Below are 115,343 nucleotides of genomic sequence, written 5' to 3' on the forward strand. Positions count from 1 at the left end.
CTCTCCGCGAGGGGCTCGATCTGGGAGCGGCGCGCGGAGATGACCGCGAACTCCGCTCCGACGAAGAAGGCGTTCGCGGCGAGGAGCACCACGAGCCAGGCGATTCCGGCCCAGTCACTCATCGTCGGACTCCTTCCGTCCGCGGTGTCCGCGGGCGACGTCGGCGAGCGGGTCGGGGATCCCGTCGGGATCCGCGTCGGGGTCGGGCGTGAAGCGGAGGCGGTCGATGCGGCGGCCGTCCAGGCGCTCGACGCGCAGCGAGCCGCCCTCGACGTCGACCCGGTCGCCGACGGCGGGGAGGCGGCCGAGCTCGCTCATCACGAATCCGGCGACCGTCTCGTAGGGCCCCTCCTCGGGGATGTGCACGCCGGCGCGGTCGAGGACCTCGTCGGGGCGGAGCATGCCGGGGAAGGTGGTGGAGCCGGGGAGCTTGACCACGTCGGCCCGGGAGCGGTCGTGCTCGTCGGCGACCTCGCCGACCAGCTCCTCGACCAGGTCCTCGAGCGTGGCGACGCCCGCCGTCCCGCCGTACTCGTCGACGACGACCGCGAGCTGGAAGCCGCGTCCGCGCAGCTCCGTGAGCAGCACATCGAGCTTCATGGTCTCGGGGACGCGGAGCGGCTCGGAGCGCAGCGCCGTGACCGGCACGTCGGACCTCTTGCCGCGGGGCACGGCGACGGCCTGCTTGACGTGCACGACTCCGACGATGTCGTCGATGTCGTCGTCCGTGATCGGGAAGCGCGAGAACCCGGTGGTGCGGGCGAGGTCGAGCACGTCCTGCGCGGTGCTCGCGCGCTCGACCGTCGACAGGCGCAGGCGCGGCGTCATCACGTCGCCCGCGGTGAGGGCGGAGAAGCGGAGGGTGCGCCCGAGCAGGTCGGCCGTGTCCTCCTCGAGCAGTCCGGCGCTGGCGGAGTGGCGCACGAGGCTCGAGAGCTCCTCGGCGCTGCGGGCGCCCGAGAGCTCCTCCTTCGGCTCGATGCCGACCAGGCGCAGCAGGGCGTTCGCGCTGCCGTTCAGCAGGGCGACGGCCGGGCGGAACACCGTCGTGAACGCGGTCTGCAGCGGCACGACGAGCTTCGCGGTCGCCCGCGGCAGAGCGAGGGCGAAGTTCTTGGGGACCAGCTCGCCGAGGATCATCGACAGCAGGGTCGCGATGACGATGGCGACCACCGTCATGACCGGCGCGAGCGCCTCCTCCGGGATGCCGAGTCCGCTGAACGGCTCCTGGAGCAGCGTCGAGAGGGCGGGCTCCATCGTGTAGCCGGTGAGCAGCGTCGTGAGAGTGATGCCCAGCTGCGCGCTCGAGAGGTGCGTGGAGGTGACGCGCAGGGCCGCGATGGTCATGCCCAGGCGCGTCTCGCCGCGGTCGCGACGGGCCTCGAGGTCGGCCCGGTCGAGGTTCACCAGCGCGAACTCGCTGGCGACGAAGACGCCGGTGCCCAGGGTCAGCAGCAGGCCGACGCCGAGGAGGAGCCACTCAGTTCCCACGGTGGTCGCCCCCGGTCACGAGAGGGAGGTGCGAGGAGGGCCGGACGGTGCGGGCCGGCGGAGCGGCGGCACCGGAGCGTCGAGCGGGAGTCCGAGGAGCACGGCAGTGAGCGGAACAGGCCGGATGCGCAGAGGGAGGGTCGTCCATTGTGGCGCCGAGTCTACCCGCCGCGGAGCGCCGCCGGGCGTGCTCCGACGCGGCGGCTCAGAGCCACTTCTTCCGCTTGAACACCGCGTAGAGCGCGAAGCCGAACAGCACCATCAGGCCCAGCGCCCAGGGGTAGCCGAGCCGCCAGTGCAGCTCCGGCATGTCGTCGAAGTTCATCCCGTAGATGCCGGCCACGAGCGTCGGGGCGAAGAGGATCGCCGCCCACGAGGAGATCTTGCGGACCACGTCGTTCTGGGCGAGCCCGGTCTCGGTCTGCCGGCGCGAGACGAGCGTCGAGTGCACCGTGAGCGCCTTGTCGAGGATCGCGCGCAGGGAGTCGACCGCCTCCGTCACGCGGATGGTGTGGTCGAGCACGTCGCGGAGGGAGCGGCGCAGCTCGATCCGCTCCGGCGAGGGCGAGGGCTCCCCCTCCACGGGCGTCGACTCCTGCAGCAGCTCGTGCAGCAGGGCGGTCAGCGGCTGCACCGAGCGCTGGAAGTGGATGACCTCGCGCGAGAGCCGGTAGATGCGCTCCGAGAGCCCGTCGTCCGAGCCGTCGCCGAAGAGCTGGTCCTCGATCTCGTCCACGTCGCCCTGGACGCCGAACACCACCGGCGCGTACTCGTCGACGACCTGGTCGAGGATCGCGTAGAGCACCGCTTCGGGCCCGCGGGCGAGGAGGGCCGGATCCTCCTCCAGGCGGCGGCGCACGCGGGCGAGGTCCGGGGAGTCGGCGTGCCGGATGGTGACCACGAAGTCGGGGCCGACGAAGACGTGCAGCTCGCCGAAGACGACCGTCTCGGCGGCGTCCGCGTAGCGCGCCGGCCGCAGCACGACGAAGAGCCCGTCGTCGTAGCGCTCGAGCTTGGCCCGCTGGTGCCCGCTGAGCGCGTCCTCGACAGCGAGCGGATGCAGCCCGAACTCCTCGGCGACTGCCTCGACCTCCTCGCGCGTCGGGCGGTAGAGGCCGATCCAGGCCATGCCGTGCTCGTCGCGCATCAGCTCGAAGGTGTCCTCGAGCGAGTCGGGGTTCCGGATGCGGCGGCCGTCGACGTACACGGCGTTGTCGACGATGGTCATGGGCTCGGTTCTAGCACGCGGCGCCCGCTCACCAGCTGACCGGCAGCGCCTTGCCCTCCTCGTAGCCCGCGGCCGACTGCAGGCCCACGTGCGCCCGCTCGTGGAAGTCGGCCACGCTCCGGGCGCCGGCGTAGGTGAAGGACGAGCGGACCCCCGAGGTGATCATGTCGAGCAGGTCCTCGACCGAGGGCCGCAACGGGTCGAGGTAGATGGTGGAGGAGGAGATGCCCTCGGCGAAGAGGCGCTTGCGGGCGAGCTCGTAGGCGTCGAGGCGGTCGAAGCGCTCCTGCACCGCCTTGGCCGAGGCCATGCCCCAGCTCTCCTTGTAGACCCGGCCGACCGCGTCGCTGCGCAGCTCCCCCGGCGCCTCGATCGTGCCGGCGAACCAGGAGCCGATCATCACGGAGGCGGCGCCCGCGGCCAGCGCGAGGGCGACGTCGCGCGGGTAGCGCACCCCGCCGTCCGCCCAGACGTGGGCGCCCAGCTCGTGCGCGCGCTCGGCCGTCTCGAGGACGGCCGAGAACTGCGGTCGGCCGACCGCGGTCATCATCCGCGTGGTGCACATCGCGCCGGGGCCGACGCCGACCTTGAGGATGTCCGCTCCCGCGTCGACGAGGTCGTGCACCGCGTCGGCCGTGACGACGTTGCCCGCCGCGATCGGCACTCCGAGATCGAGCGCGGAGACCGTCCGGAGCGCCCGGAGCATCCCCTCCTGATGGCCGTGCGCGGTGTCGAGGACGAGGACGTCGACGCCCGCGGAGACGAGCGCGCGCGCCTTCGCCTCGACGTCGCCGTTGATGCCGATCGCCGCCGCGACGCGCAGACGCCCGTCCGCGTCGAGCGCCGGGTCGTAGACGGTGGAGCGGAGGGCGCCGGTGCGCGACAGCGTGCCGACCAGGGCGCCGTGGTGCAGCACGGGGGCGAAGTCGAGGTCGGCGGCCACCATGAGGTCGAAGGCGGCCCGCGCGGTGGGCACGTCGTCGGCGTCGATCGAGGGGGTGGCGGAGTGCACCAGGTCGCCCAGGCGCGCGTCCGGCAGCGCGGTCGCCAGGCGCGCGGCCGGGACGCAGCCGAGGATCGCGCCGCCCTCCTCCTGCACCACGAAGCCGTGGCCGGCGACGGCCGGCAGGATGCGCAGCGCCTCCTCCACGGTCGTCGCCGGCGAGGCGGTGAGGGCGCCGGAGAAGGCGACCGGCTGGCGCTTCACCCAGCGGATCGCGGCGTCCAGCGCCTGCAGGGGCATGTCCTGCGGGAGGACGCCGAGCCCGCCCCGGCGCGCGAGCGTCGCTGCGAGGCGCTGACCGGTGACCGAGTTCATGTTGGAGGAGACGACGGGGATCGTCGCCCCGGTGCCGTCGCCCGGGGCGAGCGAGACGTCGAGGCGGCTCGTCACCGACGAGCGGCCGGGGACGAGGAAGACGTCCGAGTAGGTGAGGTCGCCTGAGGGTCTTCCGCCGGAGAAACGCATGGGGGAAACGCTACTCCGGCGCGGCCCCGGGTCGGCCGTGCAGGGAACGGGGCTAGGCTTGGCGACCGGGACGGGACCAGGCGACGGCACCGGTTCCCGCTGGTGCGAGGACGACCTCCTCCGCCGCGGTGGCAGGCGCCGAGGGATGCGACGGGCCCGTCCGGATGATCGAGGACGAATCAACGGAGAGAGTGGGCGATCGGCTGTGTCGAGCCAGTTGACCGGAGCAGGAACAGAGCAGGGCGCGGAGGACTTCGGAGCCAACGAGTGGCTCGTGGAGGAGCTGTACGAGCAGTACAGCGCCGACCGCGCCTCGGTGGACGAGTCCTGGTGGCCCATCCTGGAGCGCTACGGCGCCCAGCTCGCGAACTCCGGCAAGGACGCTCCGGCTCCGGCTCCCGCCGCGGCCCCCGCGCCCGCCGCCTCGAAGCCCGCCGCTGCCGCCGAACGCGTCTCGTCGAGCGGCGGAGGCGCCGTGACCCATCCCGCCGCGGCCTCCTCCTCCGAGTCGACCCCCGCCTCCCGCACCACGTCGAAGCAGCCGAAGGCGCAGCCGATCCCGGCCGACGCTCCGGTGAGCAAGCCCTCCGCCGAGGACTCGACGCCGGACGAGGACGTCGTCACCCCGCTCCGCGGCATGGCGAAGAGCCTCGCGACCAACATGGACGCCAGCCTCAGCATCCCCACCGCGACGAGCGTCCGCACGATCCCGGCGAAGCTGATGATCGACAACCGCATCGTCATCAACAACCACCTGCGCCGCACCCGCGGCGGCAAGGTCTCGTTCACGCACCTGATCGGCTGGGCGCTCATCCGCGCGCTCAAGGACTTCCCGAGCCAGAACGTGTTCTACGACGAGGTCGACGGCAAGCCCGCGGTCGTCGCCCCGGCGCACGTCAACCTCGGCATCGCGATCGACATGCCCAAGCCCGACGGCACGCGCGCCCTGCTCGTGCCGAGCATCAAGCGCGCCGACACGCTCAGCTTCACGGCCTACCTCTCGGCCTACGAGGACCTGGTCAAGCGCGCGCGCGGCAACAAGCTCGTCGCCGGCGACTTCGCGGGCACCACGCTCTCGCTGACGAACCCCGGCGGCATCGGCACGGTCCACTCCGTCCCCCGCCTGATGAAGGGCCAGGGCTGCATCATCGGAGCCGGCGCCCTCGAGTACCCGGCGGAGTTCCAGGGCGCGTCCGAGAAGACGCTGGTCGAGCTGGGCATCGGCAAGACCATCACCCTGACCTCGACCTACGACCACCGCGTCATCCAGGGCGCCGGCTCGGGCGAGTTCCTCAAGATCGTGCACGAGCTCCTGCTCGGCGGCCGCGGCTTCTACGAGGACATCTTCGCCGCGCTGCGCATCCCCTACGACCCGATCCACTGGTCGACGGACATCGCCGTCGACCTCGCCGAGCGCGTCTCCAAGACCGCCCGCGTGCAGGAGCTCATCAACTCGTTCCGCGTCCGCGGGCACCTGATGGCCGACGTCGACCCGCTGGAGTACGTGCAGCGCTCGCACCCCGACCTCGCCATCGAGAGCCACGGCCTCACCTTCTGGGACCTCGACCGCGAGTTCGTCACGGACGGCTTCGGCGGCAAGCGCCAGCTCAAGCTGCGCGACATCCTCGGGATCCTCCGCGACTCGTACTGCCGCACCGTCGGCGTCGAGTACATGCACATCCAGGACCCGGAGCAGCGCGCCTGGATGCAGCAGAAGCTCGAGCGCGGCTACGAGAAGCCGGGCCACGACGAGCAGCTGCGCATCCTGGGCAAGCTCAACGAGGCCGAGGCCTTCGAGACCTTCCTGCAGACCAAGTACGTGGGCCAGAAGCGCTTCTCGCTCGAGGGCGGGGAGTCGCTCATCGCGCTGCTCGACGCCGTCCTGCAGGGCGCGGCCGACGAGCACCTCGACGAGGTCGCGATCGGCATGGCCCACCGCGGCCGCCTGAACGTGCTGACCAACATCGCCGGCAAGACCTACGGCCAGATCTTCCGCGAGTTCGAGGGCACCCAGGACCCGCGCACGGTCCAGGGCTCCGGAGACGTGAAGTACCACCTCGGCACCGAGGGCACCTTCCGCGGCGCCGCGGGTGAGGAGATCCCGGTCTACCTGGCGGCGAACCCCTCGCACCTCGAGGCCGTGAACGGCGTGCTCGAGGGCATCGTCCGCGCCAAGCAGGACCGCAAGCCCATCGGCACCTTCACCACGCTGCCGATCCTCGTGCACGGCGACGCCGCGATGGCGGGCCAGGGCGTGGTGGTCGAGACCCTGCAGATGTCGCAGCTGCGCGCGTACCGCACCGGCGGCACGATCCACATCAACATCAACAACCAGGTCGGGTTCACGACTCCCCCTCACGAGGCCCGCACCTCGATCTACTCGACCGACGGCGCGAAGACGATCCAGGCGCCGATCTTCCACGTGAACGGCGACGACCCCGAGGCGGTCGTCCATGTCGGGCAGCTCGCGTTCGAGTACCGCCAGCGATTCCACCGCGACGTGGTCATCGACCTGATCTGCTACCGCCGGCGCGGGCACAACGAGGGCGACGACCCCTCGATGACCCAGCCGCTGATGTACAGCCTGATCGAGGCCAAGCGCTCGGTCCGCAAGCTGTACACCGAGGCGCTTGTCGGCCGCGGCGACATCACCGAGGAGGAGTACGACCGCGCCCACCAGGACTTCCAGGACCGCCTGGAGCGCGCGTTCGCCGAGACCCACGCCGCGCAGACCGGCGCGATCCCCGTGATCACCGCCGACGGCGACTCCGTGGCCGACCTCGAGCTGCCCGACGCGCAGCAGGGCGAGGACTACCCGGGCGAGCCCGAGGTGACCGGCGTGAAGACCGAGGTCGTCACCCGCATCGGCGACGCGTTCACGACGCCGCCCGAGGGCTTCACCGTGCACCCCAAGCTCCAGCAGCTGCTGGCGAAGCGCCAGGAGATGAGCCGCTCCGGCTCCATCGACTGGGCCTTCGGCGAGCTGCTCGCGCTCGGCTCGCTGCTGCTCGAGGACACCCCGGTGCGCCTCGTCGGCCAGGACACGCGCCGCGGGACCTTCGTCCAGCGCCACGCTGTCCTCCACGACCGCGAGAACGGCCAGGAGTGGCTGCCGCTGATGAACCTGTCCGAGCAGCAGGCCCGGCTCTGGATCTACGACTCGCTGCTTTCGGAGTACGCGGCGATGGCGTTCGAGTACGGCTACTCGGTGGAGCGGCCCGACTCGCTCGTGCTGTGGGAGGCGCAGTTCGGCGACTTCGCGAACGGCGCCCAGATCGTGATCGACGAGTTCATCTCCTCCGCCGAGCAGAAGTGGGGCCAGCGCTCGTCGCTCGTTCTCCTGCTCCCGCACGGCTACGAGGGCCAGGGCCCCGACCACTCGTCGGCCCGGATCGAGCGCTACCTGCAGATGTGCGCGGAGCGGAACATGACCGTCGCGCGCCCGTCGACGCCGGCGTCCTACTTCCACCTGCTGCGCCGCCAGGCATACTCCCGGCCCCGCCGACCGCTGATCGTCTTCACCCCGAAGGCGATGCTGCGCCTGCGCGGAGCCTCGAGCCCGGTCGAGGACTTCACCTCGGGCCGCTTCCAACCGGTGATCGACGATGCGCGGATCCAGGACGCCTCCGCCGTGAAGCGCGTCCTGCTCCACGCCGGCAAGGTCCACTACGACCTCAAGGCGGAGCTCGAGAAGAAGCCCGACGACGGCATCGCGCTGGTCCGGGTCGAGCAGTACTACCCGGCGCCGATCGAGGAGCTGCGCGGCATCGCCGAGCGCTACCCGGACGCGGAGCTCGTCTGGGTGCAGGACGAGCCCGAGAACCAGGGCGCCTGGCCGTTCATGGCCCTCGAGGTCGCTCCGAAGCTGGGCCGGTCCATGCGCGTGGTCTCGCGCCCGTCCGCGGCCTCCCCCGCGGCCGGCTCGGCCAAGCGGCACGCCTCCGAGCAGGCCGACCTGCTGTCGCGGGCGCTCACCCGCTGACCCGCGGTCCGCACGACGCGGTCGGGCCCGTCGGAACCTCGTGTTCCGGCGGGCCCGTCGCGTTGCGGGCGGACCGTGCCTGACCGCAGGCCCGCAGAGACCGGCAGGAGCGCGCGCGACGTGCGGGTGCCACGGCGCCTGGAGGCCGCCGGACACGACGGAGCCCCGGCCCTTCGAGGGCCCGCGGTGCGCGGGAGGTCTCGAACGGCCGGGGCTCCCCGGGTCGTGCGGCGCCTAGAGGCGGGCGGGCGCCTGGGAGTGCGCGGCGTGCTCGTCGCGGAGCATGCCGAGCACCTGGGCGCGGAGGTCCTCCGGCGCCGTCTCCTTGCACGCCCGCTGCACGGCGACCGTGAGCACCACGCCGACCTTCGCCTCGTCGGCGCAGTCGACGCATCCCGCCATGTGCTCGCGGATGTCGGCGGCGTCCTCCTTGCACAGCTCGTTGTGGAGGTACTCCTCGAGCTCGGCCTTCGCCTTCGTGCAGCCGCTGTCGGTCATTTCGTGCTCCCGGAAGTGAATGCGGCGCGGAATCCGCGCTCGCGTGCGTAGTCGGTGAGTCGTTCGCGCAGCATGCGCCGGCCGCGGTGCAGCCGGCTCATGACGGTCCCGACGGGGGTCTTCATGATGTCCGCGATCTCCTGGTAGGAGAAGCCTTCGACATCGGCGAAGTAGACGGCGAGCCGGAAGTCCTCCGGGATCGCCTGGAGCGCCTCCTTCACCGCGGTGTCGGGGAGGTGGTCGATCGCCTCCGCCTCGGCCGAGCGGCTGGAAGTGGCCGTGGTCGACTCGGCGCCGCCCAGCTGCCAGTCCTCGAGCTCGTCGATCGCGCTCTGGTAGGGCTCGCGCTGCTTCTTGCGGTACGAGTTGATGAACGTGTTCGTGAGGATGCGGTAGAGCCAGGCCTTCAGGTTGGTGCCCTGCTCGAACTGGCGGAATGCGCCGAACGCCTTCGCGAACGTCTCCTGCACGAGGTCCTGCGCGTCGGAGGGGTTCTTCGTCATCCGCAGACCGGCCGCGTAGAGCTGGTCGATGAAGGGCAGCGCCTGCTGCTCGAAGAGGGAGCGGAGATCGACGGGAGCCTCGACCGGGGCGTCGTCCAGCGACTCCTCGACGGTCTCCACGATCGTCTGCTCCGCGTCGGCGGGCTCGGGAGCCTCGTCGGCGGGGGTGGTGCGGGGTTCGTCGTCGCGAGTCATCACGAGCGATTCTAGAGCGGCGGCACGGCGGACGACCGGGGTTGCGGCGCGAGGGCGCCTTCGGGCGACGGGCCTGCTGCTCCGGAGGACCGGGGGTGCTGCCGTCATGCTCCGCCTCCGTCACGCTCCTGACGACGCCCTGCGCGCCGACTATCCTGACAACCGATGGTCTTCTCGCGTTATTCCGCCCCCGAGTTCGATCCGTACGGCGACGCCCGTGCGCTCCCCGGCGACGACGCCTGGCCCGCACCCCTCGCGGCCGGCGCTCTCGACGCCGAGGTCGGCCTGCCCGGCTCCAAGTCGCTGACCAACCGGGAGCTGGTGCTCGCCGCTCTGGCGGACGGACCCTCCACGCTGCGGGCGCCGCTGCACTCCCGCGACAGCGCCCTGATGATCGAGGCGCTGCGCTCGCTCGGCACCACGATCCGGGAGTCCGGCTCGACCGGCGGCTTCGGCGCCGACCTGGTCGTGGAGCCCGCGGAGGAGCTGCTCGGCTCGACGACGATCGACTGCGGGCTCGCGGGCACCGTGATGCGCTTCGTCCCGCCGCTGGCCGGCCTCGCGCTCGGCCCCACCACCTTCGACGGCGACGCGTACGCGGCGAAGCGGCCGATGGGGGCGACGATCGCCTCCCTCCGCGCGCTCGGCGTCGACGTCGCCGACGACGGCCGCGGCGCGCTCCCCTTCACCGTCCACGGCTCCGGGGCCGTCCGGGGCGGCGACGTCGTCGTCGACGCCTCGCGGTCGAGCCAGTTCGTCTCGGCGCTCCTGCTGGCCGGCGCCCGCTTCGAGGAGGGACTGCACCTGCGCCACGAGGGCAGCGCCGTCCCCTCCCGGCCCCACATCGACATGACCGTCGCCGCGCTGGCGGCACGGGGCGTCGAGGTCGGCACGCCCGCCGACGGCGAGTGGACCGTCGCGCCGCAGCCCATCGCCGGCGCCGACGTGCTGATCGAGCCCGACCTCTCGAACGCCGCGCCGTTCCTCGCTGCGGCCCTCGTCACGGGCGGCCGCGTCCGGCTTCGCCACTGGCCGGCCGTCACCACGCAGGTCGGGGCGCACCTCGAGCGGATCCTGCCGCTGTTCGGCGCCCGCGTCGAGCGCGACGGCGAGGACCTCGTGGTCACCGGCGGCGACGAGATCCTGGGCGTGGACCTCGACCTGTCGGAGGGAGGCGAGCTCGCCCCCGCCCTCGCCGCCCTCGCCGCGCTGGCCTCCACTCCCAGCACCCTGACCGGGATCGGCCACATCCGCCACCACGAGACGGACCGCCTCGCCGCCCTCGCCGCCGAGATCACCGGCCTCGGCGGCCGGGTCACGGAGCTCGAGGACGGTCTGCGCATCGAGCCGGCCGAGCTCCACGGCGGCCGCTGGCGCACCTACTCCGACCACCGCATGGCCCACGCCGGCGCTCTGATCGGCCTCGTGGTCCCCGGCGTGGTGATCGAGGACGTCGCGACGACAGCGAAGACCCTCCCGCAGTTCCCGGAGCTGTGGACGACCCTCGCCGGATCGGTCTGACCCGTGTCGTGGTGGACGGACAGCGGCCTCGACGCCGACGGTGCTCTCGACGACTTCGACGGGTACGACGAGTCGGACGCGCGGGTGCGCCCGAACCCGAAGGGCACGAAGCCCCGGACCAAGAACAGGCCCGCCTACGAGGACGCCGAGATCGCGATGGTGCTCGGCGTCGACCGGGGTCGCTACACGGTGATGATCGGCGACGGGACGCCCGAGGAGCACGAGTTCACGGCGGCCCGGGCCCGCGAGCTGCGGCGCCAGGCGATCGTGGCCGGCGACCGCGTCGACGTGGTCGGGGACTCCAGCGGCGACGAGGGGACGCTCGCCCGCATCGTCCGCATCCGCGAGCGGTCGACCCTCCTCCGCCGCAGCGCCGACGACACCGACGCGATCGAGCGCGTGATCGTCGCCAACGCCGACCAGATGCTCTGCGTGGTGGCCGCCGCCGACCCCGAGCCCCGGACCCGGCTGGTCGACCGCTACCTCGTCGCCGCCTTCGACGCCGGGATCACTCCGATGCTCTGCATCACCAAGACCGACCTCGCGGACCCGGCCCCGTTCCTCCGCAACTTCGAGGGGCTCGACCTCCGCGTGTTCCTCTCGAGCCAGGACGAGCCGCCGGTCGACGAGATCGCCGACGCCCTCCTCGGCCACGAGACCGTGGTCGTCGGGCACTCCGGAGTCGGCAAGTCCACCCTCGTGAACAAGCTCGTCCCGGACGCGCACCGGGCCATCGGGCGCGTGAACACCGTGACGGGCCGCGGCCGGCACACCTCGTCCTCCACCGTCTCGCTGCGCGTGGAGCGCGGCGACCGGCACGGCTGGGTGATCGACACCCCCGGCGTCCGCTCGTTCGGACTCGGCCACGTGAACACCGACAACATCCTCGGCGCGTTCACGACCCTCGCCGTGATCGCCCGGGACTGCCCGCGCGGCTGCACGCACCTGCCCGACTCCCCCGACTGCGCCATCATCGAGGCGGTCGAGGGCGGACTGCTGGGCGCCAGCGGACCGGAGCGCCTCGACTCGCTCCAGCGCCTCCTGACCACCTTCGCCACGACCGACGGAAGCAGACGATGACCGACCTCTCCCCCCTCCCCGCCGAGGCGCGCCTCGCCGCCGGCGACTCCGCTCCGGAGTTCACGCTGCCGAACCAGGACGGCGAGCCCGTCTCGCTCGCGGACTACCGCGGACGGCGCGTCATCCTGTTCTTCTACCCCGAGGCCGACACCCCCGGCTGCACCACGGAGGCCTGCGACTTCCGCGACAACGCGGCGTCCCTCCGCGACTCCGGCTACGAGGTCCTCGGGATCTCGCGGGACGCCCCGGAGGCGCTGCGCCGCTGGGCCGACGCCCAGGGCATCGCGTACCCGCTGCTGAGCGACCCCGACATGACCGTGCACCGCGCGTACGCGGTGTGGGGCGAGAAGAGCCTCTACGGCAAGACCGTCGTCGGCGTGCTGCGCTCGACGTTCGTCGTCGGAGCCGAGGGAGCGCTCGAGTTCGCGCAGTACGGCGTCCGGGCGACCGGGCACGTGCAGGCGCTCCGCAAGAAGCTGAAGCTCGTCTGACCCCGGGGCGCGCGGTGCAGGTCATCGTGCGCCACCGGCTCTCGGGGTTCCGCTCGTATGCGAGCATCTCTCATGTCGACGTGAGCGGCACCGCCCGGTGCCCCGTCGGGACGAGGGGTGGTCAGGGTGCGCTCGAATGCTCGCAGGACGACGGCCGCAGCGGCGATCGCGGTCGTGGCCGCTGTACTGGCGGGCTGCACGCCACCGGAGCCGGCGCTCACCGCCGCCAGGGTGCTGCAGGCGGTGTCCGTCGCCGTCTCGTTCGACGGGGGTGTCCGTGCGATCGAGGGGACGGCCCTCGCCGTCGGCGACGACCCGTCCGACACCTCGGCGACCACCACCGTCTACGATCCCCCCGAGGTCGCCGCCGACCTGCCGGTCCGTGTGCGGCCCTCGTGGCGTACCGCCGACGCCTCGGGCACCGATCCGGCCGACCTCGCCGGGCGCTCGGGTCGGATCGAGATCTCGCTCGCGGTGGAGAACCTGACGGTCCGACCCGAGGAGGTCGCGTTCGACGCGGCCGGTCGTGCAGCCCGCCGCAGTGCACTCGTCGGCGCTCCGCTGACGATCGCAGCCTCCGCGGTCCTGCCGGGCGTCTCGCCGAGTCGCGTCGTCACCGAGAGCGAGTCGGGGGCCGTCACCAACGGCGTGCTCAGCCGTGACGAGCACGGAGACGCCGTCGTCCAGTGGGCCGCTCTCCTCGCTCCCCCGGGCGGTGGCGCGACGGCGACGCTGACCCTCGTCGCCGACGTCGCCGACTTCGCCGTCCCCGCCTTCGACCTGGCGGTCCAGCCCGGCCTGAGCACCGACCCGACCACCGAGGGGGCGCTGGGCGCCGCGTTCGACTCCTCCGACGCCTCGCCGCTCGCCCTCGAGCGCCGCACGATCGAGGTCGTCACCGCGGTGGACGACCTGCTGACGCAGGCCGGCACCACCGTCGCCGAGGTGCGGGCCTCGCTCGACGCGACCTCCGAGACTCTCGGTGTCCGCACGGCCGAGGAGCTGCGGGCCGGCGCCGCCTCGACGGCGGCCTCGATGCAGAGCCTCTCCGGGCAGCTCGGCGCGCTCCGGGCGCAGCTGTCGTCGACGGTCTCGGGCACCGAGTCCGGCCTGCTGGCGCAGCTGTCCGAGGCGATCGACGCGGTGGACGCCCTGCTGGGCGATACATCGGCCGCGGTGCCGCCGCCGACGGTCTCGGGCAGCGGATGCGGAGTCGCCGTCGACGGCGGCCGCTCCGGCTCGATCCACTCCGAGCTGCTGCGGCTCACGGCCGAGCTCGACGCGTACGGAGCGGCGGCCGAGTCCTGCCGCGACGAGGTCGTCGCGGCTGTCCGTGCTGCCGCGGGGCCGGCACAGCCCTCCGCCGAGACCTGCAAGGCACCCTCGACCACCTGCTCCCTCGCCGCCTCCGGAGCCGCCGTCGACACCGTGCTGCTCGGGATGCTCGATCGCGGGCAGGACCTCGTCGACTCCCTGCAGCCGGAGCTGATGGACGGCGTGCAGGCCGGGTTCGCCGCCCTCGCGAGCAGGGTGGACGCCGCGTCGGCCTCGGTGGACACCCTGGCCGACCCGGAGGGATCCGTCACCCGGGCACTCGCCGCCCTGTCGGCGACGCTGGACGAGCTCGACGCGGACACCGCGGGCCTGGAGACGACGGTCGCCTCGGTCGGCACCGCCGCCACGACCGCCCTGGACGAGCTCGGCACGCCGACCAGCACGGGGTCGCTGTCGGCGCAGAACCAGGAGCTGGCCGATCGGCTCTGCGAGCTGTCGCCGGCGACACAGTCCCCTGCTGCCGCACCCACGCCGACCGGGCGCCCGACGCGCGCACCCGTGGAGGTGACCCGGGGCTCCGTCGAGGAGCTCCGCGCCTACCTGACCGCGACGCCCTGCTCCGGCACGGGCCGCCTCGACGCTCCCGACGGCTATCCGGCCCCCCTGGCCGATCGGCTGAGCGACCAGGTCCACGCGTGGACCGCCGTCGCCTCCACCGTCGGCAGCACCGGCGCTAGCGCCGACCTCGCCGCCCTGCGCGCCGCGCTCGCCACGGTCCGCGGAGGCGTGGCCGAGGCCGGCACGACGGCCGGCTCGGACGACACGCGCCTCACCGGCCTGCTCGCCTCCCTCCGCACCGGCGTCGACGCGCTGACCGCTCAGCGCGACGCCCTCGGCACCCGCATCGACGCTCTCGGTGCCCAGCAGGACGCTCTCGCACCGGCGATCCAGAAGGCGTTCGCCGAGGCGGACACGGCAGCCGCATCCGCGGTCACCGCACTCCTCGACGAGCAGGTGCGGCGGATCTCGACGCGCTCCGGCGCCGACGCCGACGCGGTCGTCGCGATGTTCGACCGGTCGGTCTCGAGCCTGCGCACGGCCTCCTCCGGCATCCGCTCCGACGGTGCAGCGACGGTGGACGCCGGGCACCGGGCTCTCCGCACCGCGGAGGCCCGGATCGGCGGGGCCGTCTCCGAGCGGACGCGCGCCTCCCTGGCCGGCATCGCGACGACGATCGACGCCTCGACCCGCGACACCGACGCGGCCGCCGCGCTCCTCGCAGCCGATCTGCACAAGGTGCTCCTGGACCTCGGTGACCGGACGGTCGGCGGCTCCGGCCTGCTCGGATCGATGACCACGAGTGCCGCGAAGGTCGGCACCGCCGACGTGCAGCTCGCCCTCGCCTCGCAGAGCGCACGGGGCTACGCCGCGGTGCGATCCGAGGACGTCTCGGGCATCCTGCTGGCGCAGGCCCAGGAGCGGGCCTCCCTCCGCGCCGGGGATGAGCTTCCCGCGTTCCACCTCGACCTGCCCGAGGGCACGCGGACCCGGACGGTCTACTCCTTCCGTATCGGGGACGAGCGATGACCCGCCTGGGCAGGCGCGAGGCGCAGCACCCCCGCACCGCCCGACGGAGCCCGATGCTGATCGGCGGCGCCGTCGCCCTCCTCGGCGTCAGCGGTGCCCTCGTCTCCCTCCTGCCCCCGCAGTCCGCCCCGATGACGGAGGTCGCCGCTCTCCCGGTCGGCTTCTCGTGCGCCCGGGTGCCCGAGCAGCTGACGCTCGGGGTGGTGGTCTCGCTCAGCTCGGCTCCGGGCGAGGGCGCGGAGTGGAAGGACGCGGCGAACGGTGCCGTCGTCGCAGCGCACCGGTCAGCGATGGGCGGCTGCGAGATCGGTCTCGTCGCCGTCGACGACCACGGGACGCCCGAGGGTGCCCGCGCCGCCGTCGAGGAGCTGACGGGCCAGGGCGTGTCCGGCCTCGTCCTCGCGACCCACGGCACCCACACCGCTGCGGCCGTGGACGCCGCTCGGGCAGCGGGGACAGCGGCCGTCCTCCCGTACGGAGGCGACCCCGCCCTGCCCGGCGACGGCGTCTGGTCCCTCGGACCCGACACCGCCTCGACCGACGCGGCACTCGTGGAGGAGGCCGGCGGAGGCGCCCGGGTACTCCTCGTCGACACCGGTGGAGGCACCCCGACCGGTCTCTCGCCCGCCGCGACGGTGACCGCCGATCCCGGCGCCACCGCGGACGTGATCATCACCGCCGCCCGCCCGCACCTCGAGGGCGAGCCGGCGGTCGAGCGCGTCGTCGTGTCCGGCCCCGCCGCGGCGCAGGCGACGGCGGTCGCCGCTCTGCAGGCGGCGGGGGCGTCCGTCCCGATCCTGCTCACGCCCGACGCGCTGAGCCCCGCCTTCACTCCCGCCCTGGCCGCGGCCGGAGGCACCCTCTCGGGAGATCTGACGACGATCGGCACGGATTCCGGCGACGCGGTCGCCCTCCGCGGCGACGAGCGCGGACGCGCGGCCTCCGCGTTCCTGGGGGCCGTGCGGATGACCGCCGACGATGCCGCGCGGGCGACCCTCCTCGGCGACCGCGCGTTCCGCGATCTCGCCGCGGTCGCGGACGCCCCCAGCCACGACGCCGTCGTGGCGCTCGTGCGAGCCGCGGCCGTCGCAGGCAGCAGGGAACCCTCGGCGGTCGCCGCCGCATTCCGGGGATCCACGATCGGACCGACGGACGGGCTCGCCGGTCCGCCGCTCGACTTCGGCGCCGCGCACGCTCTGGACGCCCCGGCACTCCCCCTCCACTCCTCGCCGCAGCGTCTCGGCCTGCGGCCCGCCGACCCGCCGCTGCTCTGGTTCGCCGGACAGCCCCGACCGTGAGCCCCCGGTGCGACTCCTCCTCGACCTCGACGGCACCCGCTCCGACATCGACCTCGGCCGCCACCGCGACTCCGTGACACTCGGCGAGCTGATCGCCACCGCCACCGGGCACCGCCTCCCGCCCGGGACGGCCCTCGCCGTCGACACCGCCCTGCATCCTGTGGAGACCCGGCTGGCCGATCTGCTGCTGCTCGAGGGAACGCGGATCGCCCGCTCCCCCCTGCCCCGACCTGCCACGGCCCGCGGGTGGACGGCCGTGCTGTCGGGCGGTCTCGGCGCGGGAGCCGTGGTCGAGATCCCGCGGGGCCGTGCGCTGATCGTGGGCCGCTCCCCGCACGCCGACGTCGTCCTCGACACGGCGAGCGCCTCCTGGGAGCACTTCTCGGTGACCCGCGAGGGCGACGGCCTGCGGGTGCGCGACGCCGACAGCACCAACGGCACTCTGGTCGACGGCGTCTCCGCGACGGGGGACGGGGTCCTCGTCTCCGACGCCGCGGTCGTGATCGCCGGTGGGGCGGCTCTCCGACTGCGCCCCGCGCCTCCCGAGCTCCTCGCGCCCGAGCCGGGGAGCACGGACAACGTCACCGCGACGGCGACCGTGCCCTTCAACCGGCCGCCGCGACCGGGACGTCCGGCGGCCGGCGAGGCGGTCGTCCCGCCGGCCCGCCTCGAGATCGCCTCCGCCACGACCTTCAGCGTGATCACCGTCGCCGCGCCGCTCGTCCTCGCCTTCGCGATGGTCCTCATCATGGGCGATGCGCGCTACGCCCTCTTCGCCGCGCTCAGCCCCGTGGCTGGGGTGGGCATGTGGTTCGAGCAGCGGCACCGGCACGCCCGAGCGACCCGGTCCGAGGAGCAGCGCTACGGCGAGGCGCTGCAGACGCTCCGCGACGCCATCGCCCGTTCCGCGCGTGTCGAACGGGCCCGCCTCGAGGAGGACGCGCCCGACCCGGCGACGACGATCCGCCGGGCGGCGCTGCCCGCCACGTCGCTGTGGCAGCGGCGCGCGACCTCCGCCGATGTGCTCCGCCTGCACATCGGCGTCGGCGACGTCCCGTGGTCTCCCCCGCTCGATCAGCGCGGAGTGCCGCGGCTCGAGGAGGAGGTGCGCGCGATCCTCGCGGTGAGCGTCGTCCCGAGCGCGCCGGTGTCCATCGATCTCGCGGACTCGGGCGTCGTCGGGATCGTCGGCGACCGCGAGGGCGGCCTCGCTCTGGCGAGGAGCCTGCTCTGCCAGGCGGCGGTCCACTGCGGTCCGGCCGACCTGGCGATCGGGGTGTTCTGCGACCGGCGACGGGACTCCGACTGGAGCTGGGCCTCCTGGCTCCCCCACACACGTCTGCCCGGGGGTGGACGCCGCCTCTCCGACCGGCGCGACCGCAGCTCCGAGCTCCTCCGCGCCCTCCGCGACGAGGACTCGCCGCGCGTGCTCCTGGTGCTCGACTCCGACGTGCTGACCGAGGGACGCGCCGCTCCGGCGCGCGAACTCCTCGGACTCGGCCGCGGCGAGCGCGAGGCGGCGACCCGGATCTCCGGCCTCGTCCTCGCGGCGTCGGAGGAGCAGCTCCCCGCCTCCTGCACGGTCGTCGTCCGGGTCGGAGCGGACGCCTCGGCGGTCCTCTCCCGGCCCGACGAGCGGATCACCGTCGAGGACGTGGTGCTCGCCGGTCTCGCCTCCTCCACGGCCGAGCGCTGTGCGCGCGACCTGGCGCGCTTCGAGGACCCGGAGCTCGTCACCGCGGGGGCGGCCCTCTCCGCGCTCGTGCGGCTGCCGCCGCTCCTGGGCGCCGATCGTCCGACCGCCGCGGACGTCCGGCGGTGGTGGTCGAGCGCCCGGGGCGTGCGCGCGCCCGTCGGCTCGTCCGAGCACGGTCCGCTCGTGGTCGATCTCGTCGCCGACGGCCCGCACGGCCTGGTCGGCGGCACCACGGGCTCGGGCAAGAGCGAGTTCCTGCGCTCCTTCGTGGCCGGCCTCGCGGCCTGGAACGATCCGACTCGCCTCACCTTCGTGCTCATCGACTTCAAGGGAGGTGCAGCGTTCGCGTCCTGCGAGCGGCTCCCGCACACGATCGGCACCATCAGCAACCTCGACGCCCAGCTCGCCGACCGCGCGCTGCGCTCGCTCCAGGCCGAGATGCGGCGTCGTCAGCGGCTCTTCGCCGCCGCCGGCGAGGGTGTCGACGACCTCGACGCGTACTGGGCCACCTCGCCGCCGGAGCCGATGCCGCGGCTCCTGCTCGTCGTCGACGAGTTCGCCGTTCTCGCGAAGGAGCATCCCGACGTCCTGACGTCCCTCGTGAGCGTCGCCGCGGTCGGCAGGACGCTCGGCGTGCACATGATCCTCGCCACCCAGCGTCCTGCCGGAGTGGTGAACGACGACATCCTCGCCAACACCAACCTCCGCGTCGCCCTCCGGGTGCAGAGCCGGGACGACTCCGCCGACGTGATCGGAGTCGCGAGCGCGGCCGGGATCTCCCGCTCCCAGACCGGCCGGGCGTACGTGAAGCGGGGCCAGAACGACATCTCGCCCGTCCAGACGGCGCTGGTCACCGGTCGCGCGGAGGCGCCGGCCGTCGAGGCGATCGAGGTCCGCCCGGTCGGACCCACGGGCGTCCCCGTCGAGGGCCCCTCCCCGGTCGCCGCCGAAGAGACGGCCCCGACCGATCTCGACCTCCTGATCGACGCGGTGGTCGAGGCGGACGCCGCTTCGGGCTTCGGCCCTCCCCGCCCGATCTGGCCGGAGCCGCTCGAGGACACCGTGGCCCTCAGCGGGTTCGGTGCGGAGGAGTCCGACCTCGGTCGCGTCGTCGGCGACGTCCTGCACGTCGCACTCTCGGACGACCCCGACCGGCAGCGCCGGACGCCGACCGGCTGGGATCTGGGCGAGGGGAACCTGCTCCTCATCGGCATCCCCGGCAGCGGCACCAGCACGGCGCTCGCGTCGATCGCACTGACGGCCGCCCGCCACTTCCCCCCGGACGAGCTCGACCTCTACGTCCTCGATGCCGGTTGCCGCGACTCCGCCCCGCTCGCGCGACTCCCGCACACCGTCTCCTACGCCGGCGCAGGTGGCGGATCCCACGAGAAGCAGACCCGGTTCCTCCGTCACCTCCGCGACGAGGTGCGCCGGCGCCGAGCATCGCCCGGGGGCCACCGTCGTGCGCTGGTGCTCGTCGACGGTCTCGCGACTCTGAAGGACGAGTTCCAGGACTGGGAGGGCCTGGCTCTGATGGAGGCGTTCACCCGCGCCTACGCCGACGGACCGGAGCTCGGCCTGCACTTCGCGGTGACGAGCACCCGGGCGAGGGCGATCCCCTCGGTGATGGAGGAGGTCACGACGCAGAAGTGGCTGTTCCGCCTCGCCGACCCGCAGGACTACGCCGCCGCCGGGGTGAAGCCGGTGCAGGCGCCGGCAGCAGTGCCGGGGCGCTGCGTTCTCACCTCGTCGCTCCTGCAGACGCAGGTCGCGACTCCGAGGGCCGGTCTCGACGACGCGATCGCCGAGCTCGCGGCCGCTTGGCCGGATGCGCGCGGCAGGACGAGCACGGTCGGCACGCTTCCCGACAGGGTCGCCGTGAGCGCGCTCGGGATCGAGGCCCGCTTCGATCGCGAGCCGTGGCTGCTCCCGATCGGCCTCGGCGAGTCGGACCTCGCCCCGCTGGCGTTCCAGGTCTTCGAGGGCGAGCACGTCGTCATCGCCGGACCCGCCCGATCGGGCAAGTCGACCGTGCTGCTCGCCCTGGCCGAGGCGGCGCGGGCCGCCGGCTCGGTCGCCGTCTGGGGAGTGTGCGATCGACGCTCCCCGCTCAGGGGCGCCGACCTCGACCGACTCGCCGTGGGCGCGGAGGAGCTCCGCACCCTCCTCACGTCGCTGTCGACGGAGGAGGGCCCCGTGCTGCTCCTTCTCGACGACGCCGAACGCTGGGACGACACCGACCAGGCGCTGATGAGGCTGGTCTCGTCGGGTCGCCCGGGACTCTGCGTCGTGCTGGCCGGCCGGTCGAGCGAGCTCCGCAGCCATTTCGGGAACTGGACGAAGAAGGCGGCGGCCTCCCGCTCCGTGCTGCTGCTCCAGCCCGACATCGACAACGACGGCACTCTCCTCGGCGCGCAGATCCCGCGGCGCTTCCCCGTCCCGCCCACGGTGGGCCGGGGCTTCGTCAGCCTCGACGGCGAGATCCACTTCGTGCAGTCGGTCTCGCCGACGCCGGCGGACGGCGGCGGATCAGCGCCCTCGGGCGGGTGATCGCGCCTCCGCCACCGAGTCGATCGGCGCGTCCTCCTCGAGAGCGCTCCGATCACTCCGAGACGCACCGATGGAGGTGCGCGGAGGAAGGAGCGCGGAGACGACGAGCACGTCCCGCCCCCGCTCGCCGGAGCACGCAGGGGCGGGACGGCCGGTCAGCTCCCTCCGCCGGCGGCGAAGATGTTCTGCGAGATCGTCGCCAGCTGGCCGCGCAGCTCCTCGAGCTCCTGCTTGGCCTTCTCGAGGGCCGACTTCGTCTCCGGCCAGGTCGACGAGCGGAACTGCGAGGCCAGCGGACCATCCCAGACGTTCGGGTCGGACAGTGTCCGCCCCTGTGCGTCGAGCCGGCTGATCTGATCGGCGAGGCCGCCGTTGACGATCGACTGGATCTGCTGGATCGCGGACTTCGCCTCGTCGGTCGAGAGAACACGTGACATGGATCACACCTTTCTACCCCTGCGGACGGGACCGTCCCGACCGCTCCCCACTCCACCAACGTTTCATGAGGATGTCTCGTCATGGTAGAAGGCAAGACAGCACAGACGGCTCGCGTGGCGTCGACGGCTCGACACTGGCGCGGGAGGTCGACTCACTCGCGAGTGGTGATCGCGAAGGGACTGCTCGAGAGGTCCGAGAACGCGCCCACTCGGGCGCGCAGCTCGCAGGACGGAGTCACCGTGAGGGCGGTCACCGTCAGCCCGTCGGACGACACGGCGACCGCGCCGCCGCAACCGTCGCTGAACCGCACGCCCTCCACTCCGCCCGCGATCGCGTCGAGCATGCTGCTCGCCGGCGCGGACGACGGCGTCGCCAGCAGGGGATTCACGGGGTCCGCCCCGCTCGGCCAGACCGGCACCAGCGTCACCGGCAGCGGGGTCCGGCCGACCGTCCGCGCGGGAGTCTCGATCCGCACATCCCGCAGCCGCTGCACGGGATACGCCGTCCCGGTGACCGCAGGGTCGGCCACCGCCTGTGCCGTCGCTGATGCGGCCGCCGCGAGCCACCCGTCCAGGGCGCTCTGCTCGGCCACCGCGATCGGCACGGTCGCCGTGACGTCGACGATCCCCTGCGCCGGGACGTGCAGGTCCGTCAGGCTCCAACCGCAGCCGACCCCGACTCCGGTGACGCTCGGCCGGTTGCGCACCGCCGTCACTCCGGACCAGCTGGCCGCGGGGCACGCCGCCGCGGCGTCCGGGCCCGGCAGCACCTCGAGGAAGGACCCCGAGAGGGGCGCGCTCTGGGCGGAGTAGGAGATCTCGACGACCACGGCCCGTCGCTCCGCGTCCCAGGTGGCCGATCGCGTCACTCCGAGGCCCGTCGGCAGCGGCCGGTCCTGCTGCCGGGCCGACAGGTCGGCATCCGGTGCCGAGGCCCGTGCTCCGCCGCCGCGCGGCTGGACGGCGAGGAGCACCGCCCCGATGAGCAGGACGCCGGCGCCGACGGCGGCGAGAATCATCCGCAGACGTCCGCCGCGCCCCCGCCGAGCAGGAGCCTCGAACGGCCGTTCCGCCAGGCGCAGCTCGCGGCGCGGCACCGGGCGGAGCACGGTCGCCTGCGACGACGGGCCGAGCTCGGGAGCGGGCCCCTCCTCCACCGGCTCCGACGACATCTCCACCGCCATCCCGCGGAGGACCGTGCCCGGGCGCTCGGCCTCCTCGAACTCCGCCGCGCCCGCCGCGAGCGGCAGCGCCGGCAGCCCGGCCAGCGCCGGGGAGAGGCGTCGCAGGATCCCCCCCGCCTCCGCAGCCGTCGGCCGCGACGCCGGATCCTTCGCGAGCATCCGGTCCAGGAGCGACGCGAGCCGCGGCGGCAGATCCAGCGGCGGCGGGAGCATCGCGACGTGCCGGTAGGCGACCGCGACGTCGGCGCCGGGGCCCGCGAAGGGGGTCCGGCCGCACAGCAGCTCGTAGAGCAGGATCCCCGTCGAGTAGACGTCGCTCGGCGGGCCGGCCGCTCCGGTGGCGAGCATCTCGGGCGAGAGGTACTCCGGCGTCCCGATGACACCCGTCGTCGCGCGCGGCCCCTCGGCGACCACGTGAGCGATGCCGAAGTCGGAGACGCGGACGGCGGAGCCCGCATCGTCCGCACTCTCCGCGAGCAGGACGTTGTCGGGCTTCACGTCCCGGTGGACCGTGCCGATCGCATGCGCGGCGGCGAGAGCGTCGAGGATCGAGGCCGCCACGGGCAGCGCATCGACCGCCAGGAGGGTGCCCTCGTCCCGCAGCAGCTCCCGCAGCGATCCGCCGCCGACGAGCTCCATCACGATCCCGAGCGTCTCCCCCTCCACGACGAGGTCGAGCACCTCCACGACGTGCGGGTGCCGCAGACGGGTGAGCACCGACCTCTCACGGACGAACCGCTCGACCAGGCCCGCGTCGTGCACGTGCTCATCGCGGAGGAGCTTCGCCGCGCGGTCCGGCCCCTGCGCGTCGGCGACGCGCCACACCTCGCCCGCGGCACCCGAGCCGATCCGCTCGAGCAGGCGGTAGCGCGCCCCTAACGGATCCCCGGCACTCCTCGCCATGCCGCCTCCCGCTCCGAGCTTCCGTCATCTTCGAGAGGAAGCGTAGCGGAGACCGCTCGGGCGGATCAGCGGTGGCGCATCGGCCGGATCAGAACCCCTCGTTGGCGCGCGGTGCGTAGTCGGCGCCCAGCGCCTCCAGCTCGTCGGCGGTCAGCTCCACGTCCAGCGACGCGACCGCGTCGTCGAGGTGGTTGAGCTTCGTGGCTCCGACGATCGGAGCAGTGACCGCCTCCTGCTGCCGGACCCAGGCGAGCGCCACCTGCGCACGGGGCACGCCGCGCTGCTCGGCGATGCGTGCGACGGTCGCGACGGTCCGCCGGTCGGCCTCCTCCTGCTGGCGGTAGAGGGTGCCGCCGAAGACGTCGGTCTCGGTGCGCGCCGTGGTCTCGTCCCAGTCGCGGGTGAGCCGGCCCCGGGCGAGCGGCGACCACGGGATCACGCCGACTCCCTGGTCGACGCAGAAGGGGTGCAGCTCGCGCTCGTCCTCGCGCTGGATCAGGTTGTACTGGTCCTGCATCGAGACGAACCGCGTCCAGCCGCCCAGATCCGCGGTGTACTGCGCCTTCGCGAACTGCCACGCCCACATGCTCGAGGCGCCGATGTAGCGCGCCCTGCCCGAGCGGACGACGTCGTGGAGCGTCTCCATCGTCTCCTCGATCGGCGTCTCGGGGTCCCAGCGGTGGATCTGGTAGAGGTCGACGTAGTCCGTGCCGAGACGTCGGAGGCTGTCGTCGATCGCGCTGAGGATGTGCCGCCGCGAGAGGCCGCCGCCGTTGGGGCCGGGGCGCATCCGCCCGTGGACCTTCGTGGCGATCACGACCTCCTCGCGGACCGCGAAGTCCGCGAGCGCCCGGCCGACGAACTCCTCGCTCGTGCCGTCGGAGTAGACGTCCGCCGTGTCGAACGTGGTGATCCCCAGGTCCAGCGCCCGCCGGAGAAAGGTCCGCGACTCCTCCTCGCCCATGCTCCAGCCGTGGGCCCCGCGGTCGGGAGCGCCGAAGCTCATGCAGCCGAGGACGATCGAGGAGATCTGCAGGCCGCTGGAGCCGAGTCGGGTGGAGTCCATGCGCGTCGCTTCCGTGTCGAGGAGGGGGTCCCTCCAGCGTCGCACCCGCGAGCGGCGGCGCGCCAGCCGTCCGACTACACGGTCGGATCACGACGAGTGGCGGCGACCACGCTCGGGAGGAACAGCGCGACGACGGCCACCACGGCCGGCGCCAGCAGCGCCCAGCCGATGTCGGGCACGGCGTACTGGCCCTGGAAGGCGCCGAGCGCCACGGCCATCATCACCAGCTGGATCGTCAGCGCCGACGCGCGCATCCAGCCACGCCGTCGCACGGCGCCGAGCGTCGTCGCGGCGGCCCAGCACACGGCGATCAGCGCGAGGACGACGATGGCGATCCCTCCGCCGACCGTGTCGGCCCGGGTCGTCAGCAGCTCGAGCACGAGCCACGCCGCGACCCCGGCCACGGCGAGCGTCTCGAGCGCCAGGACCGCGATCAGCACCACCAGACCGAGCGGCCGGGAGGCGGTCGGGCGGGGTCCGCGGGACCCGTTCGCGTCAGCGGTCACAGGCACATCCCATCCAGGACTCTTGATTCGGGCTCATCCCCGTGACAGGCTAGTCCAGTTCGTTTCACCGCTCACAGGGTCGTGGGTTTCCGCCGATGTGAACATCCGATCGCGCCGCGCCGTCAGGCACGGGGGCGAGCCGGATGACCAGCACTGGAGCCGGGTGGCCGACGCAGTGCTCGCGCATCGCGTCGAGTGCACCGGCAAGAACCGAGCGTTCTCCCGTCCACCACCCCGATCCACCCCGCGCTCCAGCACGGGGCCTCGTGGCGTGCGCCGGTGAGGGCGCGGAGGTCGAGTACTGGTCGGGATCGTCGGCGTGGATCGATCATCCCACCCGAACACTGCGTGGTTCCTCCACGCACGCCTTCACACAAGGAGCACCCGCATGGACTGGCGCGACAAGGCCGCTTGCCTCACCGCAGACCCCGAGCTTTTCTTCCCGGTCGGCAACACCGGCCCGGCCGTGGACCAGATCGAGAAGGCGAAGTCGGTGTGCGCACGCTGCACCGTCACCGAGGTCTGCCTCCAGTACGCCCTCGAGACCGGCCAGGACTCGGGCGTGTGGGGCGGCCTCAGCGAGGACGAGCGCCGAGCCCTGAAGCGCCGCGCCGCCCGCGCACGACGCGCCTCCTAGGCGCACGAGCCGCTCGGCGGCACGAACGACCCCGACCCCCGTCGCCTCTCGGCAGCGGGGGTCGCGTCGTCTCCGGGCTCAGGAGCGGGCGCGCTCCAGCCACCGCAGCGGCACCTCGATGGTGACCTCGGTGCCGCGCCCGACGAGCGTGTGCCAGTCGATGGTGCCGCCGAGCTCGCCCTGGATGAGCGTGCGCACGATCTGCGTGCCCAGGCCCGATCCGACCTTGCCCTCCGGCAGCCCGACGCCCGTGTCGCGCACCTTCACCGTGAGCTCGTCATCGCTGCGCGAGGCGACGATCTCCACGTCGCCCTCCCGTCCGGCCAGGCCGTGCTCGACGGCGTTGGTGACCAGCTCGGTCAGGGCGAGGGCGAGCGGAGTCGCGTACTCGCTGGGCAGATTGCCGAAGCTCCCCGTCAGCTTCGGGTGCACCGTGGTGTTGTGGGTCGAGGCGACCTCGGCGATCAGCAGCAGCACCCGGTCGAAGACCGCGTCGAAGTCGACGTTCTGGTTCAGCCCCTCCGAGAGCGTGTCGTGCACGACCGCGATGGCGGCGACGCGGCGCATCGCCTGCGTGAGCGCCTCCCGGGCGAGGTCGGAGTGGGTGCGCCTGGCCTGGATCCGCAGCAGCGAGGCCACGGTCTGCAGGTTGTTCTTCACGCGGTGGTGGATCTCACGGATCGTCGCGTCCTTGGTGATGAGCTCCCGCTCCTGGTGGCGCAGCTCCGTCACGTCGCGGCACAGGACAACGGCGCCGACCCGCTCGCCGCGGTCGCGGATCGGGATCGCGCGCAGCGACACCGTCACTCCGCGGGCCTCGATGTCGGTGCGCCACGGCGCCCGGCCGGTCACGACCAGCGGGAGCGACTCGTCGATGACGACCTTCCCCGCGATCAGCTTCGTGGTGACCTCGGCGAGCGACTCCCCCTCGAGCTCGTCGGCGAAGCCGATGCGGTTGAACGCCGAGAGGGCGTTGGGGCTCGCGAACGTGGTGACGCCGTCGACGTCCAGGCGGATCAGTCCGTCGGACGCGCGCGGCGCCCCGCGACGAGGACCGGTCGGCGCGCCCAGGTCCGGGAAGTCGCCCGAGGCGATCATCGAGAAGAGGTCGTTCGCGCAGTCGTTGAACGTCAGCTCCTGCCGGCTCGGCGTGCGCGTCTCGCTGAGGTTGGTGTGGCGCGTGACGACCGCGATGGGGCGGTCCGTCGTCCCGCCGTCGGAGGCCCCCAGGCGGCGCAGGACGGGCACCGCGCGCACGCGGGTGGGCGTCTCCTCGAACCAGTCCGGGGCGGAGGTGTCGACGATCCGCGCGGTCTCGAACGCCTCGACGACCTGGGCGCGCCACTCCGACTTGATCCTCTGCCCGACGAAGTCGCGGTAGAAGAGCGTCGCCGCGCTGCTGGGGCGCGCGTGGGCGACGGCGACGAAGCTGTCGTCGGCCGTGGGCACCCAGAGCACGATGTCGGCGAAGGCCAGGTCGGCGAGCAGCTGCAGGTCGCCGACGAGCAGGTGCAGCCATTCGACGTCCGCTTCGTCGGATCGGCCGTGGGAGAGGACGAGGTCACTGAGGGTCGACACCCGACAAGCCTAGGGCGCGGCCGGGCGGCGCACGCCGGGCTCGCTGTCCACAGCTCGGGACGGCCGACGATTATCCACAGTCTGCGCCCCTGCCTTCCATGAGCATCCCTCGACTGCTTCGATGAGGTCGTCCTCGCGTGCCGACCCAGCGCGCCCCGCCCGTCGAGCAGAGAGGTGACCCGGACCCGTGAACAGCTCGTCCTGCCCCAGGAGATCGCCGCATGAGCCTTCCCCTCCACGCCTTCGACTACCGCACCCTCCCCCTCGACCCCGAGGCGGCCGTGGAGCGGCTCACCCTCGCGGAGTTCTTCGCCCCGCAGCCTGCGACCCGCGCGGAGCTGCCCGAACCGGAGCCCCTGCTCGCCCGGCTCACGCACCTCGTGATCGAGATCCTCGAGGGCTCGCGCGAGATCGACCAGATCGCGCGGTGGCTGAGCGACGAGGTCTACCACCACCTGCAGAAGCGGGTCGTGCTCGCGGCCCGCGCCCGCAGCCTGCGGAAGCGGACGGCGCAGCGCGTCCCGTTCACGGTCGGACGGGTGATCGTCACGGAGCCGCGGGACGGTGTCGTCGAGGGAGTCGTGCTGGTGCATCACCGCGCACGGAGCCGGGCCGTCGCGATCCGGCTCGAAGGCACGGACGCGCGCTGGCGTGCCACCGCGATCAACGTGCTGTGAGGAGCGGGTCAGCGCTCCGGGGCGGCCGCACCGGCCGGGAGCACGATCTCCACTCCCCTGTCGCGCAGGGCCTCCTCGAGCTCCGGGGGCGGCGGGGCGTCGGTGACGAGATGATCCGCGCGACCGAGCTCCGCGACCTCCTCGGGGACGGCTTCACCGCCGCCGACTACGACCGCGTCGGCGGACTCCCTCCCCAGCCCTGCTCGCAAGCGGTGTGCGCAGCGGTGGAGTCGGCGCTCGAGGCCAGCTGCGTCCCCGGGCTCGTCCTCGAGACGGACCGGCCGACGACGATCGGCCTCGGCGACACCTTCGCCGGCGGCTTCGTCTCGGCCCTCGCGCGCGGCGAGTCCTGACGGCGGGCGAGGCGGGCTCCGAGCCTCCGCAGGAACGCCGACGGCCCCGGACACCCGCTGCTGCGGGACCGGGGCCGTCGGCGTCGTCCGGGGAGGACTCAGCGGCGCTTGGACTGCGCGCGCCGCTCCTCACGGTTGGCGGGGGCGTCCGAGCCGCCCGGCTTCTGGCCGAAGGCGCCGGTCGTCGGAGTCTCCTCCGCCTCGCCCTCGGGGAGCGCCTTGCGGGCCTCCTCGGCGCGGGCCTTCGCGGTGGCCGCCTGCTGCACCTGTCCGCGCTGGTCGCGGACCTCGACGCCGCCGGTGTCGCTCGGGGCCGAGTAGCTGAGCTTCTCGGCCGGAGCGACCGGCTGAGCGAGGCCCTTGGCCGCGACTCCGGCGACCTCGCCCTGCTTCTGGGTCACCTCGACCTCGAGGTTGAAGAGGAAGCCGACGGTCTCCTCGCGGATCTGCCCCATCATCTGCTGGAACAGAGCGAAGCCCTCGCGCTGGTACTCGACCAGCGGATCGCGCTGGGCCATCGCGCGCAGGCCGATGCCGTCCTTGAGGTAGTCCATCTCGTAGAGGTGGTCGCGCCAGCGGCGGTCGATCACCGAGAGCACGACACGGCGCTCGAGCTCTCGCATGGCGGGAGAGCCCAGCTGCTCCTCGCGGCGCTGGTAGGCGAGCTGCGCGTCCGAGAGGATCTCGCGGCGCATGAACTCCTTGTTGATGCGGCCGCGGCTGCCCGCCTCCTGCACCACCTCGTCGATGGTGAGGCTGATCGGGTACAGCGTCTTCAGCTCGGTCCAGAGGGCGTCGAAGTCCCAGTCGTCGCCGTTGCCGTCGCCGGTGTGCACCTCGAGGATCTCGTCGATCACGTCGACGAGGAACTTCTGGGTGCGCTCGTGCAGGTCGTCGCCCTCGAGGATGTGGCGGCGGTCCGAGTAGATCGCCTCGCGCTGGCGGTTGAGGACGTCGTCGTACTTGAGGACGTTCTTGCGGATCTCGGCGTTGCGGGCCTCGACCTGCGACTGGGCGCTGCGGATGGCGCGCGAGACGACCTTCGACTCGATGGCGATGTCGTCCGGGACGTTGCCGCGGCCCATGAGCGCCTCGGCGGCGCCGGAGTTGAACAGGCGCATGAGGTCGTCGGTGAGCGAGAGGTAGAAGCGGCTCTCCCCCGGGTCGCCCTGGCGGCCCGAGCGTCCGCGGAGCTGGTTGTCGATGCGGCGCGACTCGTGGCGCTCGGTGCCGAGCACGTAGAGGCCGCCGGCGGCCTGGACCTTCTCGGCCTCCTCGCCCACCTTCTCCTTGACGGCGGCGAAGACCTCGTCCCACTCTGCCTCGTACTCCTCCGGGGTCTCGGAGGGGTTCAGGCCCTTGGCCGTCATCTCGGAGACCGCGAGGAACTCGGCGTTGCCGCCGAGCATGATGTCGGTGCCTCGACCGGCCATGTTGGTCGCGACGGTGACGGCGCCGAGGCGGCCGGCCTGGGCGACGATGGCCGCCTCCCGCGCGTGGTTCTTGGCGTTCAGGACCTCGTGGCGCACGCCCTTCTTGGCGAGCAGGCGCGAGAGGTACTCGCTCTTCTCGACGCTGGTCGTGCCGACGAGGACCGGCTGCCCGGCCGCGTGGCGCTCCGCGATGTCCTCGACGACCTGGGCGAACTTGACCTGCTCGTTCTTGTAGACGAGGTCGGCGTTGTCGATCCGCTGCATCTTGCGGTTCGTCGGGATCGGGACGACGCCGAGCTTGTAGGTCGACATGAACTCGGCGGCCTCGGTCTCGGCCGTTCCGGTCATGCCGGAGAGCTTCGCGTAGAGGCGGAAGTAGTTCTGGAGCGTGACGGTGGCCAGTGTCTGGTTCTCGGCCTTGACCTGCACGCCCTCCTTCGCCTCGATGGCCTGGTGGATGCCCTCGTTGTAGCGGCGTCCGGCCAGGATGCGGCCGGTGTGCTCGTCGACGATCAGGACCTCGCCGTTCAGCACGACGTAGTCCTTGTCCTTCTTGAACAGCGCGCGCGCCTTGATGGCGTTGTTGAGGAACGAGATCAGCGGGGTGTTCGCCGACTCGTAGAGGTTGTCGATGCCGAGGTAGTCCTCGACCTTCTCGATGCCGGGCTCGAGGACGCCGACGGTGCGCTTCTTCTCGTCGACCTCGAAGTCCTCGCCCTCGTCGAGGCGCTTGGCGAGGTTGGCGAACTCCGCGAACCAGCGGTTCGCCTCGCCCGACGCCGGTCCGGAGATGATCAGCGGGGTGCGGGCCTCGTCGATGAGGATCGAGTCGACCTCGTCGACGATGGCGTAGAAGTGGCCGCGCTGGACCATGTCCTGCGCCTGCCACGCCATGTTGTCGCGGAGGTAGTCGAAGCCGAACTCGTTGTTCGTGCCGTAGGTGATGTCGGCCGAGTACTGCTCGCGGCGCTGCTCCGGGGTCTGGCCCGAGAGGATCACTCCGGTCGTCATGCCGAGGGCGCGGAACACGCGCCCCATCAGCTCGGACTGGTACGACGCGAGGAAGTCGTTGACCGTGACGATGTGCACGCCGCGGCTGGCGATCGCGTTGAGGTAGGCCGGGAGGGTCGCGACGAGCGTCTTGCCCTCTCCGGTCTTCATCTCGGCGATGTTGCCCAGGTGCAGGGCGGCGCCGCCCATGAGCTGCACGTCGAAGTGGCGGAGGCCGAGCGTCCGGCGCGAGGCCTCGCGGACGGCGGCGAACGCCTCCGGCAGTAGGTCGTCGAGGGACTCGCCGTTCGAGTAGCGCTCGCGCAGCTCGACGGTCTCGTTCTTCAGCTCCTCGTCGCTGAGGTGCGTGAAGTCCTCTTCGAGGGCGTTGACGGCCTTCGCGTAGTTCTCGAGGCGGCGGATGACCCGCCCCTCCCCGACGCGAAGGACCTTTTCGAGGACAGAGGCCACGGGGTACTCCAAAAAAGTAGAAGACAGGAGTCGCGCGCCGGAGCGCGGACCGCGACCAGCCTAGCCGGGGCGGGCGGCGAGCGGTCGGGGCGACGCGTCCGCCCTGGGCGGACTCCCTGCCTGGGCACGGGGAGGGCCCCGGAGCGGATGCTCCGGGGCCCGGGGTCGGATCTCAGCCGGCGGCCTGCTCGGCGAGCTCGTCGGCCTCGTCGCCGAGGCCGATCACGCCGTAGTCCCAGCCCTTGCGGCGGTAGACCACGCTCGGGCGGTTCGTGTCGGAGTCGATGAAGAGGTAGAAGTCGTGTCCGACCAGCTCCATGTAGTCGACGGCGTCGTCGACGGTCATCGAGACGGAGGCGAAGACCTTCTTGCGGATGACGACGGGGCAGTACGGCTCCTCGACCTCGTCCTCGACCGGCTCCGGCGCCTCCTGCACGGGGATGACGCCTGTGCTCAGCTGCTCCAGCACCGCCGCGTCGGCCGGCTGGATGGCGACGACGCTGAAGTCGTCGGCGGCCGCGTCGCGGAGCGAGGTCGGCCGATGCTGGCCCCGATGGACCTTCTTCCGGTCCTTGGCGCGTCTCACCCGTTCGAGCAGCCGGCCGATGGCGACGTCGAACGCCGCGTACTTGTCGGCTCCGCTCGCCTCGGCCCGGACCACGGGCCCCTTGCCGATCAGCGTCAGCTCCACGCGGTCGCCGCCGGCCGAGCCCTTGCCCTCGGCGTGCCTGCTCGCCTTGATCTCGAGTGCGAGAGCACGATCGGCGAGGTGCGCCACCTTGTCCGACTTCTCCGTCGCGTACGCGCGGAAGCGATCGGTGATGTCGATGTTGCGTCCTGTGATGTCGATGTCCATGACAACCTCCCAGTCGAGTACGGCGTGCCGCCTTTCTCCGGGGCGGACCGTTCACGCCGTGCCCCCACCGTAGACCCCGGCCACCGGATCGTCACCGGGAGTTCGTCCGGATTCTGCTGCTACGTTCCCTCCTCGTTGCGCGGTGCCGGCCAGGGCCGCCGCGGCCCGGACCGTCCCGCCGGCCGCACGCACGGCGCGCCGGAGCTCGAGCAGGGTCGCGCCGGAGGTGACCACGTCGTCGACGAGGACCACCGGCGGCCACGACGAGAGCGGACGGCGGGCGCGGAACGCCCCGTCGAGGTTGCCGCGCCGCTCGACGCGGCCGAGCCCGACCTGGTCGCGGACCATCCGCGACCGCCGGAGAGGACGCGCCGCCCGCCCTCCCGCCGCGGCGACCAGCTGCGCGACGGGATCGGCGCCCCGCCGCACGCGGCCGAGCCAGGAGCCGGGCGGGACGACCAGGATCGCGGGGCTGCCGGCGAGCGCCGCGCCGAGGGCCGGACGCAACAGCGCGCCGAGCGGGGCGAGGCAGGCCGTGCGGCCCTCCTCCTTCAGCGCGACGACGAGGCGGCGCACCGTGCCCTCGTACGGGGCACCGGTGATGACGAGGAGCGGATCGTCCGGCGGGCCGACGACGCGGGTCAGCAGGCAGGCCGAGGCGGCCGCGTCGGCCGAGCAGTCCGGACAGGGCGCCCGGCTCGTCGGCTCTCCGCAGGCGGGGCACTCCAGCGGGAGGAGGACGGCGAGGGCGTCGAGCAGGTGATCGGAGAGCATGCCTTCCACGTTCGCCGTCCGGGCCGCGGCGCGGTGGGTGGATCCGTCGGATCGGGACGATCCGCCCGCCCGACGCACCTGGGGAGGAGCATCCGGGGAGCGCCGTCGTCGACAGGGCTCGTCGTCGCCGACAGGACCCGTCAGGACCCCATGCCGGTCTGCGTCGCGAGCAGCCGGATGTCCGTCGCGGTCGTCTGCCAGGCCGAGCCCCGTTGCTGCCGGAGCTCCCCGCCCTCGGCGAGGATGCGGACCTGGGTCGAGGTGTTGCCCGCGGCGATCTGGACCGTGCCCGTCGTCGTGCCGAGCGCCGTGGCGCCTCCGCCGAGCAGGTTCATCGTGACGGCGTCCTCCCCCGTCGAGCCGCGCACGACCGACACCACGTCGAGCTCGTCCGTCCAGGCCGCGGCGACCGCGGTCCCCAGGGTCGAGCGGAGGACGACCGGCTCGCCGACCGCCACCGGGTCGCCGTCCCGTGAGCGGGTGATGCCGGCCACCAGCACCGTGGCCTGCTGCCCGTCCTGGGCGAGCGCCAGCATCCGGGTGCCGTCGCGCGACACGGCGATCGAGGCGAGCGACTCGACCTCGCTCCAGGCCGTCGCGACCTGCATCGAGCGCGAGCCGTCCGCGGAGTACGCCACCAGCTGCCCGGGCGAGGCCGACGGCACGGACCACACGTACCCGAGCGGATCGATCGTCGGCGCGACGAGGCCCGACCTCGCGTCGAGGAGGACGTCGGCACCGTCGGGCTCCACGAGGCTCACGCCCGCGGCGGTGAGCACGGCCGCCGATGCGTCCGAGTCGGCCCCGCGCTGCTCGCCGAGGACCGCGGCCCGCGGCTGCAGCGCCTCGATCCGATCCGAGATCCCGAGGCCGGCCAGCCCGGAGGAGCCGAGGAATCCGAAAGCGTCGTCGGTCAGCACGAGCGGCCGGGTGTCGACGCGGGGCGAGGTCGGCAGGCCGGTGACCTCGGAGGGGACGTCGATCGGGTTCTGCTCGACCGAGAGCGCGACTCCGGTGACGTTCGAGACGTTCGCGAGGCTCCGGTTCAGCTGCAGGGCCATCAGCCGCCACTGCGCCGGATCGGCCTCGAGAGCGGCCGGGTTCAGGTCCACCACGGCGCGCTGCGACTCGACCGGGACGGTCTCGGCCGCCAGCGTCGTCCCGGTCGGGAAGGCCGACACGACGGCGGCGGAGTCCCGCAGCCACGGCGTGGGGCCGCGCAGCAGCTCGGTGACGATCGTGGTGCTGGTGGAGCTGTCGGCGCGCGAGGCGAACCAGCGCAGGTCCGGCACGAGGTACTGGTATCCGGGGTCGAAGAAGTAGAGCGCGTGCGTCGAGAAGACCTGCTCGAAGGTGGTGCGGTCGATCACCACGCCGCTCGGCGGCGCGCTGATGCGCCACTCGCCGTTCTCCTGGACGAAGCCGTAGTCGAGGGTCAGGCCGGCCGTGGTGGCGACGTCGGTGTAGACGCCGGTCGCGTCGACCTCGGCGACGGGCGTGATCGTCAGCGAGAGCGTGGATCCCGACTGCGGCGAGGCGGAGCGCTGGCCCTCGTCGACCGTCACGTGCTCGCCCGGCGTCCAGTCGGCTCCGGTGGAGAGGAACTCGCGGGCGATCTTGTAGTTGTTCTGCGGGCTCGACGCGGCGTCGATGAAGCCGGTCAGGATGTCGCGCTGCGACGCACCGACGGCGGGTCCCGACGGGAGGAAGTCGTACTGGAGGTCCTGCGGCGCGGTGTCGGGCCGTCCGACTCCGACGTCGCCGTCCCGCGGGATGCCGGCGCACCCGGCCAGCCCGAACGCGAGCAGCGCGGCGGCCGCGACGGCGCGGAGGACGCCGCGCCTCACGGGAGCACCCCCGCGGCCCCGACCGGAGGAGCCTGCAGCGGCGGGAGGACGATCGGGCCGCTGTAGGCCTGCTCGCCCGCGTCGACCGGGGGCAGCGGGAGCGGCGAGGCCTCGATCCGCTCGCCGCGGTGCCGGGGCACGGTCAGGCGGAAGCAGGCGCCGCGATCGGGCACGGACCAGACCTGCAGCCAGCCGTGGTGCAGGGCGGTGTCCTCCTGCGCGATGGAGAGGCCGAGGCCGGTGCCGCCGAGCGTGCGGCGGCGGGACGGGTCGGCGCGCCAGAAGCGGTCGAAGACGCGCACCACCTCCTCGCTGCTCATGCCGTGCCCGTAGTCGCGCACCGCGAGGGCGACCGCGCTGGCGTTGCTGTCGACGGTGACGACGACCTCGCGGCCGTCGCCGTGCTCGATCGCGTTGCCCAGCAGGTTGCGGACGATCCGGCGGATGCGGCGCGGATCGAGGTCGGCGTCGAAGTAGCCGCCCGGGGCGGAGAGAGTGAGCCGGGAACCGTTCGCCTCCGCGATCCCGCGCATCGCCTCGATCTCGTCGCCGGCCAGCTTCACCAGGTTGACCGGCTCGAGCTCGAGCTCGGCCGATCCCGCGTCGTGGCGGGAGATCTCGAGCAGGTCGGCGAGGAGGCTCTCGAAGCGGTCGATCTGGCTGTGCAGCAGCTCGACCGTGCGCTCGGCGACCGGGGCGAAGTCCTCGCGCTGGTCGTACAGCACGTCCCCGGCCAGCTTCATCGTCGTCAGCGGCGTCCGGAGCTCGTGCGAGACGTCCGAGACGAAGCGCTGCTGGACCTGGCTGAGCGTCGCGAGCTCGCTGATCCGGTCCTGCAGGCTGTCGGCCATGCCGTTGAAGGACCGGGCGAGGGTCGCGATCACGTCCTGGCCCCGCTCGGGTATCCGCACGTCGAAGTCGCCGGCGGCGAGGCGCTGGCTCGTCTCGGCCGCGACCCGGACCGGGGCGACGACGATCCGCACGACGACCCAGCTGACCGCTCCGATCAGCAGGATGAGCAGGATCCCCGCCACGTTGAGCACCTGCTGCACGAACTGGAGCGTGCGCTCCGCGTCCGCGAGGGAGTAGCCGATGTACAGCTCGTAGCGCCCGGCCGAGCTCGGCAGCTCGAGGGTCGAGCCGACGAGGATGCCGGGCTGCTGCTGACCGGAGGCGTCGAGCGTCACCGACTGCCAGTACTGCCCGTCGGAGCCCGCCTGCACCCGCTCGCGCAGCGCGTCGCTGATCACGCCGTTCTGGAGCTCGCGGTTGTAGATGTCCTGGGGCGCCAGCGAGGACGCCTCCTGGTCGGGCGAGCGCACCACGGCGATCAGCGCGGAGGAGGAGGCGTCCCGGACGGCGGTGCGCACCGAGCTCATCACCTCCTCCATGTCCTGGCGGGTGGAGACTGTGGCGGCGTCGAGGTATCCCTGCGCGGCCCGGGTCGCGCGCGACGTGTCGCCCGTGACCTGCGTCAGCCGTGACTGGAACAGGTTGTCGCTGATGCTGTACGAGAGGTAGACGCCGGTCGAGCCGATGGCGATGCCGCTGAGCAGGACCGTGATCGCGACCGCGCGGAACTGCAGCGACGTGCGCCACACCCCGAGCACGCGGCGGGGCCACCGGCGCACGTCGGGAGCGGCGAGGCGGGGCACGGTCAGCCCGGGAGGACGGCGCCGGCGCGGTAGCCGACGCCGCGCACGGTCATCACGATGCGGGGGTCGTCCGGGTCCTTCTCGACCTTGGCGCGCAGGCGCTGGACGTGCACGTTCACGAGGCGGGTGTCGGCCTTGTAGTGGTAGCCCCAGACCTGCTCGAGCAGCATCTCGCGGGTGAAGACCTGCTGGGGCTTGGAGGCGAGGGCGAGGAGGAGGTCGAACTCGAGCGGGGTCAGGCCGATGCGCGTCTCGCCGCGGCGGACCTCGTGGCCGGCGACGTCGAGGCTCAGGTCCCCGACCTGCAGCACCGCGTTCGCGGCGGCGGTGGCGGGACGCAGGCGCGTCCTGATCCGCGCGACGAGCTCCTTGGGGTCGAACGGCTTGACCATGTAGTCGTCGGCGCCGGACTCGAGGCCCTGCACGACGTCGGAGGTGTCGGACTTGGCCGTCAGCATGATGACGGGGACGCCAGACTCGGCGCGGATCGCGCGGCACACCTCGATCCCGTCGATCCCGGGCAGCATCAGGTCGAGCAGGACCAGGTCCGGCCGGGCCCGCCGGAAGGCCTCGAGGGCGCCTGAGCCGTCCGCGCAGAAGGAGACGTCGTACCCGTCGGCGCGCAGGACGATGCCGATCATCTCGGCCAGGGCGGCGTCGTCGTCGACCACCAGAATGCGCGCGCTCATCGGTCTGCTCTTCCTCGTCTCGGGTCGCGCCCGCCCACGGCGCGCACGGTGACCCGACCCAGGCTAACCGACGCACCTCTCCGTGGGCGGGGAGCGGGCTCTGCGGGCTAAGGGGGTCCGCTCGGGGGAGGACCCCGCCCGCACGCCTGTGACAGCATGGAGGGGATGACCGACGCAGCTCAGTGGCCCCCGCCCGCAGGGCGTCCGGACGACGCGGCCGTCCCGGCGCAGGACGGCGACCGGCGCAGGCCGCTGCCCGCTCCCGTCGCCCCGGCCTGGTCGCCCGCGCCGCCGAGCGCAGGCCCCGTACCACCCGGTCCCGCCGGGGGCTCCTGGTCGCCCGCCGGCGCCGGCCCCTGGTCGCCCGGACGCCCAGCGCCCGGCTGGACTCCCCCGCCCAAGCCCGGTCTCGTGCCGCTGCGCCCGCTCGGCTTCGGCACCCTGCTCGGCGCGCCGTTCCAGGTCCTCCGCCGCAGCCCCCGCACGACCCTGGGCGTCGCCCTGCTGGTGCAGGGCCTCGGGTCGGTGCTCGCCCTGGCGGTCTACGGCCTGATCGCGGTGCTCGCCGTCGGGCGCATCGCGCAGGCGGAGTCCGCTGACCGCGACGCCGTCGGCGCAGGCTCCCTCGCGGTCGTGGTCCTGGCCGCCCTCATCCCCCTCGCCGTCTCGCTCGCCAGCGGCGCCCTCGTGCAGGGCGTGGTCGTGCTCGAGGTCACCCGCGGCGTCCTCGGCGAGCGGGCGACCTTCCGACAGCTGCTCGCCCGGCTGCGGGGCCGCTTCTGGGCGCTGATCGGCTGGACGGTCCTGCAGGGCGTCGGCTACCTCCTCCTGGTGCTCCTCGCCGTGGCGCTCGCCGTGCCGCTGTTCGTCATCGGAGCGATGGACGGGACGTCGAGCGCGATCGTCGGCGGGATCCTGGTGCTCGTCGGCTCCGGCCTGGTCGCCCTCGCGCTGGGGGTCTGGCTGTCGACGAAGCTCGCCCTGGTTCCGAGCCTGATCGTCGTCGAGCGGCTGCCGCTGCGCCGTGCGGTGGCGCGCTCCTGGCGGCTGGTGGCGGGCGGCTTCTGGCGCACCTTCGGCGCGCTCGCGCTGATGACCGTGATCATCCAGGTCGCCGGCCAGATCGTGGCCACGCCGTTCAGCCTGCTCATCCCGATCGCCGGCGCCCTGATCGCCCCGACCGACCCGGACGCGCAGCTCGTCACCTCGCTCGTGGTGACGATCGCCTCCGTCGCCGTGGGCTTCGTGATCGGCGCCGTCGGCACCGTGCTCCAGTCGGCCGTGACGGGCCTCGTCTACCTCGACCGACGGATGCGCCGCGAGGGCTTCGACCTGGTGCTGATGCGCCACGTCGAGGAGCGCGCGGCGGGCCGCCCCTCCCCCGATCCCTTCCCCGTGCCGGAGCGCCCGTGATCCTCGCCGCGGCCCCTCTCGAGCCCGACGCGGAGCAGGCGCGCCGACTCCTCCTCGAGGAGCTCGCCGACCCGCGCTACCGGGCGGCCGAGCCGACCCTCTTCGACCGGGTGGTGCAGGCGGTGCGCGACTGGTTCGCCTCCCTCACGCTGCAGAGCGACGGCCCGCCGGTTCCGATCGCCGCCGTGATCGGCGTGCTGGTGCTGGTGGCGCTCGTGGTCGCCGCGCTCGTCATCGCGGGACGGCCCCGCGCCGGTCGCCGCAGCACCGTCACGGGAGCGGTGCTCGCCGACGACGACACCCGCTCGGCCGCGACCCTCCGCTCGCTCGCCGAGGCCGCGGCCGCCCGCGGGGACTGGGACGAGGCGCTCGTCGAGCGCTTCCGCGCCCTGGTGCGCTCCCTCGACGAGCGGACCGTCCTGCGGGTCTCGCCCGGCACGACCGCGCTCGGCCTGGCGTCGCGCGCCTCTGCGGCCTTCCCCTCCTCCGCCGCCGCGCTGCGCCGCACGGCCGACGACTTCGACCGCGTGCGCTACCTCGGGCAGCCCTGCGGCCCGGCCGAGTACGAGCGGGTCGCGGCTCTGGACCGCGAGCTCGCCGCGGCCTCGCCGGTCCTGGACGCCCTGGCGGCGCCCCGGTGAGCGCCGACACGGTCTCCAGCCCGACCCTCGGCGCGCTGCTGCGCCGCGGACGGGTGTGGGTGCTCCTGCTCGTGATCGTCGCGGTCGGCACTCTGCTGCTCAACGTCGCGACCGGGACCCGGGTGGCCGCCCCGGACCTCGACGTCGACAGCGCGACCCCGGACGGCGCCCGCGCGCTCGCCCAGGTGCTGCGCGATCAGGGCGTCGAGGTCGTCCGCGCCGACGACCTGGACTCCGCTCTCGCCGCCTCCTCCCCGGACGCGACACTGCTCGTCGACGACCCGGACGTGGCCCTCGACGAGGCCCAGTACCGCCGGCTCGCCCGCGCCTCGGCCTCGCTCGTCCTGGTGACCCCGGGAGGAGCCGCGCTCGACGCCCTGCTGCCGGACGTCCGCTTCGCCGGCTCCCCGGCCGGCGACGGCCCCTTCCGCGCCGAGTGCCCGCTCCCGGCGGCCGAGCGCGCCGGGACGCTCCCCGCCGGAGGGAGCACGTACCGGATCCTCGACGACGGCGACGCGGTCGGCTGCTTCCCCTCGGGCGACGACGGCTTCCTGCTCGTGAGCACCGGGTTCCCGCAGGGCGCCGACGTCACCGCGATCGGCGACGCCGACCTCCTCCGCAACGGCACCATCGGCCAGGACGGCCGCGCCGCTCTCGCACTCGGACTGCTCGGCGGTGAGGACCGGCTGGTCTGGTACCGCGCCGGAGCCGCCGACTCGGCGAGCACCACCCCTGCACCCGCCGACCTCGCCCCCGGCTGGGTGACTCCGGCTCTCCTGCTACTGGTGGCCGTGTTCGTCGCCTCCGCCGTCTGGCGCGGCCGCCGGCTCGGCCCGCTCGCGGTCGAGCCGCTGCCGGTCGTCGTGCATGCGAGCGAGACGGCCCGCGGCCGCGCGCGGCTCTACGCGCGCGGAGCCCTGCGGCCCCGCGCCCTCGACGCACTGCGCATCGGCACCCTCCGGCGGACGGCCGCGCTCCTGGGACTCGCTCCGGCGACCGGGGTCGACGAGATCGTCGCCGTCGCCGCCGAGCGCCTCGGCCGCGATCAGGCCGCGCTGCGCCGTCTGCTCGTCGACGACCTGCCGGGCGACGACGCCGCCCTCGTCGCCGCCTCCGACGAGCTCCTCCGCTTCGAGAGCGCGCTCCGCGCCGCCCTCTCCCCGACGACCGCCCGACGACCGGAAGGCCCCTCCCGATGAGCGACACCACCCCCTCCGCCCGCGACGGAGCGCCGGTCTCCGACGACGACCTGCGCGCCGAGCTCGACCGGGTCCGCTCCGAGGTCGGCCGCGCGGTCGTCGGCCAGGACGGCGCCGTCTCCGGGCTCCTGATCGCCCTCCTCGCGGGCGGCCACGTCCTGCTCGAGGGCGTCCCCGGAGTCGCGAAGACGCTGCTCGTGCGCGCCCTTTCCGTCTCGCTCGGCCTCGACACCCGCCGGGTGCAGTTCACGCCGGACCTGATGCCCGGCGACATCACCGGCTCCCTCGTCTACGACGCCTCCACCTCCGGCTTCGCCTTCCGCGAGGGCCCGGTCTTCACGAACCTCCTGCTGGCGGACGAGATCAACCGCACGCCGCCGAAGACCCAGGCCGCGCTCCTCGAGGCGATGGAGGAGCGCCAGGTCAGCGTCGACGGGCGCACCCTGCCTCTGCCGGACCCGTTCCTCGTCGCCGCCACCCAGAACCCGGTGGAGTACGAGGGGACCTACGTGCTCCCGGAGGCCCAGCTGGACCGGTTCCTGCTCAAGCTCGTGCTCGACATCCCGCCGCGCGACGTCGAGGTGGAGGTGCTCTCGCGCCACGCCGCCGGCTTCGACCCGCGCGATCTCGACGCCGCGGGCGTGCGCCCCGTGCTCGACGCCGCTCGTCTGCGCGCCGCCCAGGCGTCGGCCCGGCGCGTCGGAGCCGGCCCCGACGTCCTCGGCTACATCGTCGACCTCGCCCGCGCCACCCGCGAGAGCCCGAGCGTCAAGCTCGGCACCAGCCCCCGCGGCTCGACCGCCCTGCTCGCGGCGTCCCGCGCCTGGGCCTGGCTCAACGGCTACGGCTCGATCACCCCCGACCATGTGCAGGCGATGGTCCTGCCCGTGCTGCGCCACCGCATCCAGCTGGAGCCGGAGGCGGAGCTCGAGGGCGTCCGCACCGAGGCCGTCCTGGGCGGGATCCTGCAGCAGGTCCGCGTCCCGGTCTGAGCCGTGCACCTCACCGGACGCAGCGTCCTCGTCCTCCTCGTCGGCCTGGTGCCGGTCGTCCTCCTGGGCGGCCGCCCCGAGGTCGCCTTCGCCGTGCTCGGCCTCTGGCTCCTGGCCTGGGCGGTCCTCGTCGGGATCGACGTCGCGGTCGCGGGCTCGCCCCGGGCCGTCGTGCTCGAGCGGCGGGTGCCGGACCGGGTGCGGCTCGGCGAGCGGACCGAGGCGACCCTTCTGGTCACGAGCACCGGCCGCAGGAGGATCACGGGGGTCCTCCGCGACGCCTGGGAGCCCTCGGCCGGCGCCCTCGAGACCCGGTCGTCCCTGCGTCTGCCGCCGGGCGAGCGCCGCGCGGTGACCACGGTCCTGGAGCCGCTCCGCCGCGGCGAGCGCCGGGCACTCCACGTCACCATCCGCTCCCGCGGGCCGCTCGGGCTGGCCGGCCGCCAGGCGACTCGGGCCGCGCCGGCCGTCGTCCGGGTGCTGCCCGCCTTCCGCTCCCGTCGCCACCTGCCCTCGCGCCTGGCGCGGCTGCGCGAGCTGGAGGGGCGGACCAGCGTGATGATCCGCGGGCAGGGAACGGAGTTCGACAGCCTGCGCGAGTACGTCCGCGGCGACGACGTCCGCTCGCTCGACTGGCGGGCGACCGCGCGGCGCCGGGAGCCGGTCGTCCGCACCTGGCGCCCGGAGCGCGACCGGCGCGTGATCGTCGTGCTCGACACGGGCCGCACGTCCGCCGCCCGGATCGAGGACGAGCCGCGCCTGGACACGGCGATCGAGGCGTCACTCCTCCTGGCGGCCCTCGCGGCCTCGGCCGGCGACCGGGTCGACGTGCTCGCGTTCGACCGCACCCGGCGAGCCCGCGTGCACGGCGCCACCGGCACGGAGGTGCTGACCCGCGTCGTGGACGCCCTCGCCCCCGTGCAGCCCCAGCTCATCGAGACCGACTGGGCGGCGGTGCCCGCGCAGGTGCGCACCCTGGCCTCCCAGCGCTCGCTGGTGGTGCTCCTCACCGCGCTCGACTCGGTCGGCTCGGCGGAGGGGCTCCTCGCGGTGCTCCCGCAGCTCACCCGCGTGCACACGGTCGTGGTCGCCTGCGCGCTCGACCCCGAGCTGCAGCGGATGGCGGAGGACCGGAGCGACCGGGCCGCGGTCTACTCCGCCGCCGCCGCGGAGCGCTCGCTCGCGGACGTCGACCGGCTCTCGGCCGCCGTCCGCCGTCTCGGCGGGGACGTCGTGCTCGGCAGCCCCTCCGCGCTCCCGCCGGCGCTCGCGGACCGCTACCTCGCGCTCAAGGCGGCCGGACGGCTCTGACCTGCGAGAGGGGCCGTCGTCGGTCCCGGGAGCGCTGATCGACGGCCCCGCTCCGACGGCCGCGCTCGTCCGGCTCGGCTCAGCCGGCCGCGATGCTCCGCGACCCGGCCTCGAACCGGTCGAGGTCGCCCGTCTCCCCCGCCCGCACCGCGCGCCCGCCGACGACGATCATGTAGAAGAGGAACGCGCCGAGGGCGAGCGCCCCGATCCCGATCTTGAGCCACCAGGGCCAGGGTGCCGGCGTGACGAACCCCTCGATCACGCCCGAGACGAGCAGCACGAAGACCAGGCCGATCGCCACCGTGAACAGGCTCCGCGCGTCCTCGGCGAGCGCCTGGCCGCGGGTGCGCGCGCCGGGAGCGATCCAGGCCCAGAAGATCCGCAGGCCCGCGGCCGCGGCGACGAACACGGCCGTCAGCTCGAGCTGTCCGTGCGGCGCGATGTAGAGGAAGAACGTGTCGCCCTCCCCCACATGGAACATCACCGCGATCGACGTGCCGAGGTTCTGCGCGTTCTGCAGCAGGATGTACGGCACGTAGACGCCGACGATCCCGAAGGCCACGCACTGCGCCGCGATCCAGGCGTTGTTGGTCCAGACCTGCCCGGCGAACGAGGCGGCGGGGTTCTCGGAGTAGTAGTCGATGAAGTCGCCTCGGGCGAAGCGCCGCAGCTCCTCGTCGTCGCCCAGCGCGGCGAGCAGGCGCGGGTCGCCGAGGATCCAGAGCGCGTAGAGCGTCGCCACCACCGCGGTCGCGAGGGCGACGGCGAGCGTCAGCCAGCGCAGCCGGTGCAGAGCGGCCGGGAGCGAGAGGACGACGAAGCGGGAGACCGCGGCGAGCGGCTCGTCTCGCGTGCCGGTCAGGCGTCCCCGAGCCCGCGAGAGCGAGACGGCGAGCCGAGTGCCGACGGCTGTCGATCCGGCGGTGGAGGAGATCGTGGCGAGGTCCGCGGATGCCGCCTGGTAGCGCTCGATCAGCTCGTCCGCCTCGGCTCCGGTCAGGCGGCGCCTGCGCGAGAGCTCGTCGAGGCGGGTCCACTGCGCAGCGCGGGCGGCCGAGAGAGCGTCGATGTCCATCTCCTGACAGGATAGCCAGGCACGCCGCCGAGGCCGAGCATCCGGGAGGAGCACCGTGGAGGAGCAGCGCACCGAGTTCGACGACGCCGACCTGGTCACCGGCGAGGCGATCGCGCTCGAGGTGCCCGTCACCTCCTTCGTGCTCCGCGCGGTCGGCGCGATCATCGACCTGATCGCGGAGCTCCTGCTCGCGCTGGGCCTGTTCCTGCTGGTCTCCTCCCTCTCCGGGGACGGCGGCCTGGACCCCGCCGCCTCGGCCGCCGTGGCGATCGCGGCCCTCGTCATCGCCGTGGTGATCGTGCCGGTCACCGTCGAGACCGCCAGCCGCGGCCGCTCGCTCGGGAAGCTCACCGTCGGCGCTCGCGTCGTCCGCGACGACGGCGGTTCCATCGGCTTCCGGCACGCCCTCGTGCGCGGCCTCACCGGCGTCCTCGAGATCCTGATGACCTTCGGCGGGCTCGCCGCGGTCGTCGGCCTCCTCTCGCGTCGATCGCGCCGTCTCGGCGACGTCCTCGCGGGCACGCACAGCCAGCTCGAGCGCGTTCCCCGCGCGGAGCCGCTGGTCGTCGAGATCCCGGAGCCGCTGCGGGGCTGGGCCGTCACGGCGGACACCGCGCGCCTCCCCGACGCACTGGCGCGCCGACTGGCGCAGTTCCTCCGTCAGCGCCACGGCATGACGGAGCCCTCGCGCTCGCAGCTCGCCGCCGCGCTGGCCGACGAGACCGCGGTCCACGTCTCCCCGCTGCCCGCCGCGCCCGCGGAGGACTTCCTCCTCGCCGTGGCGGCCCTCCGCCGGGCGCGGGAGGAGCGCGCCCTTCTCCTGTCCGACCAGCGCCTCGAGCGGCTGGCCCCGGTGCTCTCGAGCACGCCGCGCGGCTTCCCCGAGCGGCCCTGACGCGCGCGGCAGCGGCCTAGGCGGGCCCCGCGCCGTAGCGGACGGTCTCCCAGCCGCGCGGGACCAGGAGCCGCCGGTCGTGCTCGGCGCAGAGGTCGTAGCCGTGCGGATCCGGCGCAGGACTCAGCGGCCCGACCGCCACCAGCGAGTCGCGGTAGTCGTAGGTCAGCGTGACGACGGCCTGCGCGCGGCAGCCCGTCCGCGAGCAGTGCCGTCCGGTCATCGCCGCCCACAGTAGCAATAGGCTGGAGCCATGCCCCGTGCTCGTCGTTCCGCCGCTCGCCCGACGAGCGGGTCGCGCGGAGGCTCCCGCGACCGGCACGGCCGCGGCGCACGAGGGCCGATCACCGGTCCGCACCTCCCCCTGCTGCAGACCCGCTCCGACTTCTTCGAGGCGACGATCGGCTCGGCCTTCGACTACCTGCGCGGCACCTGGCCGGAGGAGCTCGCCGGCATCCGCGTCGACGTCGCGGCGACTCCCGACGTCGACCCCGACCGGCTGCAGGGCACGGGCATCGCGCGGTGGCGCGTCGACCACGCCGCGCGCCGCATCACGCTCTACCGCGTGCCGATCGAGCGCCTGGCGAAGCTGCACCGCCGCGACGAGTGGCACCAGCGCATGCTGATCGAGAGCTACGTGTTCCGCGCCGTCGCGGAGCTGCTCGGCCGCGACCCGTGGGACATCTCCCCGGACCGCTACCGGCACCCCTGAGGCGCCGGCACCCCTGAGGCGCCGGCAGCTCTGAGGCGCCGGCACCGCCGAGGCGCCGCCGCCCCGCGTCTCAGTGCGAGTAGACCGTGATCGGCGAGGAGAGCGGTCCCGGCGGGACGATCGTGTACGAGGCGATCCGCCCGTCGCGCGCGATCGAGACCGAGGCCTGCACCGGCTGAGTGCTGCTGACGACCACGCCGTCGCCGTCCAGCGGGGTCGCGAGAGCCGCGAACGGGCCGAGCTCGAGCGTGCGGGTGCCGCCCGGGGCCTCGATCTCGACCGAGGCGGTCGAGTCGCTGCCGTTGACCAGGTGCAGCCGCGCGTCGCCCTCGCCCGTGCCGGCGACGCCGAAGGGCGTCGTGGTCGAGGTGCCGGAGGCGAACCAGGCGAAGTCCGTGCCGGCCGAGCCGGTCGAGGTCGTCCGCCCCGCCGCGACGATCGGCTGATCGGCCCGCAGGACGATGCGGTAGGAGCCGTCCGCCAGGCCCGTGAGCGGGACCTCGCCGACGAGGCCGGCGGGGACGACGACCTGGGTGGAGGCGCCCGACCCGCTCGGGTCCTCGTTGGTGACCTCGACCGAGACCGTGCTGTCGGCGTCGCCGGGGGTGAGGATGCGCAGCACGGGGCTGCCCGCGCCGCCGCTGCCGTCGTCGCTCGCGGTCTCGGCCGGAGGCGACGTGACGGTGAAGCCGGCGATCACGGCGAGCGTGTCCGGGCCGGCGGAGGGGCCGGTGGTCTCGACACCCTCCGGGATGAGGCCGGAGATGGCGCTGCTCTGCATGCTCGCGGCGACCTCGCCGCCCCGTGCGGTCACGTGCACGACGGGCTGGACGACCCCGGGGGCGAGCCCCGCGAGCGGGAGGGCGCGGACCGCTCCGGCCGGAACGACGATGCCCGTGGCGCCGGTGGCCTGGACGGTGCCGCTCTCGGCGAAGAGCGTGAGGTCGACGGTGGAGGCGACCTCGCTCGGGTTCGCCAGGATGAGCACGGAGGTGCGCCCGACGTCGGTCGAGCCGGCCACGAGCCAGCTGTCGCCCGAGGGCTCGGCGCAGGCGCGGGCGGACAGTCCGGAGAGGGTGTCCGTGCCGATGGCCTGGACGGTGGCTCCACCGGGAGCGGGGTCGGAGTCCGCGGGCACGCTCAGACCGGTGATGCCGGTGCCCGGTGCGGCGACATCGTCCTCGTCGAGGACCGTGGGGTCCGAGGTGGAGCCCTCGGGCCGGACCGCGGTCGCCGCGCCGTCGAGGGCGCGCAGCTGCTCCGGCTCTCCGGCGTCGATGAGATCGCCGCCGCAGACCAGCGAGCTGTCGGCCGCGACGGGCGTCACGACGACGCCCTCCGCGGCGCTCGAGACCAGGGGGGACGGGAGGAGCTGGGGCACGACCACGGCGGCCGCGGCGATCACGACTCCGGCCGCGCCCACCGCACCGCGCAGGGCCGTCCGGCGCCGACGGGCGGCCGAGGGTGCGCGATCGGGCGTCGAGGCCGCGGCGCGATCGGCGCGGCGCTCCGCGCGGGAGCGGCGGGCGGAGGACTCGGGCATCTGCTTCTCCTGGTCGGCGGGGTCAGACATCGTCGTTCCCGTCGTCGAACTGGCCGGTGGCCTCGCCCGGCTCGTCGTCGATCCCGGCGACCGCGCCGCTGGAGCGGCCCCGCTCGAGGGAGAGCCCGGTGGGCACCGCCAGCAGGAGGGCGACGACGAAGACGAGGAGGAGGGCGATCGTGTAGGCGATCCCGAAGGGTCCGACCACGCCGGACGGAGCGGCCTCGGTGCGGGTCCCCTCCGTGTCGACGGCCGTCCAGAGGAGCCCGTAGCGGGTGTCGCCGACGGCCGAGAACGCCGCGTTGCCGTCGAGGGAGACGGCCGCCCGCGCGCGCACGGCGGCGGCCGCGTCGCCGACCTGGGTGCCGGCCGGCTCGGTCAGCACGACGAAGCGCACGCCGAGGCTCTCGAGCGCGGAGGGGACGTCGTAGCCCGTCCGCGAGACGAGGTTGCCCGCCAGCTCGTCGATCGCGTCCGTGCTCTCGGCGCCGGTGTTCGCGAGGGTCGACTGCTGGTCGAGGGTCGCGCCCGCTCCGCGCTCCAGCCGGGCGAGGACGCCGCCGTCCGCCTGCGGGACGAGCACGATCGTGCCCACCCGCGGGTCGTTCCGGGCCTCGGCCGCCACGTAGGCGGGGAGCGAGCGGTCCGACGTGGTCGACACCGACGTGCCGGCGCCGGTCGGGAAGGCCACCGCGAGCGGACCGACCAGTGCTGCCGCCGCGGCCGTGACGACGAGCGCCGGTACCACGCGCACGGAGCGCACGGCGGCGAGCGAGAGCGACGCGCCGATCACCAGGCCGAGCCAGTAGAGGCTGAGACCGGTGCCGCTCCAGACGGAGACCGCCTCGGAGCCGGTGGTCGCGACCTGCACGCCCTGGGCGAGCGAGGCGGTCACGAGACCCGCCGCCGCGACGCCGACGCCGCCGAGGGCCGAGAGGTTGTTCGGGAGGAGGAGGGCGGCCAGCGCCGCGACGATCAGCGGCACGACGAGCACGGCCGTGACCAGCGGGGCGGCGGAGGCGCCGATCCCCAGACCGCCGAGGAACTCGAGCCATCCGTCGGGCAGACCGGCCGGGAAGCCGGCGAGCAGCGCGACGAGGTCCGACTGCGCGGAGGGCAGCGGGACGCCCGGATCCGCGAGGACGCCGAGCCAGTCGCCCCGCGGTGCGCGGGCGACCACCAGCGGGAAGAGGAGGACGGCCGCGGGGATCGGCAGGCCGAGGAAGCGGCCGATCCGCCGCCCCGAGGTGGCGACGACGACGAGCCAGATCACCAGGAGCGGCACGGCCAGCACCGGCGCGCACGCGACGACGGCCGCAGCCAGGATCGAGGCGCTCGCGGAGGCGGACCAGGAGCGGTACGCGCCGAACCCGGCGAAGAAGAGCCAGGGAAGCAGCACGTGCACCAGCAGCGGGGCGGGGCGCCCGTCGGCCTGCGCGGCGAAGAAGGCGGGAGCGAGGATGTAGACGAGGGCTCCGGCGGCGCGGGCGGTCGCGCGCGGGGTGAGCCGCGCGATCATCAGCCAGGCGCCGAGGGCGGCAGCGGGGAGCGCGACGAGATAGAGCAGCACCATCGAGTAGCTGGGCGACCAGAAGGTCAGCGAGCCGAGCACGGCGAGGACGGCGGCGAACGGGTCCGCCGCGCCGATGAACCCCGAGCCGAGGTCGCGCCAGCCGTAGGCCGCGTTGCGCCACAGCTCGCCGACGGTCGGCGAGAGCGTCAGCAGACCGCCGCCGCTGAGCGCGGGAGCAGCGAGGAGCGGCGTGTAGACCACCAGGCCGGCGAGCGCGGCGATGAGGACGACCCACACTCCCCCGCCCTGGAAGAAGTGCAGCGGATGGCGGTCCCGCCCGGCCTGCACGCGCACGGCGTCGTGGCGCACCGAGCGCAGCTGCCGCACCACGTCCAGCGGGATGCGCAGCGGCGCAACGGCCTTCCAGCCCACGTTCTTCGACGAGCGGAGAACGGTGCGGGCCCGCAGCACCTTCGTCCCCCCGAAGGCGACGACGAGGGCCGCCAGCAGCTCCCCTCCGACCAGCCCGGGCTGCTTGCGCAGCAGGCGCACGACCGCGCGGCCGATCGCCAGCGGGACGAGCGAGAGCCAGTGCAGGAGGAGGAGCGCGACGGGCGCGTAGGCGAGCCGGCGGTGCAGCTGCGCGGTGCGGTGCTGACGCGCCCGGCGCCGTTCGCCGCTGTCGATGCGGCGGCCGTCGGGGCGCTGCAGCCCGATGCGGGCGGTGGTGACGCGGGCGTCCGGCACGCGGCTGACCCGGTGCCCGGCGAGCCGGGTGCGGATCGAGAAGTCGAGCGCGTCGTCGACGACCGGCAGGCCGGGGTCGAAGCCGCCGAGCTCCTCCCAGAGGGAGTGGCGCACGAGCATGCCGCCGGCGGCGACGGCCAGGACGTCGGGCGTGGAGTCGTGCTGGCCCTGGTCGAGCTCGTCCTCGACGAGGTGGACGGTCGTGCCGTGCTTGGTGATCGACTCGCCGTAGCTGCGGATGTAGCCGGAGCGCGTCCAGTCCATGATCTTGGGACCGGCGACGGCGACGGAGGGGGCGACCTCGACGGCTCCCAGCAGCGCCGCGAGGGCGCCGGGCTCGGGGGCGGAGTCCTGCGCGAGCAGCCACAGCCACTCGTCCTCTCCGGCCGGCGGCTGCATCACGCGGACAGCGCGGGCCACGGCCTGGCCGAAGGGGAGGTGCTCGGCGACCTGCACGAGCTGCGTCGGACCCCAGGACGCGAGGAGCTCGTCGGTCGTGTCCTTCGAGCCTCCGTCGACGAACACCGTCGCGTCGGGCTGACGGGTCTGCGCCCGCAGGGCCGCGAGGGTTCGTTCCAGATAGGCCGCGCCGTTGCGCGCGACGAGGACGGCGGTGACTCGTGGATACATCGCGGACCACCCTAAGCGATGCCGCCGCGCCGCCCGCCTGCGGCTCGCCGCCCCGTCGGTCGGGTCGCGGCGAGGAGGGGACTAGGCCCGGCGGCGCAGCTTCCGGCGCTCGCGCTCGGAGAGGCCGCCCCAGATGCCGAAGCGCTCGTCGTTCTCGAGCGCGTACTCGAGGCACTGGGCCCGGACCTCGCACGAGGTGCAGATCTTCTTGGCGTCGCGGGTCGAGCCGCCCTTCTCGGGGAAGAAGGCCTCGGGATCGGTCTGCGCGCACAGCGAGTCGACCTGCCAGGAGAGCGCGCCCCCCGGCGCCTCGGTCGCGGTGTCGATCCCGGGTCGGACCCCGGGCACGCCCAGACGGACCGGATCGACGAACCAGTCCTCGGGGACTCCGGAGTGCTGTTCCGGAAGCGTCATGCCGTCTCCTACCCCGCCTGCGAACCGATGATCGGCGGCCACTCCTCCCGGAGCCGCTGCCTAGGTAATTACAGCGGTGTCATTCGCTCAGGTCAAGTCGCGGACCATAAACCCTCAACCCGCCGTGGAGGGTTCACGACACACCGGCGTGTCGCGAACGTGAGATCCGATCAGGCGGTCGCGGCGCTCCGTGCGCGCCAGGCGCTCTCCACCATCTCGGCGACCGTGTGCCGCATCTCCCAGCCCAGGTCGCGGGCCGCTGTCGCGCCGGAGGCGACGATGCGGGGCGGATCGCCCGGCCGCCGTGGGGCGACCTCGGGCGTGAAGGCGATGCCGGTGCTGTCGGCGATCGCGCGCATGATCTCGCCGACGGAGGCCCCGGATCCGCTGCCCAGGTTGTAGACCGGGTCGATCGGCTCGCCGGCGGCCAGGCGGCGCGCCGCGGCGACGTGCGCGAGCGCCAGGTCGGCGACGTGGATGTAGTCGCGGACGCAGGTGCCGTCCGGCGTCGGGTAGTCGTCGCCGTTGATCCGGGGCGTGCGGCCGTCCAGCAGCGCCTCGAAGACGAGGGGGAAGAGGTTGTGGGGGCTGGTGTCGTAGACGTCCGGGTAGCCGGATCCGACGACGTTGAAGTAGCGCAGGGAGGCGTGCCGGACGCCGTGCGCCCGCCCCGCGTCCGCGAGCAGCCACTCGCCGATCAGCTTCGACTCGCCGTAGGGCGATTCCGGGCTCTTGGGGGTGTCCTCGGTGACGATCTCGACGTCGACTGCGCCGTAGACGGCAGCGCTCGAGGAGAAGACGATCGAGGAGACCCCGGCGCGCTCCATCGCCGCCAGCACGCGCATGGTGCCGGTGACGTTCTGCTCGTAGGTGTGCAGGGGGCGCTGCACCGAGACTCCGGCGTACTTGAACCCGGCGACGTGGACGACGCCCTCGATGTCGTGCTCGGCGAGCACGCGGTCGAGCAGGGCCTCGTCGAGGATCGAGCCCTGGTGGAACGGGACGCCCTCGGGCACGAACGACGCGTGCCCCGAGGAGAGGTCGTCGAGGACGACGGGGTCGATGCCCTGCTCCGAGAACGCGCGCACCACGTGCGCCCCGATGTACCCGGCTCCCCCGGTGACCAGCCATGCCATGTGGATCCTCCTCGGTGCGGGCCCGCGACTCCGCGCGCCGGAAGACACCCTAGCGGCGGGGATCGACGGCGCGGATCGGCCGGATGACGCCGGGTGGCGATATCCTGCCGTCGTGCTCCGCTCCGTCGCCCTCCTCGCCCTGCCCGGCCTCGCGCCGTTCGAGTTCGGGGTCGTCTGCGAGGTGTTCGGGATCGACCGCGGCGTCGACGGAGGGCCCGCCCTCGACTTCCGGATCGCCACTCCCGATCCGGGCCGCGTCCGGACGAGCCTCGGATTCGACCTGCTGGTCGCCGATGGTCTCGACGCGGCCCGGGACGCGGACCTGATCGCCGTCCCCGCCCACGGCCGCGGGCCCGCCGACGAGCGGGTCCTCGACCTCCTCCGCGAGGCTCACGAGCGCGGCGCGTGGATCCTCAGCGTCTGCAGCGGGGCCTTCACCCTGGCGCAGGCGGGCCTGCTCGACGGCCGGCGCGCGACCACCCACTGGATGCACGCCGCGGAGCTCGCCCGGCGCTTCCCCTCCGTCACGGTGGACCCGGAGGTCCTCTACGTGCAGGAGGGGCGCATCGTGACGAGCGCGGGCACCGCGGCCGGCATCGACGCGGCGCTGCACGTGGTGCGCGAGGAGCTGGGCGCGACGGCGGCGAGCGTCGTCGCCCGGCGGATGGTCGTGCCCCCGCAGCGCCACGGCGGGCAGGCGCAGTACCTGCGGACCCCCGTTCCCGAGGCGCGCGCGGACTCGCTGGCCGAGGTCACCGAGTGGATGCTGGAGCACCTCGACGAGGACCTCTCGATCGAGGCGCTGGCCCGTCGGGCCCTGATGGCCCCCCGCACCTTCGCGCGCCGCTTCCGGGCCGACCTCGGCACGACTCCGCTCGCCTGGCTCACCCGCCAGCGCCTCCTCCGGGCGCAGGTGCTGCTGGAGGAGACGGAGCTGACCCTCGAGGCGGTCGCCGCGCGGGTCGGCTTCGGCACGGCCGCGGTGATGCGCCACCACTTCACGCGCGTCCTGCGGACCACGCCGGCGGCCTACCGCCGCACGTTCGCCGCCTGAGCGGCCGGCACCGGGATCGCTGGAGGGATCAGACCGTCGCGACGAAGAGCCTGCCCCGTCCGGTGACGGCGAGAGCGCCCTCCGACGGGGTCACGAACACGCTGCCGCCGCGCTCGACGCGGACCGAGCCCTCGGCGCCCTCGAGCGAGAACGAGCCCTCGGTCGCGATCGCGATGGCGGGTCCGTGCAGGGCGACGCGGGCCGGCGTCTCCGACTCCGGCTCCACGACGGCGAGCACGAAGTCGGGGACGTCCGGACGGTAGACGCGCACGCCCGGTCCGGCCTGCTCGGCCGGGAGGTAGGGCACGGGCAGCGGCGAGAACTCGAGCACGCTCACCAGCTCGGGCACGTCGATGTGCTTGGGCGTGAGGCCCCCGCGCAGCACGTTGTCGGAGGCGGCCATCAGCTCCACGCCCGTGCCCGCGAGGTAGGCGTGGATGTTGCCTGCGGGCAGGTAGAGCACCTCGCCGCGGGCGAGGCGGACGCGGTTGAGCAGGAGCGAGAGCACGATGCCGGGGTCGCCCGGGTAGCTCTCGTCCAGGTCCCGGACCGTGGTCGTCTCGAGGCGGTCGTCGCCCGCGGACGCCGCGACGACCGCGGACACCAGCGCGGCGACCTCGGCGCGGTCGCCGTCGGCGAGCAGCCACGACAGGGCGCCGCGGAGGACCTCCGAGGGCTCGCCCTCGAGCGTCCGGGCGAACCGCGCGATCGCGGCCGCCTCCTCCGCCGGGGCGCGCCCGGCCAGCTCGGCGAGCAGCGCCCGGGCGTCCGCCGGCTCGCGGAAGCCGCAGAGCGCGTCGAAGCTCTCGCTGAGCGCGTAGATCAGCTCGGGCTTGTGGAACGGGTCCTTGTAGTTGCGATCGGCGGCGTCCCGCGGGATGCCGGCCTCCTCCTCCTCGACGAACCGGCGCCGGGCCCGCTCGGACGAGGGGTGGGCCTGGAGCGACAGCGGCCCGCCCGCGGCGAGGATCTTGAGCAGGAACGGCAGACGGGGAGCGCCCGAGACCGGATCGACCGCCCCCTCCACTCCGGCGAGCGCCGCCTCGGGGTGCTCGCCGATCCACTCGGCGAGCGTGCCGGCGCCGACCGAGGCGGGGTCGAGGATGCGCGCGGGCGAGCCCGGGTGCGCGCCGAGCCAGAGCTCGGCCTCGGGGGCGCCGGAGGGCGCGGTGCCGAGGGCCTCCGAGATGCCGGTGAGCGAGCCCCAGGCGTAGTCGCGGGGGGTGTTGCCGATCGGGATGAACACGGGAGCGCTGGCCTTCCGTCCGAGGGGTGGGTCCGAGCCGCTCAGCCGGACGCGCCGGGGCCGCTCCGCTGCGACGCTAGCAGGATCCACAACGCGGGCCCGGGAGGAGGGCCCGCCTGTTGGTGCTCTCCGCCAGAGGACGCGGCACTCGCAGGCGCGCTTCGTACGCTGGGAGTCGCAGCACTGTCGCCGTCGGAGCGGTCGCCGTGCCGCATCCGACGAGCGAGGGAGCACAGAGCATGGACAGCACGACCTTCGAGACCCTGGGGGCCGACTTCTACGGGTTCGAGGCGGCGCTCACGCCCGCCGAGAAGGAGCTGCTGGTCGGCGTCCGCGCGTTCCTCGAGGAGCAGGTGCGGCCGATCGCCGACGAGTACTGGGAGCGCGCGGAGTTCCCGCGGCAGCTGATCCCCGCGATCCACGCCACCGGCGTCATCGGCCTCTCCTGGCCCGAGACCCGCGCGATCGAGAACTCCGCCGTGTTCCGCGGCTGGGTGGCGCTCGAGCTGGGCCGGGTGGACGCGGGCATCGCGACCTACGTGGGCGTGCAGAACGGCCTGGTGATGGGAACGGTCGGCGTCGCCGGCTCCGAGGAGCAGCGCGCCGAGTGGCTGCCGAAGCTCGCCTCGGGCGAGGTCATCGGCGCCTTCGGGCTCACCGAGCCGCACTCCGGCTCCGACTCCGCCCAGGGCCTGCGCACCACCGCCCGCCGGGACGGCGACGACTGGATCCTCGACGGCGAGAAGCGCTGGATCGGCAACGCGACCTTCAGCGACGTGACCGTGATCTGGGCGAAGGACGCGGAGGACGGCCAGGTGAAGGGCTTCCTCGTCCCCACCTCGACGCCGGGCTACCGCGCCACCGCCATCGCGCGCAAGCAGAGCCTGCGCACGGTGCAGAACGCCGACATCGTGCTCGAGGGCGTCCGCGTCCCGGAGTCGCTGCGCCTGCAGCGCGCGAACTCGTTCCGCGACACCGCGAAGGTGCTCCGGCTCACCCGCGCCGAGGTCGCCTGGCAGGCCATCGGCGTCGCGATCGGCGCCTACGACGCGGCGCTGCGCTACGCGAAGGAGCGCGTGCAGTTCGGCAAGCCGCTCGTCGGGCACCAGCTGGTGCAGGACCTCCTGGTCAAGAGCATCGGCAACATCACGGCCAGCATCGCCCTGGCGACCCGCGTGTCCGAGATGCTCGACGCCGGCGAGCAGCGCGACGAGCACTCCGCCCTCGCGAAGGCCTTCGCGACGGCCCGGATGCGCGAGACCGTCGCCTGGTGCCGCGAGGTGATGGGCGGCAACGGCATCGTCCTCGACTACGGCGTCGCCCGCTTCTTCGCCGACGCGGAGGCCCTCTACTCCTACGAGGGCACCCGCGAGATGAACACGCTGATCGTCGGCCGCTCGATCACCGGCACCGCTGCGTTCGTCTGAGCCTCCCGTCCAAGCCGTCTTCCCCGAGGGGGCGGCCAGGCCGGGGAGCGAGCGGCGGCGCGCCCGGCACGCCGCCGCGCCGCCCCCGCTCCCTAGACTGGTCGCCATGATCCGACGCGCCGCCCCCGCCGCTCCCCGAGCGCTCGCGGTGGCGGTGCTGGCCGTGCTGCTGGCCGGCCAGTCGCTGCGGAACCTCGCCGGATGGTGGGGCTGGGGCGTCGTCGTCGCGGTGCTCCTGGGCGCCTCGATCGCCGTGCTCGTCCGCGCCCGCCCCCGCCTGCGCTGGGCCCGCACGCCGAAGTCGCTGGTCCTCTTCCTCGGGCTCGCGGTGCTCTCGCTGCTGTGGTCCGCCTATCCGGGAGCGAGCGCGATCGGAGTCACGGCGCAGCTCGCGACGACGCTCGGCGGCGTCGTCCTCGCCGTCACGCTGAGCAGCCGGGAGCTGCTCACGGCTCTCGGACGGGCCCTGCGCCTCTCCGTCGGCCTGTCGCTCCTCTTCGAGCTCGTGATCGCGGTCGTCGTGCGGCAGCCCGTCCTGCCGTTCGGCGTCGAGCCTCCCGCCGACGGACCGACGCCCGACGCCTTCTACTGGTCGCAGGCAGCCCTCTTCACCGGCGAGCCCGTCCAGGGGATCGTCGGCAACCGCAACCTCCTCGGCTTCCTCGCCCTACTCGGCCTGATCGTGATCGCGATCGAGCTGGCGGCCCACTCGATCCGGCGCCGGTGGGGAGCGGTCTGGGTCGCCCTGTTCGTCGCGACCCTCCTGCTCACCCGCTCGGCGACCGTTCTCCTCTGCCTCGTCGCCGTCGTCCTCGCGGCCGCGTTCGCGCTCTGGGCTCGCCGGAGGGGCGAGTCCCGCCGGCGTCCCGTCTACCTGACCGCCGCGGGGCTGGCGGTGGCGGCCGTCGCCGGAGGCGCCGCGGGCTGGGGCGCCCTCCTCGGCCTGCTCGGCAAGAGCGAGGACGCCACGGGCCGCCTCGACATCTGGGACTCGGTGATCGCGCTCACGCTGCAGCGTCCGGTCCTCGGCTGGGGCTGGGTCAGCTACTGGGCTCCCTGGGCCGCCCCGTTCGACACCCTCGCCGAGCGCAAGGGCGTGCTCTACCTGCAGGCCCACGACGCCTGGCTCGACGTCGCCCTCCAGCTGGGAGCGGTCGGCCTCGTCCTCTTCGCGGCGCTCGCCGTCTCGACGCTGTGGCGCTCCTGGTTCCGCGCGGTCGACCGCCCGCGGCGCGACGCGACCTCGACCCTCCCCTACACGGCCGTCAGCCTCGCTCCGCTGCTGATCGTGGTCGCCCTCCTGGCGCAGTCGCTGTTCGAGAGCCGGATCCTGATCGAGGGAGGCTGGCTGCTCCTCGTCCTCTTCGCGGTGCAGACCAAGCGACCGGCGACCGAGACGCCCGAGGTCCTCGCCGCGACCCCGCTCCCCCTCGCCGACGCCTCCCCGAGGCGATGAGGCGCCGCCGCCCCTCGCTCCCCGCCTCCGTCGCCGACGCGACGGCGTCCCCGCAGTTCGCGGCGGCCCTCGCGCAGACCACTCTCGTCACCGTCCTCTGCGCCCCGGCGGTCCGCGGGCTCATCGGCTGGCCCGGCTACATCGCCGCCGTCGCCACGCTCACCGCCCTCGCCGCGGTCATGCTCGTCCTGCGGCGCGGGCGGCTCGACTGGGAGGGCCTGCTGCCCACGAGCATCCTGGTGTTCCTCGGCTGGATCGCGCTCAGCGTGCTGTGGAGCGACTACACCTGGGCCACGGTCTCGAGCGTCGTCTACCAGTTCGCCCTGGCGTTCCTGGCGATCGCGATCGGCCTCACGCGCGACATCATCCAGATCATCCGCTCAGTCGGCGACGTGCTGCGGGTCGTGCTGATCGCCTCGCTGGCCGTGGAGGTGCTCTCGGGGGTGCTGATCGACCAGCCGCTGCGCTTCCTCGGCGTGGAGGGCCTGCTCGCGGTCGGCGGGCCGATCCAGGGACTCGTCGGCACGCGCAACCAGCTCGGGCTGGTCTGCCTGCTGGCGATCGTGACGTTCTCGGTGGAGCTGATGACCCGCTCCGTCGCCCGCGGGCCGGCCGTCGCCTCGATCGCCCTCGCGGCGGTCACCCTCCTCTTCACGCGCTCCGCCGTGAGCGCGGGCGTGCTCGCCGTGGCCGTCGTCGTCGCCCTCGCTCTGCGCTGGGTGCGCCACGGCGACGGCACCCACCGCCGTCGGCGGCAGTTCGCGGTGCTCGGCGTCGCCGCCGCGGCCTCCCTCACCGTGTGGCTCCTGCGCTACCGGGTGATCGAGCTGCTGAACGCGGGCAGCGAGTTCGAGTTCCGGCTGCGGCTCTGGCAGCAGGTCTGGCGCTTCACGGACCTCGCTCCGATCGTCGGCTGGGGCTGGGTGGGCTACTGGCGGCCCGACCTCTACCCCTTCACCGCCATCGACTACCTCTCGGGCCGCCCGCACTCGTCGAGCCTCAACGCGCTCTTCGACGTGGCCCTGCAGGTCGGCGCGGTCGGGGTGGTCCTCTTCGTCGTGCTGATCGGCCTCGCGCTCTGGCGCTCCTGGCTGATCGCCTCCGAGCGCAAGGCGGTCGTGCACGTCTGGCCGGTGCTGGTGCTGGCCGTGCTGATGGTCACCGCGCTGGCCGAGAGCTCGATCCTGCTCGACGCCGGCTGGCTGCTCGTGGTGCTCTGCGCGATGCGCGCGGCCCAGGGACTGAGCTGGCGCCGGCTCCTGCACCCGCGGGACTGACCGGACTCCTCAGCGCCCGCGCCGCCGCGCCACCTGGCGGAGCACGGCGAGGTGCTCCTCCCGGCAGCGCTCCCAGCTGAAGGACCGGGCGCGCTCGACGCCGAGCGGGCCGAGCTCGCCTGTCCGCTCGATCGCCTCGAGGATCCCGTCCGCGATCGAGCGCGGCTCGAGCGGATCGACGTAGACCGCGGCGTCCCCGCAGATCTCCGGGAGCGAGCCCGCGTCGGACGCGGCGACCGGGCATCCCGACGCCATCGCCTCGATGGGAGGGAGGCCGAAGCCCTCGTAGAGGCTCGGGAACGCCAGCACCGCGGCTCGGCGGTAGAGGTCGGCGAGCTCCTCCGGAGTGACGTGGCCGCGCCACTCGACGAAGTCCGGCAGCGGGCCGAGGCGGTCCAGATCCCCTCCCGTCAGCACGAGGCGGAGGGCGTGCCCCTCCTCCCGCAGCAGGCGCACCGCCTCGAACAGGCGGGCGTGGTTCTTGTGCGGCCAGGCGCGCGCCGGGTAGAAGACGAAGTCCTCGCGTGTGCTCAGATTCGCGACGAAGCGCCGGGTGTCCACGCCGAGATGCGACACGTGGATCCGCTCCTCCGGGATGCCCAGCAGCTCGACGATCCGCCCCTTGGTGAAGGCGCTGATGGTGATGACCGCGTCGGCGCGGCGAGCGGTCGCCTCGTAGGCGAGCCGGCGGAAGACGCGCTCGACGCGGGGGAAGAGGTGCGGGAGGTCGCGGTGCTGCAGATCGAACAGCATCTGCACGTGCCCCTGCCGCCGCGACGGCCACGGGAGCGGGACCGTGAACGGGAAGTAGAGCACTGCGTCCCGGCCGAGGCGCCGACGCAGCTGCGGCGTGCGCAGGAGCGCCTGGAGCATCCCCACGGCCCGGCGGCGGTGGCCCGCCCCGCTGACGACCCCCTCGGCCACGACCTCGGGCACGCCCTCGCTGAAGCCGCGCGCGTTCTCGGGGACGAGCACCTGCACGGCGGGCCCCTCCTCCCCCGGCCGCGGCGCAAGGAGGCGCGTGAGCGCGCGCGCGTAGGTCTCGCCGCCGCCCATCCCGCCCGGGTCGACGGTGAGCACGGCGAGCGTGACGGGGCGGAGTTCCGGCATGGCGTCCAATCGGTCCGAAGCCCGGCCAGGATACCGGCGGGCCGCACCGCTCCCGGCGCCCGGCCGTGCCCGTGGGTAGTATGTGTCCCGCTGTCATCGACCCCGACGAATTGGACCACCACGTGCCCCGCGCTTTGATCACCGGAATCACCGGCCAGGACGGCCTCTACCTCGCCGAGCTCCTCCTCTCGAAGGGCTACGAGGTCTTCGGGCTCGTCCGCGGGCAGAACAACCCCAAGTACGAGCTGGTCCGCCGCACCGTGCCCGAGGTGACCCTGCTCACCGGCGACCTGACCGACGTGTCGAGCCTGGTGCGCGTGCTCGCCGCCGCCCAGCCCGACGAGGTCTACAACCTCGGTGCGATCTCGTTCGTCGCCTACTCGTGGGAGAACGCGTCGCTCACCACCGATGTGACCGGCAAGGGCGTGCTCAACATCCTCGAGGCGACCCGCCTCTACGCCGGCTCCGACATGTCGCGCGTGAAGTTCTACCAGGCCTCCTCCTCCGAGATGTTCGGCAAGGTCCAGCAGGTCCCGCAGAGCGAGGAGACGCTGCTCTGGCCGCGCTCGCCCTACGGAGTGGCCAAGGTCTTCGGCCACTACATGACCATCAACTACCGCGAGTCGTACGGCATGCACGCCTCCTCCGGCATCCTCTTCAACCACGAGTCGCCCCGCCGCGGCCCGGAGTTCGTCACCCGCAAGATCAGCCTCGCGGTCGCCCGCATCAAGCTCGGCCTCCAGGAGACGCTGGAGCTCGGCAACCTCGACGCGAAGCGCGACTGGGGCTTCGCCGGCGACTACGTCGACGCGATGTGGCGCATGCTGCAGCAGCCCGAGGGCGACGACTACGTGGTCGCGACCGGCGAGACCCACGAGATCCGCGAGTACCTCGACATCGCCTTCAACCACGTCGGCATCGAGGACTGGACTCCGTACGTGACCCAGAACCCCGCGTTCATGCGTCCCGCCGAGGTGGACCTGCTGATCGGCGACCCGGCGAAGGCGCGCGACGTCCTCGGCTGGGAGCCGAAGGTCTCGTTCCCCGAGCTCGTGGCGATGATGGTCGAGAACGACCTCGCCGAGCAGTCCGCGCTGATCAAGTAGTCATGCCTGCCGCTCTCGTCACCGGAGCGAGCGGTCAGGACGGGGGCTACCTCGTCGAGCGCCTGCTCGCCGACGGCTGGGAGGTCTCCGCGCTCGTGCGCGGGACCGACGACGCCGCTCTTCCCGCCGCCGTCCGCCCCTTCGAGGGCGACCTCCGCGACGCCTCCCGCCTCGGCCGCATCGTCGCGGAGGCGCAGCCGGACACGGTCTTCCACCTCGCCGGCCTCTCCTCCGTCGCGCTCTCGTGGAAGGAGCCAGTGCTCACGGCGGAGGTGACCGGCACCGCGGTCGCCGCGCTCCTGGAGGCCTCGCTGGCGCTCCAGGAGTCGGCGGGCCGGGAGGTCCGCTTCGTCCAGGCCTCCTCCTCCGAGATCTTCGGGGCCGCGACCGAGAACCCGCAGACCGAGCGGACCCCGATCCGCCCCGTCTCCCCTTACGGAGCCGCGAAGGCGTTCGCGCACCACCTCGTCGCGGTCTACCGCGGCCGAGGGCTCCACGCCTCGTCCGGCATCTTGTACAACCACGAGTCGCCGCGTCGGCCGCTCGGCTTCGTCACCCGCAAGATCACCGCCGGAGTCGCGGCGATCGCGACGGGCGCCGAGTCGGAGCTCTCGCTCGGCAATCTCGACGCGCGCCGCGACTGGGGCTGGGCTCCCGACTACGTGGACGCCCTCGTGCGCGCCTCGCGCGCCGAGGAGGCGGGCGACTACGTCGTGGCGACCGGAGTCGCGCACTCGGTCCGCGACTTCGTCCGTGCCGCCTTCACCGCGGCCGGCATCGACGACTGGGAGCAGCGGGTCACGATCGACCCGCGGTTCGCGCGCCCCGTGGACGCCCCCGAGATGCGCGGGGACGCCTCCCGGGCCCGCGAAGTGCTCGGCTGGGCGCCGACCGTCGGCTTCGAGGAGATCGTCGCCCGCATGGTCGAGAACGACCTCGAGCTGGCGCGCCGCTCCGACTGAGCCGCGCCCACCGCGTGCAGAAGGCCCCCGCTCCTGGAGCGGGGGCCTTCTGCACGCGGTGGGTCGAGGACGCCTAGGCGGTCGCGTCCGACTGCTCGGCCCGGCCCCGCTCGTCGACGCCCTCGCCCTCGACGAGGTACGACCAGACGCGGGCGGCGTACTCGTCCCAGGTGCCGCCGTCGATCGCGAGCGCCTCCGCCGAGAGCCGCGCGTGCAGCTCGTCGTCGGTCAGCAGCCGCTCGAGGGCCGCGGCGATGTCGTGGTCGTCGTGCGGATCGACGAACAGTGCGCCGCCCGAGGCGGAGACCTCGTGCATGCTGCCGAATCCGGAGGTCACGACCGGGGTGCCGACCGAGATCGACTCCACGATCGGGAGACCGTAGCCCTCGTTGATCGAGGGGAACACGGTGCACCGGGCCAGGCGGTAAGCGCTCCAGAGCAGCGCGTCGGTGATCTTGGAGAGCGAGCGGACCGGACGGCCCTGGCCCTCGAGGACCTCGAGTCGGTACTCGAACTCGGCGCTGCTCCAGGCGTTGCCGCCGATGAAGACCAGGCTGAAGCGCACGCCCCGGCGCCAGAGCAGCTCGGCGGCCTGGAGCACCGCCAGGTGGTTCTTCCGCGGCTCGTGGCTGCCGACGCAGACGACGAGCGGGAGGTCACCGGTCACCAGCGAGCGCGCGGCGGTGGCCAGCTCCTCGTCCGAGACGCTCTCCGGCTGCGAGGGCAGCAGGATCGGCCGGATGTCCGGCCCCTGCATCCCGACGCTGCCGAGCATGTGGCGCCAGCCGGAGTACTCGGTCGCGGCCGCCTCGGAGATGGTCGCGATGCGGTCCATGTGCGATACGGCGACGAGCGTGCGCGAGAACGCGGCGCTGATGCCCGTGCTCGCCGTCTCGGCGGTGGTGACCGGCACGCAGTCGAAGCCGATGGTGCCCGTGCGGTTGCCGCTGAACTCGGCGAGGGCGGAGACGCGCGACGTCCGCTCGTCCTCCACGGCGAGCTCGGGCAGGAGGTAGGTGCCCTGCCACGGGACGATCACGCGGGAGCGGTCCTCGGCGGCGTCGGGCACGTCGCCCGAGACGGCGTTCCGGCTCTGCTCCGGGGTGAGCATGACGAGCGACTCGTGGGTCGAGTCCCAGCCGGCGAGCAGGATCTCGTGGTCGCGCGTCCAGCGGACGAGGCTCTGGCGCACCACGCGCTGGATGCCCGTGGCCAGCCCCGTGCGCGCGGTGTGGTGCACGTCGACGACGACCGCGCCGACGACCACCTCGACCTCGGGGTGGTGGAAGCGGGCGAAGACCCGGTTCGAGGCGATGGTGGACGCGGCGTGGGTGAGCAGACCGGCGGTGCCGTCCAGCCGGGCCCGGCGGCGGCCGTCGACGACGTCCTCCCGGCGCGGGAGCGTGCCGCGGAGGACGGCGAGCACCAGCCAGACCTCGCGGTCGGTGGGGGCGGGCAGCAGAACGCTCAGCTGTCCCGTGAGGGCGTCGACGCTGCCCAGCGGCTCCACGGTGGGGGCCAGGGTGCGCACCAGGGTGGCGAGACGGTCGACCAGGTACTGCTTAGAGCGCACGGGGCGCCTCCTCGTGCTCGATGAGGGCCGAGGGGCCGATCAGGGCGGCCCACAGCTCCCGGGCGTAGTCGTCCCAGGTGCGCTCGGGCCGCTCGGCCGCCTCGAGGCGGAGCTCGTCGACGAGCTCCGGCGACGTCAGCAGGCGGCGCATGCCGTCGGTGATCTCCTCGTCGGACTCCGGGTCAATCAGGACGCATCCGCCGTGCTCGGCGATCTGCGCCGTGCTGCCGTAGCGCGAGGTCAGCACGGGGAGCCCGATCGACAGCGCCTCGGCGACCGGCAGGCCGTACCCCTCGTGCAGCGACGGGAACGCCAGGAACAGCGCCTCCCGGTAGCTCGCGATCAGGACGTCGTCGTCGGCTCCGCGGAGCACCTCGACCGGGCGTCCGGCGGCGACCAGCTCGCGCACGCGGGGATCGAAGACCTGGTGCGCCCACGGGTTGGCCCCGCCGATGAAGCGGACGCGGAAGCGCAGGCCCTCGCGCCAGAGGACCTCGGCGGCGTGCAGCACCGCGAGGTGGTTCTTGCGGGGCTCCTGGCTGCCGACGCAGAGCACGAGCGGCAGGCCGGACGCGCTCCGGCCCTCGGAGCGCAGGCCGTCCGGGAGCTCCACGGGCAGCGGGACCGGGACGACGGTCGGGCCGGTGAGGCCCTGAGCGGGGAGCGCTCGCACGAAGCCCTCGAACTCCAGCGCGGCCGCGGCGCTCACCGTGGCGACGCGCTCGGCGTGCTTGACCACGGAGAGGAAGTTGACGAAGCGCACCGTCTCCTCCGGCGGCACCGTGTCGGCGCTGACGACGGGGATCGCGTCGTGGCCGAGGACGACGACCTCGTTGCCGGAGTACTCGGCGAGGGCCGCGAGCGGCCCGCACTGGTTGTAGTCGGGCACCGAGGGGATGACGACGACGCTGCGGTAGGGCACGACGAACTCGATGCGCTCCGGATCGCCGTGCTCCCAGTCGCGCCGCCCGGCGGAGGACCAGTCGACGACGCGCTCGTGCTCGATCGCGCTCAGCCGCCGGAAGGACATCGATCCGTGGACCCAGGCGACCGGGACGATCTCGTGCTCGGCGTCCCAGCGGGACACGGTCTGGCGCACGACCCGCTGGACGCCGGTGTTGTGCCCGTGGCGGGCGGGGAAGTCGACGTCGATCAGGACGGCCCCGGTGACGACCTCGACGCGGGCGTCCAGATCGGCGAACCCGGTCGCGGTGCGGGAGCCGGCCTCGAGGAAGATGCGCAGCGCCGCCTCCTCGGGGGCGAGCTCGAGGGCGCGGCGGAACCAGTCGAACAGCTCGCTCGTCGGGTACGCGGCCGTGAACGACACCAGCGCGACCCAGGTCAGCTCGTCGTCCTGGCGCGAGCGGATCTCTCGGGCCACCTCGTCGAGGTACGGGCCGGGCCCGCGGGTGCGCAGCGAGGCGCGGCGCTCCTCGTCGAAGAGGAGCGCGCCGATCTGCTCCAGGCGCTGCAGCATCGCCTCCGTGCGGTGGGCGCGCGCGGCGGCCGAGCCGGCGGCCGAGACCTGCGACCGGTCGCTCATCGCGCCCGACCGGACAGGCGGCGCTTCACGAAGCGCGCGCTGTGGCCGACGGCGCCCGACAGCCCGAGCTGCTCGACGCGGATCTGGAAGGTGCGCACCAGGCGGAGCGGCTTCGTCACCCGCCAGGAGAGGGTGCGCTCGAAGCCGGAGGCGGTCACTCCGCCGACCTGGATCCGCTCGACCCACTCGTCGAAGGGGTCGTTGAGGAGGGAGTCGACCTGCGCGCGCAGGCGGGCGAGCTCCTCGTCCGGGGACTCGGGCTCGGCGAGACGGGGCTCCACCGGAACCCCGGACGTGCGCGCGGGCTCCGCCGGGACGGCGGCGGGAGCGGCGTCGCCGACGGCCGATTCGAGGCTCGGGTCGGGAGCGGGAGGAGCGTCCTCGCCCGTGCCGCCGAGGACGGGGGCGGGGTCCCCAGCGCTCTGCGGCGCCGGGTCCAGGGGGACGTCGGAAGGCTGCGTGGGCATGGCGAACACCTCGTTCGTGTCGTTCAGTCGGCGAGCGGGAGCAAGACTACCCGCCATGCGCCGCGCACCGGCACGCCAGCCAGGGGGCTCCAGGGTAGGCCGCACGTATAATGATGCGGTCCGTCGCCCGGCGGAGGCCGAGAGCTTGGAGTTCCATGCCCAGCAAAGCTGTGGATCGCGCGCGCGCGATCGCCGACGAGCCGTTCCAGATCGCCGGCACCACGTCGGCCGTCGGCGGCGGCTCGGGCGGCTTCGTCGCCTCCCTCGCCGAGATCCTGCGGCACCGCGAGCTGCTCCGCCTGCTCGTGGGGCGCGAGCTGAAGTCGCGCTACAAGGACAGCAGCCTGGGCTTCGTCTGGAGCCTCGTCCGGCCGCTGATCATGCTCCTCATCTACTACGTGGCGATCGGCCAGATCCTCGGGGCCTCTCGCGGCGTCCCGAACTTCGCGATCTTCGTCTTCTCGGGGCTCACCCTCTGGGGCCTGTTCAGCGAGATCGTGACCGCGGGCACCACGTCGATCCTCGGCAACGGCGGACTGATCAAGAAGGTGTACCTGCCGCGGGAGATCTTCCCGGTGGCGGCCATCGGCTCGGCCCTCTTCAACTTCGGTGTGCAGTTCGTCGTCCTGATCGCGGGAGCCGTCCTCACGGGCTCGCTGATCTTCGGCGTCCAGCTCCTCTACATCGTGCCCGCGCTGGCGATCGTGCTCGTGTACGGCCTCGCGCTGGCCCTGGCCCTCTCGGCCCTCAACGTCTACCTCCGCGACGTCCAGTTCCTCGTCGAGGTCGGGCTGCAGATCTTCTTCTGGCTCTCCCCCATCGTCTACGCGTGGAACTTCGTCGTCGCCGCCTCCACCGGAGCGGGCCACGGCTGGGCCGAGCAGCTCTACCTCATCAACCCGATCTCTAACGCGATCCTCGCCTTCCAGCGCGCGATCTGGGGAGACGGCTCGCGCGTCAGCATCATCGACGGCAACGAGATCGCCCCCCAGGTGTGGCCGCCGGACATGGAGCTGCGCCTTCTCATCGTCCTCGTCGTCGGGCTGGTGTTCGTGTGGATCGGCCACCGGATCTTCCGCCGCCTCGAGGGCAACTTCGCCCAGGAGATCTGATCGTGACCCTCACCAGCAAGCAGGAGTCCGTGCCCGCCTCCTCCGGCACCCCGACCGTCGTCCGGGTGCGCAACGCCTCCAAGCGCTTCGTCATCCGCAAGGACAAGTCGTTCAAGGAGCGGATCGTCAACTTCGGCCGCGGGCGCAAGCACCGCGACGAGTTCTGGGCACTCCGCGACGTCGACCTCGAGATCCCCCTGGGCTCGACCGTCGGCCTCATCGGCGCGAACGGATCGGGCAAGAGCACGCTCCTCAAGCTCATCGGCGGCATCGTGCAGCCGACGACCGGCACCGTGGAGCGCCGCGGACGCCTCGCCGCGCTCCTCGAGCTCGGAGCGGGCTTCCACCCCGACCTCACCGGGCGCGAGAACGTCTACCTCAACGGCGCGATCCTCGGACTCTCGCGCAGCGAGCTGGACAGCAAGTTCGACTCGATCGTCGACTTCTCCGAGATCGCCGAGTTCATCGACACCCAGGTCAAGTTCTACTCGTCGGGCATGTACGTGCGGCTCGCCTTCGCTATCGCGATCCACACCGATCCCGACCTGCTGCTGGTCGACGAGGTGCTCGCCGTCGGCGACGAGCCGTTCCAGCGCAAGTGCATGGACCGCATCCGCGCCTTCCAGCGCGCGGGGAAGACCATCGTGCTGGTCACCCACTCGCTCGAGCAGGTCGGCGAGCTCTGCGACCGCACCATCGTCCTCGAGAAGGGCACCGTCGTCTTCGACGGCGAGACCTCGGAGGGGCTCCAGGTCCTCCGCGAGAGCTTCGAGGACCGTCGGGCCGCCCGCCAGGAGCGCGAGGCCGAGGCCGCCGAGGCCGCGGACGAGCCCGCCCCCCAGCTCATCGAGATCCTGGGCTGCCGACTGCGCGGCGGATCGATCGAGCACGGCGGCACGGTCGTCCGCAGCGGCGAGACCCTCGAATTCGACGTCACGGTGCGCACCAGCCGCCCGGTCGACGACTGGAACATCGGCATGGGCATCGACACGCCCCTCGGCCAGCGCGTCTTCGGGACGAACACCGAGCGCATCGGCACGCCGCTGAGCGCGGTCGACGGTGAGATGACGGTCACCTTCACCCTCCCCGACCTGCACCTCGGCGCCGGCAACTACGCCGTGCACGCCTCCTCGGCCACCTTCTCGCAGGGCGAGACCATGCGGATCCCGGTCGCCGCGACCTTCACGGTCGAGCGGGCCTCCGTGCACGACGGCGTCGTCGACATCGACTCCACCGTCCGCCTCAGCAGGCCGTGACCGCGCGGCGCCGCCGCCTCCTGGTCGACGCGACCGCCCTCGCGGCGCCGCGCCTGACCGGGGTCGGCCGCGTCCTGCTCGGCCTGCTGCACGCCCTGGACACCGACGCGACCGCCGCAGACGTCGAGGTGCTCCTCGTCGTGCCGGCGAGCGAGGCCGGCTCGCTCGAGCGCTTCGGCTTCCGTACGCTGCGCGTCCGACCGGTGCCGCTGCCCCGGCCGGTGTGGAGCGCACTGACACGACTGCCCGCGCCCGGGATCGACCTCCTGCTCGGCCGTGGCGCCTACTTCTTCCCGAACTTCCGGAGCTGGCCGCTCGCCCGCTCCCGCTCGCTCACCTTCGTGCACGACGTCTGCTTCGCTGTGATGCCCGAGCTCGTTCCTCGCGAGCGCCGAGAGCTGCTGTCGCGGTCGGTGCCCCGGTGGATCCGGCGCAGCGATCTGGTCCTGACCGGCACCCCGTCCTCCGCAGCCGAGGTCGAGAGCGCTCTGCGCGTCGCTCGCGAGCGCGTCCGCGTGCTGCCGACCACGATCGACGCCGACCTCTTCCACGCCCGCGGCGAGGAGGAGGTGGCGCGGGTCCGCGCGGAGCACGGGCTCGGGTCCTACCTGCTCTTCGTCGGATCGATCGAGCGCCGCAAGAACCTCGTCACCCTGGTGGACGCGTACCGGCAGGCCGAGCGGCCGGAGAACCACACCCTGCTCCTGGTCGGCGGGGACGGCTGGGACAACGAGGACGTCCACTCCGCCGTCGCTCGCGCGGTCGCCGCAGGAGCCGACGTGCGCTTCGCCTCCTCCTACGTCGCCGACGAGGATCTGCCGGCCCTGCTCACGGGCGCCGACGCCGTCGCCATGCCCTCCTGGCACGAGGGCTTCGGCCTGCCCGCCCTCGAGGCCGTCGCCTGCGGCACTCCGGTGCTCGCGGCAGACATCTCCGGCCTCCGCGACGCGCTCGCCGGGCGGGAGTCCGCCGCCGTCTTCATCGACCCGGCGGACCGCGCCGGGTGGTCGGCCGCGATCGGAGAGGCGCTGCGCCGTCCCCGGCGACTCGCACCGGGGCCCATCCCGGGGTGGGACCGCACCGCCCGGCGCCTGCTCGAGCTGGCCTTCGACGACCGCTGATCAGCGCCGGGTCGTGAACAGCAGCCAGCGCCCGGAGGCGGAGGCGACCTCGGGCTCGACGTCCCCCGTCGCCGCCTCGACGTAGGCCCGCCAGCCGTCGGGGTCGTCGGTGTAGCCGGCGGTGTCCACGTAGACGGCGCAGGCGCCGCTGCCCGCCACCGCGTCGGCGAACTCCGCGGGGTCGTCGACGTCGCCCCAGACGTCCCAGCCGTAGGTGCCCTCCACAGCCCCGTAGCTCCAGCGGAGGCGTCCCTCCTCGGTCGCGATGTAGGGCAGTGCCTCGTCGTAGTCGGAGAGCGCTCCGATCCGCCCGCTGTCGGGGAAGCTCTTCAGGGGGAGCTCCACCACTCCGCAGCCGTCGTCCAGCTGCGCGTCGGCCTCCGACACGAACGAGCGCATCTCGGAGTCGTCGGTGGGAGCGATCGGCACCGCGGCCGATACTCCGGCCAGCTGATCGACCACGGCGACGGCGGCGAGGAGCGCCACCACGAGGATCCGGACACCGCCACGGGCCGTGACCCGATCGAGCAGAAGCGCGAGCACGCCGAGGACGAGGACCGCGATGACGATCGACATCCGCGCCCACGCGCGGATCGTCGGCCCCGCCACCAGCGAGACCACGACGCCCAGGCCCGTCACCGTGTAGAAGAGGAGCGCGGCCAGCGTCGCCACGGCGAGGACGCGCACGCGGGCGTCCGAGAAGAACCGGCCGACCGCGGTCGCACGGAGCGCCCGTCCGCCGCCGAGCGCGGTGATCGGAAGCGCCACGAGCGTGATCAGGAGCGCGACGCTGGCGAGGATCGAGAATCCGGGCGGCTCCGTCGTCGGCGCCACGCCGGACTGGCCCGCGTAGGTGTTCAGCAGGCCGTACCCCTGCGGCAGCCCGGTCCCCGACCAGGGCAGGCCCAGCAGCACGAGCTTGCCGGCGTAGGCCTCCGACTCCCCCACGGTCCGCGACGTGAAGTACGGGCTGTAGCGCTCCCCGAAGTCGAGCGAGAGCAGCAGCAGCGAGAGCCCGACGAACACGCCGAGCGCGAGGATCGGCACCGACGAGACCGCGAGCACGCGCAGCCGCTCGCGGGAGAGGAGCCCGGCGGCCGTGCTCACCGCCCAGGTCGCTCCGAGGACCAGGACCGCGAAGACGTAGTAGTAGCCGCCCGTGCTCGCCACCAGGAGCCCGAGCACGACTCCCGGGACGACGGAGCGCAGTACGCGGCTCCTCCGCGTCGCGCCCCGCTCGGCCCAGGCTCGGAGAGGATCGGTGCGCGGTCCGGCGACCATCAGCACCATCACGCCCAGGAGCGGGATCGCCCAGTAGTTGGCGAGGAACGCGTGGCCGAATCCGATCCGGAGGAAGTGGTACGGCAGCAGCGACAGCAGGACCGCGGAGAACGCCGCGACCCAGGGCCGCGTGCGGAGGGCGCGGAAGAACACGTAGCCGGTGACGGCGACCGTCGCGAACGTGCCCAGGTAGAAGACGTTCAGGAGCGTCGTCCCGTCGCGCACCACGAGGGCCAGGACCGAGACGGCGAGGGCGGAGGCGACGTCGAACTGCGCGCTGAAGAAGGCGTTGAACCCGTCGGGGAAGCCGAGCGCCGCGTTGCCGTCGAACGGGAACGCCTGCGTGGCGCTGGTGAAGAGCGTGTAGTGCAGGATCTGGTCGTCGCCGCCCACGGTCCAGCGGGCCGTCAGGTCCTGCGGCCCGATCCCGAGCGCGAGCACGGCGGCGACGACCGAGACGAGGGCGGCGACGAGGGCCCATCCGAGCTCGACGAGCGTCCGGCGCCGCCGACTCGCCGTCCGCGGGCCGCGCACGTCAGTAGCCGCGCTCACGGCGCTGCTCCTCCACGCTGGTCTGGACGATCCGGTTCAGCTCGGTCTCGCCGTCGGTGCCCGCGTAGTCGTAGATGTCGAACCCCCCGCAGGCGACGATATCGGAGGGAGCGCCGAGCGTCCCGCGCGCGAGCCCCGCCCAGTCGGGCGAGCGGTCGGCCAGGACGAAGCTGTACTGCCGGTCGCGGTAGTCGCTCAGGTTGTTCATCCACAGCTGCACCGTGAAGTCGAAGTTGACCTGCTGGACGTGCAGCGAGGCCGGCCCGTAGAGGTCCAGCGGCCGCGTGGACCAGAACGAGCCGACGCCCGCGAGCTCGCGGCCGTCGATCCAGCGCTCCAGGCAGTCGGCGTCCGGGTCCGATCGCGCCTCGGCCGCCGCGGAGGCGACCGCCGTCGTGGCCGGCACGGCGGCGACGACGAGGCCTGCGGCGGCCAGCGGAGCGACGACGCGGACGACCGGCGCCAGCCGCGCGCCCGCAGCACGCCGGTGCGCCGCCGCGGCGCCGATCAGGGCGATCACGACCACGGTCGCGGTCACCGGGATCGGCATCAGGTAGCGGCTGACCGAGCTGCCGGTGAAGACCTGCACCACCAGGAGCACCGTCGTCTGCGCCGGCAGGAACGCGCACACCGCGAAGCGCGCACGGGCCGCCTCATCGAGGGCGGCTCCCCGCGCCAGGCGGGCGACACCGGCCACGACGACGGCGAGGGCCGCCAGCAGCAGCAGACCCAGCAGCGCCACCTCGAGCTTGCCGATCAGCGGCGCCTTCAGCACCAGGAACTGCACGATCAGGTCGTCCAGGGCCGTCCCGGCGAGCGGCAGCCGGAGGTACCCGCCGGCGTCGGTCCCGATCAGGAAGCCGAGCGGGATCCGCAGCGCGGCTCCGAGCGCGGCGGCCCCGAGGACCGTTCCCGCGACGATCAGCACCGCTCGGGGAGCAGCGAGAGCGAGCACCAGCAGCACGACGAGGACCACCAGCAGGGGGCCGACGAACTGCACGAGGAGGAGCGGATCGGAGAGGGTCGTCGCGGCGACGGCCGCTCCGACCAGGAGCAGCGGACGCGCGGCCGGACGGCGCTCGCGCAGCGCGCCCAGGGCGACGGCGAGCCCGGCGAGGCCTGTGAGCACCGCGCCGTAGTAGTAGGTCGTGAGGAGGAAGGTGGTCGCCAGGGCGCCCTCGTTGTTGAGCGCGCGGCCCTCCGTCAAGCAGAGCACCAGCAGCACGGCGATGCCGGCGAGCGCGGCGGCGGGCCGCAGCCGGCGGTGCCGGTCCGCGACGAGCCGTCGCGCGAGCATCCGGAGCACGCCGTAGAGGAGGACGACGTTGAGCACGGCGTTGACCGCGAGCGCCGCCGCGGGATCGCCACCGGTCAGCAGCCACGCGACGCCGAAGACGGGGAGCTCGGGGAAGAGGAAGAGCTGGCTCGTCATCACCCACGCCGCGGGGCGGCCCTCGGCGAAGGACTGCAGGATCAGCGGCAGCGCCAGCGAGTCGCCGTCGCGGAAGAGCAGCGGCCGCCACGGCGTGCCGACCATGAATCCGAGCACGAGCAGGGTCCCGCTGACGACGACGGCGAGGGCGGCGAGCTCGAGGAGGGCCCTCCGGGTCCGAGGGGATCCCGTCGGACCCGCCGTCACCGGTGCTTCCCGCCGAACCGGATGGCCAGGACGAGCAGGAGGTTCTTCAGGAGGGTGTCGCTCGGGATCTTGGAGTTGCCGACCGTGCGGTCGAGGAAGACGATCGGGATCTCCTTCACTCCGCGGGCCCGGCGCAGCGCCCGGTACTTGAGCACGATCTGGAAGCCGTAGCCGGCTGCGCGGATCGTCTCGAGGTGGAGGGTGCGCAGGAGGTCCGCGCTGAAGAGGTTGAAGCCGCCGGTCCAGTCGGTGATCTTCGAGCCGAGGAAGAGGCGCGTGTAGAGGTTGCCGCCACCGCTCAGCAGCTTGCGGTCGAGCGTCCAGTCGGGAGTGCCCCCGCCGGCGATGTAGCGGGAGGCGACCACGAAGTCGGCGCCCGCGCGCACCTCGCGGAGGAAGGCGTCGATGTAGTCCGGGTCGTGCGAGAGGTCGGCGTCCATCTGCAGCAGGTAGTCGTAGCGGCGCTCGGCCGCGAGGAGGTGCTGGAAGGCCCAGATGTACGCCGCGCCGAGCCCCTCCTTCTTCTCGCGCGAGAGCACGAGGACCTCGAAGGTGTCGGACCCGAGCTCGGCCGCGAGCTCGCGCGCGCGGTCCGCGGTGCCGTCGGGGGAGCTGTCGTCGATGACGGCGACGGTCACGTGGAAGTCGGGGTTGCGGGACGCCGCGAGCGCGACCCGCGGCAGCGCCGTCGCGATGTTCGCGACTTCGTTGTAGGTGGGGACGACGACGGCGAGGGAGCGCATGAGGCGGGGAGGATCCGTTCTTCCGGTGCACCGGCTGACCGGTGAGAGCCCTGCGAGTATAACGAGGCGGTGCTCGCGAGCCTCCGAGCGCGCCCCGCGGCCCGCCGCCCAGTCCGCGCACTCTCTCAGGAACATGGCACCGGCCGTTCGACCGCCCGGCAGGGGTCCGCGGTTACGATGGACGACAGTGCACGGCGGTTCACCCCTTGTTCGCCTGCCCCGATGGACGCCCGTCGGAGCCCGACGGTCGGGCATCGACGCCAGAGGGGGACGGGAAAGAGCGCCGCAGATGAAGAGACTCCTCGAATCGCAGAAGGTCCGCTTCCTCATCGCGGGCTGCACCAACACGGCGATCGACTTCCTCATCCTCAACACGCTCGTGCTCCTGCTCGGTCTGCCGACCCTCGTCGCCAACGTCTTCTCCGTCCTGGTCGGCATCACGATCTCGTACGCGCTGAACCACTTCTTCGTCTTCCGCCACCCGGGCAGGGTCTCGGTCGCCACGTTCGCGAAGTTCTTCCTCGTCACCGGGTTCAGCTCGCTGGTCCTGCAGTCGGCGATCATCTACGGCTTCGAGGTCTTCTTCGACACCCGCTTCGGCAACTCGCTGCTCTTCCTCCCCAGCTCCGGCGAGAACGCCTTCCTCGCGATCAACATCGCCAAGGCCGTCGCCGTCCTCGTGGGACTGGTGTGGAACTTCTGCATGTACAAGTTCGTCGTCTTCCGCCGTCCGGCGCACGATGCGCTGCCCGCGATCGAGACGGTCTCCCCCGCCGCCGTGGCCGTCAGCACCGAGCCCGTCGACATCGTCCGCTGAGGGCCGCAGGCTCCCTGGCACCGCTCGAGCCGCGTGCTAGCCTCGTCGAGTTCTTCCGACGGGGCACTCCTCCCGTCGACGCCGCACCACCCGGAGGCTCCCATCGCCCGCTCGACGTTGCCCATCGCGGTCGTCGTCGTCACCCACTTCTCGGGTGAGGTCCTCCGCGCGTGCCTCGAGTCAGTGCCGGAGGCGACGGAGCACGACGTGCGCATCGTGGTGGTCGACAACCTGACCACGGACGACTCCGTCCGCAGCGTCGTCGAGCGCCTGCCGCAGGTCGAATTCCACGAGACCGGGCAGAACCTCGGCTACGGCCGGGCCGTCAACTACGCGGTCGACCGCCTCGGGCCCGAGGTCGAGTGGATCCTGGTGACCAACCCGGACACGGTCTTCCTCCCCGGCTCGATCGACGCCCTCTACGCCGCCGCGACGGCGGACGACCGGATCGGCTCGATCGGGCCCCGGATCCTCGACTCCGACGGCACGATCTACCCCTCCGCCCGCGCTCTGCCCTCGCTCGGCACGGGCGTCGGGCACGCCGTCTTCGCCCACGTCTGGCCCGGCAACCCGTGGTCGGCGACCTACCGGCGCTCGCGCGCGGTCGAGACCCTCCGCCACGGCCGGATGGAGGCGGGCTGGCTCTCCGGCGCCTGCGTGATGGTGCGCCGCACGGCCTTCGAGGAGATCGGCGGGTTCGACGACCGCTACTTCATGTACTTCGAGGACGTCCAGCTGGGCGACTCGCTCGGACAGCGCGGGTGGACCAACGTCTACCTCGCCGACGCGGTCGTCTCCCACCTCGGCGGGCACTCCACCCGCCTGGCCTCGGCGCGGATGCTCGCGGTCCACCACCGCAGCGCCTACCTCTACCTCGCGCAGAAGTACGGGGCCTGGTACCAGGCGCCGATCCGTGCGGCGGTGCGCGCCGGGCTGGGCGCCCGGGTCGCGCTGATGCGCCTGCGCTCGAAGAGCTGATCCGGTCCGGTCGGGCGTGCCGCCTGGGCGGCCCGTCCGCCGGATCGGCGGTCAGGAAGCGGAGTCGAGCTCCGTGTAGAAGGCCCGCGCCTCGTCCCAGGTCGGCAGCAGGCCCTGCGCCTCGGCCTCGGCCAGCGTCGGTGCGTCGGTGTCCTTCGGCGAGAGGAGCAGCTCGCCGGCCTCCTCCGGGAAGCGCAGGCCGATCTGCTCGTCGAGCGGGTCGATCCCCTTCTCCCGCACCGGGTCGAAGGTGGCGTTCACGAGGTACGAGACCACGGCGCCCTCGGTCAGCGCCACGAAGGCGTGCGCGACGCCCTCGGCGATGTAGACGGAGCGGCGGTCGACATCGTCGAGCAGGATCGACTCCCAGCGCCCGAAGGTCGGCGACCCGACGCGCACGTCGATCACGTAGTCGAGGACCGCGCCGGAGAAGCACGAGACGTACTTGGCCTGCGACGGCGGGATCTGCGCGAAGTGGATGCCGCGGACGGTGCCGCGCCGCGAGACGGAGGTGTTGCCCTGCCGGAGCGAGAGCGGGTGCCCGACCTTCTCGGCCAGGCGGTCGAAGCGGTAGAACTCGTAGAAGACCCCGCGATCGTCGGGGAACTGGCGCGGAGTCACTTCGTAGACGTCGGGGATGTCGAGCTCTCGGATCTGCACGGTCGCCAGTGTAACGACGGCGTGTCACGGGCCCGCGACGCCTCTCTGCGCCACCCGGCGGCGTGCCGGAGCGCCGACCGTCGGCCGACGGACCGCTCGGGCATGATGAGGAGGTGACCTTCCTCATCACGGGCGCCTCCGGCATGCTCGGCACCGACCTGCGCACGGCGCTCGGCTCCCGCCCCAGCACCGCCCTCGGCCGCTCCGACCTCGACGTGACCGACCTCGACGCCGTGCGCGCCGCCGTCGCGGGACACGACGCCGTGGTGAACTGCGCCGCGTACACCCGCGTCGACGACGCCGAGACCGACGAGGAGGAGGCGCACCGCGTCAACGCCGTCGGAGCGCGCAACCTCGCCCTCGCCACCGCCGAGACGGGAGCCGCACTCGTGCAGGTCTCCACCGACTACGTCTTCGACGGCTCCGCGACGACCCCCTACTCCGAGGACCACCCCCGGAACCCGATCTCGGCCTACGGCCGCACGAAGGCCGAGGGCGAGCGCCTGGTGCTCGAGGCCAACCCGGAGCGCGGGTACGTCGTCCGCACGGCCTGGCTCTACGGCGAGCACGGCGGCAACTTCGCTAAGACGATGGTGCGACTGGCGGGCGCGCACGAGACGCTGACCGTGGTCGACGACCAGCACGGCCAGCCCACCTGGACCGCCGACCTCGCCGCGCGCCTGATCGAGCTGGTCGACGCGGAGGCCCCGGCCGGCGTCTACCACGGCACCAGCTCCGGCGAGACGACCTGGCTCGGCTTCGCCCGTGCCGTCTTCGCCAAGGCGGGCCTGGATCCCGAGCGCCTGCGCCCGACCGACAGCGGCTTGTTCGTCCGCCCCGCTCCGCGTCCGGCCTACTCGGTCCTCGGCCACGACGGCTGGAGCCGGGCGGGCCTGCCGCCGCTGCGCTCCTGGCAGGACGCGCTCGCCGCCGCACCCCTCGAGGCGGTGACCCCGTGACCACCACTCTCCGCGTCGTCGTCGACCAGATGCTCGCCCGCGTGCCCGGCGGCATCGGCCGCTACACCGAGGAGCTCACCCGCGAGCTGATCGCGACGGCTCCCCGCGACTGCGAGGTGGAGGCCGTCGTCTCCGCCCACCCGCCCGAGAAGGAGGAGGAGCTGCGCCTGCGCCTGCCCGGCCTCGCGCGCATCCACCGGCTGCCGCTCGGGCGCCGCGAGCTCTCGCGCGCCTGGCAGTACGGGATCGCCATCCCGGCCGGCGGCGGCATGATGCACGCCCCGAGCCTCTTCGCACCGCTGCGCAGCCACGACGGAAGCGAGGGCGAGCAGATCGCCGTCACGATCCACGACACGGTGCCGTGGACGCATCCCGAGACTCTCACCCCCCACGGCGCGAAGTGGCACCGGGCGATGGCCAAGCGCGCCCGCAAGCACGCGGACGCCGTCGTCGTCCCCACCCACGCCGTCGCCCACCAGCTCTCCCAGCTGATGGACTTCGGCGATCGACTGCGCGTGATCGGCGGAGCCGTCGGCTCCGGCCTGGTCGTCCCGGAGGACGCCGACGAGCGCGCCACGGCGCTGGGCCTCCCCCCGGAGTACGTGCTGAGCGTCGGCACGCTGGAGCCGCGCAAGGGCCTGGTCTCGCTGATCGCGGCCTTCGGAGGAGCGTCCGAGCCGGCGATCCCGCTGCTCCTGGTCGGCCCGACCGGCTGGGGCGACCTGGACGTGGCCTCCGTCGCCGACGAGCAGGGCCTCGACGAGACGCGCGTGCGCGCCCTGGGAGTCCTCAGCGACGCCGACCTCGCCGTCGTCCTCTCCCGGGCCACCCTCTTCGTCTACCCGAGCATCGCCGAGGGCTTCGGCCTGCCCGTGCTCGAGGCGATGCACTTCGGAGTGCCGGTGGTGCACTCCGACGACCCCGCGCTGATGGAGGTCGCCGCGGACGCCGGCGTCGCCGTCGAGCGCGGCGACGCGAAGGACTATCCGGACCGCCTCGCCCTCGCGATGAGCAGCGTGCTCGCCGACACCGGTCTGCGCGAGCGGATGTCGGTGGCCGGCCGCGACCGCTCCCGCGCCTTCAGCTGGCGCGACTCCGCGGAGCGCGTCTGGGCGCTGCACGCCGACCTCTGAGGCGTGCGGCACCCGGCCGTCTACGGCGAGGAGTCGCCCGACAGTCCGGCACTCACCAGCGAGTGCACGACGTCGTAGTCCGGGTCCTCCGGGTCGACGGCCGGCGGGACCAGCTCGATCGGATCCACTGGCTGCGACTTCGTCTTGAGCCCCAGCTGCACGAAGTAGCCGAGCATCCCCTGCGGGACGTCCGTCTTGATGACCTGGGACCCGGCGGACGCGACGTCCTGGAACTTGGCGAGGACGTTGCCCGGCTCGAACTGGGCGAGCAGCGCCTCCTGCACCTGCCGCTGGCGCGCCATCCGGTCGTAGTCGCTCGTGGTGTAGCGCGAGCGGGCGTAGGCGAGCGCCTGCTCGCCGTTGAAGTGCCAGTGCCCGGGATCGATCCACTGGTTCACGCCCTGCATCACGCCGTCGGAGTCGGGCAGCCCGCCCAGGGGCAGCGGCTCGTCGGCCACGTAGTCGATGTCGATGCCGCCGAGCGCGTCGATCAGCTGGGCGAAGCCCTCCATGTCGATCAGCGCGTAGTACTGGATCCTCAGATCGAGGATGCCCTCGACCGCGTCGCGCATCGCCTCGATGCCGGGCTCGCTGCCGTGGTCGACGGCGTCGGGGTAGAGCTCCGGATGCTTCAGCTCGACCTCGGTGTAGACCGAGTTGAGCTTGCAGACGTCGACGGCGCAGTTGTCGGTGTCGTAGCCGTCGGGATAGAGCTCGTGCATCGGGCTGGTCTCGGGGAACGGGAAGTCGACGAACTCGCGCGAGACGCCGATGATCGAGGCCTTGCCGCTCGACGCGTCGATGCTGACCACCGAGATGCTGTCGGGGCGCAGACCGTCGCGGTCCTCCCCCGCGTCGCCGCCGAGGAGCATCACGTTGTAGCGGCCGTCGATCGGCTGCTCTATCGCTCCGCCGCCGAAGATCGACGACAGCGTCCCCCGTGTCACGCCGAGCAGGTAGGTGCCGTAGGCGGTGGTGCCGACCGAGACCGCCATCAGCGCGATCGTCGCGAAAGCGAGCACGCCGCGCATCCGCGGGCGCACCCGGACGACGCGGATCAGGCGGAGGGTGTCGAGCGTCAGCACGGCCCAGACCACCCCGTAGACGACGAGCGCGGCCTGGAGCGCGAGCATCGAGAGGTCGAAGGTCGCGAGCGTGTAGAGGCCGGTCGGGAAGACGAAGTAGAGGAGCACCGCGACCAGGAGGGCGACCCAGAGCCCGAGGGTGAAGCCGAGCCCCAGGCGCCCGAGCCGGCGGTTGCCCGCCAGGACCTGAGCGGACCCGGGCACCAGGAGGTTGACGATCAGCAGCCACCACGCCCGCCGCGTCATGAAGGCGCGGGAGGCGACGTCCGGGTGCCGCAGCGGCAGGGCGACGGCCGTCACAGACCCGCCACCAGGGCGTCGTTCTTCGCGGCGACCTGCACCTCGAGGTCGGCGGCGAAGGCGTCGAGCGCTGCGGAGAGGGCGTCGTCCGCGGTCGCGAGGATCTTCACCGCGAGCAGTCCGGCGTTCCGCGCTCCGCCGATGGAGACGGTGGCGACGGGGACGCCCGCGGGCATCTGCACGATCGAGAGGAGGGAGTCGAGCCCGTCGAGTCGGGCGAGCGGGACCGGCACTCCGACGACGGGGAGCGAGGTCACGGCGGCGAGCATGCCGGGGAGGTGGGCGGCTCCGCCCGCCCCGGCGATGACGACCTTCAGGCCGCGGCCGCGGGCCTCGCGGCCGTACGCGATCATCGCCTCCGGGGTGCGGTGCGCGGAGACGACCCGGACCTCGTGCGCCACGCCGAACTCGGCGAGGACGGTGGACGCCGCCTGCATGACGGACCAGTCCGAGTCCGACCCCATCACGACGCCGACGAGCGGCGCGGGCCCGTTCACGAGCGCGTCCGCGCTCACGAGAGGGCTCCGGCAGGGGTCGGGGAGGTCGGCAGGCTCGTCACGGCGACCATCGTACGGGTCAGTCCGTGAGAACGGCCGCCGCCGCGCGAGCCTCGTAGACCACGAGGTCGAGGTCGTCGCCGCCGGCGTTCACGTGCCCGACCTTGCGGCCCGGTCGCGGCTCCTTGCCGTAGTTGTGCACCTTCACACCCGGGTGATCGGCGAGCACCCGCGGGTAGCGGTCGGTCAGCGACTCCCCCACCGGGCCGCCGAGCACGTTGACCATCACGGTCCACGGGTCGCGGCAGCCCGTCGCGCCGAGCGGCAGGTCGAGGACCGCGCGCAGGTGCTGCTCGAACTGCGACGTGGTCGATCCGTCCATCGTCCAGTGGCCGCTGTTGTGCGGGCGCATGGCCAGCTCGTTGACCAGGATCCGGTCGTCCGTCGTCTCGAACAGCTCGACGGCCAGGACGCCGGTGACCCCCAGGCTGTCGGCGATCGTCTGCGCGATCTCGGCCGCGGCGGCTGCGAGCCGGCCGGCGGACGCGGGGGCCGGAGCGATCACCTCGGCGCAGACGCCGTCGCGCTGCACGGACTCCACCACCGGCCAGAGGATGCTCTCGCCGGAGGGACGCCGGGCGACGAGCTGCGCGAGCTCGCGGCGGAAGCCCACCAGCTCCTCGACCAGGAGCGAGCCGCCCCGGCCGTCCTCGGCGAGGGCGGTGAACCAGTCGTCCGCCTCGTGGGCGCCGCGCACCACGCGAACGCCCTTGCCGTCGTAGCCGCCGCGCGCGGTCTTCACCACGGCGCTGCCGCCGTGCTCGGCCAGGAACGCCCCCAGCTCCTCGGCGGAGGAGACCTCGGCCCACTCGGGCACGGGCACGCCGAGCTCGGTCAGGCGGCGTCGCATCATCAGCTTGTCCTGGGCGAACAGCAGGGCGTCGGGGCCGGGGTGCACGGCGACGCCGCGGGCGACGAGCTCGCGGAGGATCGGCTGGGGAACGTGCTCGTGGTCGAACGTCACCACGTCCACGGTCTCGGCGAAGGCGAGCACGGTCGCCTCGTCGCGGTAGTCGCCGACCCGTGTCGCGGCGAGCCCCGCCGGGGCGCCCTCGCTCTCGGCGAGCACGGCGATCTCGATGCCGAGCTCCACCGCCGCGGGGATCATCATCCGGGCGAGCTGGCCGCCCCCGATCACGCCGACGCGCATGGCGCTCCTCCGTCTCCGCCCGCTGGCGCGGGGCGGCTCCATGCTACCGAGGCCCCGACGCGCTCACGCGGGCGGCGGCCACTCCGGCTCGAGAACGGGAGCCGCGCCGATCGCCTCCCGCAGCAGGTCGGCCGTGAGCTCCGGATCCGGCAGGTCCCGCAGCACGAACACCTCGGCTCCCGCCTGCAGGATCCGGACGTCCCCGCACCGGGCGAGGCGCTGGCCGAGGGAGCGCTCGACCGCGACCTCCATCCTCCGATCGAAGACCACCTCGGCCCGCCGGATCGACGCCACGCCCCGGCGCGCGCTGAGGCCGGAGGCGGTGACGCGGTAGCGCACGCTCGCCCAGCCCGCGATCCCGGGAGCGCAGAGGAGAAGCACCAGAAGTGCGGTGCCGAGCCCGATGATCCAGCGCTGCAGGGCGAGCTCGAACTGCGCGGCGAAGTAGAAGCCCGTCCAGGTGAGCAGGAGGAGGCCGACGACCGGTGCGACCGCCCGGCGGGCGCGCGGGGTCAGCCGCGCCAGCTCGCGGTCGGCGGGGTCGGTCCTGGCCATCAGGAGCGCAGGTGCGTGACGTCGCCGGCCGGGAACGAGCGCAGCGCGCCGCCCTGCTCGAGCAGGAGCGAGCCGTCCGGGGCGAGTGCGGCGGCGGTCCCCTCCTCCTGCGTGCCGTCGGGCAGCTCGAGCCGGACGCGCGTTCCGAGGGTGCCGCAGGAGGCGCGGACGGCGGCGGCCGCTCCGGAGGCCTCGGGGTCACCCTGGGCGAGCAGCGGAGCCAGCAGGCCCTGGAACCCGGTCAGGAACGCGGCGAGCACCTCGTCGGCGCTCGTCGTCCGCGCTCCGGCGAGGGCGAGCGAGGTGGCGGTCGGGACCGGCAGCTCCGCCTCCGTCAGCAGCAGGTTCACGCCGGTGCCGACGACGACCCGCCCGTCCGGCAGGCGCTCGGCGAGGATCCCCGCGACCTTCCGGCCGTCGATCAGGACGTCGTTGGGCCACTTGACGGCGACGTCCCCGTCGACGAGGGGTGCGAGGGCCCGGGCGAGAGCGGCGCCGGCCACGAGCGGCAGCCAGCCGGAGGCCTCGGCGCCGAGGGCGGAGGCGTCGACCAGAGTCGAGGCCGCGAGCGTGCGGCCCGCGGGCGCCTGCCAGACGCGCCCCAGCCGGCCGCGCCCGGCGCGCTGGTCGCCGGTGGCGACGACGGAGAGGTGCGGCCATGCGGCGGGGTCGGCGGCCGCCCGCTCGCGGAGCTCGTCGTTCGTCGACCCCGCCGACTCGAGCGCGAGGACGCGGGGGGAGACGGCGGAGGAGAGCGGGAGGAGCATGCCGCCACGGTAGCGGCGGCTCCCGCGAGGCCGCTCCGAGCGCCGCGCGCGACGTCCCGCCCTTGTCCGGATCCTCCCGTTCGGAGCGGCCCTCCCTGTGCGAGTGCGACAAGAGGAGGCGTCCGCCCCGCCGGTAGGGTGAGCGGGTGACCGCGAACACCGAACGTCCCGCGCCCGATCTGTACACGACCGCGGGGAAGATCGCGGACCTCAGGAACCGCTACCACGAGGCCGTCACGGCCAGTGGCGAGGCGGCGATCGAGAAGCAGCACGCCAAGGGCAAGATGACCGCACGGGAGCGGATCGACACCCTCCTCGACCCGGGCTCATTCGTCGAGCTGGACGAGTTCGTGCGCCACCGCACCCACGCCTTCGGCATGGAGAAGAAGCGCCCCTACGGCGACGCCGTCGTCACCGGGACCGGCACCATCCACGGCCGCCAGGTCGCCGTGTACTCGCAGGACTTCACGATCTTCGGCGGCTCGCTCGGCGAGGTGGCCGGCGAGAAGATCATCAAGGTGATGGACCTCGCCCTGAAGACCGGCGTCCCGATCATCGGCATCCTCGACTCCGGCGGAGCACGGATCCAGGAGGGCGTGGTCGCCCTCGGCAAGTACGGCGAGATCTTCCGCCGCAACACCGCGGCGAGCGGCGTGATCCCCCAGATCTCGATCATCTGCGGCCCGGCCGCGGGAGGCGCGGTCTACTCCCCCGCCCTGACCGACTTCGTGATCATGGTCGACAAGACCAGCCAGATGTTCGTCACCGGGCCCGACGTGATCAAGACCGTCACCGGCGAGGACGTCGGCATGGAGGAGCTCGGCGGCGCGCTGACCCACAACAAGATCTCGGGCGTCTCGCACTACCTCGCGAGCGACGAGAACGACGCGCTCGACTACGCGCGGACGCTCCTCTCCTTCCTCCCGGACAACAACCTGTCGCCGGTCCCCGTCTTCGAGACCGAGGTCGATCTCGAGACGACCGACGCGGACCGCTTCCTCGACACGGTCATCCCGGACAGCCCGAACCAGCCGTACGACATGCGCGCCGTCATCGAGCACATCGTCGACGAGGGCGACTTCCTCGAGGTGCAGCCGCTGTTCGCGCCGAACATCGTGATCGGCTTCGGCCGCGTCGAGGGCCGCTCCGTCGGCATCATCGCGAACCAGCCGAGCGCCATGGCGGGCACGCTGAACATCGAGGCGGGCGAGAAGGCGTCCCGCTTCGTCCGCTTCTGCGACGCGTTCTCGCTGCCGATCCTGACCCTGGTCGACGTCCCGGGCTACCTGCCCGGCACCGACCAGGAGTGGACCGGCGTCATCCGCCGCGGCGCGAAGCTGCTCTACGCCTACGCCGAGGCGACCGTGCCGCTGGTCACGGTCATCCTGCGCAAGGCCTACGGCGGCGCGTACATCGTGATGGGGTCCAAGCAGCTGGGAGCCGACATCAACCTCGCGTGGCCGACCGCCGAGATCGCCGTCATGGGCGGCCAGGGCGCGGTGAACATCCTCTACCGCAACGAGATCCGCAAGGCGGAGGAGGCCGGCGAGGACGTCGCAGCCGTCCGGACGCGCCTGGCGAACGAGTACACCTACAACGTCGCGAGCCCGTTCCTCGCGGCCGAGCGCGGCGAGCTCGACGGCGTGATCGAGCCCTCGGCGACGCGTGTCTCCGTCATCAAGGCGCTGCGTGCGCTGCGCACCAAGCGCGCCAACCTGCCCGCGAAGAAGCACGGCAACATCCCGCTCTGACCCGGCTCGCTCGGACGCCGCGGCAGGAGACGGGAGACCGTCCGTGCCGCGGCGTTCCGCTGCACCCACCTCCTCACGGGGCGGAGGGGCGGAACGATCAGTCGGAGGAGCCGGGGCCGGTCTGTCGGGCAGCGGACTCCGCGGGAGCATCGGGCCGCACGACGGGAGCGTCTGGCTCCGCGGCCGGAGCGTCCGGCTTCCCTGTCGCGGAATCGGGCTCCGCTTCCCGGGCATCCGCCCTCGCAGCCGGAGCACCCGCCTTCACCGCAGGACCGTCCGGCTCGGCTGTCGGAGCACCCGCCTTCACCGATGGAGCGCCTGCCTTCGCGGCCGGAGCATCCGGCTTCGCCGCGGACGCCTCGGACGGCTTCTCCTCCGGCTTCGCCCCGACCACCCGCGCGAACGCCAGCGCCTGCGCGGCGGAGAGGTCGGGCAGATAGGCGCGACCCAGCGCGGCTCCGATCCGGGGCAGCTGCAGCGCGTCGGGGTAGGTCATCCAGAGGCCCGCGTAGCGCGGGTGGAACTTGGCCTTGAAGCGGAACAGCGACGTGAAGCCGTAGGCCGGCTCGAGCGTCCGCGAGAGGAACTCGAGCAGGCGCGAGAGGACCGTCGGCTCCGGAGGCTCCTCCCCCTCCTCGACCGGTGCGGTGGCGAGCGGTGCGCCCGAGAGCGAGAGGAACTCGGCACCCTCCTCCTTGACGCGCAGCGCCGCGGAGGCGATGAGGAACTCCATGATGCCGGGCATCGAGTCGTCGGAGCGGCGCATGAAGTCGAGGGTCCAGCCGACCACGCGACCCTCCCTGTGCACGGGCAGCCAGCTCGTCACTCCCTGCAGCACGCCGTCCGGTCCGACCGCGAGCAGGAGGGCGACGTCGGGATCGCGGACCTCGTCGATGCCACCGAGGGTGAAGCCCATCTCGGGCAGCGCCTTCTCGGCGACCCAGCGCTCCGACAGGTCGACGATCTGGTTGGCCATGCCGAGGGAGAGCTCGGGCCAGCTGGTCCACTGCGCCTCGATGCCCAGCTTGATGCCGCGCGTGAGCGGGTAGCGCACCTTCTGCCACCGCTTGCCGGTGAGCTCGAAGGAGGAGAGCTCGATGATCGTCTCCTCGCCGACCGAGAGGCGCGACCAGCCGAGCCGGTCGAAGACGGGGAGCAGCTCGTCGTGGATGCTGTAGAACACGGGCGTCCAGCTGCGCTCGTCGCAGAACCGCACGAACTCGGCCACGACGTCCTCCCGCCGCTCGGGAGCGCAGGCGGGGTCGGAGAGGGTGATCGCCACGCCGCCGATCACCCGGTAGGCGACTCCGCCGGTCCCGTCGGCCGAGATCCAGTGCGCGTTGCCCTCCCAGGTCCCCTGATGGCCGAGGCTGCCGGCGCCGTGCAGGGACAGGAGCGCGCGGTACCGCGCCTCGTCGCCGCGGTTCCGCTGCACGTCGGTGGCCCGGAGCAGGGCGACCACCGCGACGACGACCACGAGCCAGAACACCGGGCCGACCCACTCGAAGACGATCCGCGCGACGGGCTCCCGCGGCACGGCGAGCAGTCCGGCGCCGCCGAGGAAGCTCACCGGGACGAAGCGCAGCAGCCCGTCCAGGAGGAGTCTCCCGAGGCCCAGGAGCGGCTCGAAGCTCGTGCGCACGCCGGCCGAGAGCGCCAGGTAGCCGCCGAGGGACACGACGAAGGCGATGGCGACGACCCGCGTCCAGAGCCTCGCAGCGGCACGGGGCGCGCGGATGCGGAAGTGCCTCCTCCCGATCACGAGCATCGCCACGACGGCCAGCGGCACCAGCACCGTCGTCGCCACCCAGAGCAGGTACTCGGCGTAGTACAGGAACTCGGGGTGACGGGCGGCGCGCTGGAGGGAGAAGACCTCCAGGATCGCGATCGCGATGTTCACCCCGACCGCCAGCAGCAGGCCCAGGCGGCGCCCGGAGCGCAGGCCGTAGGCGGCGACGAGCAGGAGGAGGAGCGGGACGAACGTCAGCAGGATCGGCCCGGGGGCGACCAGGCTCAGCTTCACGTGGTGCGCGCAGTGCCGGAGGGCGCGGCTGCACGGGTCCTCGAGGTCCGTCGTCCCCGTGAAGGCGCTCTGCAGCAGTCGGCCGAGGAACGAGAACGGACCGTAGCCCGAGTCCGAGAGGACGGCGACGAGCGGACCGATCGCGGTGACGACGACGACCGCCGCCAGCAGCCCCCGGGACTCGCGGTGCGAGCTCGGCGCCGGACGCTGCGGACGCAGCCCCGCCGCTCCCCGCGCGAGCACCGCGCCGAGCACGAGCCCCGCGCCGCCCGCGAGGAGCCGGTACGCGTCGGCGGAGTCGCCCGCGTAGAGAACGAACATCAGCACGACGGCGAAGACGGTCACCCGGAGCCGGCGACGCCACAGAGCGCCCATGAAGGCGGTCGAGGCGATGAGGGCGCCGACCGCGCCGATCAGCGGGTCGAAGGTGTGGTCGCCGACGGTGTCGCCCGCCCACCACTCCCCGACGAGAGCGCCGATCGACTGCACGGAGGACCCGACGACGATCCCGACGGCGCCGGTCACGAGGAAGGCGAGGAGGGTGCGGGCCGAGCCGAGGCGGCGCTCCGCGGCGAGGAGCATCGGGAGCACCAGCACGACGTCCAGGAGCAGCTGCAGCGGGTCCGCCGCGATCAGGAGGGCGGTCACCGCCGTCCACGGACGGCCGTCGAGGGTCGTCATCGGGCCCGCCGCCCACCAGGCCGTCGTCTCGGCTCCCGCGGGGGCGACGAGCGTCCCCGTGATCGCGCTCGCGGCCAGGAGGACCAGGACGACCGAGACGGCCGCAGGCGACCTCCGGACCAGCAGACGCAGGGGGCGCAGCGCCGCGGCACCGCTCCTCGGGAACCACGTCGGCATGCGGGGACGCTCCTGTTCGCAACGGACGGACGACGCTCCGGCGGCATCCGGCGTCAGCATAGCCATGCCCCGCCGACCGGCGCCGTGAACGGCATGCGATAGCGTCACGGGATGACCGCCTCCGACTCCGCACCCGCCGTCGTCATCTCCACCCCCGGCCTCGACGCCGCCGAGATCGCCGCCGTCACGGCCGTCGTCACCGCACTGACCTCTCGCACCGAGGCCGAGCCGGAGACCCCGCAGGAGCTCAGCGGGGGCTGGAACGACCGCGCCGCGGCGGTCCGCGGGCCGCTGCGGCCGGCACCGGGAGCGTGGCGCTCCTTCTCCGGCTGAGCGGACTCGCAGACGCAGCCCGTCGGGGAACGAGCGATCCGCGACGCGGAACGTGAAATTTGTCCCCCGATTAGTCCCCTAAAGTGCTGACTATGCGCCTCCTGGCGGAGCGAGCACACTAGTGGACGTACGGTGCTCCTCCTTCGGAAGGGGCACCGCCAATCACTCGCCGACCAGGGTAAGCAGGCGGGTGTGTTGGGGGCGAGTGAGGGTAATATTCGGGTTGTTACCCTCACTCGGGGTTTGACGGCGGGCCGGGCCCCCTCTTCGGAGGAGTGGACGGCCCGCCGCACTCCGTTAACGGGCTCTTCTCATCCCGTGCCGTGCGCTCGACGGGCACCGCTCACGACGGCTCTGCTCACGCTCGTGCCGCGCCGACGATCGGTCCGCTCCGAGAGTTCGGGCGCGCCGAGACCTGAGCCGTGCTGAGAGCCGGAGCGTCCCGCCCGCGGCACCGATCCGACATCCGCACGCCCTCCGGGCCGGGTCGCCACCGGTCACTGCGCATGGGGACGGCCGCGCCGTCCCGAGCGCGCTCCGCCGCTCAGACGTCCCGTCCGCCGACGCCGTCGCGCCGGATCTCGACCCAGGCGTCGACCTCGTCCCCCGCGTCGTCGGAGCCGAGGGCGCCCGCGCTGCCGTCGCCGGCCGTCCGCAGGCCCACGACCGTGACGGCTGACGCCGAGTCGGCCGACGCGGTGCGCACCACCACGCGGTCGACCTCCTCGCGGATCCCGCTCAGAGCCTGGGCGAGCTCCCCCAGCACCCGTCGGCTCTCGCCCTCGGAGGTGCGGTCGAGGCCGCCGTCGTCGAGCACCGAGACGGTCACCCCCCGCCGCCGCGCGTCGAGCACGAGACGCCGCACCTCGTCGTCCAGCAGCCGCCGGCCGCGGATCTCGTCGCGCACGGCCGCCTCGAGCAGCCGGCACTCGCGCCGCTCCTCGTCGGTGAGGCCCGGTCCCGGCTCGGCGATGCGCAGCAGCATGTCGGCGGCGAGGGCGCGGGTCTGCTCCAGCCGGACCTCGCGCTCCGTGAGGTGCGCCTCCTCCGCGGCCCGCCACGACGCGGCCGCGCGCTCGGCCGCCTCGAGCACGCGCGCCTCGGAGCCCGCGCGCCCGAGCTCGACGATGAGCAGCTGCGCGATCGCGACCCAGGCGATCCCCCCGACGACGCCGAGAGTGGCCAGCGCGGCCGGGCCGGCCCAGAACACGGTGTGCACGATCAGGAAGCCGACGCCGACCCAGGCGCAGGCCGCGCGCCGGCGGGCGCACACGATCGTCATGAGGGTGCCGACCGCGGCGATGTACCAGGTGGAGTAGCCGTTGGAGGCACCCGGATCGAGCGAGGGCGCGACCAGCAGCGGCAGAGCGACGGCGACCGCGGTCATCCCGACCGCGACGGGCAGGGCGAGCCGGGTCGTCGCTCCCGGCCAGAGGGCGACGACGGTCGCCGCGACGTACAGCGCGACCGCGACGAGGTCGGCCGGCGTGGCCGGGGAGATGCGGAAGGAGAAGAAGGCGAGCACCACGTGGTACAGCGAGAAGCCGGCGCCGAGCGCCTGGAGTAGGGGGCGCGGGTAGGCGATCACGGCCCTCCTCCCGCGTCCGCCCGCCAGGAGAGGAGGACTCGGGTGCCCTCGCCCGGAGTCGAGTCGACCCGCGCCGAACCCCGCGCGTTGTGCACCCGCTCGAGGATGGAGAGCCGGATGCCCAGCCGCTCGCGCGGGACGTCGGCGAGCCGGAAGCCGCGGCCGTCGTCCTCCACCACGACCTCCACCGCGCCGTCGCCCAGCAGCCCGTGCACGGCGCGGTGGACGCTGCCGCTCGGACCCGCGTGCTGGACGCTGTTGGCGAGCGCCTGCCAGACCGCGCCGAGCAGCGCCTCGGCCACCGGGCGCGGCAGCGTCGTCGCGCGCGGATCCACTCCGTCGGCCGTCGCGACTGCGATCTCGGTCCCGAAGGTGGACGCCGCGTGGGCGAGCTGGCGTTGCAGGAGCTCGAGCGGGACCAGCCCCTCGGGCGGCTCCGGCTCGTGGTCGGGCAGCAGCACGGCGAGGGTGCGCTGCGCCATCGAGGAGACCAGCGCACGCTCGGCCGGCGACTCGGCGGAGGCGGCGGAGAGCAGCGTCGCGAGCACGTTGTCGTGCACCAGGGCGTCGACCTCGACCCGCTCCACCTCGCCGGCGTGCTGGCGCATCGCCGCCTCGTACTGCTCCATGGCCGTCGTCTGCGCGCGATCGATCTGGTCGGCCGACTGCCGGAGCACGGTGATCAGCACCAGCATCACGAAGCCGACGATGCCCACGTAGGCGGCGTCGAGGATCGCGCGGGTCGGCTCCGCCCCGCCGCCGGAGGGGAGGACGCGCAGCAGCCCGAACAGCACGGTCGTCACCGACACGTACGCGATCGCGATCCGGAGGGGAGCCGCGATCGTGCAGAAGGCGGTGCCGATGGTCAGCAGGTACCAGATCCACGGGGTCTCGCGGTCCGCGCCCCCGGTGGCGACGGCGGCCGGCCAGGTCAGGAGGGCGACGAGGACGCCGACCGCGACCAGGAAGGCCGTGATCCGCGTGCCCCGCCGCAGCACGGCGGTGACCACGGCGGCGGTGAGCGATCCGAAGACCAGCACCAGCACCGGCCAGGCCACCTCGGGGCGCAGCAGGGGCAGCTGGGCGAGGATCGGCGGGACGGTCTGCACACCGAAGCCGAAGCCGAAGAACGACACGACCGTGCTGATGATCCGGTCGATCCGCTCGCGCCCGGCGTTGCGGCGGGCGATCGGCGCCTCAGCGCCCGCCATCGCCGTCGTCCGGGTCGATGCCCGGCAGGATGCCGTCCTCCACCGCGCGCCGCAGCAGATCGACCTTCGTCGGGGCGGGACGGCCGATCTCGACGTACTTGTCGCGGATCCGGTCGAGGTACTCCTTCGCCGTCGACACCGAGATCTGCAGCCGCTCGGCCACCAGCTTCAGCGGCAGCCCCGAGGCGTAGAGGTGCAGGACGTCGCGCTCGCGACGACCGAGCACGGCCCGCGCGAAGTCGTCGTCGGCGTCGATGGCCGAGGCCCACTCCAGATTGTTGAGGACCTCGCCGCGGGCGACCGTGCGGATCGCGGCGACGACCGTCGACATGGGCGAGGACTTCGGGATGACGCCGGCCGCTCCCGCGGCGAGCGCCTCCCGCACGGCCACGACGCGGTCGGCGATGCTGTGGACGAGGACGGCGGAGCCGCGCACCTGCCCCCACTTGACGTTGCTGGTGATGCTCGAGCCGTCGTTCAGGGACAGGTCGAGGACGAGCACCTCGATCTCGGCGCCGCCGATCGTGCTCTCGAGGGCCTGGACGGTCTCGGCGGCGGCGACCACCTGCATCCCCGCGCTCTCGACGGCGGCGGCCACGCCCAGGCGCACCGACTCGTGGTCGTCCACGATCGCCACGCGCACGCGCGGGGCCTCGGCTGCGTCGACGTGGGGCTCCATCCCGCCCATGGTACGCAGGCGCGGGCCCGCGGTCAGTCCTCTCGGCGGACCAGTTGCGCAACGGCCTCCACGTGGGAGGTGTGCGGGAAGAGGTCGAAGCCCTCGAGGCGCTCCAGCTCGTAGCCGGCCCCGGTCAGGGCGCCCACGTCGCGGGCGAGCGCGACCGGGTCGCAGGCGACGTAGACGAGCTGCGCCGGCCGCAGCTCCGCCAGAGCGTCGGTGACCGCTCGGCCGGCGCCCGAGCGCGGCGGGTCGAGGACCACGGTCGCCGCGCGCCACCGCGCCCGCTCGCGCGCATCGGCCTGGGCGACGACGTCGCGGAGGTAGCGGTCGACGCGGGCGGTCACCGCGCGGGCGCCGACCTGGTCGGCCAGGTTCTCGAGCGCGTGCTCGGTGGCGCGGGAGTCGCTCTCGACGCTGGTCACGCGCACTCCGGCGCCGAGGCGGTCGGCCAGCGCCGCGGCGAGCAGGCCCACCCCGCCGTAGAGGTCGTGGTTGGCGGCCGACGGGTCCGCCGCATCCGCGTCGACGGCGGCCTGCACGGCCTCGAAGAGCGCGGCGGCCGCTCCGCGGTGCACCTGCCAGAAGCCGGTGCGGTCGACCCGGAAGGTGCGGTCGGCGACGAACTCGCTCACCACCGTGCGGTCGCGGCGGGCGCGCTTGTCGGAGGGGTCGTGCACGAGCACCGCGGCCCCCTCGGACCCGGCCGCGTCGACGAGGTCGACCACCGAGCCGGGAGCGAGGCGCTCGCCGAGCGGTGCGGCCAAGGAGGAGTCGGCGGTCGCGAGGGGCAGCGACTCCACGGTGACGACGTGGTGGCTGCGTGCCGCGTAGGGGCCGACCCGTCCGTCGTCGTCGACGTGGAGGCGGTTCCGCGTGCGCCAGCCGAGGCCGCCGGACGCGTCGTCCCCGGCGATCGGCGAGACCTCCACCTCGACCTCGCGACGGGCGAAGCGGGAGAAGGAGTCGACGAGCACGAGGCGCTTCAGCTCGCGCTGGTAGGCCAGGTCGGCGTGGCCGAGCTCGGCGCCGCCGACGCGCTCCTCCGGGCGGCGGTCGAGGGCGGCCTCGGACCAGACGTGCTCCACCCGGTGCTCGGACGCCTCGAGCACCTCGAGCGCCTCGGCACGCCAGAAGCTGTCGTGCCGGACCTCGCTGATCCGCGCCCGCACGCGCTCGCCGGGGAGGACGTCCGGGACGAAGACGACGCGGCCCTCGTGCCGGGCGACGAACACGCCGCCGTGGGCGACGTTGCTAATGTCGAGCTCGATCTCGGTCCCGAGTGCGTCGTCGGCCCCGTCGGGGCGGGCGGATGCTCGGGACGGGGTCTGTGCCATCCGTCGAGCATCCCACAGCGTGGGCCCGGCCGCAGGGAGCCCTCGTGCGCCTCTACCTCGCCTCCACCTCCCCCGCGCGCCTCGCGCTGCTGCGGGCCTCCGGGATCGAGCCCGTCGTCGTCCCCTCCGAGGTGGACGAGCCCGCGGCCGTCGCCCGGGCCGAGCAGGAGCGGGGCGCGGCACTGGACGCGGACGCCACCGTCTCGCTGCTCGCCCGCGCCAAGGCGCACGCCGTCCTGCGCCCGGACATCGACGGTCTGGTGCTCGGCGGCGACTCCGCGTTCGTCCTCGACGGCGTCGTCCACGGCAAGCCGCACCAGCCCGAGCGGGCCCGGGAGCGCTGGCGCGCCCAGCGCGGTCGCACCGGCCGCCTCCACTCCGGCCACTGGCTCGTCGACCACCGCGGCGGGAGGATCGTCGCCGAGGCCGGAGCGGTCACCTCCGCCGCCGTCACGTTCGCCGACGACATCGACGACGCCGAGATCGACGCCTACGTCGCCACCGGCGAGCCCCTCGAGGTGGCCGGCGCCTTCACCATCGACGGCCGCGGCGCCGGCTTCATCACCGCGATCGAGGGCGACCCCTCGACGGTGATCGGGATGTCGGTGCCGACCCTCCGCACTCTGGTGCGGAGCCTCGGCGTCGACTGGACCGCGCTCTGGAACCGCTGAGGCCCGTCCCGCCCTTGTGAGGAACCGACGAAGGCCCTCCGCTTCTTTGTGGTGAGCCGCGCCGGGCCGGGCGGAGCCGCCCCCTAGGGTTGGGGACCATGCCGAAGATTACGAAGGTGCTCGTCGCCAACCGGGGCGAGATCGCCGTCCGAGTCATCCGCGCCGCCCGCGACAGCGGGATCGCCTCCGTGGCCGTCTACGCCGACCAGGACCGCGACGCCGTGCACAGCCGCCTCGCCGACGAGGCCTACGCCCTCGGCGGGACGACCAGCGCCGAGACCTACCTCGTCATCGACAAGCTGCTCTCGGTGGCGCGCCGCTCCGGTGCCGACGCCGTGCATCCCGGCTACGGCTTCCTCGCCGAGAACGCCGACTTCGCCCGCGCCGTCATCGACGCCGGCCTGATCTGGATCGGCCCCGGCCCCGAGGCCATCGAGCGCCTCGGCGACAAGGTCTCGGCCCGCCACGTCGCCGAGAAGGTCGGCGCGCCGCTCGCCCCGGGAACCCTCAACCCCGTCTCCGGTGCCGCCGAGGTGCTCGAGTTCGTGGACCAGTACGGCCTCCCCGTCGCGATCAAGGCGGCCTTCGGCGGCGGCGGTCGCGGCCTCAAGGTCGCCCGCGAGCGCGACGAGGTCGAGGAGCTGTTCGCCTCCGCCACGCGCGAGGCCGTCGCCGCCTTCGGCCGCGGCGAGTGCTTCGTCGAGAAGTACCTCGACCAGCCGCGCCACGTCGAGACCCAGTGCCTGGCCGACGCGCACGGCAACGTCGTCGTGGTCTCCACCCGCGACTGCTCCCTCCAGCGCCGCCACCAGAAGCTCGTCGAGGAGGCGCCCGCGCCGTTCCTGACGGATGCGCAGAACACCGAGCTCTACCGCGCCTCGAAGGCGATCCTGCAGGAGGTCGGCTACCTCGGCGCCGGGACCTGCGAGTTCCTGATCGGCAAGGACGGCACGGTGTCCTTCCTCGAGGTGAACACCCGCCTCCAGGTCGAGCACCCCGTGTCGGAGGAGATCACCGGCATCGACCTCGTGCGCGAGCAGTTCCGCCTCGCCGAGGGCGGCGTGCTCGACTACGACGACCCGGAGCCCCGCGGCCACTCCTTCGAGTTCCGCATCAACGGCGAGGACGCGGGCCGCGGCTTCCTCCCCGCTCCGGGCCCGGTGCACGTCTTCAAGGCCCCCGGCGGACCCGGCGTCCGCGTCGACTCCGGTGTCGTCGCCGGCGACGTGATCTCCGGCTCCTTCGACTCGCTCCTCGCGAAGCTGATCGTCACCGGCGACAGCCGCGAGCAGGCGCTGGAGCGCTCGCGCCGCGCCCTCGCCGAGTTCGAGGTCACCGGACTGCCGACCGTCCTCCCCTTCCACCGCGCGATCGTCGAGGACCCGGCCTTCGCCCCCGAGGGCGGCGCGCCCTTCACGATCTACACCCGCTGGATCGAGACCGAGTTCGAGAACACGATCCCGGCCTGGAGCGGCGAGCCCGGAGCGACCGACGAGCCGGCGGCCCGCCGGAACGTGGTCGTCGAGGTCGACGGGCGCCGCGTCGAGGTCACTCTCCCCGGCGACCTGGTCGGCTCGGGACCCGCCCGCGGGGCCGCTGCCGCCTCCCCGAAGCGCCGCGGCTCCTCCTCCGTCAGCACCGTCACGGGCGACTCCGTCGCCTCGCCCATGCAGGCCACCATCGTCAAGGTCGCCGTCGCCGAGGGCGACACGGTCGTCACCGGCGACCTGGTCGTCGTCCTCGAGGCGATGAAGATGGAGCAGCCGCTCACCGCCCACAAGGACGGCGTCGTGAAGGGCCTCGACGCGACGGCCGGAGCGACCGTCCCCGCGGGACACGTGCTCCTCCAGATCGTCTGAGCTTGTTCCGGGCCGCTCCCCGCGCGGCCCGGCGCGGTCGGCTCCTCGACGTGAGGGGTACCGCAGAGCGGGTCGTGTCGCGCTGCCGTGAATCGCTTCGCACGCGATTCCCGGTCGCGCGCTCTGCCGATGAAAGGCCGCTCCCCGCGCGGTCCGGCGCGGTCTGCTCCTCGACGTGAGGGGTACCGCAGAGCGGGTCGCGTCGCGCTGTCGTCAATCGCTTCGCACGCGATTCGCGGTCGCGCGCTCTGCCGATGAAGGGCCGCACCCCGCGCGGCCCGGCGGAGGGGCGCGTCAGGTGACGATGTGCATGGCGCGCGCGGCGTCCGAGATCGAGCCGGTGAGGCTCGGGTAGACGGTGAAGGCCCGCGCGACCTGGTCGACGGTCAGGCGGTGCTCCACGGCGAGGGCGAGCGGGAAGATCAGCTCGCTCGCCTTCGGAGCGACGATGACGCCTCCGATGACGGTGCCGGAGCCGGTGCGCGCGAACAGCTTCACGAAGCCGTCGCGGATGCCCATCATCTTCGCCCGCGGGTTCGCGGCGAGCGGGAGCTTGTAGATCTCGCCCTGCGCGATGCCCTCCTCGATCTCGCGCTGGCTCCACCCGACGGTCGCGATCTCGGGCTGCGTGAAGATGTTCGCCGCGACGTTGCGCACCTCGGTCGGGTTCACGGCGTCGCCCATGGCGTGGAACACGCCGGTGCGGCCCTGCATGGCGGCGACGGAGGCGAGCGGGAGGAACGTGGTGCAGTCCCCGGCCGCGTAGATCGAGGGGACGCTGGTGCGGGCGACGCGGTTGACGCGGATGTGCCCCGACTCCGTCAGCTGCACCCCCGCCTCCTCGAGGCCGATGCCCGCCGTGTTCGGCACGGACCCGACGGCCATCAGGCAGTGCGAGCCCTCGACGACGCGTCCGTCCGAGAGCACGGCCTGCACGCCCTTCTCGGTCCGCTCGACGCGGTCGGCGCGCGACTTCGAGAGCACGACCATGCCGTTGCGCTTGAAGACGTTCTCGATCACAGCGGCCGCGTCGGCGTCCTCGCCGGGCAGCACCTGGTCGCGGGAGGAGATGAGGGTCACGCGGGCGCCGAGCGCACGGTAGGCGGAGGCGAACTCCGCGCCGGTCACGCCGGAGCCCACCACGATCAGGTGCTCGGGGACCGACTTGAGGTTGTAGAGCTGGGTCCAGCTGAGGATGCGCTCGCCGTCGGGTGCCGCGGTCGGGAGCACACGCGGGCTGGCGCCCACCGAGACCACGATCGTGTCCGCCTCGATGCGGTCGAAGTCCATGCCCTCGCCGCCGGCCGCCGTGGAGACGATCAAGGCGTTCGAGCCGTCCAGGCGCCCGTCCCCCTGGACGATGCGCACGCCGTGGTGCACCAGGTTCGCGCGCATGTCCTCGGACTGCTGGCGCGCGAGCCCGAGCAGGCGCTTGTTCACCGTCGCCAGGTTGACCGCCACGTCCGGGCGCACCGGCTTGTTCTGCTCCGAGCGGGTGAAGAACTGCACGCCCAGGTCGGCGGCCTCGCCGATGGCGTTGGTGGCCTCCGCCGTCGCGATGAGCGACTTCGACGGGACGACGTCGGTGATGACGGCCGAGCCGCCCACTCCGACCCGCTCGACCAGGGTGACCTCAGCGCCGAGCTGCGCTCCCGCGATGGCGGCTTCGTAGCCGCCCGGCCCCCCTCCGAGTACAGCGATCCTCTGCGCGCGCTCGAACTCGTAAGCCATGCTTCCCATTGTCCTCTCTCACTGAGTGTTCGCCCAATCGCGGGGTGTCGGATCGGCCGCGGGAGTCGCCCTCCGCCGCCGCGCAGCCCGTCGGTAGGGTGGGAGGATGTCCGACCAGACCCTGCACCCGCTCGACGCCCCCGACGCCGATCCCTTCGAGATCGCGGCCCGCGCGGCCGCTCAGATCGCCGAGGCGACAGGGGTCGAGAAGCACGACATCGCCCTCACCCTCGGCAGCGGCTGGGGCAAGGCCGCCGACGCGATCGGCGAGACGACCGCGACGGTGGAGGCCACCGAGATCCTCGGCTTCTCCAAGCCGGCCGTGCACGGGCACGGCGGCACCCTGCGCTCCGTCCTGCTCCCCACCGGCAGGCGCGCGCTGATCATCGGCGCCCGCACCCACTACTACGAGGGCTACGGCGTGCGCCGCGTCGCGCACAGCGTCCGCACCGCCGCCGCGACGGGCGCGACGGTGATGATCCTCACCAACGGCGCGGGCGGCATCAAGGAGCACTGGACGCCCGGGACCCCCGTGCTGATCAGCGACCACATCAACCTCACCGCCGACTCGCCGCTCGAGGGCGCGACCTTCGTCGACCTCACCGACCTCTACTCCTCGCGCCTGCGCGACCTCGCCCGGGGGACGCGTCCGGAGCTGGACGAGGGCGTGTACGTGCAGTTCCGCGGGCCGCACTACGAGAGCCCGGCCGAGGTGCAGATGGCGAAGATCATCGGCGGCCACATCGTCGGCATGTCGACCGCCCTCGAGGCCATCGCCGCACGCGAGGCGGGCATGGAGGTGCTGGGCATGTCGCTCATCACGAACCTCGCCGCCGGCATCCAGAAGACCCCCCTCAGCCACGAGGAGGTGCTCGAGGCCGGCCGCGACGCCGAGGACGACCTCGCCCGCCTGCTCGCCGGGATCACGGGCGCCCTGTGAGCGCCGACGTCCGGGAGCTCGCCGAGGCCTGGCTCGCCCAGGACCCCGACCCGGAGACGCGGGAGGAGCTGGTCGCCCTGCTGACCGCCTCCGACTCGGGCGACGCCTCCGCCCGCGCCGAGCTCGAGGACCGCTTCGGCGCCCGCCTGGCGTTCGGCACCGCGGGCCTGCGCGGCGCCATCGCGGCGGGATCAAACCGGATGAACCGAGTGCTGGTCTCGCAGGCCGCCGTGGGCCTGGCCGACTTCCTGCTGGCGCAGGGCGTCCAGCGGCCCGTGGTCGTGATCGGCTACGACGGCCGGAAGAACTCGCGCGTCTTCGCCGAGGACTCCGCCGCGCTGATGGCGGGCGCCGGCGTGGACGCGGTGCTGCTGCCCCGGCTCCTGCCCACCCCCGTGCTGGCCTTCGCCGTGCGCCACCTCGGCGCCGACGCCGGAGTGATGGTCACGGCGAGCCACAACCCGCCGCAGGACAACGGCTACAAGGTGTACCTCGGCGGCGCCGACGAGGGCTCGCAGATCGTGCCGCCGGTCGACTCCGAGATCGCCGAGCGGATCCTCGCGGTCGCGCGGGACCGGCGGGTTCCGGAGCTTCCGCGCGGCGAGTACCGGCTCGCGGACGAGTCCGTGGTCGCCGCCTACATCGAGGCGACGGCAGCCGTCGGCCGCCAGTCCGCTCCGCTGCGCATCGTCTACACGGCGATGCACGGGGTCGGCTGGGAGACGGCGCACCGGGTGCTCTCCGCGGCGGGATTCGACGAGCCGGCCGTCGTGGTCGAGCAGATCGAGCCCGACGCGGCGTTCCCCACGGTCGCGTTCCCCAACCCGGAGGAGGCGGGCGCCCTCGACCTCGCCTTCTCGACCGCGCGCTCCGGTCGCGCGCAGCTGATCGTGGCGAACGACCCGGACGCCGACCGCTTCGCCGCCGCCGTGCCCGACGCCTCCGCCCCGGAGGGCTTCCGTCGCCTCACCGGCAACGAGGTCGGAGCGCTGCTCGGCTGGCGCGCCGCCGAGCAGGCCCGCCGCGAGGGCCGCACCGGAGGAGCGCTCGCCTGCTCGATCGTGTCCTCCCCCGCCCTCGGTGCTGTGGCGGCCGACTACGGCCTCGACTTCGCCGAGACGCTCACGGGCTTCAAGTGGATCTCGCGCGTCCCCGACCTCGTCTTCGGCTACGAGGAGGCGCTCGGCTACCTGGTGAACCCCGGGACGGTCCGTGACAAGGACGGCGTCTCGGCCGCGCTCGCCTTCCTCTCCCTCGCGAGCGCGCTCGCCGCCGAGGAGCGCACGATCGACGACGAGCTGGAGTCGTTCGCCGAGCGGTTCGGGCTCTTCGGATCGGAGCAGATCTCGCTCCGCGTCACCGACCTCTCCGAGATCGGCCGGATCATGGCCGGACTGCGCGCGACGCCTCCGACCGCGATCGGCGGGCTCGCCGTCGAGCGGAGCGAGGACCTGCTCGCCGAGGGCGGCGCGCTGCCCCCGACCGACGCGCTCCGCTTCTCCCTGGACGGTGCCCGTCTCATCGCGCGCCCGAGCGGCACGGAGCCGAAGGTCAAGCTCTACCTCGACGCCTGGTCGCACGACTCCGACGCCGACGCCCGCCGGTCGGCCGTCTCGTCCCGCCTCGCCGCCCTGCGCACCGGCGCCGCGGAGCTCCTCGCGTAGGTCCCCCTCCGGTCAGCGGGGCGCGCGGACACCGATCCGCTCGCCCCGCTTCCAGAGCCACTCCACCGGACCGAGCTCGAACCGGCGCAGCCACAGGTGCGCCGCGAGCACGACGACCGCCGCGATGAGCAGGAACGCTCCGACGGTCGCCGGGACGCGCCACTGCGCGGCGGTCACCGCCAGCCCGAGTCCCCAGCCGTAGAAGAGGGCGCCGCCGAGCAGGTTCTGCAGGAGGTAGGCGCTCAGGGCGACCCGGCCGACCTCCCGCGCCCGGCGTGCCGCCCAGCCCTCGGCGCCCCGGCGGAGGCAGGCCTCGGCGAGGGCCGCGAGCAGGCCGAGCCCGACCAGGGGCGCGACGAGGTAGCGCTCGGCGAGCAGACCGGCGGCGCTCCCGCCGACGCCCAGCGCGAGGTCGACGGGGAGGGCGAGGGCGCCGAGGACCATCATGCGACGGCGGAGTGACGCGCCCTCGGCAGCGAGGACCCCCGCCCGATGGAGGCGCGCGCCGAGGAGGAACATCGCGAGGCTGAGGAGCCCGATGAGCACCGGCTCCGCACGGAAGACGCCCGCGTTCTGCAGCCGGAAGAGGGCGAGGCCGAGGAACGACGCGTCCGCGTAGGGGCTCCGGCCGGTCGGCCCCTGTCCGGCACCGTCCGGGCTCGCCGCCACGAGCGCCACGAGCGTCGAGATCAGGACGACGTGCAGAGCGCCGCAGACGAGGATCACGCGGCGCTGCGTCGTCGGCCGGGTGAGCAGCAGCCAGGCGACGACCGCTCCGGTGACGGCGTATCCCATGAGGACGTCGAACTCCGCGATCAGCACGTAGTTGACCGCGCCGTCCAGGAGGAGGAGCGTCGCGCGCCAGAGGTAGCGGCCCGGCCAGCGCGTCCCGCGCCGGACCGCGGACGCGTGCTGGATCGCGAGGCCCACCCCGAAGGCGAGGGAGAGGAGGGCGAGGAACTTGCCCTGCGCCAGCGCCATCAGCAGGAGCTGCGCAGTCCCGGCGGAGGAGGAGGTCTCCGGCGTCACCGGGACGGAGAGCAGTCCGAGCATCCCCCAGGGGTGGGAGAAGATCCAGATGTTCGTGCCGAGGGTCCCGATGATCGCGACACCGCGGACGACGTCCAGGGTCGCGATGCGGCGGCCGGCTCCGGCACGGGGCGGCAATACGGTCGTATTGGTCACATCCGAGAGCGTAGCCTGCTCGAGCAGTCGAACGAGAGGGACGCCATGCCGGATCGGCGCGAGAGCAGGAGCGACATCCTCTCGGCGGTCGTCGCCGTCCTCTCGACCCGCGGGGCGGAGCACCTCAGCATCCGCACCGTCGCGGCCGAGGCCGGCGTCTCGGTGGGGGCCGTCCAGCACCACTTCCCGACGAAGCAGGCGTTGCTGGCCGGCGCGATGGCCCGGGTCGAGGAGCGCTTCCGCGAGCGGATGCGGAGCCGCCTGGAGGCCGAATCCTCGGCCGAGGTGCGGCTGCGCGTCTTCTGCGACGAGATCGCGTGCGTCGCGGACGAGGACGTGCCCGACGCGATCGTGTGGACCGCCTTCGCCTCCCGCGCCGGCACCGATCCGGAGATCCGCGCGATCCACACCGCCGGCTGGTCGCGAACGGAGGACGTCGTCCTGGAGCTGCTGCGCGCCGCGCATCCCGCGGCGTCGTTCGGCGCCGACGACGCGGCGCTTCTCCTCGCGGTCCTCGACGGCATCGCGGTCTCCCGCGCGGCCGAGCGGCCCGCCCGCCTCTCCCCCGCCCGCGCCCGCCGCCTGATCGGCACCGTCCTCGAGCAGCTCGCCGCCCGCTGACCCCCCGAGGTCCGAGCAGCCGTCCGCGCAGGAAGCCGGCTCCCGGCACGCCGCTCCGCGGCCACTCGACCAGCAGGGGCGGAGGACTCCCTCTCCCCGCAAGGTGGAGGGCGCGTCCGAGAATCGCGTGCCAGCGATTCGAGGCAGCCCGACGCGACCCGCTCTTGAGAACGCGCCCCGTCTGGAGGCCGACCGCGCTGAGCCGCGCAGGGAGCGGCTCAGAGTCGAGCACCGCGCGTGCCAGCGATTCGAGGCAGCCCGACGCGACCCGCTCTTGAGAACGCGCCCCGTCGGGAGGCCGACCGCGCTGAGCCGCGCAGGGAGCGGCTCAGAAACGGACTCAGCCCAGCGCCCGCTCGATCTTCTCCGTGATCTCGTTCTGGTCGAGGTAGTTGTCGATGACGACGACCTCGGCGAAGGTCCGGCCGATGCGGTCGACGAGCTCGCCGGAGGTGAGGATGACCTGCGCGTCGGCGGCGAGCGCGTCGACGGAGGCCAGGTCGGAGGCGATCACCTCGGCCTCGAGGTCGAGGGTCTCGAGGGCGCGCTCGGCGCCGAGCTTGAGGATGGCGGAGGTGCCGATTCCGGCGCCGCAGAGGGTGACGATCTTCATGCGCTTCTTCCGTGGTGCGGGTGGTGCGGGTGGTGCGGGGTGCTGTCGGTGAGGACGGCGTTGATGCTGCGGAGGGTGCGGGCGGCGGCGAGTGCACCGACCGCGTCCGGACGGCTGAGCACGTCGGCGAGCCCGGAGACGAAGCCGACGTGCCCGTGCGCCTGGGTGGCGGCGATCCCGATGACGACCGAGACCGGATCGTTGGTGCTGTGCCCGAAGGCGACGGGCTCGGCCAGCGTGACGACGGAGAGGCCGTCCGCGAGGACGTCGTTGCCGGGCCGGGCGTGCGCGAGGGCGAGCCCGGGTGCGATGACGATGTACGGCCCGAGCACGTCGACCTGCTCGACCATGCGCCGGGAGTAGGCGGCGTCGACCGCACCGGTCCGCTCGAGAGCACGGCCCGCCTCGAGGACGGCCTCCCGCCAGGATCCGGCGGAGTGGCGGAGGGCCACCGCCTCCTCGGGGAGCGCGTCGAGCGGCACCGTCAGGCCGCCTCGAAGCCGGCGCTGATCGTCTCGACGAGCTCGCGGCGCTCGTCGAGCGGCAGGAAGGCGGCGTGGGCCGCGTTGAGCTGGAAGGCCTCGAAGTCGTCGAGGTCGTACCCGAAAGCGTCCGACAGGAGGGCGAGCTCGCGGCTGAGGGTCGTCGCGCTCATCAGGCGGTTGTCGGTGTTCACCGTGACGCGGAAGCCCAGCTGGTAGAGCAGGTCGAAGGGGTGGTCGGCGAGCTCGGCACCCCACGCCGCGACGGCGCCGGTCTGCAGGTTGGAGGAGGGGCTGAGCTCGAGGGCGATCTCGCGGTCCTTCACCCACTCCGAGAGCTCGCCGAGGGTCACGTAGCTCGCGTCGTCGTCCTGGCGCTCGATGCGGATGTCCTCCGCGATCCGGACGCCGTGACCCAGGCGCAGCGCGCGGCCGTCGAGCAGGGCGGAGCGGATGCTGTCGAGGCCGTCCGCCTCCCCCGCGTGCACCGTGGTCGGGAAGTGCGCCGCCGCGAGCAGCTCGAAGGCGGGACGGTGCCTCGAGGCGGGGAAGCCCGCCTCGGCTCCGGCGATGTCGAAGCCGATCGCACCGCGCTCGCGGTGGCGCAGCGCCAGCTCGGCGACCTCGAGCGAGCGGTCCGCGTGCCGCATCGCGGTGATCAGCTGGCCGACGCGGATGCGGTGTCCCTGCGCCGCCGCCTCCTGCACGCCCTGCTGCAGCCCCTCCTGGACCGCCTCGACAGCCGCGTCGAGCGAGAGCCCGGCGCGCTGGTGCTGCTCCGGCGCCCAGCGCACCTCGCCGTGCACGACTCCGTCGGCGGCGAGGTCGAGCACGAACTCGCGGGCCACGCGCTCGAGCGCCGGCGCGGTCTGCATCACGGCGACCGTCGTCTCGAAGGTGGCGATGTAGTCGGTGAGGGAGCCGGAGTCGGCCGTGGCACGGAACCACTCGGCGAGCGCGTCCGGCTCCTCGGCCGGGAGCGGCACGCCCGTCTCGCGGGCGATCTCGAGGACCGTCCCGGGCCGCAGGCCTCCGTCGAGGTGGTCGTGCAGCGACACCTTGGGGAGCTCGTCGATGAGGACGCCCTCGCCCGGGAGGAGGTACTCCTCGGTCTGATCGGTCACGGTGCTCCTCGCAGGTAGGCGGTGGTTCGCCGACCACCCTAGAGGGTCGGCGGGAGCGGCTCGCCGGGCGGCGCCTCCTCCGTGCCGGGCGGCGCGGGGCTAGGAGACGCGCTCCGCCACGAGGGGGCCGCCGCCGAGCACCTCGTCGCCGTCGTCGCCGATCCGGTAGGCACCGTCGAGCGCCTCGAGCGCCCGGGCGAAGCGCTCCGGCTCGTCGGCCGACAGCGTGAGCAGGGGCTGGCCCGCGCGGACGCGGTCGCCCGGCTTCGCGTGCAGGTCGATCCCCGCCGCGTGCTGCACCGCGTCGGACTGTCGGGCGCGTCCGGCGCCCAGGCGCCAGGCGGCGATGCCGAACGGCAGCGCCTGCTGCTCCACCAGGACGCCGTCGCGCTCGGCGACCACGACGTGGGTCTCGCGGGCCTCGGGGAGCGCCGCATCCGGATCCCCTCCCTGAGCGCGGATGACCGCGCGCCAGGTGTCCATCGCCGCGCCGCCGTCGAGGGCGCGCTCGACGTCCGCGTCCGGCTGCCCGGCGAGGGCCAGCATCTCTCGGGCCAGGGCCAGCGTCAGCTCGCGGACGTCCGAGGGGCCGCCGCCGGCGAGCACCTCGACCGACTCCCGCACCTCGTTCGCGTTGCCGATGGCCAGACCGAGCGGCACGTTCATGTTGGTCAGCAGCGCGGTGGTCCGCACCCCCGCGTCATTGCCGAGGTCGACCATCGCCCGCGCCAGCTCCCGCGAGCGCTCGATGTCGACCATGAATGCCCCGGAGCCGAACTTCACGTCGAGCACCAGGGCGTCGGTCCCCTCGGCGATCTTCTTCGACATGATCGAGGACGCGATCAGCGGGATCGCCTCGACGGTCCCGGTGATGTCCCGGAGCGCGTAGAGCTTCTTGTCGGCGGGGGCCAGGCCCGAGCCCGCGGCGCAGATCACGCCGCCGACCGTCCGCAGCTGCTCCAGCATCTCCTCGTTGCCGAGGTCGGCCCGCCAGCCCGGGATCGACTCCAGCTTGTCGAGCGTTCCGCCCGTGTGGCCGAGCCCGCGTCCCGAGAGCTGGGGCACCGCCACGCCGAAGGAGGCGACCAGCGGCATCAGCGGCAGCGTGATCTTGTCGCCGACCCCGCCCGTGGAGTGCTTGTCGACCGTGCGCTTGCCGAGTCCGTCGAAGCGCATGCGCTCGCCGCTGGCGATCATGGCCAGGGTGAGGTCGCGGATCTCGTCGCGCTCCATCCCGTTCAGCAGGACCGCCATCGCGAAGGCCGCCATCTGCTCGTCGGCGACGTAGCCGCGGGTGTAGGCGTCGATCAGCCAGTCGATCTGCGCGGTCGAGAGCGTGCCGCGGTCGCGCTTGGTGCGGATGATGTCGACGGCGTCGAAGTCCTCGACGGGGGTGGTACGGGTCATGCGGAGTCCTCGGTTCGGGAGTGGGAGCGGTGACGGCGGCGCTAGGAGGCGGCGTAGGCCTCGAGCGTGCGCGGGCCGAACGCGTCGGGGATGACCTCGTCGATCGTCTTCACGCCCGACACGGTCTGGAGGAGCATGCCCTCGGCCGAGTGCTCGAAGAGCAGCTGGCGGCAGCGCCCGCAGGGCATCAGGACGCCGCCCTTCCCGTCGACGCAGGTGAAGGCGACGAGCCGGCCGCCGCCCGTCATGTGCAGCGAGGACACCAGCGCGCACTCGGCGCAGAGCGTGAGCCCGTAGGAGGCGTTCTCGACGTTGCAGCCCGAGATCGTCCGGCCGTCGTCCACGAGCGCGGCGACCCCGACGGGGAACTTCGAGTACGGGACGTAGGCGTGGCTCATGGCCTCGAGGGCGGCCTCGCGCAGCGCCTCCCAGTCGATGTCGGTCACGACGGCTCCTCTCAGGACTTCAGGTACGGCTTGCCGGCGGCGGCCGGTCCGCGGGACTGGCCGACGAGACCGGCCACCGCGAAGATCGTCACGACGTACGGCAGCATCAGCATGAACTCGCTGGGCACGGGCGAGCCGATGACGCCGAGCACGTTCTGCAGGTTGGTCGCGAAGCCGAACAGCAGCGACGCGAGCGTCGCCTTGATCGGGTCCCAGCGGCCGAAGATGACGGCGGCCAGGGCGATGAAGCCCGCACCCGCGGTCATCTCCTTGCCGAACGCGCCGACCGCGTCGAGCGTGTAGTACGCGCCGCCGACTCCGGCGATCGCCCCGGCGAGGGAGACGTTCCAGAAGCGCGTGCGGGCGACATCGATGCCCACGGTGTCCGCGGCCTGCGGGTGCTCGCCCACTGCGCGCAGGCGGAGGCCCCACTTGGTCTTGAACAGGCCCCACCACACCGCGAAGATCGCGAAGTACATCAGGTAGACGATCACCGTCTGGTTGAACAGGACGGCGCCCACGATCGGCACCTGGCTGAGCACCGGGATCGGGAGGCGGTCGAACTTCACCGGCGAGTTGAACGTCGACGCGTCGGCGGAGAGGACCTGGGAGTAGAGGAAGCTCGTCAGGCCGGTCACCAGCACGTTCAGCACGACTCCGACGATCACCTGGTCGACCAGGTACTTGATCGCGAAGGCGGCCAGCACGAACGACACCAGGACGCTCGCGACCATCGCCGCGAGCAGGCCGAGCACCGGCTGGCGGGTGAGGGAGCCGACCATCGCCGCGGTGAAGGCGCCGGCGAGCAGCTGCCCCTCGATCGCGACGTTGACGACTCCGACCCGCTCCGAGATGACGCCGCCGAGCGAGCCGAAGATCAGCGGAGTGGCGAGCCCGACGGTCCCGAGCAGCAGCCCCGAGACGGGCAGCGCGGCACCGGCCGACGCCCAGACGAGGAACCCGATCAGGAAGACCAGGGCGAAGACCGCCGAGAGCCAGAGCGGGATCCGGCGGCCGGCGCGGGTGAGCCCGGCCGACGCGACGGCCAGGGCGACCAGGAGGATCGCGACGACCACGCCCGTCCCCCGCGTCGGGAACGGGATGTCCGGCAGCGCGAAGAAGTCGGTCCCCGCGGCGAGGCGGAACGAGCTCGTCCCGTCGCGGCCGAGGGCCACGAAGAGGACGACGGCGAGCAGCGCGAAGACGCCGAACGCGATCGGCGCCTTCCAGCTGCGGATCACGACGCGGTCGGGGGCGGTGGCGACGGCGGTGCTCATGCGGACACCTCCGAGGTGCGGCGGGTGCGGCGCTTCGGGGCGGCCCCGGGCGTCGGGAGGCGGAAGATCGCGCGCACCAGCGGCGGTGCGGCGATGAAGAGGACGATCAGCGACTGGACGACGAGGACCACGTCGATCGGCACGCCCTCGGCGGCCTGCATCGAGTAGCCGCCCGCCTTGAAGGCGCCGAAGAGGATGCCGGCGAAGAACACGCCCCAGGGTCGGGAGCGGCCCAGCAGCGCGACCGTGATCGCGTCGAAGCCGATGCCCGCGTCGATCCCGGAGGTGAATCCGGTCGTGACCGTCCCCATCACCTGGGCGCTGCCGGCGAGGCCGAGCAGGCCGCCGGAGAGCAGCATCGCGGACACGTAGCTGTTCTTCACGTCGATGCCCGCGACCCGTGCCGCGTGCGGGTTCTCCCCCACCGCGCGGAACTTGAAGCCGATCGTCGAGCGGTTCAGGAGCCACCAGACGAACACGGTCGCGAGGACCGCGAAGACGAAGCCGAGCGTGAGCGAGTATCCGGGGCCGAGGAGCGCCGGGAAGACCGCGGTCTCCTTCATCCCGGGCGACTTCGGGTTGTTCGAGCCGGGCGCCTGCAGGGCGCCGGGCGTCCGCAGGAGGTAGGAGATCAGGTAGAACGCGACGTAGTTGAGCATGATCGTGAGGATCACCTCGTGCGCGCCGGTGCGGGCCTTGAGCAGTCCCACGAGTCCGCCCCAGAGCGCGCCGCCCAGGATGCCGGCGGCGAGCGCGACGATCAGGTGCACGCCCCACGGGAGGTCGAAGGAGAAGCCGACCCAGCCCGCGCAGGCGGCGGCGATCAGCATCTGGCCGCGGCCGCCGATGTTGAACAGGCCGACGCGGAAGGCCAGCGCCACTCCGAGCCCGCCGGCGATCAGCGGGGTCGCGAAGGCCAGGGTGTCCGTCAGCGGCTTGATGCCGTTGGCGAAGCCCTCGCGGCGGAAGTTGTAGACCGAGCCCTGGAAGAGCGAGGAGTAGGCACCGGAGACGGACTGCCAGATCGCCTGCAGGGTGTCGAGCGGCCGGGCGAAGAAGTAGCCCGACGCCGCCTGGACGTCCTTGTCGGTCGCGGCGATCAGCACGCCGCCCGCGATGAGGGAGAGCAGCACGGCGAGCACCGACATCAGCGCGGTGCCGGAGAGGATCTCGCGCAGGACGCGGGAGGCGCCGCTCTCGAGCGGGCCGGTGCGCACCTCCTGATCCGGCTTCTGGCCGGGCTCGAGCCCGGACGCCTTCTCGGTCTCCGCGTCGGGATCGACCGCGGGCAGTTGCGCGTCGCTCACGCCGCCGCTCCCTTCTCGGCGGGCGTCTGCCCGGCCATCATGAGCCCCAGGACCTCGCGGGGCGTGTCGGCCGGGACGATGCCGATGATCCCGCCCTTGTACATGACCGCGATGCGGTCGGCGAGCGCCGCGACCTCGTCGAGCTCGGTCGACACCACGATCACGGGGACCCCGGTGTCGCGCGTCTCGACGATGCGCTTGTGGACGAACTCGATGGAGCCGACGTCGATGCCGCGGGTGGGCTGCGCCGCGATGAACAGCCGCAGCTCCCGGCTGAGCTCGCGCGCGAGCACCACCTTCTGCTGGTTGCCTCCGGAGAGGCGGCCGACGTGGGTGCCGATCCCCTGGGCGCGCACGTCGAACTCGCGCACCCGCTCCTCGGCGAAGCGCTCGAGCTCCTTCAGCCGCAGGCCCAGTCCCTTCACGAACGGACCGCGGTCGCTGCGGTCGAGCATGAGGTTCTCGGCGATCGTGAACTCGGCGACCAGACCGTCCTCGGTGCGGTCCTCGGGGACGAAGCCGACCCCCGACTCGAGGACGCGGCGCACGGACAGCCCGTCGAGGCGGCGCCCGTCCAGGGTCACCGAGCCCTCGACCCGCTCCTGCAGGCCCATGATCGCCTCGGTGAGCTCGGTCTGGCCGTTGCCCTGCACGCCCGCGATCGCGAGGATCTCGCCGCGGCGGACCTCGAAGGAGACGTCGTCGACGACGGCCTGGCCGTTGGCGTCGCGCACGGTAAGGTTCGAGACGACGAGGGCCTCGTCGCCCGGCACCGCCTGCTCCTTCTGCACCGTCAGCTCGACGGCGCGTCCCACCATCAGCGAGGCGAGCTCGGCGTTGCTCGCGGTCGGCGACGCCTCCCCCACGACTCTGCCGAGGCGGATGACCGTGATGCGGTCTCCGACCTCGCGCACCTCGCGGAGCTTGTGCGTGATGAAGACGATGGCGGTCCCGGCCGCACGCAGCTGGCGCATGATCGCGATGAGCTCGTCGGTCTCCTGCGGAGTCAGCACCGCGGTCGGCTCGTCGAACACGAGCACCCGGGCGTCGCGGGAGAGGGCCTTGATGATCTCGACCCGCTGCTGCACGCCGACGGGGAGGTCCTCGACCAGGGCGTCGGGATCCACGTCGAAGCCGAAGCGGTCCGAGATCTCGCGCACCCGGGCGCGCGCGGCGGCGAGGTCCAGGCGCCCGCCGGCTTTCGTCTCCTCGTGGCCCAGCATGACGTTCTCGGCGACGGTGAACACGGGGACGAGCATGAAGTGCTGGTGGACCATCCCGATGCCCGCCTTCATGGCGTCACCCGGACCGGAGAAGTGCTGGACCGCGTCGTCCAGCAGGATCTCCCCCTCCTCGGCCTGGTACAGGCCGTAGAGCACGTTCATGAGCGTCGACTTGCCCGCGCCGTTCTCGCCGAGGAGGCAGTGGATCTCACCGGGTTCGACGGTGAGATCGATGTGGTCGTTGGCCACGAGCGCGCCGAAGCGCTTCGTGATGCCACGCAGTTCGAGCTTCATGGGACCAATCTAACTTTCGGTTCGCGCCACGATGCGCCGTCGGCCGGGATCGAGGGACGCAGCGGAGCCGATCGGCCCGCCGGACCGACGAAGAGGCCGGCGGGCCCGAGGTGTGCTCGGGCCCGCCGGCCTCTTCGAGGAAGCGGCTAGGACGCCGCGGGAGCGGACGGGGAGGTGACGGTGATGGAGCCGTCGATGATGCCCGCCTTGATGGTGTCGAGCTCGCCCTGCAGGTCGCCCGAGACCTTCGACTCGAAGTCGTGGAACGGCGCGATGCCGACTCCGTCGTTCTCGAGGGTGCCCACGAAGGGAGTGGGGTCGAAGTCGTCGGCTCCGGCGGAGCTGGTGACGTCGGTCGTGCCGGCCTCGATGCCCTTGAGGATCGAGGTCAGGTACAGGTCGGCGCCGTCGGGGTAGGTCTCGTACAGGTCCGCGTCCACGCCGACCATCGCGATGTCCTTGCCGGAGTCGCGGATCGCCTCGATCGCCGACTGGAAGATCGGACCGCCGACGGGGAGGATGACGTCCGCGTTCTGGTCGATCAGCGACTGCGCGGCCGACTTGGCCTCGACGCCCGCCGCGAAGCCGCCGGTGAAGGAGCCGGTCTGCGCGTCGACGTCCCAGCCGACGACCTTGACGTCCTTCCCCTTCTGCTCGTTGTAGTACTTCACGCCGTCGGCGTAGCCGTCCATGAAGATCGTGACGGTCGGGAACTGCTGGCCGCCGTAGGTGCCGACGACGCCGGTCTTGGAGTACGACGCGGCCGTGTAGCCGGCGAGGAACGCCGCCTGCGAGGTGTCGAAGGTGATCGGCTTGACGTTCGGCAGGTCGATCGACGCGTCGTCGATGATCGCGAAGTCGATGTCCGTGTTCGCTTCGGCCGCGGCCGACGTGGCCTCCGCCAGCGCGAAGCCGACGGTGATGATCAGGTTGCAGCCCTGGTCGACGAGGCTGGTCAGGTTCGGGGCGTAGTCCGTCTCGGACTCCGAGGTGACGGTCTTCGGCGTGACACCGAGGTCCTCCGAGGCCTTCACGAGGCCGTTGTAGCCGAGCTCGTTGAACGACTTGTCGTCGAACCCGCCCGCGTCGGAGACCATGCAGGGCAGGAAGTCGCCACCGGCGGCGGCGCTGGAGCCGCTCTCCTCGGGGGCGGAGGCGCAACCGGCGAGAAGCGCGGTGACGCCGAGGGCGGCGAGACCGCCGAACGTGGCCTTACGCGAGGTGATAGTCAAGATGTCGTCCTCCAGGAATGCGGCCCCGCGCGACGAGCGCAACAGGGCGTCGATTCCCACACGTTACCCAATGTGACAAGCCGCTCAGCCGCCCGGACGGTAGACCTCAGGAAGCGTTACACAGTGTTGATCTTCGCGACATGCGGAGCGTGTCGCGGGGCGGTCGGCTGTGCTCGATTCCGAGCCGCGGAGCGGCTCGGCGCGGTCGGCTGGGCTCGATTCCGAGCCGCGGAGCGGCTCGGCGCGGTCGGCTTCGCGACGGGTGCGTTCCGCAGAGCGGGTCGCGTCGGGCTGGCCTGAATCGCTTGGCACGCGATTCCGGCTCGCGGCCCTCTCCCCTGCTGCCGGACGTCGAGAGTGCTCGTGGGAGCTCCGCGCTGCGCGCGGTCGGGCACGGACGGGTGCTTCCACGGTGGTCGAGTTGCCGCGCGAGCGGAGACCCGCCCGCCAGCACCGAACGGGACGGCCGAGGCCCTCACCGAGGGCGGTCGAGTGGCCGCGCGAACGGCGGATCGGGACCTCCGCACGCGCAAGAGGCGAGGGGCGGAACGGCGAAGCGCGGCGCCTCCGGGGGGAGGGCCGCGCTTCGACGGGTGGGACGGAGGGCTAGAGGACGTCGGTGCGGCCGGAGAGGCGCAGGGCGTCGACGACGCCCTTGACCTTCTGGGCGTTCTCGGTCGTGGTCACCAGGAGCGCATCGGGGGTATCCACGACGACGATGTCCTTCACTCCGATGAGGGCGATGGTGCGGTTGCCGCCGCTGACGACGATGCCCGTCGCGGAGTCGGCCAGCACGCGGGCGTCCTCGCCGAGGATGGCGAGGTCCGAGCGGAGCCCGCTCGAGTGCAGCTTCGCGATGGACGCGAAGTCGCCCACGTCGTCCCAGGAGAAGTGGCCCGGCACGACGGCCAGCTTGCCCGCGGCCGCGGCCGGCTCGGCGACGGAGTAGTCGATCGCGATCTTCTCCAGGCCCGGCCAGATGCGGTCGACGACCGCGCCGCGCTCCGGGGTGTCCCACGCGGCGGCGAGCTCGAGCAGTCCGGCGAGCAGCTTCGGCTTGGCGCGGCCGAGCTCCTCGAGGAGGCGGTCGGCGCGGGCGATGAACATGCCCGCGTTCCAGAGGTACTGACCACTGGAGAGATAGGCGCGCGCGGTGTCGGCGTCGGGCTTCTCGACGAAGGAGTCGACGGCGAGCGTGTGCGTCGCCCCGTCGATCCCGAGGTGCTTCCCCGTGCGGATGTAGCCGAAGCCCACGGCAGGCTCGGTCGGCGTGATGCCGATGGTCGCGATGTAGCCCGCGTCCGCCGCGACGACGGCCTCGGCGACCGCGTCGTGGAACAGCTGCTGACCGCTGATGACATGGTCGGCGGCGAACGAGCCGATGATCACGCCCGGCTGGCGGCGCTCGAGGATGGCGGCGGCCAGGCCGATCGCGGCGGACGAGTCGCGCGGCTCGCTCTCGAGGACGACGTTGAGGTCCTCGAGGCTCTCGAGCTGCTCCTCGACGGCGGCGCGGTGCGCGCGCCCGGTCACGACCATGATCCGGTCGGCGCCCGAGATGGGCGCGAGGCGGTCCCAGGTGTCGCGGAGGAGGGTCTGTCCCGATCCCGTCAGATCGTGCAGGAACTTCGGGGCGTCGGCCCGGGAGAGCGGCCACAGCCTCGAGCCGATCCCGCCGGCGGGGATCACGCTGTAGAAGCGGTCGAGCGGGGCGCGGCCATCGGTCTCAGGTGATGTCATGTCCGCAGGATACAAGGGAGCCCGAGCGCGACCGTCCGTTCACCCGGGCGCGCGCCGCCGTTCATCCCGCCGCCGTAGCGTCCGGGGCGTGAGAGTCGCGGTCGTCACCGAGAGCTTCCTGCCGTCGTTGAACGGCGTGACCACGAGCGTCCTGCGGGTGCTCGACGAGTTCGCGGAGCGCGGGATCGAGGCGCTCGTCGTCTGCCCGGCCGCGGGGGCGCCGGGCCATTACGCGGGCCACCGCGTCGTGGAGCACCCGGCGATCGCCTACCGCGACTTCCCGGTCGGGATCCCCACGCTCGCCCTCACCCGGGAGCTGGCCGACTTCGAGCCCGACGTGGTGCACGTCGCCTCGCCCTTCCTCCTCGGCGCCCGCGCCATCGCCTCGGCCGGCCGGCTCGGGGTGCCGAGTGTCGCGATCTACCAGACGGACGTCGCGCGATTCGCGGCCCGCTACGGCATCCGCGGCGCCCGCGCCCTCGCCTGGCGGGTGATCCGCCAGATCCACGCCGGGGCGGACCTGACCCTCGCCCCCTCCACCAGCGCCCTCGACGACCTCGCCGCCGCCGGCATCGAGCGCACCGCGCTGTGGGGCCGCGGCGTGCAGAGCGAGCGCTTCCACCCGCGCCGCCGCTCCTCCCCCTACGCGCAGGCCGTCCGAGCCGGACTCGGCGCCGATGATGCGCTCGTCGGCTACATCGGGCGCCTCTCCCCCGAGAAGAGGGTGGAGCGGATGGCGGCACTCGCCTCCCTCCCGCACGCGGAGCTGGTCGTGGGCGGCTACGGCCCCTCCTCCGCCCGGGTCGCCGCCGCCCTCGGCCCGGCGGCGCGGATGCTCGGCCGGCTCGACGGCGACCGGCTGCCGGCGGTCTTCGCCGCGCTCGACGTCTTCGTGCACACCGGCACGGAGGAGACGTTCGGCCAGACGGTCCAGGAGGCGCAGGCGTCCGGCACCGCCGTGGTCGCGCCGCACGCGGGCGGCCCCACCGACCTCATCGAGCACGGCGTGGACGGCCTGCTCTACGCGCCCGAGAGCGACTCGGACCTGCGCCGGCAGGTGGAGCGCCTGGTCCGCGATCCCGCACTGCGCGCCCGGCTCGGCGAGGCGGGCCGCCGCCGCGTGCTCCACCGCACCTGGAGCGCGCTCACCGACGAGCTCCTCGCGCACTACGCGACCGCGGGGGCGCCCGCCCTCGCCCTGCCCCGCAGCTAAGGCTCGCCTAAGCCGCGCCCGCCTGCGAGCGCGCTTAGAATCGGAGGGCGAGTTTCTCGTCGCTCCCCGCCCCGTCCCCGTCCACGCGACGTGGGAACAGGTCAGGCCGTCGGAGCACAACCAGGGAGGGTTGTTCGTGTCAGTTCAAGCTGCTCAAACCCTCGCACCCCGGAAGCAGGGGAAGATCCGGCGTCCGGCCGGCACCCTCTACCGCGGTCGCGAAGGCATGTGGTCGTGGGTGCTCCACCGGATCACCGGTGTCGCCATCTTCTTCTTCCTCCTCGTCCACGTCCTCGACTCCGCTCTCATCGCCGTGAGCCCCGAGGCGTACAACGCGGTCATCGGGACGTACAAGAACCCGATCATGGGACTCGGCGAGACCGGGCTCGTGGGCGCCATCGCGTTCCACGCGCTGAACGGCCTGCGGATCATCCTGGTCGACTTCTGGAGCTGGGCGACCCGCAATCAGCGCGTCCTCTTCTGGGTCGTCATGGGCCTCTGGGTCGTGCTGATGCTCGGCTTCGCGCCGCGCCACCTGATCAACGTCTTCAGCGAGGGGGGTGCGCATTGAGCACCGTCGCCGCACCGCGGACCCCGCACACCCCGACCCGCTCCTCCGGCACCAACTGGGAGAAGTGGGGCTGGATCTACATGCGCGCCTCCGGCGTCGTGCTGATCGTCCTGATCTTCGGGCACCTCATCTACAACCTGCTGCTGGGCGACGGCATCAAGGCCATCGACTTCGGCTTCGTCGGCGGCAAACTGGCGAACCCGTTCTGGCAGTGGTGGGACGTCCTCATGCTGTGGCTCGCGCTGATCCACGGCGGCAACGGCATGCGCACGCTGGTCAACGACTACGCGACCTCGCCCCTGCTGGCCAAGGCCTTCAAGGGCGGCATCCTCGTCGCCGTCGTCGCGCTGATCGCGCTCGGCACCTGGGTCGTCTTCGCGTTCGACCCGTGCCCCGCCGGCACCGCCGCGGACCTGCTGCCCTCCTTCTGCGCAGCGTGACCACGGTGCCGCGGATCGGAGAGGGGCCCGCGCCCCTCCCGGTCCGCGGCATCACGTCCCGGCACCTCCCCCTCCCATCCCCGTACGACGGAGCACCCACCCCGTGAGCACACCAGGCCACTCCCACACCGGCGCCGACCAGAGCGCCTTCGCGCAGACCATCGGACCCGACGGCGTCCACTACCACCAGTTCGACGTCGTCATCGTCGGCGCCGGCGGTGCCGGGATGCGCGCGGCCATCGAGGCCGGCCCCAAGGCGAGGACGGCCGTGATCTCGAAGCTGTACCCGACCCGCTCCCACACCGGAGCGGCGCAGGGCGGCATGGCCGCCGCCCTCGCGAACGTCGAGGAGGACAGCTGGGAGTGGCACACCTTCGACACCGTCAAGGGCGGCGACTACCTCGTCGACCAGGACGCGGCCGAGATCCTCGCGAAGGAGGCCATCGACGCGGTCATCGACCTCGAGAACATGGGCCTGCCCTTCAACCGCACCGAGGAGGGCAAGATCGACCAGCGCCGCTTCGGCGGCCACACCCGCGACCACGGCAAGGCGCCCGTCCGCCGGGCCTGCTACGCGGCCGACCGCACCGGCCACATGATCCTGCAGACGCTGTTCCAGAACTGCGTCCGGCTCGGCATCAACTTCTACAACGAGTTCTACGTCCTCGACCTGGTGATGACCGAGGTCGACGGAGTGGCCAAGCCCTCCGGCGTCGTCGCCTACGAGCTGGCCACGGGCGAGCTGCACGTCTTCCAGGCGAAGGCGATCATCTTCGCGACCGGCGGCTTCGGCAAGATCTACAAGACCACCTCCAACGCGCACACCCTCACCGGCGACGGCGTCGGCATCATCTGGCGCAAGGGCCTCCCCCTGGAGGACATGGAGTTCTTCCAGTTCCACCCGACCGGCCTCGCCGGCCTCGGCATCCTCCTCACCGAGGGAGCGCGAGGAGAGGGTGCGATCCTCCGCAACGCCTCGGGCGAGCGCTTCATGGAGCGCTACGCCCCCACCATCAAGGACCTCGCGCCGCGCGACATCGTCGCCCGCTGCATGGTCCAGGAGGTGGCGGAGGGCCGCGGCGCCGGACCGCACAAGGACTACGTGCTGCTGGACTGCACCCACCTGGGAGCCGAGGTCCTCGAGACCAAGCTCCCCGACATCACCGAGTTCGCCCGCACCTACCTGGGCGTCGACCCCGTCGTCGAGCCGGTCCCCGTCATGCCGACCGCGCACTACGCGATGGGCGGCATCCCGACCAACGTCAAGGCCGAGGTGCTCTCGGACAACACGACCGTCGTCCCCGGCCTCTACGCCGCCGGCGAGTGCGCGTGCGTCTCGGTGCACGGCTCCAACCGCCTCGGCACCAACTCCCTCCTCGACATCAACGTCTTCGGCAAGCGCAGCGGCAACAACGCCGCCGACTACGCCAAGACGGTCGACTTCACCCCCCTGCCCGCCGACCCGGCCGGCGCGATCCGCGACATGCTCGCCTCGCTCCGCTCCGCGACCGGCACCGAGCGGATCGCCTCGATCCGCAAGGAGCTGCAGGACGAGATGGACAAGAACGCCCAGGTGTTCCGCACCGACGAGTCCCTCGAGGCCGTCACCGGGACCATCCAGCGCCTGCGCGACCGGTTCCGCAACATCTCGGTGCAGGACAAGGGCAAGCGCTTCAACACCGACCTCCTCGAGGCCGTCGAGCTGGGCTTCCTGCTCGACCTCGCCGAGGTCGTCGTCTACTCGGCGCGCAACCGCAAGGAGAGCCGCGGCGGCCACATGCGCGACGACTTCCCGAAGCGCGACGACGAGAACTACATGCAGCACACGATGGCGTACCTCTCCGGTGACGCCCACTCCTCCGACGCCGGTGACCACATCCGGCTCGACTGGAAGCCCGTCGTGATCACCCGGTACCAGCCGATGGAGAGGAAGTACTAGCCATGTCGACCGCTACCCTCGAGCAGCCGCCCGCCGCCCCCGCGGCCCCGGAGGCGTTCACCGTCACGTTCATCATCCGCCGCTTCGACCCCGAGGTGGACGCCGAGCCGCGCTGGCAGGACTTCGACGTCGAGATGTACTCGACCGACCGCGTCCTCGACGCCCTGCACCGCATCAAGTGGGACCAGGACGGATCGCTGACCTTCCGCCGCTCGTGCGCGCACGGCATCTGCGGATCCGACGCGATGCGGATCAACGGCCGCAACCGCCTGGCCTGCAAGACGCTGATCAAGGATCTCGACATCTCGCAGCCGATCTACATCGAGGCGATCAAGGGGCTGCCCCTCGAGAAGGACCTCGTCGTCGACATGGAGCCGTTCTTCGCCTCCTACCGCGAGGTGCAGCCGTTCCTGGTCGCCAACACCCCGGCACCCAAGGGCAAGGAGCGCGTGCAGTCGGTCGCCGACCGCGCCCGCTTCGACGACACCACGAAGTGCATCCTCTGCGCCGCGTGCACGTCGTCCTGCCCCGTGTTCTGGACCGACGGGCAGTACTTCG

Annotated in this window: 96 protein-coding genes (2 of these 96 running past the window's edge); 42 read left to right on the forward strand and 54 right to left on the reverse strand. The window is 73.1% G+C overall.

Features of this window, described 5'->3' with window-relative positions:
• From C5B93_RS01315 to C5B93_RS01330, 4 genes are all read right to left on the reverse strand, one after another.
• On the reverse strand, positions 1-122 hold the 5' portion of the coding sequence (locus C5B93_RS01315; protein WP_104224111.1) for a hemolysin family protein. 925 nt of this gene lie to the left of the window's left edge; 122 of the gene's 1,047 nt are visible here — the first part of the coding sequence; it begins with the start codon at positions 120-122; the stop codon falls past the left edge of the window.
• Positions 115-1,491 (reverse strand): hemolysin family protein, encoded by a 1,377-nt coding sequence (locus C5B93_RS01320; RefSeq protein ID WP_104225499.1) that lies wholly within the window; start codon positions 1,489-1,491, stop codon positions 115-117. Before C5B93_RS01320 ends, C5B93_RS01315 begins: the two co-directional genes overlap by 8 nt.
• A 205-nt stretch (positions 1,492-1,696) precedes the next feature.
• Complete coding sequence (gene corA / locus C5B93_RS01325) at positions 1,697-2,719, reverse strand: magnesium/cobalt transporter CorA (protein WP_104291587.1); 1,023 nt, start codon at positions 2,717-2,719, stop codon at positions 1,697-1,699.
• A gap of 28 nt (positions 2,720-2,747) precedes the next feature.
• Positions 2,748-4,187, reverse strand: a complete 1,440-nt coding sequence (locus C5B93_RS01330) for a GuaB1 family IMP dehydrogenase-related protein (protein WP_104291588.1) — start codon at positions 4,185-4,187, stop codon at positions 2,748-2,750.
• Positions 4,188-4,392: 205 nt separating this feature from the next.
• Between C5B93_RS01330 and C5B93_RS01335 the strand changes: the two genes are divergently transcribed.
• On the forward strand, positions 4,393-8,169 hold the full coding sequence (locus C5B93_RS01335; RefSeq protein WP_181068290.1) for a multifunctional oxoglutarate decarboxylase/oxoglutarate dehydrogenase thiamine pyrophosphate-binding subunit/dihydrolipoyllysine-residue succinyltransferase subunit: 3,777 nt from the start codon (positions 4,393-4,395) through the stop codon (positions 8,167-8,169).
• 234 nt (positions 8,170-8,403) lie between these two features.
• Here C5B93_RS01335 and C5B93_RS01340 read toward each other — a convergent pair whose 3' ends face one another.
• Together C5B93_RS01340 and C5B93_RS01345 are read right to left on the reverse strand one after the other, a co-directional pair.
• Positions 8,404-8,667, reverse strand: coding sequence for a zf-HC2 domain-containing protein (locus C5B93_RS01340; RefSeq protein ID WP_104224116.1), 264 nt, complete (start codon positions 8,665-8,667; stop codon positions 8,404-8,406).
• Complete coding sequence (locus C5B93_RS01345; RefSeq protein WP_104224117.1) at positions 8,664-9,365, reverse strand: sigma-70 family RNA polymerase sigma factor; 702 nt, start codon at positions 9,363-9,365, stop codon at positions 8,664-8,666. Before C5B93_RS01345 ends, C5B93_RS01340 begins: the two co-directional genes overlap by 4 nt.
• 165 nt (positions 9,366-9,530) lie before the next feature.
• Between C5B93_RS01345 and aroA the strand changes: the two genes are divergently transcribed.
• The 6 genes from aroA to C5B93_RS01375 all read left to right on the forward strand — a co-directional run bounded on the left by aroA (position 9,531) and on the right by C5B93_RS01375 (position 20,863).
• A complete protein-coding gene (gene aroA / locus C5B93_RS01350) occupies positions 9,531-10,886 on the forward strand; it encodes a 3-phosphoshikimate 1-carboxyvinyltransferase (protein WP_104225496.1) in 1,356 nt (451 codons plus the stop codon).
• A 3-nt stretch (positions 10,887-10,889) separates the two neighbouring features.
• Entirely contained in the window at positions 10,890-11,966 is a 1,077-nt protein-coding gene (gene rsgA / locus C5B93_RS01355; protein WP_104224119.1) for a ribosome small subunit-dependent GTPase A, read from the forward strand.
• Positions 11,963-12,457 carry a thioredoxin-dependent thiol peroxidase gene (bcp, locus tag C5B93_RS01360; protein WP_104232788.1) on the forward strand — a complete coding sequence of 165 codons (495 nt, stop codon included), beginning with the start codon at positions 11,963-11,965 and terminating at the stop codon, positions 12,455-12,457. The genes rsgA and bcp overlap by 4 nt, the downstream gene beginning before the upstream one ends.
• 126 nt (positions 12,458-12,583) lie before the next feature.
• Positions 12,584-15,319, forward strand: coding sequence for a hypothetical protein (locus C5B93_RS01365; RefSeq protein WP_146078407.1), 2,736 nt, complete (start codon positions 12,584-12,586; stop codon positions 15,317-15,319).
• Entirely contained in the window at positions 15,316-16,617 is a 1,302-nt protein-coding gene (locus C5B93_RS01370; RefSeq protein ID WP_146078408.1) for a hypothetical protein, read from the forward strand. Before C5B93_RS01365 ends, C5B93_RS01370 begins: the two co-directional genes overlap by 4 nt.
• A 7-nt stretch (positions 16,618-16,624) precedes the next feature.
• Complete coding sequence (locus C5B93_RS01375) at positions 16,625-20,863, forward strand: FtsK/SpoIIIE domain-containing protein (protein ID WP_104291591.1); 4,239 nt, start codon at positions 16,625-16,627, stop codon at positions 20,861-20,863.
• 155 nt (positions 20,864-21,018) lie between these two features.
• On the opposite strand, the gene C5B93_RS01380 is transcribed toward C5B93_RS01375, so the two are convergent.
• The 4 genes from C5B93_RS01380 to C5B93_RS01395 all read right to left on the reverse strand — a co-directional run bounded on the left by C5B93_RS01380 (position 21,019) and on the right by C5B93_RS01395 (position 24,959).
• Positions 21,019-21,300 carry a pyrophosphorylase gene (locus C5B93_RS01380; RefSeq protein WP_104291592.1) on the reverse strand — a complete coding sequence of 94 codons (282 nt, stop codon included), beginning with the start codon at positions 21,298-21,300 and terminating at the stop codon, positions 21,019-21,021.
• Positions 21,301-21,452: 152 nt separating this feature from the next.
• On the reverse strand, positions 21,453-23,387 hold the full coding sequence (locus tag C5B93_RS01385; protein WP_104291593.1) for a serine/threonine-protein kinase: 1,935 nt from the start codon (positions 23,385-23,387) through the stop codon (positions 21,453-21,455).
• Between the two features lie 88 nt (positions 23,388-23,475).
• The gene (locus C5B93_RS01390; RefSeq protein ID WP_104291594.1) at positions 23,476-24,453 is read right to left on the reverse strand and encodes an aldo/keto reductase; all 978 of its coding nucleotides are present in this window, start codon (positions 24,451-24,453) and stop codon (positions 23,476-23,478) included.
• Between the two features lie 74 nt (positions 24,454-24,527).
• Positions 24,528-24,959, reverse strand: coding sequence for a hypothetical protein (locus tag C5B93_RS01395; protein WP_104291595.1), 432 nt, complete (start codon positions 24,957-24,959; stop codon positions 24,528-24,530).
• A gap of 388 nt (positions 24,960-25,347) precedes the next feature.
• Between C5B93_RS01395 and C5B93_RS01400 the strand changes: the two genes are divergently transcribed.
• A complete protein-coding gene (locus C5B93_RS01400; protein ID WP_055788231.1) occupies positions 25,348-25,596 on the forward strand; it encodes a WhiB family transcriptional regulator in 249 nt (82 codons plus the stop codon).
• A 78-nt stretch (positions 25,597-25,674) separates the two neighbouring features.
• Here C5B93_RS01400 and C5B93_RS01405 read toward each other — a convergent pair whose 3' ends face one another.
• Positions 25,675-27,174, reverse strand: coding sequence for a sensor histidine kinase (locus C5B93_RS01405; protein WP_104224128.1), 1,500 nt, complete (start codon positions 27,172-27,174; stop codon positions 25,675-25,677).
• Positions 27,175-27,395: 221 nt separating this feature from the next.
• On the opposite strand from C5B93_RS01405, the gene C5B93_RS01410 reads away from it, so the two are divergent.
• Together C5B93_RS01410 and C5B93_RS01415 are read left to right on the forward strand one after the other, a co-directional pair.
• On the forward strand, positions 27,396-27,851 hold the full coding sequence (locus C5B93_RS01410; RefSeq protein ID WP_219812255.1) for an Rv3235 family protein: 456 nt from the start codon (positions 27,396-27,398) through the stop codon (positions 27,849-27,851).
• A gap of 110 nt (positions 27,852-27,961) precedes the next feature.
• Positions 27,962-28,204, forward strand: coding sequence for a carbohydrate kinase family protein (locus C5B93_RS01415; protein WP_146078409.1), 243 nt, complete (start codon positions 27,962-27,964; stop codon positions 28,202-28,204).
• A 98-nt stretch (positions 28,205-28,302) separates the two neighbouring features.
• On the opposite strand, the gene secA is transcribed toward C5B93_RS01415, so the two are convergent.
• The 6 genes from secA to mtrA form a co-directional block, all read right to left on the reverse strand.
• Positions 28,303-31,098: a preprotein translocase subunit SecA gene (gene secA / locus C5B93_RS01420; RefSeq protein ID WP_104232796.1), complete on the reverse strand. Its 2,796-nt coding sequence runs from the start codon at positions 31,096-31,098 to the stop codon at positions 28,303-28,305.
• Between the two features lie 172 nt (positions 31,099-31,270).
• Positions 31,271-31,954, reverse strand: a complete 684-nt coding sequence (hpf, locus tag C5B93_RS01425) for a ribosome hibernation-promoting factor, HPF/YfiA family (protein ID WP_104224131.1) — start codon at positions 31,952-31,954, stop codon at positions 31,271-31,273.
• A 51-nt stretch (positions 31,955-32,005) separates the two neighbouring features.
• Positions 32,006-32,728, reverse strand: a complete 723-nt coding sequence (locus tag C5B93_RS01430) for a ComF family protein (RefSeq protein WP_104232797.1) — start codon at positions 32,726-32,728, stop codon at positions 32,006-32,008.
• 140 nt (positions 32,729-32,868) lie between these two features.
• Positions 32,869-34,575 carry an LpqB family beta-propeller domain-containing protein gene (locus C5B93_RS17070; protein ID WP_104274167.1) on the reverse strand — a complete coding sequence of 569 codons (1,707 nt, stop codon included), beginning with the start codon at positions 34,573-34,575 and terminating at the stop codon, positions 32,869-32,871.
• Positions 34,572-36,230 carry an MtrAB system histidine kinase MtrB gene (gene mtrB / locus C5B93_RS01440; RefSeq protein WP_244229464.1) on the reverse strand — a complete coding sequence of 553 codons (1,659 nt, stop codon included), beginning with the start codon at positions 36,228-36,230 and terminating at the stop codon, positions 34,572-34,574. The genes C5B93_RS17070 and mtrB overlap by 4 nt, the downstream gene beginning before the upstream one ends.
• Positions 36,231-36,232: 2 nt before the next feature.
• Positions 36,233-36,919, reverse strand: coding sequence for an MtrAB system response regulator MtrA (mtrA, locus tag C5B93_RS01445; protein ID WP_104224133.1), 687 nt, complete (start codon positions 36,917-36,919; stop codon positions 36,233-36,235).
• A gap of 165 nt (positions 36,920-37,084) precedes the next feature.
• Between mtrA and C5B93_RS01450 the strand changes: the two genes are divergently transcribed.
• Genes C5B93_RS01450 through C5B93_RS01470 form a run of 5 tightly spaced genes read left to right on the forward strand, consistent with a single transcriptional unit; the run spans position 37,085 to position 42,475 of the window.
• The gene (locus tag C5B93_RS01450; RefSeq protein ID WP_146078410.1) at positions 37,085-38,332 is read left to right on the forward strand and encodes a hypothetical protein; all 1,248 of its coding nucleotides are present in this window, start codon (positions 37,085-37,087) and stop codon (positions 38,330-38,332) included.
• Positions 38,329-38,973 carry a DUF4129 domain-containing protein gene (locus tag C5B93_RS01455; protein WP_104291596.1) on the forward strand — a complete coding sequence of 215 codons (645 nt, stop codon included), beginning with the start codon at positions 38,329-38,331 and terminating at the stop codon, positions 38,971-38,973. The genes C5B93_RS01450 and C5B93_RS01455 overlap by 4 nt, the downstream gene beginning before the upstream one ends.
• The gene (locus C5B93_RS01460; protein ID WP_104291597.1) at positions 38,970-40,172 is read left to right on the forward strand and encodes a DUF4350 domain-containing protein; all 1,203 of its coding nucleotides are present in this window, start codon (positions 38,970-38,972) and stop codon (positions 40,170-40,172) included. Before C5B93_RS01455 ends, C5B93_RS01460 begins: the two co-directional genes overlap by 4 nt.
• Positions 40,169-41,164 (forward strand): MoxR family ATPase, encoded by a 996-nt coding sequence (locus C5B93_RS01465; protein ID WP_104224137.1) that lies wholly within the window; start codon positions 40,169-40,171, stop codon positions 41,162-41,164. Before C5B93_RS01460 ends, C5B93_RS01465 begins: the two co-directional genes overlap by 4 nt.
• Before the next feature lie 3 nt (positions 41,165-41,167).
• Entirely contained in the window at positions 41,168-42,475 is a 1,308-nt protein-coding gene (locus C5B93_RS01470; protein ID WP_104255250.1) for a DUF58 domain-containing protein, read from the forward strand.
• 79 nt (positions 42,476-42,554) lie between these two features.
• Here the strand turns inward: C5B93_RS01470 and C5B93_RS01475 are convergent, their stop codons facing one another.
• Positions 42,555-43,550, reverse strand: a complete 996-nt coding sequence (locus C5B93_RS01475) for a stage II sporulation protein M (protein ID WP_104232803.1) — start codon at positions 43,548-43,550, stop codon at positions 42,555-42,557.
• 55 nt (positions 43,551-43,605) lie between these two features.
• On the opposite strand from C5B93_RS01475, the gene C5B93_RS01480 reads away from it, so the two are divergent.
• On the forward strand, positions 43,606-44,445 hold the full coding sequence (locus C5B93_RS01480) for an RDD family protein (RefSeq protein WP_104224140.1): 840 nt from the start codon (positions 43,606-43,608) through the stop codon (positions 44,443-44,445).
• 16 nt (positions 44,446-44,461) lie between these two features.
• Here the strand turns inward: C5B93_RS01480 and C5B93_RS01485 are convergent, their stop codons facing one another.
• Positions 44,462-44,668: a DUF3499 family protein gene (locus C5B93_RS01485; protein WP_104224141.1), complete on the reverse strand. Its 207-nt coding sequence runs from the start codon at positions 44,666-44,668 to the stop codon at positions 44,462-44,464.
• 30 nt (positions 44,669-44,698) lie between these two features.
• Here C5B93_RS01485 and C5B93_RS01490 point away from each other — a divergent pair, with 30 nt between their 5' ends.
• Positions 44,699-45,157, forward strand: coding sequence for a metallopeptidase family protein (locus tag C5B93_RS01490; RefSeq protein WP_104224142.1), 459 nt, complete (start codon positions 44,699-44,701; stop codon positions 45,155-45,157).
• A gap of 70 nt (positions 45,158-45,227) precedes the next feature.
• Here the strand turns inward: C5B93_RS01490 and C5B93_RS01495 are convergent, their stop codons facing one another.
• The 4 genes from C5B93_RS01495 to galE all read right to left on the reverse strand — a co-directional run bounded on the left by C5B93_RS01495 (position 45,228) and on the right by galE (position 51,140).
• Positions 45,228-46,730: a DUF5719 family protein gene (locus C5B93_RS01495; RefSeq protein WP_146078412.1), complete on the reverse strand. Its 1,503-nt coding sequence runs from the start codon at positions 46,728-46,730 to the stop codon at positions 45,228-45,230.
• The gene (locus C5B93_RS01500) at positions 46,723-49,590 is read right to left on the reverse strand and encodes a glycosyltransferase family 2 protein (protein ID WP_104291599.1); all 2,868 of its coding nucleotides are present in this window, start codon (positions 49,588-49,590) and stop codon (positions 46,723-46,725) included. The genes C5B93_RS01495 and C5B93_RS01500 overlap by 8 nt, the downstream gene beginning before the upstream one ends.
• An 81-nt stretch (positions 49,591-49,671) precedes the next feature.
• Entirely contained in the window at positions 49,672-50,004 is a 333-nt protein-coding gene (locus C5B93_RS01505; RefSeq protein WP_104224145.1) for a WhiB family transcriptional regulator, read from the reverse strand.
• Positions 50,005-50,174: 170 nt separating this feature from the next.
• Positions 50,175-51,140: a UDP-glucose 4-epimerase GalE gene (gene galE, locus C5B93_RS01510; protein WP_104232806.1), complete on the reverse strand. Its 966-nt coding sequence runs from the start codon at positions 51,138-51,140 to the stop codon at positions 50,175-50,177.
• A gap of 112 nt (positions 51,141-51,252) precedes the next feature.
• Between galE and C5B93_RS01515 the strand changes: the two genes are divergently transcribed.
• On the forward strand, positions 51,253-52,194 hold the full coding sequence (locus tag C5B93_RS01515; protein WP_104291600.1) for a GlxA family transcriptional regulator: 942 nt from the start codon (positions 51,253-51,255) through the stop codon (positions 52,192-52,194).
• 28 nt (positions 52,195-52,222) lie between these two features.
• Here the strand turns inward: C5B93_RS01515 and manA are convergent, their stop codons facing one another.
• Entirely contained in the window at positions 52,223-53,440 is a 1,218-nt protein-coding gene (gene manA, locus C5B93_RS01520) for a mannose-6-phosphate isomerase, class I (RefSeq protein WP_104291601.1), read from the reverse strand.
• A 239-nt stretch (positions 53,441-53,679) separates the two neighbouring features.
• On the opposite strand from manA, the gene C5B93_RS01525 reads away from it, so the two are divergent.
• The 3 genes from C5B93_RS01525 to C5B93_RS01535 all read left to right on the forward strand — a co-directional run bounded on the left by C5B93_RS01525 (position 53,680) and on the right by C5B93_RS01535 (position 57,600).
• A complete protein-coding gene (locus C5B93_RS01525) occupies positions 53,680-54,867 on the forward strand; it encodes an acyl-CoA dehydrogenase family protein (RefSeq protein WP_104232809.1) in 1,188 nt (395 codons plus the stop codon).
• A 106-nt stretch (positions 54,868-54,973) separates the two neighbouring features.
• On the forward strand, positions 54,974-56,323 hold the full coding sequence (locus tag C5B93_RS01530) for an O-antigen ligase (RefSeq protein WP_104232810.1): 1,350 nt from the start codon (positions 54,974-54,976) through the stop codon (positions 56,321-56,323).
• Positions 56,320-57,600 carry an O-antigen ligase gene (locus C5B93_RS01535; RefSeq protein WP_104232811.1) on the forward strand — a complete coding sequence of 427 codons (1,281 nt, stop codon included), beginning with the start codon at positions 56,320-56,322 and terminating at the stop codon, positions 57,598-57,600. Before C5B93_RS01530 ends, C5B93_RS01535 begins: the two co-directional genes overlap by 4 nt.
• 9 nt (positions 57,601-57,609) lie before the next feature.
• Here C5B93_RS01535 and C5B93_RS01540 read toward each other — a convergent pair whose 3' ends face one another.
• The gene (locus C5B93_RS01540; RefSeq protein ID WP_104232812.1) at positions 57,610-58,710 is read right to left on the reverse strand and encodes a glycosyltransferase family 1 protein; all 1,101 of its coding nucleotides are present in this window, start codon (positions 58,708-58,710) and stop codon (positions 57,610-57,612) included.
• Positions 58,711-58,832: 122 nt separating this feature from the next.
• On the opposite strand from C5B93_RS01540, the gene C5B93_RS01545 reads away from it, so the two are divergent.
• Both C5B93_RS01545 and C5B93_RS01550 read left to right on the forward strand, forming a co-directional pair.
• A complete protein-coding gene (locus C5B93_RS01545; RefSeq protein WP_104275317.1) occupies positions 58,833-59,816 on the forward strand; it encodes a GDP-mannose 4,6-dehydratase in 984 nt (327 codons plus the stop codon).
• Positions 59,817-59,818: 2 nt separating this feature from the next.
• On the forward strand, positions 59,819-60,778 hold the full coding sequence (locus C5B93_RS01550) for a GDP-mannose 4,6-dehydratase (RefSeq protein ID WP_104291602.1): 960 nt from the start codon (positions 59,819-59,821) through the stop codon (positions 60,776-60,778).
• A 73-nt stretch (positions 60,779-60,851) separates the two neighbouring features.
• Here C5B93_RS01550 and C5B93_RS01555 read toward each other — a convergent pair whose 3' ends face one another.
• From C5B93_RS01555 to C5B93_RS01565, 3 genes are read right to left on the reverse strand one after another with little or no spacing between them, the layout of a single operon-like run.
• Positions 60,852-62,351, reverse strand: coding sequence for a glycosyltransferase family 1 protein (locus C5B93_RS01555; protein WP_104238038.1), 1,500 nt, complete (start codon positions 62,349-62,351; stop codon positions 60,852-60,854).
• Positions 62,341-63,894 carry a glycosyltransferase gene (locus tag C5B93_RS01560; RefSeq protein WP_104223151.1) on the reverse strand — a complete coding sequence of 518 codons (1,554 nt, stop codon included), beginning with the start codon at positions 63,892-63,894 and terminating at the stop codon, positions 62,341-62,343. The genes C5B93_RS01555 and C5B93_RS01560 overlap by 11 nt, the downstream gene beginning before the upstream one ends.
• Positions 63,891-64,361 (reverse strand): hypothetical protein, encoded by a 471-nt coding sequence (locus C5B93_RS01565; protein WP_104283350.1) that lies wholly within the window; start codon positions 64,359-64,361, stop codon positions 63,891-63,893. The genes C5B93_RS01560 and C5B93_RS01565 overlap by 4 nt, the downstream gene beginning before the upstream one ends.
• Positions 64,362-64,516: 155 nt before the next feature.
• Between C5B93_RS01565 and C5B93_RS01570 the strand changes: the two genes are divergently transcribed.
• The 3 genes from C5B93_RS01570 to C5B93_RS01580 are packed head-to-tail and all read left to right on the forward strand — an operon-like array spanning position 64,517 to position 67,850.
• Positions 64,517-65,473: an ABC transporter permease gene (locus tag C5B93_RS01570; protein ID WP_104223153.1), complete on the forward strand. Its 957-nt coding sequence runs from the start codon at positions 64,517-64,519 to the stop codon at positions 65,471-65,473.
• A gap of 2 nt (positions 65,474-65,475) precedes the next feature.
• On the forward strand, positions 65,476-66,729 hold the full coding sequence (locus tag C5B93_RS01575; RefSeq protein ID WP_244229465.1) for an ABC transporter ATP-binding protein: 1,254 nt from the start codon (positions 65,476-65,478) through the stop codon (positions 66,727-66,729).
• Entirely contained in the window at positions 66,726-67,850 is a 1,125-nt protein-coding gene (locus C5B93_RS01580; RefSeq protein ID WP_104291603.1) for a glycosyltransferase family 1 protein, read from the forward strand. The genes C5B93_RS01575 and C5B93_RS01580 overlap by 4 nt, the downstream gene beginning before the upstream one ends.
• On the opposite strand, the gene C5B93_RS01585 is transcribed toward C5B93_RS01580, so the two are convergent.
• The 3 genes from C5B93_RS01585 to C5B93_RS01595 are packed head-to-tail and all read right to left on the reverse strand — an operon-like array spanning position 67,851 to position 72,065.
• Complete coding sequence (locus tag C5B93_RS01585) at positions 67,851-69,683, reverse strand: hypothetical protein (RefSeq protein WP_146078413.1); 1,833 nt, start codon at positions 69,681-69,683, stop codon at positions 67,851-67,853.
• On the reverse strand, positions 69,667-71,322 hold the full coding sequence (locus tag C5B93_RS01590; protein WP_104291605.1) for a hypothetical protein: 1,656 nt from the start codon (positions 71,320-71,322) through the stop codon (positions 69,667-69,669). Before C5B93_RS01590 ends, C5B93_RS01585 begins: the two co-directional genes overlap by 17 nt.
• Entirely contained in the window at positions 71,319-72,065 is a 747-nt protein-coding gene (locus C5B93_RS01595) for a polyprenol monophosphomannose synthase (RefSeq protein ID WP_104223157.1), read from the reverse strand. The genes C5B93_RS01590 and C5B93_RS01595 overlap by 4 nt, the downstream gene beginning before the upstream one ends.
• 289 nt (positions 72,066-72,354) lie before the next feature.
• On the opposite strand from C5B93_RS01595, the gene C5B93_RS01600 reads away from it, so the two are divergent.
• Together C5B93_RS01600 and C5B93_RS01605 are read left to right on the forward strand one after the other, a co-directional pair.
• The gene (locus tag C5B93_RS01600; protein ID WP_104223158.1) at positions 72,355-72,882 is read left to right on the forward strand and encodes a GtrA family protein; all 528 of its coding nucleotides are present in this window, start codon (positions 72,355-72,357) and stop codon (positions 72,880-72,882) included.
• Between the two features lie 117 nt (positions 72,883-72,999).
• The gene (locus C5B93_RS01605; protein WP_244229466.1) at positions 73,000-73,860 is read left to right on the forward strand and encodes a glycosyltransferase family 2 protein; all 861 of its coding nucleotides are present in this window, start codon (positions 73,000-73,002) and stop codon (positions 73,858-73,860) included.
• Between the two features lie 51 nt (positions 73,861-73,911).
• On the opposite strand, the gene C5B93_RS01610 is transcribed toward C5B93_RS01605, so the two are convergent.
• Positions 73,912-74,520, reverse strand: a complete 609-nt coding sequence (locus C5B93_RS01610) for a dTDP-4-dehydrorhamnose 3,5-epimerase family protein (protein ID WP_104232821.1) — start codon at positions 74,518-74,520, stop codon at positions 73,912-73,914.
• Between the two features lie 113 nt (positions 74,521-74,633).
• On the opposite strand from C5B93_RS01610, the gene rfbD reads away from it, so the two are divergent.
• Entirely contained in the window at positions 74,634-75,479 is an 846-nt protein-coding gene (gene rfbD, locus C5B93_RS01615) for a dTDP-4-dehydrorhamnose reductase (protein ID WP_104291606.1), read from the forward strand.
• A complete protein-coding gene (locus C5B93_RS01620; RefSeq protein ID WP_258059720.1) occupies positions 75,476-76,612 on the forward strand; it encodes a glycosyltransferase family 1 protein in 1,137 nt (378 codons plus the stop codon). The genes rfbD and C5B93_RS01620 overlap by 4 nt, the downstream gene beginning before the upstream one ends.
• Before the next feature lie 20 nt (positions 76,613-76,632).
• Here C5B93_RS01620 and C5B93_RS01625 read toward each other — a convergent pair whose 3' ends face one another.
• The 5 genes from C5B93_RS01625 to C5B93_RS01645 all read right to left on the reverse strand — a co-directional run bounded on the left by C5B93_RS01625 (position 76,633) and on the right by C5B93_RS01645 (position 81,026).
• Positions 76,633-77,997 carry an LCP family protein gene (locus tag C5B93_RS01625; protein ID WP_258059719.1) on the reverse strand — a complete coding sequence of 455 codons (1,365 nt, stop codon included), beginning with the start codon at positions 77,995-77,997 and terminating at the stop codon, positions 76,633-76,635.
• Entirely contained in the window at positions 77,994-78,461 is a 468-nt protein-coding gene (gene purE / locus C5B93_RS01630) for a 5-(carboxyamino)imidazole ribonucleotide mutase (protein WP_104225651.1), read from the reverse strand. Before purE ends, C5B93_RS01625 begins: the two co-directional genes overlap by 4 nt.
• 112 nt (positions 78,462-78,573) lie before the next feature.
• Positions 78,574-79,704, reverse strand: a complete 1,131-nt coding sequence (locus C5B93_RS01635; protein WP_104291607.1) for a 5-(carboxyamino)imidazole ribonucleotide synthase — start codon at positions 79,702-79,704, stop codon at positions 78,574-78,576.
• A 63-nt stretch (positions 79,705-79,767) separates the two neighbouring features.
• Complete coding sequence (locus C5B93_RS01640) at positions 79,768-80,259, reverse strand: PH domain-containing protein (RefSeq protein ID WP_104291608.1); 492 nt, start codon at positions 80,257-80,259, stop codon at positions 79,768-79,770.
• Positions 80,259-81,026 (reverse strand): biotin--[acetyl-CoA-carboxylase] ligase, encoded by a 768-nt coding sequence (locus C5B93_RS01645; RefSeq protein WP_104232825.1) that lies wholly within the window; start codon positions 81,024-81,026, stop codon positions 80,259-80,261. The genes C5B93_RS01640 and C5B93_RS01645 overlap by 1 nt, the downstream gene beginning before the upstream one ends.
• 146 nt (positions 81,027-81,172) lie before the next feature.
• Between C5B93_RS01645 and C5B93_RS01650 the strand changes: the two genes are divergently transcribed.
• Positions 81,173-82,777, forward strand: a complete 1,605-nt coding sequence (locus tag C5B93_RS01650) for an acyl-CoA carboxylase subunit beta (protein WP_104223164.1) — start codon at positions 81,173-81,175, stop codon at positions 82,775-82,777.
• A 97-nt stretch (positions 82,778-82,874) separates the two neighbouring features.
• Here C5B93_RS01650 and C5B93_RS01655 read toward each other — a convergent pair whose 3' ends face one another.
• Complete coding sequence (locus C5B93_RS01655) at positions 82,875-85,658, reverse strand: DUF2156 domain-containing protein (protein WP_181068291.1); 2,784 nt, start codon at positions 85,656-85,658, stop codon at positions 82,875-82,877.
• A 111-nt stretch (positions 85,659-85,769) separates the two neighbouring features.
• Here C5B93_RS01655 and C5B93_RS01660 point away from each other — a divergent pair, with 111 nt between their 5' ends.
• Entirely contained in the window at positions 85,770-85,991 is a 222-nt protein-coding gene (locus tag C5B93_RS01660; RefSeq protein WP_104223166.1) for an acyl-CoA carboxylase subunit epsilon, read from the forward strand.
• Between the two features lie 544 nt (positions 85,992-86,535).
• Here C5B93_RS01660 and C5B93_RS01665 read toward each other — a convergent pair.
• From C5B93_RS01665 to C5B93_RS01680, 4 genes are read right to left on the reverse strand one after another with little or no spacing between them, the layout of a single operon-like run.
• Positions 86,536-87,579 carry a hypothetical protein gene (locus C5B93_RS01665; RefSeq protein WP_104225461.1) on the reverse strand — a complete coding sequence of 348 codons (1,044 nt, stop codon included), beginning with the start codon at positions 87,577-87,579 and terminating at the stop codon, positions 86,536-86,538.
• Entirely contained in the window at positions 87,576-88,790 is a 1,215-nt protein-coding gene (locus tag C5B93_RS01670; RefSeq protein WP_104291610.1) for a sensor histidine kinase, read from the reverse strand. Before C5B93_RS01670 ends, C5B93_RS01665 begins: the two co-directional genes overlap by 4 nt.
• The gene (locus tag C5B93_RS01675) at positions 88,777-89,478 is read right to left on the reverse strand and encodes a response regulator transcription factor (RefSeq protein WP_104223169.1); all 702 of its coding nucleotides are present in this window, start codon (positions 89,476-89,478) and stop codon (positions 88,777-88,779) included. Before C5B93_RS01675 ends, C5B93_RS01670 begins: the two co-directional genes overlap by 14 nt.
• A 23-nt stretch (positions 89,479-89,501) precedes the next feature.
• Positions 89,502-90,806: a class I SAM-dependent RNA methyltransferase gene (locus tag C5B93_RS01680; RefSeq protein ID WP_146078414.1), complete on the reverse strand. Its 1,305-nt coding sequence runs from the start codon at positions 90,804-90,806 to the stop codon at positions 89,502-89,504.
• A 44-nt stretch (positions 90,807-90,850) separates the two neighbouring features.
• Here C5B93_RS01680 and C5B93_RS01685 point away from each other — a divergent pair, with 44 nt between their 5' ends.
• A complete protein-coding gene (locus C5B93_RS01685) occupies positions 90,851-91,477 on the forward strand; it encodes a nucleoside triphosphate pyrophosphatase (RefSeq protein ID WP_181068292.1) in 627 nt (208 codons plus the stop codon).
• 98 nt (positions 91,478-91,575) lie between these two features.
• Positions 91,576-93,336 (forward strand): biotin carboxylase N-terminal domain-containing protein, encoded by a 1,761-nt coding sequence (locus tag C5B93_RS01690; protein WP_104262420.1) that lies wholly within the window; start codon positions 91,576-91,578, stop codon positions 93,334-93,336.
• A gap of 294 nt (positions 93,337-93,630) precedes the next feature.
• Here C5B93_RS01690 and C5B93_RS01695 read toward each other — a convergent pair whose 3' ends face one another.
• Positions 93,631-95,067 carry an NAD(P)H-quinone dehydrogenase gene (locus C5B93_RS01695; protein WP_104249483.1) on the reverse strand — a complete coding sequence of 479 codons (1,437 nt, stop codon included), beginning with the start codon at positions 95,065-95,067 and terminating at the stop codon, positions 93,631-93,633.
• Positions 95,068-95,173: 106 nt separating this feature from the next.
• On the opposite strand from C5B93_RS01695, the gene C5B93_RS01700 reads away from it, so the two are divergent.
• A complete protein-coding gene (locus C5B93_RS01700; protein WP_104238027.1) occupies positions 95,174-96,007 on the forward strand; it encodes a purine-nucleoside phosphorylase in 834 nt (277 codons plus the stop codon).
• A complete protein-coding gene (locus C5B93_RS01705) occupies positions 96,004-97,671 on the forward strand; it encodes a phospho-sugar mutase (protein ID WP_104291611.1) in 1,668 nt (555 codons plus the stop codon). The genes C5B93_RS01700 and C5B93_RS01705 overlap by 4 nt, the downstream gene beginning before the upstream one ends.
• Before the next feature lie 12 nt (positions 97,672-97,683).
• Here C5B93_RS01705 and C5B93_RS01710 read toward each other — a convergent pair whose 3' ends face one another.
• Positions 97,684-98,856: a DUF418 domain-containing protein gene (locus C5B93_RS01710; RefSeq protein WP_258062817.1), complete on the reverse strand. Its 1,173-nt coding sequence runs from the start codon at positions 98,854-98,856 to the stop codon at positions 97,684-97,686.
• 45 nt (positions 98,857-98,901) lie between these two features.
• Here C5B93_RS01710 and C5B93_RS01715 point away from each other — a divergent pair, with 45 nt between their 5' ends.
• Entirely contained in the window at positions 98,902-99,477 is a 576-nt protein-coding gene (locus C5B93_RS01715) for a TetR/AcrR family transcriptional regulator (RefSeq protein ID WP_104266838.1), read from the forward strand.
• Between the two features lie 340 nt (positions 99,478-99,817).
• Here the strand turns inward: C5B93_RS01715 and C5B93_RS01720 are convergent, their stop codons facing one another.
• The 10 genes from C5B93_RS01720 to C5B93_RS01765 form a co-directional block, all read right to left on the reverse strand.
• Entirely contained in the window at positions 99,818-100,090 is a 273-nt protein-coding gene (locus C5B93_RS01720) for a PTS sugar transporter subunit IIB (protein WP_104226416.1), read from the reverse strand.
• A complete protein-coding gene (locus tag C5B93_RS01725) occupies positions 100,087-100,572 on the reverse strand; it encodes a PTS sugar transporter subunit IIA (RefSeq protein ID WP_104291612.1) in 486 nt (161 codons plus the stop codon). The genes C5B93_RS01720 and C5B93_RS01725 overlap by 4 nt, the downstream gene beginning before the upstream one ends.
• Positions 100,573-100,574: 2 nt before the next feature.
• Entirely contained in the window at positions 100,575-101,696 is a 1,122-nt protein-coding gene (locus C5B93_RS01730; RefSeq protein ID WP_104249478.1) for an adenosine deaminase, read from the reverse strand.
• A gap of 99 nt (positions 101,697-101,795) precedes the next feature.
• Entirely contained in the window at positions 101,796-103,103 is a 1,308-nt protein-coding gene (locus tag C5B93_RS01735) for a thymidine phosphorylase (RefSeq protein ID WP_104263199.1), read from the reverse strand.
• Positions 103,104-103,144: 41 nt separating this feature from the next.
• A complete protein-coding gene (locus C5B93_RS01740) occupies positions 103,145-103,549 on the reverse strand; it encodes a cytidine deaminase (RefSeq protein WP_104223180.1) in 405 nt (134 codons plus the stop codon).
• Between the two features lie 11 nt (positions 103,550-103,560).
• Positions 103,561-104,826, reverse strand: coding sequence for an ABC transporter permease (locus tag C5B93_RS01745; protein WP_104223181.1), 1,266 nt, complete (start codon positions 104,824-104,826; stop codon positions 103,561-103,563).
• The gene (locus C5B93_RS01750; protein WP_219814009.1) at positions 104,823-106,133 is read right to left on the reverse strand and encodes an ABC transporter permease; all 1,311 of its coding nucleotides are present in this window, start codon (positions 106,131-106,133) and stop codon (positions 104,823-104,825) included. Before C5B93_RS01750 ends, C5B93_RS01745 begins: the two co-directional genes overlap by 4 nt.
• Complete coding sequence (locus C5B93_RS01755) at positions 106,130-107,650, reverse strand: ABC transporter ATP-binding protein (protein WP_104223182.1); 1,521 nt, start codon at positions 107,648-107,650, stop codon at positions 106,130-106,132. The genes C5B93_RS01750 and C5B93_RS01755 overlap by 4 nt, the downstream gene beginning before the upstream one ends.
• 146 nt (positions 107,651-107,796) lie before the next feature.
• Positions 107,797-108,882, reverse strand: coding sequence for a BMP family protein (locus C5B93_RS01760; RefSeq protein WP_104291613.1), 1,086 nt, complete (start codon positions 108,880-108,882; stop codon positions 107,797-107,799).
• A gap of 606 nt (positions 108,883-109,488) precedes the next feature.
• Positions 109,489-110,622, reverse strand: coding sequence for a mannose-1-phosphate guanylyltransferase (locus C5B93_RS01765; RefSeq protein WP_104223184.1), 1,134 nt, complete (start codon positions 110,620-110,622; stop codon positions 109,489-109,491).
• Between the two features lie 88 nt (positions 110,623-110,710).
• On the opposite strand from C5B93_RS01765, the gene C5B93_RS01770 reads away from it, so the two are divergent.
• The 5 genes from C5B93_RS01770 to C5B93_RS01790 all read left to right on the forward strand — a co-directional run.
• On the forward strand, positions 110,711-111,835 hold the full coding sequence (locus tag C5B93_RS01770; protein WP_181065415.1) for a glycosyltransferase family 1 protein: 1,125 nt from the start codon (positions 110,711-110,713) through the stop codon (positions 111,833-111,835).
• Between the two features lie 136 nt (positions 111,836-111,971).
• Positions 111,972-112,406: a succinate dehydrogenase, cytochrome b556 subunit gene (gene sdhC / locus C5B93_RS01775; protein WP_374952907.1), complete on the forward strand. Its 435-nt coding sequence runs from the start codon at positions 111,972-111,974 to the stop codon at positions 112,404-112,406.
• On the forward strand, positions 112,403-112,846 hold the full coding sequence (locus C5B93_RS01780) for a succinate dehydrogenase hydrophobic membrane anchor subunit (RefSeq protein ID WP_104223187.1): 444 nt from the start codon (positions 112,403-112,405) through the stop codon (positions 112,844-112,846). The genes sdhC and C5B93_RS01780 overlap by 4 nt, the downstream gene beginning before the upstream one ends.
• A gap of 160 nt (positions 112,847-113,006) precedes the next feature.
• Positions 113,007-114,785 carry a succinate dehydrogenase flavoprotein subunit gene (sdhA, locus tag C5B93_RS01785; protein ID WP_104261603.1) on the forward strand — a complete coding sequence of 593 codons (1,779 nt, stop codon included), beginning with the start codon at positions 113,007-113,009 and terminating at the stop codon, positions 114,783-114,785.
• A 2-nt stretch (positions 114,786-114,787) separates the two neighbouring features.
• Positions 114,788-115,343: the 5' portion of a succinate dehydrogenase iron-sulfur subunit gene (locus C5B93_RS01790; protein ID WP_068254543.1), read on the forward strand. 206 nt of this gene lie beyond the right edge of the window; the window shows 556 of its 762 coding nt (coding positions 1-556); its start codon is at positions 114,788-114,790; its stop codon lies beyond the right edge, outside the window.

Origin of the sequence: Rathayibacter sp. AY1A2, from assembly GCF_002930935.1 — a bacterium.
Lineage (GTDB): Bacteria > Actinomycetota > Actinomycetes > Actinomycetales > Microbacteriaceae > Rathayibacter.

Bases quoted from the DNA above. Each gene is read 5' to 3' on its own strand.
- C5B93_RS01735 (WP_104263199.1), bottom strand. From the start codon at position 103,103: ATGACCCGTACCACCCCCGTCGAGGACTTCGACGCCGTCGACATCATC.
- C5B93_RS01640 (WP_104291608.1), bottom strand. From the start codon at position 80,259: ATGGCCAGGACCGACCCCGCCGACCGCGAGCTGGCGCGGCTGACCCCG.
- hpf (WP_104224131.1), bottom strand. From the start codon at position 31,954: ATGGACATCGACATCACAGGACGCAACATCGACATCACCGATCGCTTC.
- C5B93_RS01410 (WP_219812255.1), top strand. From the start codon at position 27,396: ATGAGCCTTCCCCTCCACGCCTTCGACTACCGCACCCTCCCCCTCGAC.
- C5B93_RS01450 (WP_146078410.1), top strand. From the start codon at position 37,085: ATGACCGACGCAGCTCAGTGGCCCCCGCCCGCAGGGCGTCCGGACGAC.
- C5B93_RS01390 (WP_104291594.1), bottom strand. From the start codon at position 24,453: ATGGACTCCACCCGACTCGGCTCCAGCGGCCTGCAGATCTCCTCGATC.
- C5B93_RS01745 (WP_104223181.1), bottom strand. From the start codon at position 104,826: ATGAGCACCGCCGTCGCCACCGCCCCCGACCGCGTCGTGATCCGCAGC.
- C5B93_RS01495 (WP_146078412.1), bottom strand. From the start codon at position 46,730: ATGTCTGACCCCGCCGACCAGGAGAAGCAGATGCCCGAGTCCTCCGCC.
- C5B93_RS01635 (WP_104291607.1), bottom strand. From the start codon at position 79,704: ATGCGCGTCGGCGTGATCGGGGGCGGCCAGCTCGCCCGGATGATGATC.
- C5B93_RS01385 (WP_104291593.1), bottom strand. From the start codon at position 23,387: ATGGCGAGGAGTGCCGGGGATCCGTTAGGGGCGCGCTACCGCCTGCTC.
- C5B93_RS01765 (WP_104223184.1), bottom strand. From the start codon at position 110,622: ATGACATCACCTGAGACCGATGGCCGCGCCCCGCTCGACCGCTTCTAC.
- C5B93_RS01465 (WP_104224137.1), top strand. From the start codon at position 40,169: ATGAGCGACACCACCCCCTCCGCCCGCGACGGAGCGCCGGTCTCCGAC.
- C5B93_RS01690 (WP_104262420.1), top strand. From the start codon at position 91,576: ATGCCGAAGATTACGAAGGTGCTCGTCGCCAACCGGGGCGAGATCGCC.
- C5B93_RS01535 (WP_104232811.1), top strand. From the start codon at position 56,320: ATGAGGCGCCGCCGCCCCTCGCTCCCCGCCTCCGTCGCCGACGCGACG.
- C5B93_RS01430 (WP_104232797.1), bottom strand. From the start codon at position 32,728: ATGCTCTCCGATCACCTGCTCGACGCCCTCGCCGTCCTCCTCCCGCTG.
- C5B93_RS01600 (WP_104223158.1), top strand. From the start codon at position 72,355: ATGAAGAGACTCCTCGAATCGCAGAAGGTCCGCTTCCTCATCGCGGGC.
- C5B93_RS01565 (WP_104283350.1), bottom strand. From the start codon at position 64,361: ATGCCCACGCAGCCTTCCGACGTCCCCCTGGACCCGGCGCCGCAGAGC.
- C5B93_RS01345 (WP_104224117.1), bottom strand. From the start codon at position 9,365: ATGACTCGCGACGACGAACCCCGCACCACCCCCGCCGACGAGGCTCCC.
- corA (WP_104291587.1), bottom strand. From the start codon at position 2,719: ATGACCATCGTCGACAACGCCGTGTACGTCGACGGCCGCCGCATCCGG.
- C5B93_RS01330 (WP_104291588.1), bottom strand. From the start codon at position 4,187: ATGCGTTTCTCCGGCGGAAGACCCTCAGGCGACCTCACCTACTCGGAC.
- C5B93_RS01540 (WP_104232812.1), bottom strand. From the start codon at position 58,710: ATGCCGGAACTCCGCCCCGTCACGCTCGCCGTGCTCACCGTCGACCCG.
- C5B93_RS01500 (WP_104291599.1), bottom strand. From the start codon at position 49,590: ATGTATCCACGAGTCACCGCCGTCCTCGTCGCGCGCAACGGCGCGGCC.
- C5B93_RS01485 (WP_104224141.1), bottom strand. From the start codon at position 44,668: ATGACCGGACGGCACTGCTCGCGGACGGGCTGCCGCGCGCAGGCCGTC.
- C5B93_RS01380 (WP_104291592.1), bottom strand. From the start codon at position 21,300: ATGTCACGTGTTCTCTCGACCGACGAGGCGAAGTCCGCGATCCAGCAG.
- C5B93_RS01530 (WP_104232810.1), top strand. From the start codon at position 54,974: ATGATCCGACGCGCCGCCCCCGCCGCTCCCCGAGCGCTCGCGGTGGCG.
- C5B93_RS01475 (WP_104232803.1), bottom strand. From the start codon at position 43,550: ATGGACATCGACGCTCTCTCGGCCGCCCGCGCTGCGCAGTGGACCCGC.
- C5B93_RS01755 (WP_104223182.1), bottom strand. From the start codon at position 107,650: ATGAAGCTCGAACTGCGTGGCATCACGAAGCGCTTCGGCGCGCTCGTG.
- C5B93_RS01570 (WP_104223153.1), top strand. From the start codon at position 64,517: ATGCCCAGCAAAGCTGTGGATCGCGCGCGCGCGATCGCCGACGAGCCG.
- C5B93_RS01415 (WP_146078409.1), top strand. From the start codon at position 27,962: ATGATCCGCGCGACCGAGCTCCGCGACCTCCTCGGGGACGGCTTCACC.
- C5B93_RS01525 (WP_104232809.1), top strand. From the start codon at position 53,680: ATGGACAGCACGACCTTCGAGACCCTGGGGGCCGACTTCTACGGGTTC.
- C5B93_RS01595 (WP_104223157.1), bottom strand. From the start codon at position 72,065: ATGCGCTCCCTCGCCGTCGTCGTCCCCACCTACAACGAAGTCGCGAAC.
- galE (WP_104232806.1), bottom strand. From the start codon at position 51,140: ATGGCATGGCTGGTCACCGGGGGAGCCGGGTACATCGGGGCGCACGTG.
- C5B93_RS01660 (WP_104223166.1), top strand. From the start codon at position 85,770: ATGACCGCCTCCGACTCCGCACCCGCCGTCGTCATCTCCACCCCCGGC.
- purE (WP_104225651.1), bottom strand. From the start codon at position 78,461: ATGGGGTCGGACTCGGACTGGTCCGTCATGCAGGCGGCGTCCACCGTC.
- aroA (WP_104225496.1), top strand. From the start codon at position 9,531: ATGGTCTTCTCGCGTTATTCCGCCCCCGAGTTCGATCCGTACGGCGAC.
- C5B93_RS01490 (WP_104224142.1), top strand. From the start codon at position 44,699: ATGCCCCGTGCTCGTCGTTCCGCCGCTCGCCCGACGAGCGGGTCGCGC.
- bcp (WP_104232788.1), top strand. From the start codon at position 11,963: ATGACCGACCTCTCCCCCCTCCCCGCCGAGGCGCGCCTCGCCGCCGGC.
- C5B93_RS01505 (WP_104224145.1), bottom strand. From the start codon at position 50,004: ATGACGCTTCCGGAACAGCACTCCGGAGTCCCCGAGGACTGGTTCGTC.
- C5B93_RS01700 (WP_104238027.1), top strand. From the start codon at position 95,174: ATGTCCGACCAGACCCTGCACCCGCTCGACGCCCCCGACGCCGATCCC.
- C5B93_RS01340 (WP_104224116.1), bottom strand. From the start codon at position 8,667: ATGACCGACAGCGGCTGCACGAAGGCGAAGGCCGAGCTCGAGGAGTAC.
- C5B93_RS01560 (WP_104223151.1), bottom strand. From the start codon at position 63,894: ATGAGCGACCGGTCGCAGGTCTCGGCCGCCGGCTCGGCCGCCGCGCGC.
- C5B93_RS01645 (WP_104232825.1), bottom strand. From the start codon at position 81,026: ATGCTCCTCCCGCTCTCCTCCGCCGTCTCCCCCCGCGTCCTCGCGCTC.
- C5B93_RS01550 (WP_104291602.1), top strand. From the start codon at position 59,819: ATGCCTGCCGCTCTCGTCACCGGAGCGAGCGGTCAGGACGGGGGCTAC.
- C5B93_RS01675 (WP_104223169.1), bottom strand. From the start codon at position 89,478: ATGGGCGGGATGGAGCCCCACGTCGACGCAGCCGAGGCCCCGCGCGTG.
- C5B93_RS01720 (WP_104226416.1), bottom strand. From the start codon at position 100,090: ATGAAGATCGTCACCCTCTGCGGCGCCGGAATCGGCACCTCCGCCATC.
- C5B93_RS01715 (WP_104266838.1), top strand. From the start codon at position 98,902: ATGCCGGATCGGCGCGAGAGCAGGAGCGACATCCTCTCGGCGGTCGTC.
- C5B93_RS01695 (WP_104249483.1), bottom strand. From the start codon at position 95,067: ATGGCTTACGAGTTCGAGCGCGCGCAGAGGATCGCTGTACTCGGAGGG.
- C5B93_RS01400 (WP_055788231.1), top strand. From the start codon at position 25,348: ATGGACTGGCGCGACAAGGCCGCTTGCCTCACCGCAGACCCCGAGCTT.
- C5B93_RS01670 (WP_104291610.1), bottom strand. From the start codon at position 88,790: ATGGCGGGCGCTGAGGCGCCGATCGCCCGCCGCAACGCCGGGCGCGAG.
- C5B93_RS01655 (WP_181068291.1), bottom strand. From the start codon at position 85,658: ATGCCGACGTGGTTCCCGAGGAGCGGTGCCGCGGCGCTGCGCCCCCTG.
- C5B93_RS01680 (WP_146078414.1), bottom strand. From the start codon at position 90,806: ATGGCACAGACCCCGTCCCGAGCATCCGCCCGCCCCGACGGGGCCGAC.
- C5B93_RS01370 (WP_146078408.1), top strand. From the start codon at position 15,316: ATGACCCGCCTGGGCAGGCGCGAGGCGCAGCACCCCCGCACCGCCCGA.
- mtrA (WP_104224133.1), bottom strand. From the start codon at position 36,919: ATGAGCGCGCGCATTCTGGTGGTCGACGACGACGCCGCCCTGGCCGAG.